Annotated in this window: 95 protein-coding genes and 2 tRNA genes (1 of these 97 running past the window's edge); 59 read left to right on the forward strand and 38 right to left on the reverse strand. The window is 60.3% G+C overall.

Annotated elements, in window-relative coordinates; all coding sequences use genetic code 11:
- Positions 1-35 carry the 5' end (the start) of a GH92 family glycosyl hydrolase gene (locus EKH79_RS15970; protein WP_233590359.1) on the reverse strand. 3319 nt of this gene lie to the left of the window's left edge, so 35 of the gene's 3354 nt are visible here — the first part of the coding sequence; its start codon is at positions 33-35; the stop codon falls past the left edge of the window.
- 531 nt (positions 36-566) lie between these two features.
- Here EKH79_RS15970 and EKH79_RS15975 point away from each other — a divergent pair.
- Both EKH79_RS15975 and EKH79_RS15980 read left to right on the forward strand, forming a co-directional pair.
- Positions 567-2033, forward strand: coding sequence for an MFS transporter (locus tag EKH79_RS15975; RefSeq protein ID WP_126674815.1), 1467 nt, complete (start codon positions 567-569; stop codon positions 2031-2033).
- A 21-nt stretch (positions 2034-2054) separates the two neighbouring features.
- Positions 2055-2828: a DUF899 domain-containing protein gene (locus EKH79_RS15980; protein WP_126674816.1), complete on the forward strand. Its 774-nt coding sequence runs from the start codon at positions 2055-2057 to the stop codon at positions 2826-2828.
- A gap of 10 nt (positions 2829-2838) precedes the next feature.
- Here the strand turns inward: EKH79_RS15980 and EKH79_RS15985 are convergent, their stop codons facing one another.
- The 3 genes from EKH79_RS15985 to EKH79_RS15995 form a co-directional block, all read right to left on the reverse strand.
- Positions 2839-6618, reverse strand: coding sequence for a translocation/assembly module TamB domain-containing protein (locus EKH79_RS15985; RefSeq protein ID WP_126674817.1), 3780 nt, complete (start codon positions 6616-6618; stop codon positions 2839-2841).
- Between the two features lie 9 nt (positions 6619-6627).
- Positions 6628-8391, reverse strand: a complete 1764-nt coding sequence (locus EKH79_RS15990) for an autotransporter assembly complex protein TamA (protein WP_126674818.1) — start codon at positions 8389-8391, stop codon at positions 6628-6630.
- Between the two features lie 244 nt (positions 8392-8635).
- Positions 8636-11254 (reverse strand): glycosyltransferase family 2 protein, encoded by a 2619-nt coding sequence (locus EKH79_RS15995; RefSeq protein WP_126674819.1) that lies wholly within the window; start codon positions 11252-11254, stop codon positions 8636-8638.
- A gap of 620 nt (positions 11255-11874) precedes the next feature.
- Between EKH79_RS15995 and EKH79_RS16000 the strand changes: the two genes are divergently transcribed.
- From EKH79_RS16000 to EKH79_RS16030, 7 genes are all read left to right on the forward strand, one after another.
- Entirely contained in the window at positions 11875-14931 is a 3057-nt protein-coding gene (locus tag EKH79_RS16000; protein WP_233590360.1) for a TonB-dependent receptor domain-containing protein, read from the forward strand.
- A gap of 143 nt (positions 14932-15074) precedes the next feature.
- On the forward strand, positions 15075-19148 hold the full coding sequence (hrpA, locus tag EKH79_RS16005) for an ATP-dependent RNA helicase HrpA (RefSeq protein WP_126674821.1): 4074 nt from the start codon (positions 15075-15077) through the stop codon (positions 19146-19148).
- An 87-nt stretch (positions 19149-19235) separates the two neighbouring features.
- Positions 19236-21362, forward strand: a complete 2127-nt coding sequence (locus tag EKH79_RS16010) for a RelA/SpoT family protein (RefSeq protein WP_126674822.1) — start codon at positions 19236-19238, stop codon at positions 21360-21362.
- 588 nt (positions 21363-21950) lie between these two features.
- On the forward strand, positions 21951-23654 hold the full coding sequence (locus tag EKH79_RS16015) for a tetratricopeptide repeat protein (protein WP_126674823.1): 1704 nt from the start codon (positions 21951-21953) through the stop codon (positions 23652-23654).
- A complete protein-coding gene (locus tag EKH79_RS16020) occupies positions 23651-24490 on the forward strand; it encodes an SDR family oxidoreductase (protein ID WP_126674824.1) in 840 nt (279 codons plus the stop codon). Before EKH79_RS16015 ends, EKH79_RS16020 begins: the two co-directional genes overlap by 4 nt.
- A 119-nt stretch (positions 24491-24609) precedes the next feature.
- On the forward strand, positions 24610-26943 hold the full coding sequence (gene mrcB / locus EKH79_RS16025; protein ID WP_126674825.1) for a penicillin-binding protein 1B: 2334 nt from the start codon (positions 24610-24612) through the stop codon (positions 26941-26943).
- A 14-nt stretch (positions 26944-26957) separates the two neighbouring features.
- Positions 26958-27491: a tetratricopeptide repeat protein gene (locus EKH79_RS16030; RefSeq protein ID WP_233590361.1), complete on the forward strand. Its 534-nt coding sequence runs from the start codon at positions 26958-26960 to the stop codon at positions 27489-27491.
- A gap of 21 nt (positions 27492-27512) precedes the next feature.
- On the opposite strand, the gene EKH79_RS16035 is transcribed toward EKH79_RS16030, so the two are convergent.
- The gene (locus tag EKH79_RS16035) at positions 27513-27902 is read right to left on the reverse strand and encodes an MAPEG family protein (RefSeq protein WP_126674827.1); all 390 of its coding nucleotides are present in this window, start codon (positions 27900-27902) and stop codon (positions 27513-27515) included.
- Positions 27903-28014: 112 nt separating this feature from the next.
- On the opposite strand from EKH79_RS16035, the gene yoaA reads away from it, so the two are divergent.
- Both yoaA and EKH79_RS16045 read left to right on the forward strand, forming a co-directional pair.
- Positions 28015-29994 (forward strand): DNA repair helicase YoaA, encoded by a 1980-nt coding sequence (gene yoaA / locus EKH79_RS16040; RefSeq protein WP_126674828.1) that lies wholly within the window; start codon positions 28015-28017, stop codon positions 29992-29994.
- A gap of 91 nt (positions 29995-30085) precedes the next feature.
- On the forward strand, positions 30086-31522 hold the full coding sequence (locus EKH79_RS16045; RefSeq protein WP_126674829.1) for a sugar porter family MFS transporter: 1437 nt from the start codon (positions 30086-30088) through the stop codon (positions 31520-31522).
- A gap of 125 nt (positions 31523-31647) precedes the next feature.
- Here the strand turns inward: EKH79_RS16045 and hemE are convergent, their stop codons facing one another.
- From hemE to EKH79_RS16065, 4 genes are all read right to left on the reverse strand, one after another.
- Complete coding sequence (hemE, locus tag EKH79_RS16050) at positions 31648-32727, reverse strand: uroporphyrinogen decarboxylase (RefSeq protein ID WP_126674830.1); 1080 nt, start codon at positions 32725-32727, stop codon at positions 31648-31650.
- Positions 32728-32991: a WGR domain-containing protein gene (locus EKH79_RS16055; protein ID WP_126674831.1), complete on the reverse strand. Its 264-nt coding sequence runs from the start codon at positions 32989-32991 to the stop codon at positions 32728-32730. It abuts the gene before it with no gap.
- A gap of 109 nt (positions 32992-33100) precedes the next feature.
- Positions 33101-34204 (reverse strand): 3-dehydroquinate synthase, encoded by a 1104-nt coding sequence (gene aroB / locus EKH79_RS16060; protein ID WP_126675059.1) that lies wholly within the window; start codon positions 34202-34204, stop codon positions 33101-33103.
- Positions 34204-34746: a shikimate kinase gene (locus EKH79_RS16065; RefSeq protein WP_126674832.1), complete on the reverse strand. Its 543-nt coding sequence runs from the start codon at positions 34744-34746 to the stop codon at positions 34204-34206. The genes aroB and EKH79_RS16065 overlap by 1 nt, the downstream gene beginning before the upstream one ends.
- Positions 34747-34774: 28 nt before the next feature.
- Between EKH79_RS16065 and EKH79_RS16070 the strand changes: the two genes are divergently transcribed.
- Complete coding sequence (locus EKH79_RS16070; RefSeq protein ID WP_126674833.1) at positions 34775-35599, forward strand: NAD-dependent epimerase/dehydratase family protein; 825 nt, start codon at positions 34775-34777, stop codon at positions 35597-35599.
- 21 nt (positions 35600-35620) lie between these two features.
- On the opposite strand, the gene EKH79_RS16075 is transcribed toward EKH79_RS16070, so the two are convergent.
- Positions 35621-36355 carry a response regulator gene (locus EKH79_RS16075; RefSeq protein ID WP_233590362.1) on the reverse strand — a complete coding sequence of 245 codons (735 nt, stop codon included), beginning with the start codon at positions 36353-36355 and terminating at the stop codon, positions 35621-35623.
- A 331-nt stretch (positions 36356-36686) separates the two neighbouring features.
- Positions 36687-37517 carry a kinase gene (locus tag EKH79_RS16080; RefSeq protein WP_126674834.1) on the reverse strand — a complete coding sequence of 277 codons (831 nt, stop codon included), beginning with the start codon at positions 37515-37517 and terminating at the stop codon, positions 36687-36689.
- A 40-nt stretch (positions 37518-37557) separates the two neighbouring features.
- On the opposite strand from EKH79_RS16080, the gene pdxH reads away from it, so the two are divergent.
- From pdxH to EKH79_RS16095, 3 genes are read left to right on the forward strand one after another with little or no spacing between them, the layout of a single operon-like run.
- Positions 37558-38145, forward strand: coding sequence for a pyridoxamine 5'-phosphate oxidase (pdxH, locus tag EKH79_RS16085; protein ID WP_126674835.1), 588 nt, complete (start codon positions 37558-37560; stop codon positions 38143-38145).
- Between the two features lie 13 nt (positions 38146-38158).
- On the forward strand, positions 38159-38599 hold the full coding sequence (locus EKH79_RS16090; RefSeq protein ID WP_126674836.1) for a secondary thiamine-phosphate synthase enzyme YjbQ: 441 nt from the start codon (positions 38159-38161) through the stop codon (positions 38597-38599).
- Positions 38600-38618: 19 nt separating this feature from the next.
- Positions 38619-39437, forward strand: coding sequence for a cobalamin-binding protein (locus EKH79_RS16095; RefSeq protein WP_126674837.1), 819 nt, complete (start codon positions 38619-38621; stop codon positions 39435-39437).
- Between the two features lies 1 nt (position 39438).
- On the opposite strand, the gene EKH79_RS16100 is transcribed toward EKH79_RS16095, so the two are convergent.
- From EKH79_RS16100 to proC, 3 genes are read right to left on the reverse strand one after another with little or no spacing between them, the layout of a single operon-like run.
- The gene (locus EKH79_RS16100) at positions 39439-39993 is read right to left on the reverse strand and encodes a hypothetical protein (protein ID WP_126674838.1); all 555 of its coding nucleotides are present in this window, start codon (positions 39991-39993) and stop codon (positions 39439-39441) included.
- 9 nt (positions 39994-40002) lie between these two features.
- Positions 40003-40578 (reverse strand): YggT family protein, encoded by a 576-nt coding sequence (locus tag EKH79_RS16105; RefSeq protein ID WP_126674839.1) that lies wholly within the window; start codon positions 40576-40578, stop codon positions 40003-40005.
- An 8-nt stretch (positions 40579-40586) separates the two neighbouring features.
- Complete coding sequence (gene proC, locus EKH79_RS16110; protein WP_126674840.1) at positions 40587-41405, reverse strand: pyrroline-5-carboxylate reductase; 819 nt, start codon at positions 41403-41405, stop codon at positions 40587-40589.
- A gap of 298 nt (positions 41406-41703) precedes the next feature.
- On the opposite strand from proC, the gene EKH79_RS16115 reads away from it, so the two are divergent.
- Together EKH79_RS16115 and EKH79_RS16120 are read left to right on the forward strand one after the other, a co-directional pair.
- The gene (locus EKH79_RS16115; protein WP_126674841.1) at positions 41704-42741 is read left to right on the forward strand and encodes a type IV pilus twitching motility protein PilT; all 1038 of its coding nucleotides are present in this window, start codon (positions 41704-41706) and stop codon (positions 42739-42741) included.
- 49 nt (positions 42742-42790) lie between these two features.
- Positions 42791-43957: a PilT/PilU family type 4a pilus ATPase gene (locus tag EKH79_RS16120; protein WP_126674842.1), complete on the forward strand. Its 1167-nt coding sequence runs from the start codon at positions 42791-42793 to the stop codon at positions 43955-43957.
- Positions 43958-44223: 266 nt separating this feature from the next.
- On the opposite strand, the gene EKH79_RS16125 is transcribed toward EKH79_RS16120, so the two are convergent.
- From EKH79_RS16125 to EKH79_RS16140, 4 genes are all read right to left on the reverse strand, one after another.
- Positions 44224-45996: a hypothetical protein gene (locus EKH79_RS16125; protein ID WP_126674843.1), complete on the reverse strand. Its 1773-nt coding sequence runs from the start codon at positions 45994-45996 to the stop codon at positions 44224-44226.
- A gap of 69 nt (positions 45997-46065) precedes the next feature.
- Complete coding sequence (locus EKH79_RS16130; RefSeq protein WP_126674844.1) at positions 46066-46992, reverse strand: aspartate carbamoyltransferase catalytic subunit; 927 nt, start codon at positions 46990-46992, stop codon at positions 46066-46068.
- 42 nt (positions 46993-47034) lie between these two features.
- A complete protein-coding gene (gene ruvX, locus EKH79_RS16135) occupies positions 47035-47466 on the reverse strand; it encodes a Holliday junction resolvase RuvX (RefSeq protein WP_126674845.1) in 432 nt (143 codons plus the stop codon).
- Positions 47463-48032, reverse strand: coding sequence for a YqgE/AlgH family protein (locus tag EKH79_RS16140; protein WP_126674846.1), 570 nt, complete (start codon positions 48030-48032; stop codon positions 47463-47465). The genes ruvX and EKH79_RS16140 overlap by 4 nt, the downstream gene beginning before the upstream one ends.
- Before the next feature lie 161 nt (positions 48033-48193).
- Between EKH79_RS16140 and EKH79_RS16145 the strand changes: the two genes are divergently transcribed.
- Positions 48194-48790 (forward strand): flagellar basal body-associated protein FliL, encoded by a 597-nt coding sequence (locus tag EKH79_RS16145; protein WP_199754355.1) that lies wholly within the window; start codon positions 48194-48196, stop codon positions 48788-48790.
- A 675-nt stretch (positions 48791-49465) separates the two neighbouring features.
- Here EKH79_RS16145 and EKH79_RS16150 read toward each other — a convergent pair.
- Positions 49466-50329, reverse strand: coding sequence for a cell envelope integrity TolA family protein (locus EKH79_RS16150; protein WP_126674847.1), 864 nt, complete (start codon positions 50327-50329; stop codon positions 49466-49468).
- Positions 50326-51285 carry a glutathione synthase gene (gene gshB / locus EKH79_RS16155; protein ID WP_126674848.1) on the reverse strand — a complete coding sequence of 320 codons (960 nt, stop codon included), beginning with the start codon at positions 51283-51285 and terminating at the stop codon, positions 50326-50328. Before gshB ends, EKH79_RS16150 begins: the two co-directional genes overlap by 4 nt.
- A gap of 404 nt (positions 51286-51689) precedes the next feature.
- Between gshB and pilG the strand changes: the two genes are divergently transcribed.
- From pilG to EKH79_RS16190, 7 genes are all read left to right on the forward strand, one after another.
- Positions 51690-52046, forward strand: coding sequence for a twitching motility response regulator PilG (gene pilG, locus EKH79_RS16160; RefSeq protein WP_199754369.1), 357 nt, complete (start codon positions 51690-51692; stop codon positions 52044-52046).
- Positions 52047-52078: 32 nt separating this feature from the next.
- Positions 52079-52450: a response regulator gene (locus EKH79_RS16165; RefSeq protein ID WP_126674850.1), complete on the forward strand. Its 372-nt coding sequence runs from the start codon at positions 52079-52081 to the stop codon at positions 52448-52450.
- A 7-nt stretch (positions 52451-52457) separates the two neighbouring features.
- Positions 52458-53006 carry a chemotaxis protein CheW gene (locus EKH79_RS16170; protein ID WP_126674851.1) on the forward strand — a complete coding sequence of 183 codons (549 nt, stop codon included), beginning with the start codon at positions 52458-52460 and terminating at the stop codon, positions 53004-53006.
- A 108-nt stretch (positions 53007-53114) separates the two neighbouring features.
- Positions 53115-55148, forward strand: coding sequence for a methyl-accepting chemotaxis protein (locus tag EKH79_RS16175; RefSeq protein WP_126674852.1), 2034 nt, complete (start codon positions 53115-53117; stop codon positions 55146-55148).
- Between the two features lie 80 nt (positions 55149-55228).
- Positions 55229-61135, forward strand: coding sequence for an Hpt domain-containing protein (locus tag EKH79_RS16180; protein WP_126674853.1), 5907 nt, complete (start codon positions 55229-55231; stop codon positions 61133-61135).
- Entirely contained in the window at positions 61128-62963 is a 1836-nt protein-coding gene (locus EKH79_RS16185; protein ID WP_126674854.1) for a chemotaxis protein CheB, read from the forward strand. The genes EKH79_RS16180 and EKH79_RS16185 overlap by 8 nt, the downstream gene beginning before the upstream one ends.
- Positions 62960-63436 carry a chemotaxis protein CheW gene (locus EKH79_RS16190; RefSeq protein WP_126674855.1) on the forward strand — a complete coding sequence of 159 codons (477 nt, stop codon included), beginning with the start codon at positions 62960-62962 and terminating at the stop codon, positions 63434-63436. Before EKH79_RS16185 ends, EKH79_RS16190 begins: the two co-directional genes overlap by 4 nt.
- 28 nt (positions 63437-63464) lie before the next feature.
- Here EKH79_RS16190 and EKH79_RS16195 read toward each other — a convergent pair whose 3' ends face one another.
- On the reverse strand, positions 63465-64199 hold the full coding sequence (locus EKH79_RS16195; protein ID WP_126674856.1) for a 16S rRNA (uracil(1498)-N(3))-methyltransferase: 735 nt from the start codon (positions 64197-64199) through the stop codon (positions 63465-63467).
- A 179-nt stretch (positions 64200-64378) separates the two neighbouring features.
- On the opposite strand from EKH79_RS16195, the gene EKH79_RS16200 reads away from it, so the two are divergent.
- Complete coding sequence (locus EKH79_RS16200) at positions 64379-64696, forward strand: hypothetical protein (protein ID WP_126674857.1); 318 nt, start codon at positions 64379-64381, stop codon at positions 64694-64696.
- 3 nt (positions 64697-64699) lie between these two features.
- Here the strand turns inward: EKH79_RS16200 and EKH79_RS16205 are convergent, their stop codons facing one another.
- The gene (locus EKH79_RS16205) at positions 64700-66064 is read right to left on the reverse strand and encodes an adenosylmethionine--8-amino-7-oxononanoate transaminase (protein ID WP_126675062.1); all 1365 of its coding nucleotides are present in this window, start codon (positions 66062-66064) and stop codon (positions 64700-64702) included.
- Between the two features lie 70 nt (positions 66065-66134).
- Between EKH79_RS16205 and gspN the strand changes: the two genes are divergently transcribed.
- The 6 genes from gspN to EKH79_RS16235 all read left to right on the forward strand — a co-directional run bounded on the left by gspN (position 66135) and on the right by EKH79_RS16235 (position 70817).
- Positions 66135-66917, forward strand: a complete 783-nt coding sequence (gspN, locus tag EKH79_RS16210) for a type II secretion system protein N (protein ID WP_158621274.1) — start codon at positions 66135-66137, stop codon at positions 66915-66917.
- Positions 66914-67690 carry an inositol monophosphatase family protein gene (locus EKH79_RS16215; protein WP_126674859.1) on the forward strand — a complete coding sequence of 259 codons (777 nt, stop codon included), beginning with the start codon at positions 66914-66916 and terminating at the stop codon, positions 67688-67690. The genes gspN and EKH79_RS16215 overlap by 4 nt, the downstream gene beginning before the upstream one ends.
- Positions 67691-67719: 29 nt before the next feature.
- Positions 67720-68277: an ADP compounds hydrolase NudE gene (gene nudE, locus EKH79_RS16220; RefSeq protein WP_126674860.1), complete on the forward strand. Its 558-nt coding sequence runs from the start codon at positions 67720-67722 to the stop codon at positions 68275-68277.
- Positions 68274-69095, forward strand: a complete 822-nt coding sequence (cysQ, locus tag EKH79_RS16225) for a 3'(2'),5'-bisphosphate nucleotidase CysQ (RefSeq protein WP_126674861.1) — start codon at positions 68274-68276, stop codon at positions 69093-69095. Before nudE ends, cysQ begins: the two co-directional genes overlap by 4 nt.
- On the forward strand, positions 69092-69904 hold the full coding sequence (gene mazG, locus EKH79_RS16230) for a nucleoside triphosphate pyrophosphohydrolase (protein WP_126674862.1): 813 nt from the start codon (positions 69092-69094) through the stop codon (positions 69902-69904). The genes cysQ and mazG overlap by 4 nt, the downstream gene beginning before the upstream one ends.
- Before the next feature lie 130 nt (positions 69905-70034).
- Positions 70035-70817 (forward strand): DUF4097 family beta strand repeat-containing protein, encoded by a 783-nt coding sequence (locus EKH79_RS16235; RefSeq protein ID WP_126674863.1) that lies wholly within the window; start codon positions 70035-70037, stop codon positions 70815-70817.
- Here EKH79_RS16235 and EKH79_RS16240 read toward each other — a convergent pair whose 3' ends face one another.
- From EKH79_RS16240 to EKH79_RS16255, 4 genes are all read right to left on the reverse strand, one after another.
- Positions 70818-71951, reverse strand: coding sequence for an SLC13 family permease (locus EKH79_RS16240; protein WP_267900454.1), 1134 nt, complete (start codon positions 71949-71951; stop codon positions 70818-70820).
- 24 nt (positions 71952-71975) lie between these two features.
- Positions 71976-72605 (reverse strand): glutathione S-transferase family protein, encoded by a 630-nt coding sequence (locus tag EKH79_RS16245; RefSeq protein ID WP_126674864.1) that lies wholly within the window; start codon positions 72603-72605, stop codon positions 71976-71978.
- Positions 72606-72848: 243 nt separating this feature from the next.
- Positions 72849-75332 carry an ABC transporter permease gene (locus EKH79_RS16250; protein ID WP_126674865.1) on the reverse strand — a complete coding sequence of 828 codons (2484 nt, stop codon included), beginning with the start codon at positions 75330-75332 and terminating at the stop codon, positions 72849-72851.
- On the reverse strand, positions 75329-76015 hold the full coding sequence (locus EKH79_RS16255) for an ABC transporter ATP-binding protein (RefSeq protein ID WP_126674866.1): 687 nt from the start codon (positions 76013-76015) through the stop codon (positions 75329-75331). Before EKH79_RS16255 ends, EKH79_RS16250 begins: the two co-directional genes overlap by 4 nt.
- On the opposite strand from EKH79_RS16255, the gene EKH79_RS16260 reads away from it, so the two are divergent.
- From EKH79_RS16260 to EKH79_RS16270, 3 genes are all read left to right on the forward strand, one after another.
- On the forward strand, positions 76014-76637 hold the full coding sequence (locus EKH79_RS16260) for an arylesterase (protein WP_126674867.1): 624 nt from the start codon (positions 76014-76016) through the stop codon (positions 76635-76637). The genes EKH79_RS16255 and EKH79_RS16260 overlap by 2 nt on opposite strands.
- Positions 76638-76739: 102 nt before the next feature.
- Complete coding sequence (locus EKH79_RS16265) at positions 76740-77471, forward strand: response regulator transcription factor (RefSeq protein WP_126674868.1); 732 nt, start codon at positions 76740-76742, stop codon at positions 77469-77471.
- A gap of 24 nt (positions 77472-77495) precedes the next feature.
- Positions 77496-78482: a sensor histidine kinase gene (locus EKH79_RS16270; protein ID WP_126674869.1), complete on the forward strand. Its 987-nt coding sequence runs from the start codon at positions 77496-77498 to the stop codon at positions 78480-78482.
- Between the two features lie 171 nt (positions 78483-78653).
- On the opposite strand, the gene EKH79_RS19170 is transcribed toward EKH79_RS16270, so the two are convergent.
- Complete coding sequence (locus EKH79_RS19170) at positions 78654-80009, reverse strand: 3-oxoacid CoA-transferase subunit B (protein ID WP_126674870.1); 1356 nt, start codon at positions 80007-80009, stop codon at positions 78654-78656.
- 206 nt (positions 80010-80215) lie between these two features.
- Positions 80216-81115: a right-handed parallel beta-helix repeat-containing protein gene (locus EKH79_RS16280; RefSeq protein WP_126674871.1), complete on the reverse strand. Its 900-nt coding sequence runs from the start codon at positions 81113-81115 to the stop codon at positions 80216-80218.
- 526 nt (positions 81116-81641) lie between these two features.
- Between EKH79_RS16280 and EKH79_RS16285 the strand changes: the two genes are divergently transcribed.
- The 3 genes from EKH79_RS16285 (at position 81642) to EKH79_RS16295 (ending at position 84830) form a co-directional block, all read left to right on the forward strand.
- A complete protein-coding gene (locus tag EKH79_RS16285) occupies positions 81642-82013 on the forward strand; it encodes a BlaI/MecI/CopY family transcriptional regulator (RefSeq protein WP_126674872.1) in 372 nt (123 codons plus the stop codon).
- Positions 82000-83715, forward strand: a complete 1716-nt coding sequence (locus EKH79_RS16290; RefSeq protein WP_126674873.1) for a M56 family metallopeptidase — start codon at positions 82000-82002, stop codon at positions 83713-83715. The genes EKH79_RS16285 and EKH79_RS16290 overlap by 14 nt, the downstream gene beginning before the upstream one ends.
- A 116-nt stretch (positions 83716-83831) precedes the next feature.
- Positions 83832-84830, forward strand: coding sequence for an isoaspartyl peptidase/L-asparaginase family protein (locus EKH79_RS16295; RefSeq protein WP_126675064.1), 999 nt, complete (start codon positions 83832-83834; stop codon positions 84828-84830).
- A gap of 9 nt (positions 84831-84839) precedes the next feature.
- Here the strand turns inward: EKH79_RS16295 and EKH79_RS16300 are convergent, their stop codons facing one another.
- From EKH79_RS16300 to EKH79_RS16310, 3 genes are all read right to left on the reverse strand, one after another.
- Positions 84840-85427 carry a response regulator transcription factor gene (locus EKH79_RS16300; RefSeq protein ID WP_126674874.1) on the reverse strand — a complete coding sequence of 196 codons (588 nt, stop codon included), beginning with the start codon at positions 85425-85427 and terminating at the stop codon, positions 84840-84842.
- 61 nt (positions 85428-85488) lie between these two features.
- Complete coding sequence (locus EKH79_RS16305; protein ID WP_126674875.1) at positions 85489-86766, reverse strand: ATP-binding protein; 1278 nt, start codon at positions 86764-86766, stop codon at positions 85489-85491.
- Positions 86767-86820: 54 nt separating this feature from the next.
- Positions 86821-88368: a peptide MFS transporter gene (locus EKH79_RS16310; RefSeq protein ID WP_126674876.1), complete on the reverse strand. Its 1548-nt coding sequence runs from the start codon at positions 88366-88368 to the stop codon at positions 86821-86823.
- A 246-nt stretch (positions 88369-88614) separates the two neighbouring features.
- Between EKH79_RS16310 and EKH79_RS16315 the strand changes: the two genes are divergently transcribed.
- The 4 genes from EKH79_RS16315 (at position 88615) to EKH79_RS16330 (ending at position 91148) form a co-directional block, all read left to right on the forward strand.
- Complete coding sequence (locus EKH79_RS16315) at positions 88615-88989, forward strand: diacylglycerol kinase (protein WP_126674877.1); 375 nt, start codon at positions 88615-88617, stop codon at positions 88987-88989.
- A 117-nt stretch (positions 88990-89106) separates the two neighbouring features.
- Positions 89107-89745 carry a LemA family protein gene (locus EKH79_RS16320; RefSeq protein ID WP_126674878.1) on the forward strand — a complete coding sequence of 213 codons (639 nt, stop codon included), beginning with the start codon at positions 89107-89109 and terminating at the stop codon, positions 89743-89745.
- Between the two features lies 1 nt (position 89746).
- The gene (locus EKH79_RS16325; protein WP_126674879.1) at positions 89747-90643 is read left to right on the forward strand and encodes a TPM domain-containing protein; all 897 of its coding nucleotides are present in this window, start codon (positions 89747-89749) and stop codon (positions 90641-90643) included.
- Between the two features lies 1 nt (position 90644).
- Positions 90645-91148 (forward strand): TPM domain-containing protein, encoded by a 504-nt coding sequence (locus EKH79_RS16330; RefSeq protein WP_126674880.1) that lies wholly within the window; start codon positions 90645-90647, stop codon positions 91146-91148.
- Here the strand turns inward: EKH79_RS16330 and EKH79_RS16335 are convergent, their stop codons facing one another.
- Complete coding sequence (locus tag EKH79_RS16335; protein ID WP_126674881.1) at positions 91149-91691, reverse strand: GspH/FimT family pseudopilin; 543 nt, start codon at positions 91689-91691, stop codon at positions 91149-91151.
- 124 nt (positions 91692-91815) lie between these two features.
- Between EKH79_RS16335 and uvrB the strand changes: the two genes are divergently transcribed.
- From uvrB to EKH79_RS16350, 3 genes are all read left to right on the forward strand, one after another.
- On the forward strand, positions 91816-93843 hold the full coding sequence (gene uvrB / locus EKH79_RS16340; RefSeq protein WP_126674882.1) for an excinuclease ABC subunit UvrB: 2028 nt from the start codon (positions 91816-91818) through the stop codon (positions 93841-93843).
- 52 nt (positions 93844-93895) lie between these two features.
- A tRNA-Val gene (locus EKH79_RS16345) sits at positions 93896-93970 on the forward strand.
- A gap of 64 nt (positions 93971-94034) precedes the next feature.
- On the forward strand, positions 94035-94487 hold the full coding sequence (locus EKH79_RS16350; RefSeq protein ID WP_126674883.1) for a CopD family protein: 453 nt from the start codon (positions 94035-94037) through the stop codon (positions 94485-94487).
- A gap of 144 nt (positions 94488-94631) precedes the next feature.
- Here EKH79_RS16350 and EKH79_RS16355 read toward each other — a convergent pair whose 3' ends face one another.
- The gene (locus tag EKH79_RS16355; protein ID WP_126674884.1) at positions 94632-95645 is read right to left on the reverse strand and encodes an NAD-dependent epimerase; all 1014 of its coding nucleotides are present in this window, start codon (positions 95643-95645) and stop codon (positions 94632-94634) included.
- 338 nt (positions 95646-95983) lie between these two features.
- Here EKH79_RS16355 and thrS point away from each other — a divergent pair, with 338 nt between their 5' ends.
- From thrS to EKH79_RS16405, 10 genes are all read left to right on the forward strand, one after another.
- On the forward strand, positions 95984-97885 hold the full coding sequence (thrS, locus tag EKH79_RS16360) for a threonine--tRNA ligase (RefSeq protein WP_126674885.1): 1902 nt from the start codon (positions 95984-95986) through the stop codon (positions 97883-97885).
- 47 nt (positions 97886-97932) lie between these two features.
- The gene (gene infC, locus EKH79_RS16365; protein ID WP_325050620.1) at positions 97933-98457 is read left to right on the forward strand and encodes a translation initiation factor IF-3; all 525 of its coding nucleotides are present in this window, start codon (positions 97933-97935) and stop codon (positions 98455-98457) included.
- A 380-nt stretch (positions 98458-98837) separates the two neighbouring features.
- Positions 98838-99035 (forward strand): 50S ribosomal protein L35, encoded by a 198-nt coding sequence (gene rpmI, locus EKH79_RS16370; protein WP_019467379.1) that lies wholly within the window; start codon positions 98838-98840, stop codon positions 99033-99035.
- Positions 99036-99051: 16 nt separating this feature from the next.
- On the forward strand, positions 99052-99411 hold the full coding sequence (gene rplT, locus EKH79_RS16375; RefSeq protein WP_026635108.1) for a 50S ribosomal protein L20: 360 nt from the start codon (positions 99052-99054) through the stop codon (positions 99409-99411).
- 258 nt (positions 99412-99669) lie between these two features.
- Positions 99670-100665, forward strand: coding sequence for a phenylalanine--tRNA ligase subunit alpha (pheS, locus tag EKH79_RS16380; protein WP_126674887.1), 996 nt, complete (start codon positions 99670-99672; stop codon positions 100663-100665).
- 21 nt (positions 100666-100686) lie between these two features.
- The gene (gene pheT / locus EKH79_RS16385; RefSeq protein ID WP_126674888.1) at positions 100687-103098 is read left to right on the forward strand and encodes a phenylalanine--tRNA ligase subunit beta; all 2412 of its coding nucleotides are present in this window, start codon (positions 100687-100689) and stop codon (positions 103096-103098) included.
- 1 nt (position 103099) lies between these two features.
- Positions 103100-103402, forward strand: coding sequence for an integration host factor subunit alpha (gene ihfA / locus EKH79_RS16390; protein ID WP_126674889.1), 303 nt, complete (start codon positions 103100-103102; stop codon positions 103400-103402).
- On the forward strand, positions 103383-103739 hold the full coding sequence (locus EKH79_RS16395; protein WP_115477489.1) for a MerR family transcriptional regulator: 357 nt from the start codon (positions 103383-103385) through the stop codon (positions 103737-103739). Before ihfA ends, EKH79_RS16395 begins: the two co-directional genes overlap by 20 nt.
- A 54-nt stretch (positions 103740-103793) precedes the next feature.
- Positions 103794-103870, forward strand: a tRNA-Pro gene (locus EKH79_RS16400).
- A gap of 168 nt (positions 103871-104038) precedes the next feature.
- Positions 104039-104773 (forward strand): hypothetical protein, encoded by a 735-nt coding sequence (locus EKH79_RS16405; RefSeq protein ID WP_126674890.1) that lies wholly within the window; start codon positions 104039-104041, stop codon positions 104771-104773.
- Between the two features lie 53 nt (positions 104774-104826).
- Here EKH79_RS16405 and EKH79_RS16410 read toward each other — a convergent pair whose 3' ends face one another.
- Both EKH79_RS16410 and serA read right to left on the reverse strand, forming a co-directional pair.
- On the reverse strand, positions 104827-106437 hold the full coding sequence (locus EKH79_RS16410; protein ID WP_126674891.1) for a methyl-accepting chemotaxis protein: 1611 nt from the start codon (positions 106435-106437) through the stop codon (positions 104827-104829).
- A 161-nt stretch (positions 106438-106598) separates the two neighbouring features.
- Positions 106599-107831 (reverse strand): phosphoglycerate dehydrogenase, encoded by a 1233-nt coding sequence (gene serA, locus EKH79_RS16415; protein WP_126674892.1) that lies wholly within the window; start codon positions 107829-107831, stop codon positions 106599-106601.
- A 109-nt stretch (positions 107832-107940) separates the two neighbouring features.
- Between serA and EKH79_RS16420 the strand changes: the two genes are divergently transcribed.
- Both EKH79_RS16420 and pip read left to right on the forward strand, forming a co-directional pair.
- On the forward strand, positions 107941-109326 hold the full coding sequence (locus tag EKH79_RS16420; RefSeq protein WP_126674893.1) for an FAD-binding oxidoreductase: 1386 nt from the start codon (positions 107941-107943) through the stop codon (positions 109324-109326).
- Between the two features lie 93 nt (positions 109327-109419).
- Complete coding sequence (gene pip, locus EKH79_RS16425) at positions 109420-110379, forward strand: prolyl aminopeptidase (protein WP_126674894.1); 960 nt, start codon at positions 109420-109422, stop codon at positions 110377-110379.
- A 202-nt stretch (positions 110380-110581) separates the two neighbouring features.
- Here the strand turns inward: pip and upp are convergent, their stop codons facing one another.
- From upp to EKH79_RS16440, 3 genes are all read right to left on the reverse strand, one after another.
- Entirely contained in the window at positions 110582-111226 is a 645-nt protein-coding gene (upp, locus tag EKH79_RS16430; protein ID WP_126674895.1) for a uracil phosphoribosyltransferase, read from the reverse strand.
- A gap of 101 nt (positions 111227-111327) precedes the next feature.
- Positions 111328-111669 (reverse strand): PsiF family protein, encoded by a 342-nt coding sequence (locus tag EKH79_RS16435; protein ID WP_126674896.1) that lies wholly within the window; start codon positions 111667-111669, stop codon positions 111328-111330.
- Positions 111670-111821: 152 nt separating this feature from the next.
- Positions 111822-113318, reverse strand: coding sequence for an aminotransferase class III-fold pyridoxal phosphate-dependent enzyme (locus EKH79_RS16440; protein ID WP_126674897.1), 1497 nt, complete (start codon positions 113316-113318; stop codon positions 111822-111824).
- A 271-nt stretch (positions 113319-113589) separates the two neighbouring features.
- Between EKH79_RS16440 and EKH79_RS16445 the strand changes: the two genes are divergently transcribed.
- Both EKH79_RS16445 and EKH79_RS16450 read left to right on the forward strand, forming a co-directional pair.
- Positions 113590-114507 (forward strand): ABC transporter ATP-binding protein, encoded by a 918-nt coding sequence (locus EKH79_RS16445; RefSeq protein WP_126674898.1) that lies wholly within the window; start codon positions 113590-113592, stop codon positions 114505-114507.
- Entirely contained in the window at positions 114507-115304 is a 798-nt protein-coding gene (locus EKH79_RS16450) for an ABC transporter permease (RefSeq protein ID WP_233590363.1), read from the forward strand. Before EKH79_RS16445 ends, EKH79_RS16450 begins: the two co-directional genes overlap by 1 nt.
- The last annotated feature ends 39 nt before the right edge of the window (positions 115305-115343 follow it).

Genomic DNA, 115343 nt, shown 5'->3' on the forward strand with positions numbered 1-115343 from the left:
GCGAAAACCGCGAGCGATTGCCGACGACGTGTCACGAAAGATTCTGGCGCCTTGAGCATCTGTCACCCCTATAAGGCCGTACGGAAACGCTCGGCCGGAACGCACTGAAGATCGGATTTAAATCGATCTAAATCGTGTGTGTCAAACCGCAGCGCAGCAACGCCGTCGCAGGGCGCTAACGCTGTATGGTCTATTGATCTTTCCATAATTTTTGGCGCCGGCTTCATCCCTAGCGAAGATGGTCCGATGCCGCCGCAGATACTCCCTCTCCCCTTCGGGGAGAGGGTTGGGGTGAGGGGGCGCCGCTTGCACAGAGCACCATCTTTGCAAACAGATTCCGCGACGGATTTCCCTGCAACATGATGCCTTTGCGCAAGAATTGCCCCTCACCCCAGCCCTCTCCCCGGAGGGGAGAGGGGGCAAGCTCGCTTGTCGCATCTTATGGAAAGCTAAGTAGCATGACCGGAAGCACCCGGTTCAACATGTCGATTTCGGATCGACTCGTTCGACGCTGTTACAAAGGCAGCCGGCCGGGTTCGCGGCCGTAACAACTTTCAGGAGAAATCATGACGGCATCTTCCACCGACTCAGCTTCACGCACGCCGGAACATTCGGATCGTCGCTGGTGGGCGTTAATGGTGCTATGCCTTGGCGTACTGATGATCGTGCTGGACACGACCATCGTGAACGTGGCACTGCCGTCGATCAAAACGGATCTGCTGTTTACCGATACGGCGCTGGCGTGGGTCGTGAATGCCTACATGCTGACGTATGGAGGTTTTCTTTTACTGGGTGGACGGCTTGGCGATCTGTACGGCCATCGAAAACTGTTTTTGTACGGGATCGTGTTTTTTACCTTGGCATCGCTCGCATGCGGCCTCTCGACGACACAGCTCGAACTGGTCGTTGCGCGCAGCGTGCAAGGACTCGGCGGCGCCGTCGTCAGCGCGGTCGGGTTGTCGTTAATCATGGACCTGTTTACGGAACCCGCCGATCGCGCGAAAGCGATGGGCATCTACGGTTTCGTGTGTGCCGGCGGTGGCAGCATTGGTGCGATGCTTGGCGGCGTGCTGACCAGTAGTTTGAGTTGGCACTGGATATTCCTGGTAAATCTGCCCATCGGCATCATCGTCATGGCGCTGTCGTTACGCTTGTTGCCCGCAGCACATGGGACGTCGGGGTCGCGGCATCTGGATGTATGGGGTGCGGTGACGGTGACGACGGCCATGCTATTGGCGGTATACGCCATCATCAACGGCAACCAGATGGGGTGGACATCGTCACGCACGCTAGGGCAACTCGCTGTAGCGGTGCTGATACTGATGTTGTTTTTCTGGATCGAAACGCGCGTGCGTGTGCCGCTGATGCCGCTGCGTCTGTTCCGCCTGCGCAATCTGGCGGTTGCCAATATCACTGCCGTGTTGTGGGCGGCGTCGATGTTCGCGTGGTTTTTTCTCTCGGCTTTGTACATGCAGCTGGTGCTCGGATACAGCCCGATGGAAGTCGGGCTCGCATTTTTGCCCGCCAACATCATCATGGCTGCGTTTTCGCTCGGCCTGTCGGCGAAGCTGGTGATGCGCTTTGGCATTCGCCGTCCCCTGGCATGGGGTCTTGTTTTCGCCGCATGCGGTTTGCTTTTGTTCTCGCATGCACCGGAAAACGGACATTTTCTGCCTGACATTTTTCCGGGCATGGTGATGCTGGGACTTGGTGCAGGCATTGCGTTCAATCCGATGTTGCTGGCCGCGATGAATGATGTGGCCCCGAGCGAATCGGGCCTGGCGTCCGGAATGGTCAACACCGCTTTCATGCTGGGCGGCCCACTTGGACTTGCCGTGCTCGCCAGTCTCGCCGCATCGCGATCCCAAGCGTTGCTTGCGGCAGGGCGTACGCAGACGTTTGCGCTGGCATCCGGTTATCAATCTGCATTTTTGGTGGGCGCGTGTTTTGCCGCGTTGGCAGCGCTGATCGGTGCGGCGTTGTTGCGCATCGCGCAGACACCAGCCGGCGAACAACCGGTTGCGGCACATTGAAACGTTTCATCGGAGATCGTCATGGAACATGAAGTCGTATCGCGTGAAGCATGGCTGGAAGCGCGCCGGGCTCTGGTGGCGAAGGAAAAGGCGCATATGCGGCTGAACGATCAGCTCAACGCCGAGCGGCGCGCGCTTCCGTGGCTCAAGATCGACAAGGATTATCAGTTCGATAGTCCGACCGGAAAGCTGTCGCTATCGGATCTTTTTGACGGACGGAGCCAGCTCTTCGTCAAGCATTACATGCTCGGTCCAGGGCAGCAGCATCATTGCGTGGGCTGCGCGCTGGAAGTCGATCACGTGGAGGGCACGTTGGTGCATCTTCAGAATCACGATCTTTCCTATGTCGCGATCGCGCGTGCACCTATCGAAGAAATCGAAGCGCTGCGCAAGCGAATGGGCTGGCGTTTTCCATTTGTGTCTTCGTATCACAGCGATTTCAATTACGACTTCAACGTGTCGTACACGCCGGAACAGGTTCAGGCAAAGAAGGCATCGTATAACTTCCGCGACATCGATCCGCCGATGGAAGATCTATCGGGTGACAGTGTTTTCTACAAGAACGAGAAGGGCGAGATTTTTCTCACCTACGCTGCCTTCGGGCGCGGGTGCGAACTATTTCTGGGAATCTATCCGTTCCTGGATGTCAGTCCCAAGGGCAGGGCGGAACACGGCCCGCACCACGCATTGGGCGACTGGGTCCGGCCGCACGACAAATACGGCAAGCAGGGCACCGTGGAACCTACCGGGCGTTATCACGACGAGGGCTGCGGCTGTTCCATGCACAAGCGGTAACGCTGCGCGGTTATTTCTCGATGCGATAGTTGAGGCTGGCGCGGTTAAAGTCGGTAGCGTTCTGCGCCTCGAAACTCCAGCGCTTGCTCAGGCGATAACGCAGCGTGATCACCTGTCCGGGCTCGAAAAGGCCGATGCCGTAGCTGAGATACAGCCGCGGCGAAAGGTATTTGCCGACGGTGAATGCCGAGCTGCCGTTCAATGCATCGCTGCTCGATACGCCAATGTCGCTGATGCCGAGTTTGCTGCCGACACTCTTTGCCAGGTAATTGCCGGTCGCCGATCCTAGCGCCTGTGCCGCCGTCGTCACCATGTTGCCTTCGCCGCCTTTCACCTGCGAAATCGGCTTGCCCGTCACCAGATAGGACAGCGCGTCGGATTGATCCATCGCCGGGTTGGAAAACACGGTGACGACTGGCCGCTGCGCCGTGCCAGAGATGAGCAGCCCGACTTGCTGACCTTCATCGATCGTGGCATTCGGCGTAAGGCTGCGCATGGCCCGGATATTGAGGCCGGGATTGCTGATCGGCGAGCTGGCGAACAACAGCAAGCCATGCTGGATTTGCAGGTTCTGGCCGTAGGCTTTGTAGGTACCGTCGACGCTCACTTGGCCTTGACCGGTGGTTTCACGGCCGGGCCGTTCGTTCACCGTGATCACGCCGCTCAATCGGCCGTCCAGACCCATGCCGACAAGATGCGCGTGCTGTCCAAGATCGACCTTGATCGACGCATTGATAGGCATGCCGCCTTCGTTGGCCGGTTGCTGCGGTTGATCGACGATCACGATGTCCGATGACGCCTTGTTCACGCCATTGCCCGGCAACTTGTCGAGATTCACGTCAGCGCTGTCCATCGACACGCTGCCGGTGGCGTTGATGCCTTGCGTATCGCGTCGCACGAGTACATCTGGCGAGACGACGACTTTCGCGGCAGGAATATCGACTGCCGTGAACTGGGTGCCCTTGAAGGTGATCGTGGTCGGTGTTTGCGCATCGAGCCCCGCGATACCTTCAATCGCCAGCGATCCTTTACCGGATTGCACCGTACCGTTGATGCGCAACTGATGTGTGTCGGCGGCACTGACTGTCAATCGGCCGTTTGTGAGTTTCAATCCTGCATCGGGAACTTCGGCGGCGAAGCTGTCGACGCTGGCCAGCCCGGTGATGTCGGGTTCGTTCAACGTGCCGCCGAGTTTGAAGTTGCCGTCAAGCTTGCCTTTGACGTTCGCCAGTGAATCGGTGAACAGATCAATGACGTCGAGCTTGTCCAGATGCATGCCGATCTGGCCGTTCAGCACCTGCTGCGCACCGGTGATGGATGCCTGTCCATTCACATAGCCGCTGCCATCGACCACGGCATGAAGTGTCGCCTGCTGGTTTCCAGGCGCGAGCGTGGCGTTGAGCGATAGGTTGTTGTACGTGAGCGCAGGTTGATCGGGGTGTTCGTTATAGAAGACGCGGCCTTGCGATGAGGTAATGCTTGCATTGCCCGTCAGACTGCCTGCGGCATTGCGATGGATTTTTCCGTTGCCCTCGAGCACGCCTTCGGCGCTGACTGGCATATTTGCGCTACCCAACGCATCCATCACCAGTGTGAGTGGCACGGCGTGCAGGCGATAACTGGCGTCGAGATTGCCGCTCTTGTCGTAATTGCCGTTGACGCACAGCGACGGCTCGCCTGCAGTCAGGCAAAGATCACCGACATTCGCGCTGCCGTTATTCCATGCAAGCCGCGTCGGCTGCTGTAGATGCCAGCGTGGCAACCCAGGCACATCGAGCGTGAGCGCAGAAAGCGTGCCGTTCCAGTTCGGGCCTTTCAGCGAACCATTGAGTGTCAGCGCGGTGGAAAGCTGCTGGCCTTGCGCATTCAACGTCAGCTGATGCTGCGCGGACGTGCCATGACCATTTACATCGATCTGGTGGAAAGCGAGGCCGCCGATGTCGGCGCCGTAGGCGTCAATGGCAAGTTTGCCACCGGGATTGCTGATATCGGGAATATCAGCCTGCAAATTCAGACGCTGAATGGTTTGCTGTTCCCATGCGATGGCTTGCCCTTGCAGCGTACCGTTGATGGCCAGCTTCGGAAGCTTTCCACGCACATGAAACTGGCCATTCAATTGACCGCCGGATTGCGGCAACCAATCGTTCAACGATGCGATGGCAAGCGTCACATCCGCGTTGTTCGTATCACCCGGTCGCGCTAGCACTTTCACGGTGCTGTTGCCGGAGGCGAGTTCCAAGGTGCCGTCGAGCACATCATTGGGCGACAGATGCAGATGGCCCACACCATGCAAACGGCGTTGCCGCAGGGTGCCCTCGAGTTTGCGCAAATCGAGCGTGACGTTGGGGCTATTCTTGATGAGCGTGCCTTGCGTACCGAAGTCGGCATCGAGCGAACCGGGCCAGTCGACGAACAACTGACCTGGATCGAATTTGCTCGCAGTCGCCTGGAATTGCCACGCGAGATCCGGCTGCAGAGTGAGCGTGCCGTTGGCGGTTAGCTGACCTTGCGGCTGCAACAAGCTGAGCGTGTGCAGCTGGATCTGCTTCGGTGTGCCGTCAAGATTCAACGCGAGCTTCGCCGGTTTGCCCGGCGGACCGATGGTGACATCGCCTTCGGCGTGATACTGATCGACGCTTCCTTTTGCGGTGATCTGGCCCTGACTATCCAGCACCTGGCCAACCAGATCGGCGGGTAATTCCAGGTTTTTCCAGCCGACAGCGAGATCGGCGCTTACGGGGTGCGCGTCGAGCTGAATGGTACCGCTGGCGGTCACCTGACCTTTTATCTGCGGCGAAGCGAGCTGAAGTTGTTTCAGCGTGAGCGTCTTGAAGTCCTCGTCGAACTGGCCCTCAAGCGGTTGCAGCAACAGGTGATAGTCGTTGAGATCGACGGCGCCGGTGATGGTGCCGCCGTACTGATCGCCGCTGCCTTGCAGGTTTGCCGCGAGACGCGAAATCGAACTGTCGCCGATCAATGGTTTCGGATCGAACGCGGGAAGGTCGAGTTTGCCCGTCCACGCATTGTTCTTGCGCTGATCCATCTCAAGCTGCAGTTGCGCGAGCATGGGTTGCGTCAGGGCGACTTGCAGTTGCGCCTTGCGTCCATTGCCTTGCGCATCAATGGTGCCGGCATATTCGTTGTCGCCGATCTTCCACGACGCCACGGCGTGGCCTTTTCCTCGATAACGCTTGCCGATACCGAGCTGGCCATCCACATGGACGTTGCCTTCGGGTGCACGCAGTGCCAAGCGATCGACACTGATGCCGTCGTTCGTCCAGCGGCCGGCCAGATCGAGCTGGTCGGAGGCGAATACTGGTTTGCTGTCCTGCGTGATGTTCACCGGGCCGACGTGCGCGCGATCCAGCACCATCTCGATGGGAGGTTTCAACGAAAAGCTATTGGAAGAAGATTCTTCCTTGGACTTAGGTAGTGCAACGTCTACACGGTCGACGTTGAGGCTGATGACGTGCAGACGTTTGTAGAGTAGGGCTGCGATGTGCCAGTCGATGTCCGCGTTCGTCACCGTGACATGCGTTCCTTCGCCATCGTCATAGCGCACGCTGCCTACTTGCAGCGGGCCAATCAGGCGCCCCTGCGCGTTCTGCACCTGCAGCGCGCCGTTCGTGAAACCTTGCGCACGTTCCAGTGCAAAGCGCAGGCCAGACGCCGTGCACAACAACCAGCCGATGCTGCTCGTCAGCACGATGACGACAAGCAACACAGTGATGCCGAATAAACGAAGCCAGCGACGGCGCGGACGGGGAGTGGGCTGGGATGCGGTATTCACGTCATGGCCTCACAGATCCGGCCCGATGACCAGGTGCAACTCGACACCATGGCGTTGTGCATCGTTGATCGGCGTGCCGACGTCGAGCCGGATCATGCCAACCGGTGAGCGCCAGCGTACACCGACGCCGGTACCGATTTTTGCTTGCACACTGGTGCCGTCGAAAGCGTTACCGGCATCAACGAAGGTCGCGATGCCCCAACGCGGCGTGAAGTAGTGCTCCACGGTGGCGCTGGCAATGGCCAGGTTGTGGCCGCCGATCACACGGCCAAAGCTGTTTTCAGGGCCGATCGCCTGGAACGGATAGCCGCGAATGGATTGATCGCCACCCGCGAAGAAACGCAACTGCGGCGGCAGCGCGTCGAAATCGTCGGTCCAGGTGTGTCCGATCGTGCCGCGCAGAATCAGCCGGTTGTTGCGCCAGAACGCGCGTATCCATTTTCCATCGACGGTAATCTGGCTGAAGCTCGCGGACGAAAGGAGGTCGCCAGCGGTGCTCTTTGCATCGATGCTGACGGACCAGCCGCGACGAACGAAATCGAAGTTATCGGCCTGTTTGCGCGCAAGCGAACCCTCGGCATAAACGAGCGTGCTGCTGCCATGTTCCACGCCTGGTGTGCTTTCGGGTTCGTCGGGTGTCTTGCCGACGTCGAATGTGCCGGTGAGTGCGTGCACGCCTACCGTGCGCACCCAGTCATGCCAAAGCTCGCTTTCGTTCGCGATCAGTTCGAGCGTGCGCGATTGCGACGTCACGGTGTCGGAATCGCGATACGTGGCGCCGAAGTTCAGGCTGCGCTGGTTATCACCCGGCAGCGGAATGGTGTATTGCGTCGACACCATCTTCAGACGTTGTGCCAGGACAACATCGTTCTTCCATTTGTGGCCGTACTTGTTTACCCAGCGCTGTTCGACACCGCCGCGCACACCAATACCAGTATCGGTACCGACGAACAGGCCCGCGGTGTAAATGGTGCGTTTGGCGGGTGAGAGTTCCACGTCGACATCGACGATGCCATTCTTGGCGGTATCGATTTGCGGAACCACGTTGACGACGGAGAAATAGTCGGCGCCACTCAATGTCTGCTGCAGCTTCAGCAGTTGCGCCTGATCGAAATAATCGTCCGGCTTGAATGGCACATAGCGATCGAGAAACCCTTCCTGGAATTGCGAACCTTCGAAGTGGATGTGTCCGTAGCGGTAGCGGCGGCCGACTTCCCAAGCCAGATGAATGGTGGCGCTGTGCTCGCTGCGATTCACTTCCACGCGATGCACGGTCATGCGTGCATCGAGATAGCCATTCGCGGTGAGCGCGCCGCTCAATCCGTCGCGCGCCGAGTCGTAGGCTGCATCGTCGAGACGTTCACCCTTGAGCTTGTCGATCGCGCGACGCGCCGAACGAATGGGCGCGAGTTTTGCGGCGGAGGCGTCGAGCTTGATATCGACCGACGTCACGTTGACCGGATCGCCCGGCACTACGTGCAAAGTCACCTTCCAGTCCTTGCCGGATTGTTCGAGCTTTCCGGTTGCATGCGCGTCGTAGTAACCATACGGTTGCAGCGCGGTGGCGACTTGAGCGTCGGCCTTTTCGTAGAGGCGATGCACCTGGGCCTCGCTCACATCGCGATTGGCGTATTGGGAAAGGCTGACGCCGGCGATGACGGCGGCTTTCAGCGGATCGTCCACGCCGTCCACAATCAGTTGCACCCCGGCATGACTCAATCCCGGAATCAGCAACAGCAGAAGCAGAATGTGGCGGCGTCGAATCCGGCGCATGCCTCAGGGTTCCATCCTTGTCACAGCATCGCAAGTGGCAGCTTAGCCAGTTGCAGATGGATCGCGCATTAAGCCAATTCTTATTTAATAGCGCGCCTTTTGCCCTCGCTTCCTCTCCCCTTCGGGGAGAGGATTGAGGTGAGGGGCGGCTCTTGTGGTGAAGCTGACCTCCTCGCGAGAGTGGCCCCTCACTCCGGCCCTCTCCCCAGAGGGGAGAGGGAGCGAGCTGTGGCAATTGTTGGCATCAGCCGGCCTTGTCACCCGCGCTGTGAGCAATCCATGCGCCGATCAATGCAGAGATGTACGGAATCGCCTGCGCAGACAGGATGAAGATCCACAATCTGCCTTCCGTGTAATGCGAGATGGTACTCATCGACATGCCGATGACGCACAGTGCCAGCGCGCAGAGCATCAGCATTTCCTCGCGTACCGGTGCGAACGCCGCAAAGTTGCTGCCACCTAGGCGCCGGCTCTTGGCGGTCACCACGAAGGATGTCTTTTCGCGCGTCAGACCATGAAGAATGCCGCGCGCAATCGCATGGCTCAGACCCATGCTGGCGAGCGATGCCATGAAGGTGTCATACCAGCCGCATGGCACGCGGGCGCGGTACAGCACGAAGCCGAACAGCGCCTTGGCGAAGAAGAAGCCGATGACGGGAATCAGGAACAGCTGCATCGGCAGGCTGAATATCTGCGGCAGCCCGACCATGCCCGCCGTCCAGAAGATCGCCATCAGCGTGAAGATCAAATGCAGCGCGTCGGCGAACCAGCTGAACCAGCCGGTGAGGAAGTGGAAGCGCTGGCCGCCGGTGAGCGGACCTTTCTTCGTCATCCAGCTCCAGCGGCCCTTGAGAATCTGCATGGCGCCGAACGCCCAGCGATAACGCTGGCTCTTGTAGGCCTTGAAGTCGGCGGGCGTGAGGCCCTTGCCCATCAGTTCGTCGACATAGACGAGTTCGTAGCCGGCGTGCATCAGCCGCAGGCCCAGTTCGGCGTCTTCGCAGATCGTCCATTCCGACCAGCCGCCGGTGCCTTCCAGTGCGGATCGGCGCACCATCGTCATCGTGCCGTGCTGGATGATCGCGTTGCGTTCATTGCGATGATGCATGCCGATGCGGAAGAAGCCGTCGTATTCCCACGCGGTCATGCGGCGGAAGCGGTTGTGCTCAAAATCGCGATGCGCCTGCGGGCATTGCACGACCGCGACCTTCGGATCGTGGAAGTAGCCGGTGAGCGCGGCCAGCCAATCGGCACGCACGACATAGTCGGCGTCGATCACCGCGACCACATCCGCCTTGGGACTGGTTTCCTTCAGGCCAAAGTTCAGCGCGCCGGCCTTGAAGCCCGGCCACGGTTCCAGATGGAAGAAGCGGAAGCGCGAACCGAGCTTCTCGCAATATTCCTGCACCGGCTGCCAGATCGCCGGATCTTTGGTGTTGTTGTCGATCACCAGCACTTCGTAATTCTGGTAATCGAGTGCCGCCAGCGAATCGAGCGTGACGAAGACCATCTCCGGCGGCTCGTTGTAGCAAGCCAAGTGGATGGACACGAACGGCTGTTTCTCGACCGGATCAGGCGGCAGCAAACCGGCGTGGCGAATCCACTTGCGCCGCCAAAGCACTTCGGTGAACTCGAAACCGTTGATCAGCAGGATCGCCAGGATGGCGACCTGCGCGGGGAACAGAAGCACCAGCATGCTCCAGTCGACCCAGTCCAGATAGAAATTGAAAGGCAGCGTGACCGACCAGACGATCAGGCCGCAGGCGAGCTGGATCAGAACGTCGAAGAACAGCCGGCCGGTGAGCTTGAAACGGTTGTAGCGATAGCTGAACCAGATCATCGGGAGGATGGCCAGCAAGCTCGCCGCCAAGGCTTTCCACGGCCAGCCGGTGTCTTCCGTCACCGGTCCGGTGAACGGGAATTTCGGCTGACGATCGGCATTGAAGATGCCCCAGTAGGCGCCCGTGCGGCCTTCGCCGAGGTTTTCCTTCCAGGGTTGGTCGAAAGCTTCGAACAGGAAGTAGTCGACGTTGTTCTTTTTCGCCCAGAGCAGCCACTCGCGATCGAAGATTGCTTCGTTGGAAATCGACGGGTAGGCGCGCTCGCGGCGATCGCCGTTGGAAGGCCAGCCGATCTCGCCGACCACAATGTGTTTGTTGGGGAAGCGCTCTTGAAGCGTTCGATAGGCGCCTTGCGCAGCCAGGAACGCGCTGGACTTCGCCGGATCGCTCGATACGGGGATGCCATTCCAGAATGGGAACAGGTGGATCGTGATGAAATCCACGTGATCGGCCAGCTCCGGGTACTTCAGCCAGATGTAGTCCGGTTCGGCGATCGATACCGGCTGGCGGATATGCGCCCTGGCCCGATCCAGGTACGTGATCATCTTGTCCAGGCTGATGTCGTTGCGGAACAGCACTTCGTTGCCGACGATCACCCGCTCGATGGTGTTCGGATAGCGCTGGGAGAGAGCGATCAGCGCATCCAGCTCCTTCTCGTTATTGTCCAGACGGGTGTCGATCTGGGCGCCGGCCATCACTTTCAGCCCCTCTTTCTGGGCCAGGCGATAGACCTGCGGGGTCTCGGTAGTCGCGTAGGTGCGGATCCGGGGGGTGTACTGACGCAGCAGCTTCAGGTCGCTGTCGACCTGGTCGTCGGTCGGGTAATCCTGCTTGAAGGGGTTCTGGTAGCGCTGGAACAGCGATACGGAGATGCCGTTGATCTGGCCATGCCAGTCTTCCGGGCCGTGCGGCCGGTTGGCCCACCACCACAGGCCGATATTCAACGCGGCTACCACCAGCGCCAGCAGAACGGCCGTGAAGAACGATAGTCCGGATTGTGATTGGTTGGGTCTGGCGCTCAAGAAAATCCCCGTGGGTGCCTCTTTTCGAGGCGCATGAAGCCCGGGGAGCTTAACCAATTGACGGCGGTTGGCTCAATAAATTGCGTCAAAAGCGGTCAGCCCAAGGTCAGGCCTGCCCGGGACCCAACGAATGGGTCTAACGGGCTGTGGGCCTAATTTACGTGAAAGCGGGCCATCGCGTGTGCGTCGAATCGTCCTGCCTGCGCGCGGCCCTTCGCCCGAACAACGCCCACGCGACATACGCCTGGCTGTCGATTTGTTTTCGTCTTGTTCGTCGTACTGATGTGGTGTCACAAACCAACGTCGACAGTGATAACGGGATTATCAAAACAATCACTAAAAAAGCGATAACGCTTTTTCGTGCGATTTTGTTTTTTACCAAGGGCTACGTATGCAATCAGTTATGCATACTTATTCCATTACATTTTTTTATTGCGTTTTTTCATCACAAGCAGATGAGCGCATGCATCAAATTTTTATCAATTGGCACTACACGCCATTAGCAGTTGTCGCTATCTTCAAAAAACAGGGGAACGTGTTTTTCTCTCTGCATTCGAGAGGAATCGAATACACGCAGGCGTTAATTAATTCTTGCGTGAAACTTACGAGGGGAGTTAATGATGAAGATCCAGCGGAAAAAGCTGTTGTGTGTATTAATTTGCGGCACGTTTGCAGGGGTGATGGGAAGCGCCTATGCGCAGACCACCACAAGCGTCGCGCAGCAAACAGGACCGTCGCCACAACCGGCAACACCTGCACAGACTAGTCAGACAACTACCGCGGCACCCGCGCCAGCGCCGGCTCCCAAAGTTCTGCAAACAGTGACCGTCACCGGCTCGCTGATTCGCAGTGTGGATGTGGAAATGGCCCAGCCCGTCGTCACCATTACCTCCCAGGACATTCAGAAGCAGGGCTTCGCTACTGTCGGCCAGCTTCTGCAGAACCTCACGTCCGCATCGACACCTGACATCAGCAAATCCGATCCTGACGAAGCCGGTCCGGACGTCGGCGGTTCGTATATCGACCTGCGTAACCTGGGCGCGCAGCGCTCGCTGGTACTGCTCGACGGCAAGCGCGTGGGCACATCGTTCGACGGGTTCACCAATCTCGACACGATTCCGGTCTCGATCATCGATCACATCGATGTGTTGGCCGACGGTGCCTCCGCCATTTATGGTTCCGATGCGATTGCCGGTGTGGTGAACATTGTTACAAAAAAGGATTTCAACGGCGCCGAAGTTGACGTCTATAACGGCAAGTACCTGCCGCATGGCGATGGCGATCAGGGCCAATACAGTGTTCTGTTCGGCAAGAAATACAACAACGGCGAGATCGAGTTGGCCGCGCAGTACCAGAAGCAGGATTCGATCAGCGCAGGGGATCGCCCCTACAGCGCTTATCCGGAGACGAACAACTATCCGCTCAACGGCTGGAGTTCGCTGGGGCCGCAGGGCCAGTATTTCGATTCAGCCGGAAATATCTGGGTTCTGAATAACGGTGGCAATTCGCGCAACATCAACGACTACCACCTGTTCCAGCAGCCTACGTATGCCAATAACGGCCTCGTCACCAACACGGGCGATTACTACAACGTCAATCCTTACAACACCCTGCTCAGTTCGACGAACATGAAAAACCTGTTCGCGCAGGGACATTACGACATCAATAAGAATCTCACCGCCAACTTCACGGCCAGCTATAACGAGCAGGGCAGCACCAATGAGCTGGCGGGCTTTCCGCTTTCCACCTACGCCTTGTTCTCGCAGCAGTTTCCGCAGTACGACGATATGGAGCTCTCCTCGCAGAGCTATTACAACCCGACCAATGCGCCAGGGCAGACACCCACGGATCTGGCGTTTCAACGTTACGTGCAGGAATTACCGCGCCTGTCGTCGAACAAGGTCGAAAACGTACGCTTCAGCCTCGGCCTGGAAGGCAATTTCGGTATCGGCGAGCATCTGTTCAACTGGGATGCCTATTACTACGACACCCGTTACGAAGGCACCATTCTGGAAACCGGCAATTTCTCATTGCCCAATCTCGCCAATGCGCTGGGGCCGTCGTTCCAGGCATCCAACGGCAGCATCGAGTGCGGTACGCCAGGTAATGTGATTGCCGGTTGCGTGCCGCTCGACGCGTTGGGCCGCTACACCACGGCGATGCTCAATTACGTCGCCGTCAACGGTTACGAGCATTACGGCAGCTACGAAAAAGGACCGCAGGTCGATTTCAGCGGCGATCTCTACGCATTGCCTGCCGGTGATCTGACCTTTGCGGTGGGCGCGTCGCATCGCAACGTCAGCGGCTACGACACGCCGGACGTACCGTCCGCGGAAGGCTTGACCACCAATCTCGCTGGCGCAGCGACCGCTGGCGGATACAACGTCAGCGAAACGTGGCTCGAGGTGAATGTCCCGCTGCTCAAGGATTTGCCGATGGCGCAATCGTTGAGCCTGGACGTTGCCGACCGTTTTTCTCACTACAGCAACTTCGGCGGCACGAATAACAGTCAATACAAATTGACATGGAAGCCGATCGACGACGTGATGATTCGCGGCAGCTACGGCACCGGCTTCCGTGCGCCGACAGTGGGTGATTTGTTCGGCGGTGTCTCGACGACGTATCCGGGTTACAACGATCCCTGCGACGTCGTTTATGGTCTCGCCCGCTACAACTCTACGGTGGCCAGAAACTGCTCCAACGGTGTCGGCGGCCAGCCAGCGTTGAATCAGAACGCATTGAACGCCGCAGGCCTGGGTAACGAGTTCCCCAACGGCTTCCAGCAGGAACAAGCGCCGGGTATTCCCGTCACGGCACCGGGCGGCGCGCCGGTGTATGCACCATTCACCGAAGGCGGCAATCCGCACCTGCGGCCGGAGACCTCGAAAAGTTCGCAGATTGGTATCGTCTATAGCCCGAGCTATATCACTGGCTTCAACGCGACGCTCGATCACTTCCATTACATCGTGCGCAACGTGATCTCGAGTATCAGCCCGAACGAAGTGCTCAACAATTGCTATCAGCTAGGTATCGCGGCTGATTGCGCTCTGTTCCAGCGCACGGCGGCGGATGACTATCAGGTCAGTAGCCTTTTCTCCAGCGAGGAAAATCAGGGCTTCCTGGATGTCGCCGGTTATGACGTGGATCTGTCGTACGCCATACCGAAGTTCTCCTTCGGTCAGTTCACTCTGGACTCGAAGTCCACGTACTACACGCACAACAACACCGAGCAATACGAAGGTGTGCCCGTTACGTACAACAACGGCTTCAGTTCCTATTGGCGCGTGCGTTCCAACTTCACCATTGGCTGGGACTACAAGAACTTCGACGTCCAGTGGACGCTGCGTTACTACTCGCCGCTGAAGGAAGGTTGCTACAACCCGGCGTATTCGGCGTTCCCCTGCACCTTGCCGAATTACTATCTGCCGGGCGCTGGCGTAACTCCCGTTACGCAGATCCCATCGGTGACTTTCAACGACGTGCAGGTGTCTTGGAAGACGCCGTGGAACGGGACGATTTCGCTGGGCGCCAATAACGTGTTCAACCGCGTGGCGCCGTATTTCTACGGTGGATTCGAAGTAGGCAGCAGCATCAACACCGATACGCTGTATGCGTACAACCCGTCCTACGACTACGGACGGTTCGTCTATCTGCGCTACAGCCAGAAGTTCGATTGATCAGGGCAAAACGCCCTCCCCATCGAGGGGAGGGCGTTTTTCGCTCGATTATTTGAGTGGCAAGCACTTATCCATGTGAAGCACGCCGGTGAGCCGGGGTGTGGAGGTGCGGGCGACAGTCAGAAGTTATCATGTACGCCTGCATGAGCGATACGACACCCAACACCCCCTCCGTCTCTCCGGAAGCCCGCCTGCGCTCGTTGCGCAAATTGCTGGATTCGGTCTCCAGCCGCGATTTCGGACGGCTGCTGGGCCGCTGGCGCGGCTTGTCGCGCCGACCGGACGAGAAAAAGCTGCAGGCGCTTGCCGCCGACATCGCCGCTTCGGCTGCGCGGAGGCAGCTGCGTGCGCAAAACAAACCGCCGATTCGCCTGGACGAGTCGTTGCCCATCACTGCGCGCGCGGATGAGATCGTCAAACTGATCCGCGAGCACCAGGTCGTGGTGATTGCCGGCGAGACCGGTTCGGGCAAGACCACGCAGCTGCCCAAGTTGTGCCTTGCCGCCGGCCGCGGCGAAGCGGGCATGATCGGTTGCACGCAGCCGCGTCGCCTGGCGGCGCGCTCGGTGGCGCGTCGCGTCGCGGAAGAACTGGGTACGCAGCTGGGCGACAAGGTCGGTTTTCAGGTGCGCTTTACCGATCAGGTTTCCGAGCAAAGCCTGATCAAATTCATGACCGACGGCATTCTGTTGGCGGAGACGCAAGGCGACCCGTGGTTGTCGGCCTACGACACGATCATCATCGACGAAGCGCACGAGCGCAGTCTCAACATCGATTTTCTGCTCGGTTATCTCAAGCGTCTGGCGGTAAAGCGACCGGAGCTGAAGATTATCGTCACCTCCGCCACGATCGATACCGCGCGTTTCGCGGAACATTTTGGCGGCGCGCCAGTGGTGTCCGTCGAAGGCCGTGCGTATCCGGTGGAGGTGCGGTGGCGTTCCACCGATGAGGTCGCTGCGCGTCGCAATCAGCGAGCCTCGGACATGCAGCAAGGGAGCGCCGAGCACATTGCCGCGGTGCTCGATGAAATTACGCACGACGATCCGCGCGGCGATGTACTGATCTTCATGCCTGGTGAGCGCGAAATCCGCGATACGCATCTGATGTTGTCGCGCCGTCAGTATCGGGAGACGGAAATCCTGCCGCTGTATGCGCGGCTATCGGCGACCGATCAGGATCGCGTTTTCAAGCCGGGGCCGAAGCGGCACATTGTGCTGGCCACGAATGTGGCGGAGACGTCACTCACGGTGCCGCGCATTCGCTACGTGATCGATACCGGTACGGCACGCGTGAAGCGTTACAGCCAGCGCAGTCAGCTCGAACGTCTGCACGTCGAGCCGATATCGCAAGCCGCAGCCGATCAGCGCAAAGGCCGATGCGGGCGAGTAGGCCCAGGCATCTGCTATCGCCTGTACGACGAAGCCGATTATGCAGCGCGGCCGGCATACACCGACCCGGAGTTGCTCCGCTCCTCGCTCGCGAACGTCATCCTGCGCATGCTCTCGCTGCAGTTGGGCGAAGTGGATGAGTTTCCGTTCTTGGAATCGCCTGATACACGCGTCGTGGCGGATGGCTATCGCCGACTGGCGGAAATCGGCGCCATCGACGAGAAACGGCAGCTCAGCGTTATCGGCCGCACGCTGGCGCGTTTGCCGATCGACGTGCAGCTCGCGCGCATGCTGGTGGAAGCCAACACGCTTGGAAGCTTGCGCGAATTGCTGACCGTCGTGGCCTTCCTGAGCATTCAGGACCCACGTGAGCGTCCTGCCGATGCGCGGCAGCAGGCAGATGCGGCGCACGCCGTGTTTGCCGATCCGAAATCCGACATCGTTGGCGTGTTGAACCTCTGGCGCGACTACGACAGCGCGCATGAGGAGCTGACGCAATCGAAGTTGCGTGACTGGTGCTCACGTCACTTCCTGAGTTTCCTGCGCATGCGCGAGTGGCGTGAGCTGCATCGACAATTGTTGTTGGTGACGCAGGAGCTTGGCTGGCGTTTCACTTCCACCCTCGCCGAAAATACCCCCTCTCCCCCTCGGGGAGAGGGTCGGGGTGAGGGGGCAGTCTCGCGAGGCGTCTCAGGTGCTCAAGCAAAAGAATCAATTAAGAGCCGCGCTGATAAACATTCGCGCAAGTCCGAACCCCTCACCCCAACCCTCTCCCCGGAGGGGAGAGGGGGCGATGGCGAAGCTGAGCGTTTGTACGAAGCAGTGCACCGCAGCCTGCTCGCTGGGTTGCCCACACAGGTCGGACACAAAGACGAAAAGGGCATTTACCGTGGCACGCGCGAACGCCGCTTCCAGGTCTTTCTCGGCTCAGCGTTAGCCAAGACGCCACCCAACTGGGTGTTTGCCGCGCAGATTCTGGATATCGGCGGACGCGTGTGGGGCATGATGTGTGCACGCATCGAACCGCTATGGATCGAGCAGCAAGCCGCGCATCTGTTGCGTGGGACGTGCCGAGATGCGCATTGGTCGCGCAAACGCGGCACCGTCGTGGCGTATGAACAAATCAGCCTCTTCGGCCTGACATTGGTCGAGCGTCGGCCCGTGACGTTCCAGCAACAGGATCCGGCGCTGGCTCACGACATCTTCCTGCGTGAAGCCCTGGCACGCTGCGATATCGACACGCGCGCTGATTTCGTCCGCGTCAACCAGCGCGTGCTGGAGGATGCGCAAGGTATCGAAGCGCGGCAACGTCGCGAAGGTCTGATTCGCCACGAAGACGATCTGGTCGATTTCTTCCGTGGAAAATTGCCGCAAGACATCGCCAGTTCGCGCGCGCTGGACGCGTGGTATCGCAATGCGCGCCCTGCCGAGCAGGCCGCTTTGCGCTGGTCGATCGACGATGTGATGGTCGGCGGTTCGGGTCTGGACCCTAAAGCCTTTCCTGCCTCGCTGGATGTTCCGCCGCAACGCTATCGGCTGGAATACCGGTTTGTTCCTGGTGATGATGCCGATGGCGTCACGCTTCATCTGCCGCTGGCCATGCTCAATGCATTGCCCGCTGCACGCTGCGAGTGGTTGGTGCCGGGTTTGCTGGGCGAGAAAGTCGCCGAATTGATTCGCGGGTTGCCGAAGGTGCTTCGCCGCAACTTTGTCCCTGCGCCGGATTTTGCGCGCGCCTTTGTCGAAGCGGAAACGCCGCGCGACGAGTCGCTGGTCAAAGTGCTGGTGTCATTCCTGAAACGCACGACTGGCGTCGACGTGAGCGCGGATGATTTCGCTGGCATCCAGTTGTCGCCGCATTTCTCCATGCGTTATCGCCTGCACGATGAAAAGGGTCGCACGCTAGCCAGCGGCCGCGACCTTGCCGCGTTGCGCGGCCAGTGGGAAGGGCAGGCGCGCGAGGCTTTCTCGCGCAAGACCGATATTGAACTCACCCGCGAAGACGTCACCAGCTGGGACTTCGAAGAAATTCCAGAGCAAGTTCGATCCGACGGCGGATTGCTGGCGTTCCCCGCGTTGGTCGATCTCCGTGAAGCCGTCGCGCTGCGCGTCTTCGAACGTCGTGATGAGGCGCTGGCAGCACATCTGAAGGGCGTGGAACGTTTGCTGCGCAATGCGCTGGCCAGCGATGTGAAACAGGCGCGCCGGCGTCTGCCAATTGCCAATGCGCTGTCGCTGAAATACGCGCCACTCGGCAGCATCGACGGTTTGCGCGACGATCTCGTCGAGGGCGGGTTTACCGATCTGCTCGAAACCCAGCACCTCAATGTGCGCAGCGCCGCTGCGTTCGAAGCGCTTCGCACCCACAGCGCACGGGAATTGTTCGGTTCGGCGATTGAACGGTTGAAGTTGGCCGAACCCATTATCGAGGCCCAGGCCGAACTGAAACCGTGGTTGCAGCCGCCACTGCTCGGATTTGCGCGCGCCAGTTATGACGATCTGGAAGAACAACTTGACGTATTGCTTGCGCCGGGCATTCTCCGGGAGCTGTCGACCGCACGGTTGGCGCACTTCCCGCGTTACCTGAAAGCGATGCGCCTGCGCGCTGAACGCCTTCGTCAGGATCCCACGCGCGACCAGCAACGCATGCTGCAGGTGCTGCCTTACTGGCGCGAATATCTCAATCATCGCGCTGCAGGTGATACGGGTCTGGATGAGTTGCGCTGGCTGATCGAAGAGTGGCGCGTGTCGCTGTTCGCCCAGGAACTGAAAACGCCTGAACCGGTGTCCGCCAAGCGTCTCGCGAAAGCCTTGGAATCCATCCGTTAGACCTATCCCCGCGCGGCGCGGCTGGCGTTATGCTGACCCCTCACGCGGCATGATCCGCATGCCGTGACGCATGGGAACAACGCAACGATGGTGCACGCCACGACCACTGCTGCCGGACACCTTGCGGCGTGGCAGGCTCGTGCCGGCACGCTGCCATCGGTGCTATCCGACGTACTGGCAGTCTGCGCGCAGAATGGCGTCAACGAGCGCGAATGCGGCGATGTGCTCGATCTGCTGGCGATGCTCGGATGCGATGCGCAGACGCAGGCAGCGGCGTTGTGGTTCGAGATCGCGCGGCATCACCCGCTAGTGTGGGAGCAGCAGGCGTCTTTGCTGAAAGAGGATGTGCAGCGTCTCGTCGCGGGTCAGATGGCGGCAGAGCGCGTATGGGCACTGCATGCACAGCGTCCGCCCGAAGGCGGTTCCGAAGGCTTGCGGCGACTGCTGCTGGCCATCATCCGCGACCTGCGCGTGGTCTTCATTCTGCTCGCGCGTCAGCTGGCGCGGATGCGTGCGGCAAGCATCCTGCCGGAGACGGAGCGACAGGAGTTGGCTCGACTCACCCGCGATATCCATTCGCCGCTCGCCAATCGGCTCGGTATCTGGCAACTGAAGTGGGAGCTGGAAGACCTGGCGTTCCGCTATCTGCAACCGGACGTCTACAAGCGCATTGCCAAGTTGCTCGACGAACGTCGTGGCGACCGCGAAGTGTTTATCCGCGAAACGCTCACGGAACTGGGCGATGCGCTCAAAGCCGCGGATATTCGCGCGGATCTGGCGGGACGCCCCAAGCACATCTTCTCCATCTGGAAAAAGATGCAACGCAAGGCGGTCGAGTTTTCCGATCTTTACGACATTCGCGCGGTGCGCGTGCTGGTCGATAATGTGGCCGACTGTTACGGCGCGCTGGGCATCGTCCATGCGTTGTGGCCGCATTTGCCGGGCGAATTCGACGACTACGTGGCACGGCCCAAAAGCAACGGTTATCGTTCATTGCACACGGCGGTGATCGGTCCGCATAGCAAGACACTGGAAGTGCAGATTCGCACGCACGAAATGCATCGCGCCAACGAGCTGGGTGTGGCGGCGCATTGGCGTTACAAGGAAGGCGGCGGTGGCGACGCCGACTTCGAGGCGAAGATCGCCTGGATGCGCAAGTTGCTGGAGCCGCGCAATGATGATGGCGAACTCGCCGCGGACTTGCAGACGGAGCTGCTGGAAGATCGCGTTTACGTCCTCACGCCTAAAGGCGAGGTGTTCGATCTTCCGCATGGCGCGACGGTGCTCGATTTCGCATATCACGTGCACACCGAGGTGGGGCATCGTTGTCGCGGTGCCAAGGTCAATGGCCGTATCGTGCCGTTGACGCATCAGCCGCACAGCGGCGATCGCATTGAAATTCTCACTGCAAAGATTGCCGAACCCAGCCGCGATTGGCTATCGGTGCATCATGGTTATCTCAACACCAGTCGTGCGCGCGACAAGGTGCGTGCATGGTTTCGCCGCAGTGCGCATGAGGCCAATCTTGCGGCTGGCCGTGCATTGTTTGAACGCGAACTCAAGCGGCTGGCGATGCCGGAAGCCGATCTGATCAAGCTGCCCGCTTTGTTCAATCTGCAAACGCATGATGAGTTGTTGATTGCGCTTGCGCTGGGCGAAATCAGTCCTGGGCAGGTGTCGCGCGTGATGCAGGAGGCGATGGAGCCGCCTGAGCCGGAGACTGCGCCGGTTACCGCGCGGCCGACGGTGTTCGATCACAGTGCCATCAGCATCGAAGGCGTTGGCAACTTGCTGACGGTGCTGGCGCGTTGCTGTCAGCCTTTGCCAGGCGATCCGGTGCGTGGGTTTATTACGCGTACACGCGGTGTGTCGGTGCACCGCGCCAATTGCGTGAGTCTTGCACGGTTGGCGCGGCGCGATCCGGATCGGGTGATCGAGGTGAGTTGGGGGCAGGCGGCGGCGCAGGCGTATGAGGTGAATGTTCAGCTCAATGGGTATGACCGCAAGGGATTGCAGAAGGATGTAGTGGGTGTGATCAGCAACGCGAATATCGGGATTATTGCGTCGTCCAGCCGGTTGTTTGCGGCGACTGGAGAGGTGGAGATGCGCTATACGTTGCGGGTTCGGGATTTTGAGCAGTTGTCGGCGTTGTTGGATCGGTTGGCGGCGTTGCCGAATGTGGTGGAGGCTAGGCGCATCGGGGCTGGTAATTAGTTTTGCGTAGTGTTTTCAGCTTACGACTGCGTTTATCTCGTCATCCCGCGTCACTGCTATCCCAGCAGGCCCTCATCGCCATTGCAGTTCCTCACCGTCATCCCAGCGAAGGCTGGGATCCAGTGTCGTTATCGTTTAGTCGTGCGCTATCGCTAGGTTGCTCGCCTTCGCGGCGGGCGTTTCGTCCGTCTGCCGACGGCCGAGTCACTTTTCTTTGCGTGACCAAAGAAAAGTAACCCAAAGAAAGGGCACCCCGTATTCGGTGCTCTACGGGCTTCGCCCTTCGAGACCGTGAGAGGTGGCCGGGCTTTTCGACAGGGCTTCCTGCCCTGGCGAAAAGGAATCGGCATCCTTGCCGATTCCCCTGCGGGCCTTTTCGTCCCCCTCTCACTCACCGCATAAGGGGACCCGTGCGCGCTTCGCGCACTTTTTTAGAGCCAAATGCTTTAGAGCGAGAGCGTTTGTGGAGGTTAACGGTTATTTGACCGTCTTTACGGCTTGCCGCCAGTTGAACGCAACTTTATGCCGCCCCCTTGATTGTGCGGCGCAATGTTAAGCTGGGCGTGTTGACTTGCCAGCTCACGAGCTATGAGCGGAAACCGCGACCCAAACGACACCGGATTTTCAGGCCGTACCGAACCGAAACTAGGTGATCTGGATCATCTGGATAAGCCGCGTGCGGCTGCGGAGCCGAATGACGGTTTGCCGCGGATGAATATCGAGCCGGGTTATCGTCGCAGTGGGCCGCCCAGCAAGAACAGAAACAAGAACAAGCGTGGTGGTCCCGGTAGGTGGGTGCCGCTGCTGGTTATTTTGGTTGCGGTGGCGGCAGGCGGCCTCTGGTTCTATCAGAACAATTTGCGCGGGTTGGTGCCGCGCACCGATTACGACGATGTTTTGCATCGCGCGCAGGTCGCCTTGCAGCAAGGCCATCTGGATGGTACGGATGGCACGAGCGCGCGCGAGTTGTTTGAAGCGGCGCGTGCGCTTGAACCGGACAACGACAGTGCGCGGCAAGGTCTCAACGATGTAGGCCGGGCGGAGATTGCGCGTGCCGATGCGGCGTTGCAGGCCGGTCATCTGGATGAAGCGCAGCAGGCGCTGACGAATGCGCGTGAGCTGCTTGGTGGCGGTAGCGATGTCGATCGCCTCACGCAGGCGATTGCGAAAGCACAGGTTTCGTCGGGTCAAACCACGACGTTGATCGAGCAGGCGCAAGATGCGTTGACCAACGGCAAGATCGATGGTCCGGATGGTGCCGGTGCGTTGTATCAGCGCGCATTGGCGGCCGATCCGGACAACGCGGTAGCGCGGCATGGCCTCGATCAAGTGGGTGATGCACTGGCGGCGCAAATTCAGAAATCATTGGATGCGAGCGATGTCGCTGCAGCCTCGGCTGGCATCGATCATCTGTCGTCGTTGCTGCCCAATTATTCGCAACTGCCCACGCTGCGTGCGTCGTTGTCGGCATTGCAGACGCAGGCCAGCGGCGCGCTCACCGATGCGATCAATCAGGGCAACGATGCCTTGCGTGCCGGACGTATCGCGGGTGATGGCAATGACACGGCGCTGGCGCACTACAAGGCGGCGCTCGCCATCGATCCGAACAACGCCGAAGCGAAGGCCGGATTGGCACAGGTCGCCGAAGCGCTGATCGTGCAAGCGAACGCTGCCATCGATAGCGGCGATACGGATCAGGCCAAGCAACTGTTGGCTGCTGCTGCGGATTTGACGCCGAAGTCGGCCGATCTGGTTGCAGCGCGTGCGCGGCTGGGTGGTCAATCCGCGAATGCCGGTGCGGACGATGCGGGCAACGACAACGCAGCGCCAACTGTTTCCAATCTGACGCCGCAGCAACAGGTGCAAGTGGCCAATATGGTGCAGCGAGCACAGGTCGCGGCGGCGCGCGGCAACATCATGTCGCCGCCGGGTGATTGCGCTTACGATCTTTATCGCGGCGCACTGTCGATCGATGGCAACAATCAGTCCGCGCTGACGGGTTTGCAAGGGTTACCGGGTCTGGTGCAGCAGCAATTCAATCAGGCGGTCAGCAGCGGCAATTTGAACAAGGCCGCAAGTCTGCTGGACGCGCTCGATAATCTTTCGCCGGGCGATACGAGTCTTCTGCAATCGCGTCAGCGCCTGGCGGATGCGTGGTTCGATCAGGCCGAGCAGCAGCTCGACAGCGGCGATCGCGGTAACGCGGTGATGTCGTTGCAGCAGGGCATGAAGCTGATGCCTAACGATCAACGCGCGCAACAACTCCACGCACGCTTGCAGGGCGGTGGATGACCGTACTGGTCTTCGGCGCCAGCAGTCAGGTAGGGCACTTTTTGCTGCCGATGCTGGGCACGCGCGGTGAAAACGTCGTCGCCATAAGCCGTTCTGCGCGTTCGCCCCAGGAAAACGCGACGTGGATGACGGGTCACCTGCCCGACAATATGCCGCGTGTGGACGGCATTTCCGCCATTTTCTGTTTTGGTCCGCTGCAATCGCTGGCGGCATGGTTGAACAGTGTTGCATTGCCGCTGGCGCCGCGTGTCATCGTGACCAGTTCCATGAGCGCCGAAACGAAACGCGAATCGGAAGTGCCTGCGGAGCGGGCGATGTCGCAGCTATTGCGCGACAGCGAACAAGCCTTCGCGGACGCGTGCGCGCGTCATGGCAGCGAGTGGACGGTGCTTCGTCCTACGCTGGTCTACGGCATTGGTCTCGATAAGAGCCTGACGCCGATCGCACAACGCGCGATGCGTTTGCGCGTCTTTCCGCTTCCGAATGGTCGTGGCGTGAGACAGCCCGTGCATGCACAGGATCTGGCCAGCGCTGCCCTTGCTGCGCTGGAAACACCTGCATCGAGCGGAAAGATTCTTCCCATCGGCGGCGGCGAGCGATTGCCGGTGGGCGAGATGTTTGCGCGAGTGCGCCGCAGTTTGCCGGTGGATACGCTGCCGATACCGCTGCCCGCTTGGTCGCTCCGCGTGGCGCGCCATGGCGTTGCGCGGCTGCGCGGACCGCTGAGCCGGCTCGATGCGGATCTCATCGCCGATAATACGCAGGTGACCCAACTGCTCGGCGTTCACCCAAGACCTTTTCGCCCCGATGCCGAATGCTGGCGCGCGCCGGTGTGATTTGCCCGCGCAAATGCTGCAAGATGCCCGCCCCATGCCATCTCTAATGGCGTGCGTTCATCCGGCCGCCGGGTTCCGCCCCCTATGATCCAGCAACTTCGTCACGGGATACCCTCGCGTTGGACTTCCTGACCCGACTTCGATCGATCGCAAGCGCATGCTGGCCTTGGGTGCGCATTCCATTCTGGATCTGCATGGGGTTGTTGTTCGGCTTCGTGCTGCCGTACACGCTGATCCTCAACAAGCGAGTGCAGGATCGTTTCAACGATCTCGTGTTTGCGGTGCCCACGCGCGTTTACTCCCAGCCTACGCATCTGGCACCGGGTGTGCCGATGAATGCGGCGACGCTGGAGGTGGAGTTGACCTTCGCCGGCTACATCGCCGATGGCCATGGGCAAGTGCCGGGCAGTTGGGCGAAGCAGGGAAGCGGCACGTATTACATCTCCTCGCGCGGTTATGCAGGTCCTGATGGTGGCGAGCTTCCCAAGCGCATTCGCGTCACGCTCGGTTCGGGTGTCGTCGCCTCGGTGACGGATCTTGGTACCGACACGGCGTTGCGCGATACGCATCTCGATCCAGCGCGCATCGCCACGGTGTACGGTCCGAAGCAGGAAGATCGAAGCATCGTGCAATTGAACGATGTGCCGCCGCTGCTCGTGGGCGGTTTGCAGGCGGTAGAAGATCGCGATTTCAAACATCACATCGGCATCGACTTCACCGCGATCCTTCGCGCTGCGTTTGCGGATATGCGTGCCGGTCATACAGTGCAAGGTGCATCGACGATCACACAGCAGCTGATACGCAACCTGTTTCTTAGCCGCGATCAGAACATGGGCCGCAAGTTGAACGAAGCGCTGATGTCCGTGTTGCTGGAGATGCATTACAGCAAGACGCGCATTCTCGAGGCGTACATCAACGAAGTGTTCCTCGGTCAGCAAGGCAATCAGGCGGTGCGCGGTTTTGCGGCGGCATCGGAGTTCTATTTCGGCCGTCGACTTGAATATCTGCGCCCGCAGGAAGTTGCCTTGCTGGTGGGTCTGGTGAAGGGGCCGAGCCAGTTCGATCCGCGCCGTTATCCGGATCGGGCGCTGGCTCGCCGCAATCTGGTGCTTGATCAATTCTCGCAAACAGGCTTGTTGACGCCCGATCAGGCCAAAGCAGCGCAAGCGACACCGCTGGGTGTGATCGCCGATGGTCAGTTGCCGCACGATCGTTTTCCGGCCTTCATGCAGCTTGTTCGCGCACAGATCACCAACGATTTCGATGAAGAGACGTTGCAGCAAGGCAACATGTCGATCTTCACCACGCTCGATCCTGCCACGCAGTTGTATACCGAGCAGGCGATCGATACGGCCATCAAGGGATTGGGCAAGCGTGGCGACGACACACAATCGGCGGCCGTCATCACCGATTCCAAGACGGGCAGCGTGCTCGCAATTGTCGGCAGCAAGGTGCCCGGCGACCAGGGTTTCAATCGCGCACTCGACGCGCAACGACCGATTGGTTCGACGATCAAACCGTTCGTCTATCTCGTCGCCTTGACACAGCCGGGACGCTGGAATCTCGCCACGGAACTGGACGATTCGCCGATCAGCATGCGTCAGCCCGATGGCACGCCGTGGACGCCGCATAACGACGATAACCAAAGCCACGGCATGGTGCCGATGGTGGACGCGCTGGCGTATTCGTGGAATCTCGCGACCATCCATCTTGGGCTCGATGTCGGTGTGCCGCGCATCAAGTCCTTCCTCGATTCGTTCGGACTGGCAAAGGTGCAACCGGGGCCGTCGCTGTTGATTGGTGCGATCGACCTCGCGCCGATCCAGGTCGCACAGATGTATGAGTATCTGGCGTCGGACGGTCATGCGCTGCCGTTGCTCGCCGTGAGCGGCGTGGTCGACGGCAATGGCCGCACCATCAAGCGATATGAGGTGCAAAGCGGGCAGGGTGAATATCAACCTGCCGTGCGTCTGGTTACGTGGGCCATGCAACAAGTAGCGATTTACGGCACGGCGCATTCGCTGGCCGATTCCAGCCTGGCGTGGTTGCACACCGCGGGCAAGACCGGCACCAGTAACGATCTTCGCGACAGCTGGTTCGCCGGGTTCACGGGCGATCGTCTTGGCGTGTTCTGGATGGGACGCGACGACAACAAGCCCAGCCATCTGTTCGGTGCGACCGGCGCGCTGCGCGGCTGGCAGGAATTGTTCCGCAAGCTTCCCACCACGCCACTCTCGCCCGCACCGGGCGAAGGGCTGGAAATGGCCTGGATCAATCCTACCGATGGCAAGCGCAGCGACCCTGCTTGCGAGGGCGCCAAGCAGGTTCCAGTGATTGCCGGATCGCTGCCGGCCGATTCAGAGGGGTGTTTTTGGCAAAAGGTAGGTAATCTGTTCGGCTCCGGCAATAGTGCGCCGTCCTCCACAACTCCAACTCCACAGCCACTTCCCTGACGTTGAGAATGATCATGCAGTTTCGCTCGCTACGTGCATTTCATCCTTTCGTGCCTGCCATTGCCGCAGGCGTTCTGCTCGCCGCATGCGCACAGCCGGCGCCTGAAGCGCCCAAGACACCGTCGAAATCCAACGCGGCGATGGTGGCCGAGATTCAGGCCGCGGGCGATCGCGACAAATCGGTGATCAACGTGGCGCCGCTGGTCGATCCCGGTGTGACCGCTCTGCAGTCGGCAGCGCGCAACTTCGAACGCTACGGCCAATACGATGCCGCGGCGGCGAAGCTGGAACAAGCGTTGCAGCAAAGCCACAATTCGCCGGATGTGCTGCAGGATCGCGCCGAACTGGCGATCTATATGAGCGACTACGCCATGGCCGAGAAGCTCGCACAGCAATCGTGGTCGCTCGGTTCCAAACAAGGACCGTTGTGCGCGCGCAATTGGCAGACGATTGTCGAACTTCGCCAGCGTGCGAACGACACGGCAGGTGCCGAAGCCGCCAGCAAATCCGTTGCAGCCTGCAACGAAGCAGGTATTCAGCGTTTCTGAAACGCTGAATACCTCAGTGCATCAAAACAGTGGCGTAAGCAGCATCACGATGCCGACGATGCTCGCTGTCCAAATCAACGTGCGCAAATAGGGAACGCCAAGCGCGTAGACGGGCAGGTAAATCAGGCGTGCCCAGAAATAGATTTGCGCGCCGAGCACCGTCGTTGCGGTGTGACGCTGCAGCACGTATCCAGCGAGCACCAGCGCAGCGAAGAAAACAAAGGTTGCAAGAAAGTTGGTATTGGCGCGATCCAGCCGTCCTGTCATGCCCGTGAGAACTTTAGGCGTGCCATCGCGTGGGCTAGCCATCCAGCTCAACCCGGTTTGTCCGAGAGTGGCCGTCGTGGCAATGAGGAGCTGTACCAGCCCCAACGTTACACTCCATACGAGCATCTGCATTTCGACAGTCATCGCGTTTCTCCCCGTGGTGATGGTCTGATGGTGAACCTCTGTGGTTCTTCGCGCCAGCGCCGCCAATGTTACGCAGGTTCCCCCGTTGCCCTGGCTGCGCGATACTGGATCAATGACCGACCCCGATGACATCGGCGCGCTGCTCGGCGCCGAAGGCCCATTTGCCCGCGAATTGCCGAACTTTGCGCCGCGCCCTGCACAACAGGAGATGGCGCGCGCGGTTCAACATGCTATTGCCGAATGCGAAACGCTGATCGCGGAAGCCGGCACCGGTACGGGTAAAACGTACGCCTACCTCGTGCCAGCGATGCTTTCCGGCCAGCGCGTGATCATTTCCACCGGCACGAAGGCACTACAGGATCAGCTGTTTTTCCGCGATCTGCCGAAAGTGCGTTCGGTACTCGGCGCTCGATTGAAAACCGCGTTGCTGAAAGGCCGTGCCAATTACCTGTGCCTGTATCGGCTCGACCAGACCGTACGCGAAGGTGCCAGTTTCGATCGCCATCAGGCCGGGCAACTGGCTGCGATCCGCGCTTGGTCGGCACGTACACGGCGCGGCGATCGTATGGAACTGGCCGAAGTGCCGGAGGATTCACCACTGTGGCTGCGCGTAACGTCCACGCCGGAGAATTGCCTAGGCGTCGAGTGCCCGTTCTACGACGATTGTCATGTCGTCAAGGCGCGGCGCGAAGCACAGGAGGCCGATCTGGTGGTGGTCAATCACCATCTGTTGTTTGCCGATCTTGCGTTGAAGCAGGAGGGCTTCGGCGAGATTCTTCCTGGCGCGCAGGCATTTATTCTGGACGAAGCCCATCAGATTCCAGAGCTTGCCGGGCAATTCTTTTCGCAGAGCATCAGTGCGCGGCAGCTCACGGAGCTGGCGCAGGATGCGCTTGCCGAATGCAATGGGGTTACCGGTGCGATAGGGCTGATGCTGGAGCCGATCGAGGCCTTGCAGGACGCCGTGCGAAAACTGCGCCTCGCGCTGGATCCGTTACCCACACGCGGAGCATTTCACGAACTGCTGCAGCGTGAAGGTGTGCCAACCTCGCTGCGCGATCTCGGTGAATTGCTCTCCGCGCTGACCGATGTGCTTGCATCGCAGGCGGAGCGCTCGCGCGGGCTGATGAATGTGCATGAGCGCGCCGCCAGTTTGATGGAGCGTCTGGATCGCATCATCGAGGGACATTCAGAACACGACGTGCGCTGGTACGAGCTGTTTCCGCGCGGTTTCTCGTTGCATGCCACGCCGCTGGATCTCGCCGCACCGCTTCGTGCCATGCGGGAACGAACCTTTGCAGCGTGGATTCACACCTCCGCGACGTTATCCGTTGCTGGGCGCTTCGATCACTTTGCACGCCAGCTTGGACTGGACGATCCACAAACACTGAGCCTGGAAAGTCCGTTTGATTACGCGCGTCAGGCACTGTGTTACATCCCCGATGGTTTGCCCGATCCTGCTGCACGCGATTACACGGAACGTGTGATCGATGCCGCGTTGCCGGTGCTTCAAGCTTCCAGCGGGCGCGCGTTCTTGCTATTCACCTCGCATCGCGCGTTGCGCCGCGCCGCCGAGCTGTTGGCTGATCGCGTGCCGTGGCCGTTGTTCGTGCAGGGCAGTGCGCCACGACATCAATTGCTGGAAGAATTTCGTGCCAGCGGACATGGCGTGTTGCTCGGCGCAGCCAGTTTCTGGGAAGGCGTCGATGTCGCCGGCGAGGCGCTATCGGTCGTGGTGATCGACAAGCTTCCATTTGCCGCGCCCGACGATCCGGTATTGCAGGCACGACTGGAAGCGCTGGAGCAATCGGGTATCAATCCCTTTATGGGCTGGCAGGTACCTGCAGCCGTGATTGCCCTGAAGCAGGGCGCGGGGCGATTGATCCGCGACGTGCATGACCGCGGTGTGCTGGTGCTATGCGATCCGCGCTTGATGACAAAAGGCTACGGGAAATTGTTCCTCAAAAGCCTGCCGTCCATGCCGCGTACGCACGAACTTAGCCAAGTGCAGGCGTTCTTCGCACCGATAGCGAATGAAAGTGGTGAGCCACGCGCCGTCATGCATGATAGTTTCTCCGACACGGCCCCCTGACCGGCTGCATACGTATTCAGGCGGACAAGCTTGGGAGTGGCACGCAGAATCGGCCACTACGTGAAACCATCATGCGGGGAGCATGATCGACATGAATCTCAATCCAAGTAAAAGCACGGGCACGGCAAAAGAGGAGGAAGGTCACGCGACCGCGAAAGTTGTATTTATCGCGGCAGCGGCGGCCATCGGCGGGTTTCTGTTCGGCTTCGATACCGCGGTCATCAACGGCGCGGTTGATGCAGTGCGTCACGGTTTTGGTCTGGATGCTGCACGCACCGGTTTCGCGGTTTCTTGCGCACTGATCGGTTCGGCCGTCGGTGCGTGGTACGCCGGGCCGCTGGCCGATCGGCTTGGACGCGTGCGCACCATGCAGGTCGCCGCGCTTTTTCTCTTGATGAGTGCGATCGGTTCGGGGCTCGTGCACGGTATCTGGGATCTGGTGTGCTGGCGTCTTGTTGGCGGTATCGGCGTGGGTGTGGCGTCGGTGATCGCGCCGGCTTACATCGCCGAGGTATCGCCTGCGAATGTGCGCGGGCGATTGGGTTCGATGCAGCAGCTCGCGATCGTGCTCGGCATTTTCGTTGCGTTGCTTAGTGACGCATGGCTGGCGAATACGGCTGGCGGTGCGTCCAACATGTTGTGGGCGCATCTGGAAGCGTGGCGCTGGATGTTCCTCGTGGCGAGCGTGCCGGCGCTGATGTACGGCGTGCTGGTGACGAGCGTCCCCGAATCGCCGCGCTATCTTGTGGCGCGCGGTCGTCTTCCGGAGGCGCGCAAGGTGCTCGCCGAAGTGCTCGATATGCACAACGATGCCGCGCTGGATGCGAAGGTCAACGACATCGCGCATAGCCTCAATGCCGAGGTTCGGCCCAAGCTGAGCGACTTGCGTGGTCCACGCGCCGGTCTTTTGCCGATCGTCTGGACCGGCATTTTTCTTTCGGTGTTCCAGCAGTTCGTCGGTATCAACGTGATCTTCTACTACTCATCGACGCTGTGGCACTCGGTGGGTTTCAGCGAGAAGGATGCGTTCTCGATCACGGTGGCAACGTCGGTCGTCAACGTCTTGGTGACGCTGGTGGCCATCGCGCTGGTCGACAGGATCGGACGCAAGCCCTTGCTGATTATCGGTTCGGTCGGCATGACGGTGACGCTGGGCTTGATGGCCTGGTGTTTCTCACAAGCCAGCGGGAGCGGTGCATCGCTGGTGTTGCCGGCGCCATGGGGTATGGTCGCACTCGTTGCCGCCAACGCTTACGTCGTGTGTTTTGGTCTGAGCTGGGGCCCGATGGTGTGGGTGTTGCTCGGCGAAATGTTCCCCAACAACATCCGTGCGATTGCTTTGGCTGTCGCGGCCGCGGCGCAATGGTTGGCGAACTTTGCGATTACCAGTACCTTTCCATGGTTGTCGCAGATCGGCCTCTCGTTTGCATACGGGTTGTATGCCTTTTTCGCCTTCCTCTCATTGATTTTCGTGATGCGCGCCGTTCGCGAAACGCGCGGTATCGAGCTGGAAGACATGCACGCCTGATAGCGCCGCACACATCAAGCGTGGGCATTTTTCTCACCTTGATGTGACGCGGGTAAGGGTCCAGTGACACTTGTGCGTCACTGGACCTTGGTTTAACTGCGACGAGTGATAGAAGTGACCGCTTATTAAGCGGACGCTTTGGCGCCACGAAGCACACGGCTATAAGCGTGCACTTCATCGACCAACACTTTTACGTGTTCGGGATCGACCTCTGGCGTGATGCCATGCCCGAGATTGAAGACGTGACCGGGATGATTGCCAAAACTATCGAGCACGGCACGCACTTCGCGGCGGATGATCTCTGGACTTGCGCGCAGCACTGCCGGATCGAGATTGCCTTGCAACGCGACTTTGCCTTGTACGGCATGGCGTGCATCGGCGAGATCAATCGTCCAATCCACACCCAGCGCTGCGCAACCCGTGTTGGCCATCTCGGCTAGATGCGCGCCGGCTCCTTTGGAAAACAGGATTACCGGCAAATCGCGTGTGTGTGCATCCGATTTCAATGCATCGACGATTTGCGCCATGTAACGCAGCGAAAATTCGCGGAACGAGGATGGATTGAGCAGGCCGCCCCAGGTGTCGAAGATCATCAACGCCTGCGCGCCTGCTGCAGCCTGGGCAATGAGGTACGCAGCGACCGACCTGGCGAGCGTATCCAGCAGCGTGTGCGCCAAAGCGGGCTCTTTCCAGCAGAGGGCTTTTGGTGTCGCGAAATCGCGCGAGCCGTGACCTTCCACCATGTAGCACGCCAGCGTCCAGGGGCTACCTGAAAAACCAATCAACGGAACACGGCCATCCAATTCGCGGCGAATCAGACGCACTGCATCCATCACGTAACGCAATTCGCCGTCCATGTCCGGCACGGCAAGCTTTTCGATATCGGCGCGGCTGCGCACCGGGTGCGCGAACTGCGGGCCTTCGCCCTCGGCGAACGACAAACCCAGACCCATCGCATCGGGAATAGTGAGGATGTCGGAGAACAGGATCGCTGCATCGAGATCGAAGCGTGCCAGCGGCTGCAACGTGACTTCGCAGGCCAGTTCCGGGTTCTGCGCCAGGTCCATGAAGCTTCCGGCCTTCGCACGCGTAGCGCGGTATTCCGGCAGGTAGCGGCCAGCCTGGCGCATGACCCAGACGGGCGTGGTGTCGACAGGCTCGCGGCGCAGGGCGCGCAGCAAGCGGTCGTTTTTCAGCTGTGTCATTTATCGGCGTCCGTAGGGGCCTTCGAGCCCCTGGGCAAACATCACGCGGAAACCGCGCTTGAGTTGGGCATCGCGCATTTTTTCGAACGCGGCGATAGCTTCGTCGCGTTCCAGGTATTGATCGCGCTTGAGCGTCGCGCGGCCGCCCTGTGTGCCCGATTCGCGGTAAAGCGTCCAGCCGCCAAGCAGATCCTGCTCCAGCACGATCTGAACGTAGCGCGGTGCCTCGGCCGAGGCAGGCATGGTTTGCAGATAGAGGCGCATGGCGTCCGTGGTTGAACAAGTGCGGCTGTCATGCCGCAGACACACCATTCTAGAGGGACGGCCGGTGACTGGCGAGCGTGGCTCCTAAATTACGCAGGCCCGATCTCGCTCAGCCTTCCTCCCAGGCCGCCTCTCGCAGTACGGCTGAGACCTCGTCTTCGTCCACGCCGGTGACGATTTCGGCGTGGCCGATACCACGCCAGAGGATCAAGCGCAGGGTGCCGGCGACGTTCTTTTTGTCCAGGCGCATCAGGGCGAGCAGTTTGTCCGGATCGGAGCCGTCGGGCAGTGCTGCAGGCAGGCCGACCGCTTTCAGAAGTTGTTCGAGGCGTTCCGTGTCGGCCTGGTTGCTCATCGTCAGCCGCTCGGAAAGTTTTGCGGCCATCACCATGCCGATGGCGACGGCTTCGCCGTGCAGCAGAGTGGTGTAACGCCCCGCGGTTTCGAGCGCATGGCCAAATGTGTGCCCGAGATTGAGCAGGGCACGTTCGCCTTGTTCGGTTTCATCACGCGCAACCACACCGGCCTTGTAACGGACCTTGGTCGCGATGGCGTGCATCAGCGTGGCTTCATCGCGCGCGGCCAGCGCTTCGGCGTTTGTTTCCAGCCATGCGAAGAACGGCGCGTCGCCAATGGCGGCACCTTTGATGATTTCCGCAAGCCCTGCGCGGTATTCGCGATCGGGCAACGTGCTCAGTGTTTCGATATCCGCAACGACCGCACGCGGCTGATGAAACGCACCGACAAGATTCTTGCCAGCAGGCAAATTCACTCCGGTCTTGCCGCCGACCGAAGAATCGACCATCGCCAGCAATGTGGTGGGCATCTGGATGAAGTCGATCCCGCGCATCCAGCACGCCGCGGTAAAGCCAGCCAGATCGCCGACGACACCACCGCCGAGCGCAATGATGCAGGCGTCGCGCGTAGCGCCCAGTGCGGCCAACGCGTCGAGTGCGTGTGCGACGTTGGCGAAGCTCTTGTGTGTTTCGCCATCGTCAAGCAGAAAAGCCGACCAGTGCAGGTCGTGCAGACCTTTTGCCACGCGGTCCATATACAGCGGCGCGACGGTACGGTTGCTGATCACCAGCGCGTGCCTGCCGCGTAATGCCTCGCGCCAGCGTTCGTTGTCGTCGAGCAGGCCGCGGCCGAGCCACACTGGGTAGCTGCGTTGGCCAAGTGCGACATCGATGGTTTGGATGTTTTCGTTGCTCATCATGCGACTTGCCGGTTCCAGTGTTGATCGATCAGGGCGATGCAACGCTCGCTCGCCGCTATGACGCCTTCGTATTCGCCACTGTGTGGAACGATCAGATCGGCGATTTCAGCATAAAAGGGCGTGCGCATCGTGGCCATGGATTCGAGCTTGCGATGGCGGTCGTTGTCGGCCAGCAGCGGGCGACTGGTGTCATGCGCCAGGCGTTGCAGTTGCTGGGGCACGGTGACCTGAAGCCATACGACATAACCACGCTCGGCCAAATGGCGGCGGTTCGCACTATTCAAGACTGCGCCCGCGCCGCTGGCCAGCAAGACATCGTGACGGCGGCTACACTCGTCCAGCATGGCGGCCTCGCGCCGGCGGAAGCCTTCCTCGCCTTCGATGTCGAAGATGGTGCTTACGGGCACGCCGGTGTGGCGTTCGATCTCCTGATCCACATCGATAAAAGACAGGTTGTAGCGTGCCGCCAGCTGCCGACCGATCGAGGTTTTGCCGGCTCCCGTCGGACCGATCAGGAACAAGTTGCACGAAGGATTCATGGGCCAAGTTTAGCAAGCGGGTGGATAGATGTCCGAACGGGTTCTTATCGCAGGATGTGGCGATTTGGGGCAACGCGTTGCCAGCCGCCTGCTGGCGCGCGGTGATGAGGTTTATGCACTGCGCCGCCACCCCTCGGCAACGGACGATCCGGCCGTGCATTGGCTTTACGCGGACCTCGTTGACGCACGCAGTCTTCGTAAACTTCCTGTTGGCATCACGCAACTGGTTTATTCACCGACGCCGGATGCCCGCGACGAGGCAGCGTATCGCCGCATTTTTATAGATGGTTTGCGGTACCTGCTCGAGGCGCTGGATCAGCACTCATTGCAGCGCGTGCTGTTTGTGTCATCCAGCGCGGTCTATGGCGAGCATGGCGAGGCGTGGGTCGACGAAGACACGCCTCCAGCGCCGCCTGGATTCAATGGCAACGTGTTACTGGAAGCGGAAGCCTGGTTATCGAGCCAGCCGATTCAATCCACGGTGCTGCGTCTTGCCGGTTTGTATGGGCCAGGACGTACGCATGTAATCGATCAATTGCGTGCCGGAACGGCGCGCGTACCACGTAAGGTGCGGCATTGGGCCAATCGCATCCACGTTGAAGATGCAGCCGGCGCCATCGTCCATTTGCTTGGCATCGACCAGCCGCAGAGTTTGTATCTGGGCGTCGATGACACGCCCATGCCTTTGGATGTGCTTTACGACGATCTCGCCGCGTTGATCCACGCGCCAGCCGCGGCAGAAGGTCCGTCGCCTGCTGGCGTTGGCAGCAAACGTCTGAGCAATGCGCGGTTGCGTGCCAGCGGCTTTCGCTTTCAATGGCCCGATTCACGCGCGGGTTATGCGGAACCTTGAAGTCGCGCTGAAGCGCGAAGATCAGCGCTCGTTATCGGATGTGGTGCTGTTGGCTTTCGCTTCCGTGCTCAGTGTCGTGAGATTGGCATCGATACCGTAAATGATCAGGTCGGTATCGCGCTTGATGCCGAGGCGACGCATCGCATTCATTTTCTGCGTGCTGATCGTTTGCTTGCTGCGATGAAGACGCGTGGCGATTTCGCTAACTGTTAGCCCAGAGACAAACAGTCGCACAACTTCCAGCTCGCGCGGCGATAGCTTCTTGGTAAGCGAGGTGTTTGCACCGTCGTCGATGCCATGCATTTTCATGATCGCATCGACCGTCGGCGAGAGAAAGCGGCGATTGGCGAGCGCCGCATGAAGCGCATCGACGATATAAACGAGAGAATCGGCCTTGCTCAGAATGCAGCGGACACCGTGGGAGAGGAGCGAGCGAATGACGTTCGGATTGCTCATCATCGTCAAGGCGATGAGTTGCGTGTTCGGAAATCGCTGCCGGATGAAACCGAAGAGCGCAAGGCCATCGCCGTGCGTGCCACCGGGCATCGTGTAATCGGAAATCACCACGTCGACGGCACGTTCGCTGAGGAGCTCGATCAGCTCCGTCGAGTTTTGCGCTTTCCCGACGACGATAAAGCCGGAAAGTTGCGATAGCTCGCAAGCCAGTCCCGTGAGCAGCAACGGATGATCGTCCGCTATCGCTACGCGAATCGATTGCCCTTGCATAGGGGAGGGCTGGAAATAAGACGCGTTCATAATCGGGCTGCTTAGGGCTGAATAAATCTCATGGAAGACGCACAGCAGGGCACCGCAAATATCCGCGCACGCTGTGCATCGGCTTGGGTGACCTGATGAGGTCAGGTTTGTCGCGCCGTGTGAGCGGGGGAAAGGCTCGTGGGCTTGCGACGGAATAAAGGCTGAAAACTCATAGGAGCGCGTCCAGTGACGGACATCCGCGCCTGTGAGGTGCTTTCACAATGGGCCAATTATGGGATTCTCGAAGCGGGCGGCCTATCGTTCTATTCCTAAAAGCACGGCGATAACGGAGATGGTTACGCGTTCATGCGGCGGAATACGGCGTTAGAGATCAGCTGTGGCTAAGACCGGTGACGTGGTGGTCCGTGTCGTATTCCACACAGCTGTCGGCCAGAACGGGTAGCGTCGCCAAGGCATGCCGGCTAAGCCGCTCGAAATGCGAAAGGAAGCGGGCCATCGCTTTGGCATCCATCGCCAGGGGCGCGTGGCGCGCCAGCAATTCCTTTTCCGTGTCGCCACGCCAGCGACGTACGACTTCCCAATTGGGCGCTTGCAGTACGACCAGTGCATCCAGTTTGCGCCACAGCGGTTGATATCCGCGCAATTGCTTGTTGACCCAATGACGCCAACGACCGTCTTCGTCTTCCGTGCGTTCGAGTTCGTTGATCGGATGCTCGAGCGCGCTTTCCAGTTGCGGACGCAAACCCAGCGCCCATCCTTCCACGATCACCAGCCGCGGCGGGCGGGTTACGCGCGGCCATCGTGACGGTGGCATGCGCGTATCGCGCCCCTTGTCGAATCGTGGCCACGTCACGGGAAGTTTGTCGGAGGCGTTTGGCAGCGCAGCGAGCACCGACAGCAGCAATTCGATTTCGTGTGTGCCCGGTACGCCGCGGGTGCGCAGCAGCGGGTGTATCTGGTGGGCGAGCGTTTCACGTTCGCTTCGCGAATAGTAGAAGTCGTCCAGAGAAAGGATTTCCGTGGGCCAGTCGCGTTGCTCCGCTTGCATTTTGATCACGCGGGACAACGTACTCTTGCCGCTACCTTGCAGCCCGGAGAGGCCGAGCACATAAGGCCGGTGTGTCCGCGCGACGCGGCCAGCGTAATGGTCCAACAGGTGCCCAGCGAGCGCCTGATTTTGCGTGCTAGCATCCTCTTTCATGTGCGCATAATGACGTGCGCGGGCCACGATTCAAGACCTTATGCTGAAACCCGAGATTCTTGACACCTTCAACACCCTGTTGGACCAGGCCGTGGTAAGCGGCGACCCGGAGCCGACGGCCATGAACCTGTCCAGCGTCGATGCGGCCGGACGGGTCAGTTCCCGCATCGTCTTGCTGAAAGGGGCCGACCAGCGCGGCTTCCGTTTCTTCACAAACTACGACAGCGACAAGGGCGTCCAGGTCGACAAACACGCGCAGGTTGCGCTGTGTTTCCACTGGAAGCGCCTGCGTGAAGGTGTGCAGGTCCGTGTGGAAGGCCTGGTGCGCAAGCTGCCGGCAGAAGAGTCCGATGCCTATTTTGCGAGCCGCGCCCGAGGCAGCCAGATTGGCGCATGGGCCTCGCTGCAATCACAAACATTGCCGAATCGTGACGTGTTCGAACAGCGCGTGGCGCACTTTGAGAAGGAATACGAAGGCCGCGATGTCCCGCGTCCGCCGCACTGGGGCGGCTACGTCGTCGAGCCCGACATGGTGGAATTCTGGTACGGCGCCAACTTCCGCTTGCACGAACGCGTACGCTGGGATCGCCACGGCCAGACGTGGACCAGCCGTTTGCTCTACCCCTGATCGCAGGCTTGCCATGAACCGAGCCGCACCCGCAGGACATGTCGCGCAGAACAATTTCACTGTGCACACGCGTGGGCGCGGTTTCAGCGAGATCACCAGCAAGGTCGCCGAACTTGTTTCGGCGAGCGGCGTGCAGACTGGCATCGCTCACATCTTCACATCGCATACCAGTTGCTCGCTATTGATCAGCGAAAACGCCGACCCGGCGGTGCGCACGGATCTGGAGCGCTGGTTCGCGCGTGCGGTTCCCGATGGTGATCGCATTTTCGAACATGATGCCGAAGGACCCGACGACATGCCCGCGCATGTCCGTGCGATCCTGACTGGTGTCAGCCTTACGATTCCTGTTCATGGCGGCAAACCGCAGTTGGGAACATGGCAGGGTATCTATCTTTGGGAACACCGTGTCGATCCCCATCAACGCAAGGTCACGGTGACCGTCTTCGGGCACTAGCGCCCTTACTGATTTCACGATGACAAGCTCTTCTATCAGCGACCCCTTTCCTCAACGCATTGTTTGTCTCACCGAAGAGCCGACCGAAGTGCTTTACGCACTGGGCGAAGAGCATCGTATCGTCGGCATTTCAGGCTTTACGGTGCGTCCGCCGCGTGCGCGGAAAGAAAAGCCCAAAGTTTCTGCGTTCACCAGCGCGAAGGTCGGCGAGATCCTTGCGCTGAAGCCGGATCTGGTCATCGGCTTTTCGGATATCCAGGCCGATATCGCGCGTGAGTTGATTCACGCGGGCATCGAAGTGTGGATTAGCAACCATCGCAGTGTCGAAGGTATCGTCGCGTACATTCGCCGCCTTGGCGCGATGGTCGGTGCGTATGAGAAAGCCGAGCACTACGCGCAGCGGGCCGAGGCGCATCTGGCCCAAGTGCGCGCCGCCGCGGCGCAATTGTCGCGGCGGCCGAAAGTCTATTTCGAAGAATGGGACGAGCCGATCATCACGGGTATTCGCTGGGTCGCCGAGTTGATCGGCATTGCCGGTGGCGATGATGCGTTTCCCGAACTGGCTCGCGAGCCGCTCGCCAAGCAACGCATTCTTGCCAACGGCGATGCGGTGGTGCAGCGGCAGCCCGACATCATTCTCGGTTCGTGGTGCGGCAAGCGTTTTCGTCCTGAGCGCGTTGCGGCACGACCGGGTTGGGATGCCATTCCGGCGGTGCGCACCAGCGATATTTACGAAATCAAATCGCCCATCATTCTTCAGCCGGGGCCGGCAGCCTTGTTCGACGGCCTGGATGCCATGCACGCATTGATTGTGGATTGGGCGAAACGTCAGGGTTGAATCAGCGGCGTCGCGCGCGAGGCAGGCACGGCGATGCGATGCGCTTCAATGTGCTGATTTGCGCTGCATCCAGCGCAAAGTGCGCAATCATCGGTGGTGTTTGAAAGTTGTTGCTCTGCTGTACCCAGTCGAGTGAGGCACCCGGTTTGCTCAGTGCAGCCGCCACCTGATTGATGGCTTCAGAGCTGCCGGGCTTCGACGCGATGCCGAAGACGAACGCACCGGGCATGTCACCGCTGTACCAGCCGGCGACGGCTGACGAGGCGAACGACTGATCGCCAACCTTCAACGTCGCGCTAGGCTGAAACGATGCGGGCGCGCGCGGTCCTTCGAAGGCATCAAACGGAAAATCGGGTGCACTCTCTGCAACAAGCATGAGCTGCGCGGAAAGTGCGCCGCCTGTGCCTTGCGTGCACATCAAGGTGAACCATGCGGGGTGATCGCCACTGCTGGTGGTGACCGTGCCGTGCACCACGACCTGTGGCGGTGACGCGGATGGTGCCGATGCCCATCCAGACATCAGCAACAAACTCAGCAGTAGCGCAGGCGTTTTCATGAACGCGGATCAGCCACCCTGCGCCAGCCGGGCGCCGAGGTCGAAGAGCGGCTGGGCTATCAGCACACGCGCCAACAGCAGAACGATCACGACGACCGTCGGCGAAAAATCGATATTGCCGACCACCATCTTTCCACGTAGCGGCCGCATCACCGGCTGCACGATGGTGCCGGCAAGACGAATCACTGGCTGATGCGGATCGGCCGACAGCATCGTCGCCAGCGACCAGCCGAAAATCACCACGATGTAGAACAGCAGCACGAAGTCGAGTACGTCGGCGATCGAAAGCACCAGCAGCCCGGCTAGGTGCGGCATGAGGCCCGCTAAAGCAAACACCGCCAAGCGCTCGATCAGCATCGTCAACCACAGGACCAGCAACGCTGCAAAGTTGATACGCCGCCAGTTCGGTAACACACGTCGAATCGGTGCCAACACGGGATTGGTGTAGCGATAGACGAACTGGCTGAGCGGGTTGTGAAAGTCGGCGCGGCACGCTTCAGCCAGGAAACGCACCAGAAATAGCGTTGCGATGGCGCCAAAGACGACCTGTATAAGCAAGATCAGCGCACTGAGCAGATAAGTCATGGTCCCGATTATTCCTTGTCCAAAGCGGCAGCCAATTCCTGGCCGCGACGGGTGGCTGCTGCCACCGCATGGGCGACGATTTTGGGTAGTTGATCGGCGCTGAAACTTTCCAGGGCAGCTTGGGTGGTGCCGTTAGGTGAGGTTACGCGTTGCCGCAGCACGGCAGGCGATTCGTTGCTTTCCACCAGCATGCGTCCCGCACCCAGGCACGTTTGCGAAGCGAGTATGCGTGCGGCATCGCGTGGCATGCCTTGCGCCACTGCGGCGTCTTCCAACGCTTCCACTAGGGCAAAAAAGTAGGCGGGACCCGAGCCGGAGATCGCTGTCACGGTGTCCATCTGCGCTTCATCGGCAATCCAGCGCGTCAGCCCGACGGCATCCAGGATGTGCTGGGCCTGTTCGCGTTGCTGCGGTGTCACACGCAGGTTGGCGCAGAGACCAGTGGCGCCCGCGCCAATCAAAGCAGGCGTGTTGGGCATGCAGCGGACGATCGGTAGCACCCCGAACCACCGTTCAAGCTGATCAAGGCGTACCCCGGCGGCAATCGAAATCAGCAGCGGGCGATTGCGCTGTAGGGTGTCGCGCAGTTCGTTGTAGATGGCCGGCATCACCTGCGGTTTCACCGCCAGGACGATGACATCGGCATCGGCCACGGCAAGCCGGTTGTCGGTATAGGTGGCGACACGGAAGTCGCGCCCCAGCGCCTCGCGTGCCTGCGGCTGGGGTTCGGCCACGCTGAGGTTGCTGGTGGGCACACCTGTCTTGAGCAGGCCGCCAATCAAGCTGCGCGCCATGTTGCCGCCGCCGATGAATGCAATTCGTGTCATGTTGCCTTGATCCAGACGATGTTCTGAGCGCCATACATTACCGGAGCCAGCGCGAGACCGGCCAAAGCCATGGGTTAGGTGACCAAATCGGCAAACTTTGGCTTCACGTGCCTGATCTCGAAAGGAAAGACTGGCTACTCGCCCGTGGGCACGAGTAGTATCAAGCTGGCTGCAAGGGATCGGGGGAAGCGGCGGGGCAGGTATGCCCATGCCCGGTTGTCCACCCACGGTGAAACACCGTCGTCCTGTTTGTGGCGTCTATTTTCCATCATGACGATAGGGTTGAGGGGAACACCTGATGGACATCGCCGAACTGCTTGCCTTCTCGGTGAAGAATAAGGCATCCGACTTGCACTTGTCGGCCGGCCTGCCGCCGATGATCCGTGTGGATGGCGACGTACGTCGTATCAACATCCCCGCGCTGGAACACAAACAGGTCCACTCGCTGATCTACGACATCATGTCGGACAAGCAGCGACGCGACTATGAAGAATTCTACGAGTGCGACTTCTCGTTCGAGATTCCCGGGCTGGCGCGCTTCCGCGTCAACTCGTTCAACCAGAATCGCGGGGCCGGCGCGGTGTTCCGTACCATTCCGTCCGAAGTGCTTACGCTCGACGATCTGGGTTGCCCGAAAATCTTCCGCGAGCTGATCGAACAGCCGCAAGGTTTGATCCTGGTCACCGGCCCGACGGGTTCGGGCAAGTCGACCACGCTGGCGGCGATGGTCGATCACGTGAACAAGAACGAATACGGCCATATCCTCACCATCGAGGATCCGATCGAATTCGTGCATACCTCGCAGAAGTGCCTTATCAACCAGCGCGAAGTGCATCGTGACACGCACGGCTTCAACGAAGCGCTGCGTTCGGCACTTCGCGAAGACCCGGACTACATCCTCGTCGGCGAGTTGCGCGACCTGGAAACCATTCGCCTGGCGTTGACCGCCGCCGAAACGGGCCACTTGGTGTTCGGCACGCTGCATACCAGCTCGGCCGCGAAAACCATCGACCGTATCATCGACGTGTTCCCTGCCGGCGAAAAGCCGATGGTGCGCTCGATGCTTTCGGAATCGCTGCGCGCGGTGATTTCGCAGTCGCTGCTGAAGAAAGTCGGCGGCGGCCGTCTTGCGGCGCACGAGATCATGGTCGGTATTCCCGCTATTCGTAACCTGATCCGCGAAGACAAGGTGGCGCAGATGTATTCGTCCATCCAGACCGGTCAGCAATACGGCATGCAGACACTCGATCAGAACTTGCTCGATCTGGTCAAACGCGGGTTGGTCGCACGTCAGCAGGCGATCGGCTACGCGAAGAACAAGGAAGTGTTCAAGTAAGAAAGCCGGAGGCTAACGTCTCCGGCTCCCGTTAAGTGGGGAGATCGCCATGAGCGAATTTGACTTTACCTCGTTTCTTAAATTGATGGTCCACAAGAAAGCCTCGGACCTTTTCATTACGGCCGGTGTCGCGCCGTCGATGAAGGTGCAGGGCCGTATTGTGCCGATCACGCAGAGCCCGCTGTCCGCGCAGCAGTCGCGCGACATGGTGATCAACGTGATGACGCCATCGCAACGCGAAGAGTTCGAAAAGACGCACGAGTGCCAGTTCGCGATTTCGGCGCAAGGCGTCGGCCGCTTCCGCGTGTCGTGCTTCTACCAGCGCAACTGCGTCGGCATGGTGCTTCGTCGCATCGAATCGAAGATCCCGACCATCGAAGAACTGAGCCTGCCACCGGTCATCAAGCAACTGGCGATGACCAAGCGCGGCATCATCATCTTCGTGGGCGCGACCGGTACCGGTAAATCGACCTCGCTGGCAGCGATGGTGGGTTATCGCAACCAGAATTCGACCGGCCACATCATCACGATCGAAGACCCAATCGAATACGTGCACAAGCACGAGGGCTGCATCGTCACGCAGCGCGAGCTGGGTATCGATACCGACAGCTGGGAAAACGCGCTGAAGAACACGTTGCGTCAGGCGCCCGACGTGATCCTGATCGGCGAAGTGCGTACGCGCGAAACGATGGAGTACGCGATCAACTTCGCCGAAACCGGTCACCTTTGCCTCTGCACCTTGCATGCGAACAACGCGAACCAGGCGATCGACCGCATCCTGCACTTCTTCGCGGAAGACCGCCGCCAGCAGCTGTTCATGGATTTGTCGCTGAACCTGAAAGGCATCGTCGCGCAGCAGCTGATTCCGACACCCGACGGCAAGGCACGCCGCGTGGCGATGGAAGTGATGCTGGGCACGCCGCTGGTGCAGGACTACATCCGCCAGGGCGATATTCACAAGTTGAAGGAAGTGATGAAGGAGTCCACCAACCTGGGCATGATGACGTTCGACCAGAGCCTCGTCGCGTTGTATCAGGCCGGTGAAATCAGCTACGAAGATGCGCTTCGTCACGCTGACAGCTCCAACGAAGTGCGTCTGCGTATCAAGCTGTCGCAAGGTGGCGATGCGCACACACTTTCGCAGGGCCTGGATGGTGTCGAGCTGGAAGAGGATCGCAGCAGTTCGGGTGTCGGCGGCGGCTTCTTGCACCGCTGATTTTTCCCTGTTGTCACATTAAAAAAGGAGCCGCTCGGCTCCTTTTTCTTTGCGCTCATTTTTGCAACAGCTCGTAATTTTCCTCATCGTCATTCCGGCGCAGGCCGGAATCCAGTGTCCGAGTGCTGCGGTCATGCGCTACCGTATGCGCATTGTCGCCACTGGATTCCGGCCTGCGCCGGAATGACGATGAGGGCGATGTACTCAAGACGAGCTTTGGGGCGGCGCGCTTTAGACAAGCTGCAAGACGCCGCGCTCTAAGCGTCTTATTTAAGCTCCGTGTGCGTCATGATCACCAGCCCCTGATCTTCCATCCGCACATCTGCCGAGATGGCCTGAATGCGCGCAGCTTCCGATTTCATGGCGGCAAACTGGGCTTTGGTGTTGGCGGCTGCGGTTGCGGCGGCTTTCTGGCTGTCCTGATCGTCGCCATTGCTCGGGCCCATGGCAGCAGCCATCGTCGCGGCGTTTTCGGCCTTCTGCGCCATCAGGTCGATCCAGTTGCTGTACATGTCGCCATCGAGATGCATGCGCATCAGTTCACCGGCGTCACCAACGGGCTGCTTGAGCATGTCGGCGAGTTTGCTGTCTTCACCGGCACCGACCGCAATGCTCACCGACTTGGGTGTCATGGCGGCCCAACCCTGTTCGCCGAGCGCGTTGACGAGCTGCGCGGGCAACGTTGTGGGCGTGCCATCGCTGGTGAGCTTGATGCCAGCCAGCAACGGACTGGTGACCTGCGCCATGGCCAGCAGGCCTGCCGCGTTGTTCGTGCCGATCACGAGGCGGCCGGAGAACTTCGGCATACCGCCGCCCGGGTTGGACGTGTAGCTGTCCAGCGCAACGTGAAGGCCGAGCAGATCGCCGATCGGCGGCACGGCCGCTTTCTGCATGCTGTCGCCGAGGCTACCGAACGTGTCGTTGAGGTTATCGAGCACCGGGCAGGTGAACGGCTTGGCCGCCACGGCATCGGCCTGCGCGCTCCAGAATGCCCGCAATTGGGTCACGGGCAGCGCAAGGGCGACTTCGAACGGGGCTGTCGGATTGCTGCCAAGACCCGGCAACTCCACCTTCAATCCACTGAACGCGCTGGCGATGTCATTGGCCAGCGACACATCGAAACGCATGTCACGATGCTTGTCGTCGAGCGTGGTGTAACCCAGGCTCATTTGCGGAATGCGCGTGGCGATGCGGGTGGCATCGGCTTGGCAGCTGGGCGGAACCTGCATCAGGTTGGCTACCGGTTCGCCGGTCTTGGCTGATTCCGCTTCCGCGCGTGCTTTCAGGAACGCTTGCGACAACGGATCCTGGCCACCGGTGACGAGCGGCAGCAAGCGGGTCATGTCGACCAGACCCACGGCCCACGGGGCGTAGCCCTTGCTCTTGGCCAGATCCTTCAGGCGATCGGTGTCCTGCACGCTCTTGGCGGGGCGATCCAGGCCGAGTGTCTGGCGCAGCAGCGGTTGATCGGCATCCACCGGCAGCATCGCCAGCACCGCTTGCTTGCCGACGACCGCAATGATGAATTGCAGATGCGATGCGTTGGCCATGTAACGCTGATAGCTCTGCTGCCCGATGGTGGCGACGTCGAATTTCTTGCCGTAATCGTTCTGCAGTTTGGCGACGAAGCTCTGGAATGCCGCGGGATCGGCCAACTCGATGCGCAGCACCGGCGATAGACCCAACCCATAGAGCGCAGCGTGCCCCTTCGGATCGATGCCTGCTTCTTGCGTGATCTGTTCGGCGGTCTTGCCATCGAATTCGCCGGCGACGGTGCGCAGATATTTCGCCGTATCCGCATCGTTTGCGGCGATCTGGTCCGCCTCGGCCTTCATTTGCGCGACCTGTGCCGGCATTTCGGCATCGATCTGCGTGAAGATAGCCTGGCGCGTGCTGTCATCCAGCACATCGAGATTGGCAAGCACATAGGGAGTATCCACCGGCACGAAGGCCAGTGGGGCATCCTTGTCCTTGTGCGAGCAGGCGGCCAGCAGCAAGCCAGTCAACGCCAGCGCCAGCACGCGCTTGGTCATACGCATAAAAGTCTTCCCCGGGTGTCTCGTAACCGCGACATTATGCCCGCTTTGTTGCAGTGCCGCTTACGGCGATTACCGGCCGAGCATCTCGCCAAGCACGGCCATGCGTACAAATACGCCGTTGGCAACCTGTTCGAGGATTCGTGATTGCGCCCCATCGGCAACCGCCGGGGCGATTTCGATGCCGCGGTTGATCGGGCCCGGGTGCATGACCAGGCAGCCCTTTGCCGCCATGGCCAGGCGGCGGCTATCCAGGCCGTATTGCCGGAAATAGGCAGCTTCGTCAGGCAGTTCGGTGCTCGCCATGCGCTCTTTCTGGAGGCGCAGCATGATCGCGGCATCGGCGCCTTCAATCGCCTTGTCGAAATCGTTGTAGATCTTGCAGCTCGGAAATTCGTTGACGTCGGGCATCAGCGAAGCAGGGCCGCAAAGACGAATTTCACCCGCGCCGAGCTTGGTCAGTGCATGGACATCCGATCGCGCAACGCGCGAATGCTGCACGTCGCCGCAGATCACCACAGTGAGCCGGCTGAAATCGGGGCGGTGCTGGCGGATTGTCAGCACGTCGAGCAGGCCCTGCGTGGGATGCGCGCGATTGCCATCGCCGGCGTTGATCACCGACACGCCGCTCATTGCATGGCGTACCAGTTCATCCGGCGTGCCCGACACTTTGTGGCGAACCACGATGGCGTCCAGATGCATGGCTTCCAGGGTGTGCAAGGTGTCGAACAACTCTTCACCCTTGCTGGTGGACGAAAAGCCGATGTCGAAGTTGATCACGTCCGCGCCCAGGCGACGCGCAGCCAATTCGAAGGACGTGCGCGTGCGCGTCGACGGTTCGAAGAACAGATTGAGGATCGTGCGCCCGGCCAGCAGATCCAGCTTGCGTGTGCCATGCGCGCTGGCATCGCGCATCGTGATGGCGCGGTCCAGCAATCGCTCGATGCATTCGCGCGACAGGTTTTCCAGCGTGGTGAGGTGGCGAATGCGTGGGATCATGGCGGGCTTCTTTGTCTTTTTATTGGATCGGTGAAAGAGAATTCACGATGTGCTGGTGCCTTCATGCAGCCAGCGTTCGAGGATCACGGCAGCGGCTTCGGCATCCAGCTGCGCCGCATCGCCGCGGCGCTTTAGTCCGGCAGCGCGTGCATCGGCAAAACGTTCTGCCGCTTCGCGTGAACTATGACGTTCGTCAACCAGCATCACCGGCACGCGGTAGCGTTGCTGCAGGCGTTCGGCAAAGCGTCGCGCACGTTTGCTGGCGGCTTGTTCGTCGCCGTCGAGCGTAAGCGGCAAGCCCACCACCAGCGTGTCCGGCAACCATTCGCTGCGCAAGGCGTCGAGCGCGGCCCAATCGGGATCATCGTTGCGCATCGCGATCGTCGTGATGGCCCGTGCGCTGGCGGTCACCTTGTTGCCGACTGCGACACCGATAAGCTTGCTGCCGACGTCGAAGCCCAGCGCGCAACTCATGCGTGGCCCGCGTAGCCAGGCAGTTGCAGCGGATCGACACCTACCAGGCCGGCCGCCGCGCTCCAGCGTTCTTCCAGCGGCGTGTGGAACATCACGCGCTCGTTGGCTTCCACCGTGAGCCAGGTGTTGTCGATCAGTTCCTGCTCGAGCTGGCCGGCGCTCCAGCCCGCATAACCCAGCGCCATCAGCGCTAGACGCGGGCCCTCGCCAGCGGCCATCGCCACCAGGATGTCGCGCGAGGTGGTCACCGACCAATCGGTATTGATGCGGTAGCTCGATTCCCAGTGGCCGTGCTCGCGGTGGAGCACAAAGCCGCGCTCCTGCTGAACCGGGCCGCCGATCAGCACCGGCGCATCGGCCAGCTCCGGATCGGCACAACCGAGCTTCATCTGCGCCAGCACGTCGCCAAAGCGGTATTCCGAGAGCTGATTCACCAGCAGGCCGACGGCGCCGTCTTCATCGTGCTGGCAGACGAAGGCCACTCCGCGTGAAAACGGCGGTTCCGCCAGGCTGGGCATGGCGATCAGGAACTGTCCGGCGAGGGATTGGGGGGTCTTGTCGCGCATGGGGCTATTGTAAGCGCTGGGGCTTGGTCGCGTCTTCCGCATTTGTGATGAAACGCTGACGCTGAATACGCGCTAGCCCAGGTTACCGCGGTGTCATCGCGCTGTGAGGGTGGCCGTTATGCTTGACGCGGTGCGCTCCGCCGTCTGATCGGGACCGATTTATGAAACGTTTTGCGTGGCTGGCGATGCTCTTTTCGCTCCTGGCTGCTTCGACTGTCGCCAGTGCTAAGCACGATCACGCCGATGGCGGGAACGGTCTGGCGGATACGACGGTGATGATCATTCGTCACGCTGAAAAGCCGGAAAGTGGTTCGGGCCTGACGCCAGCCGGCGAGGCGAGAGCACAGGCTTACGTCAACTACTTCGAACATTTCGCCGTCGATGGCCAAACGATGACGCCGAACTCGCTTTATGCGTCGGCCGATTCGAAGTCGAGCATGCGGCCGCGCTTGACGATCGAACCGCTCAGTCGGGCGCTGGGGTTGCCGATCGATAGTCAGTTTGCGGACAAGCAGACCAAGGAGATTGCCGATGCTTTACGCGCGACGGTGCATGACAAGCGCGTTCTTATCGCCTGGCATCACGGCGAGATACCGAAGCTCATTCGCGATCTTGGCGCGGATTCGGCTTCGTTGATTCCTGGCGATAAGTGGCCGTCGGATGTGTTCGGGTGGGTGGTGGTGTTGCGGTATGACCATCATGGTCAGCTGGTGAATGCGCAGGTTATTCATGAGCATTTGATGCCGGATGACAATTGATTTTCGCGTTGCTGTGTGACGCGTGTCATTGACCAGCTTGCGATAACGTTTATCGCGTCATCTCGCCTCACCGTCACGCCAACCCCTCACCGTCATTCCGGCGCAGGCCGGAGGCGTTTTACAACAGCGAAGCTGGTCATCCAGTGTCGTTATCGTTTAGCTGTGCGTTGTCGCGAGTTTGCCGCCTACGCAGCGGGCGTTTCGACTGCCTGCCGGCAGCCGAGTCACTTTTCTTTGTTGGCCCAAAGAAAAGTAACCCAAAGAAATGGCCTTAAAAGCTTTTTTTGTTGACGTAAATATAAGCATGGCAGCTCATCTCCAGCCAAATATCTCGCGTGCCTGCCTCCACGGAGCCGCTAAACCGCGACTACTAAGCGGTGAGGACTTAAAGCGAGTCGTCCGCATAACCGTATGCTCTGAGCCCTCAGGACCACAGCGCGTTGCGGTGTAGCGGTGCGGCGTATTTGGAACGTAACGCCTCATATGTGCCCAAGCCTTCCGGGTTTCTATCCAGCTATTGCCGCAAGCCTTTCAGGCCATTTCTTTGGGTTACTTTTCTTTGGGCCAACAAAGAAAAGTGACTCGGGCCTCGGCAGAGGCACGAAACGCCCGCCGCGCAGGCGAACAGCCTGGCGATAGCGCACAACTAAGCGATAACGACGATGCGATAAAAGCTCACCGCGTCTTCAACACATCCCCAGGCTGAAATTGCCAAGTCCGAGTGATGTAAAGAATATCCACCCTGTTCTTATCCGGCGGCAACGCCGGAAAGGGTGCACACAACCGCACGATCGCTTCGGCAGCCTTATCGATCACCGCATACCCCGAACTCTGCGTCACATCGATGCTGTTCACCGAGCCATCGCGATTGAGTCCTACCGTAAGAATCACATCGCCATGTATATGCTGTTCGCGCGCCTGCTCGGGGTAATTCAAATTACCGACGCGTTCGATGCGATTGACCCAGCCGTGCATGTACGCGGCATACGCATATTCTTTGGTGCTTGCTGAAATGAATTTCTTGTGCGGTCGTTTCGCGTAAGCCTGACTTTCCTTGCTCACTTCGGCAGAAAGTTGCGCTTCTTGTTGCTCGATGCGTGCTTCGTCAGCGTCGGAGGCATCCGGCGTATCGCGTTCGTTCTTCGCCGAATCACTGTTGACGCTGAAGCTCGAGGTGCCCGACGTCGTCAGCATGCGTTGATCGGTAGCTTGTTGTGGAGCGGGCGTAGCGGCTTCGACGGCCTGTGTTGCCGTGCCATTTGTTGGAATAGGCAGAAGGCCGGAGTAGGGCTGCGACGGCTTGCTTGATTTGTCGCTGTCGCCGCCGCCTTTGTTATTGGCTTGAGCGAGAAAATCCGCCTTGTCAGGTGCGTCGTTGTTGGCAACGTTGACCAGTGTCACATCCAGCGTGGGCAATGCCGGGCGCGTGGCGACGTAACCAATGCCGATGCCAAAGAGCAGCAGCCCGTGGACCAGCAGCGAAAAAATGAAGGTGGCCCCGATTTTGTTGTCGCCGGGGCGGTTGGCAACGGCATTCAAGCAGTTTTCTCAATCGCGTCGAACAGCAATCCCGCAATATTAATCCCGAACTGATGGTCGAGTTCGCGCACACACGTCGGCGATGTGACGTTGATCTCGGTCAAGTAGTCGCCGATGACGTCCAGGCCCACAAAACGCAGGCCACGCTTGCGCAGATCGGGCGCGACCTGCGCGGCGATCCAGCGATCGCGCTCGCTCAACGGTACGCCTTCGCCACGACCGCCTGCGGCGAGGTTGCCGCGGAATTCATCGCCTTGCGGGATGCGCGCGAGTGCGTAAGGCACCGGTTCGCCATCGATCAGCAGGATGCGTTTATCGCCCGCGCTGATCTGCGGAATGAATTTCTGCGCCATGGCGAAATGGCGGCCTTGTCCGTGGGAGTCGCCGGCGATCAGCGTTTCCAGCATGGAATTGAGGTTCTTGTCGCCGGCTTTGACGCGGAAGATGCCGCGCCCGCCCATGCCATCCAGCGGCTTGAGCACGACATCGCCGTGTTCGGCCACAAAGCGGCGCATGTCGGCCGGATCGCGGGAGACCAGCGTAGGCGCCATGCATTGCGGAAAGTGGGTTGTGTAGAGCTTCTCGTTGCAGTCGCGCAACGCCTGCGGGTCGTTGATGACCTGCACGCCGCCGCGCTGGGCCGCGTCCATCACCATGGTGTCGTAGATGAACTGCGAATCCACCGGCGGGTCTTTGCGCATCAGGATGGTGTTCATCTCGCGCAGATCGGTCCAGCGGGCGTCGCCGAGGGTGAACCAGCCGGCCGGGTCGTCTTTCACCGTCAGGGGCCGCAATCGCGCCCACGGGGCGCCGTCGCGCAGGGCCAGGTCGCCTTGTTCCATGTAGTAGAGGCTATGCCCGCGGCGGGACGCCTCCAGCAGCATGGCGAAGGTGGTGTCCTTGACGATCTTGATGGCGCTGATGGGGTCCATCAGCACGGCGACCGAACGGGGCATCGTGGTCTGTCTCCGGGTGGCCGGCTGTACCGGCGGGTGGGGTCACGCATGTTCGCCGAGGATGTCCATGCCCGGCAAGGCGTCTCATGACCGGGACATATGACAGAGGCATGACCCGTTACGCAGTCCCTTCTTCACATTTGAGCGAAACTAGAGGCGTAGGCGCTAAGAGTTGCTGGCATAAGCGATTTTTCCTTGACGGAAGACCGTGTCAGGCAGTAAACAGCAATGACGGAGTGCCCTGACGAAGATCAGGCGCCCAAAGAAGTTGCTGTGCAGGATTTTTCATCAACGTCCGGGGGGCTTAACCGCACACCGGGTGTCGTACCTGAGCCTGGGGCAGGCCGCAGGGGGGTTAAGTGAACTTGAATGTAGGTACGAACGGCTTGGCCGGTCTGAAGGTCATGGTTATCGATGACTCCAAGACCATCCGCCGCACGGCGGAAACCTTGCTGAAGAAAGAAGGCTGTGACGTGCTAACTGCCGTCGACGGCTTCGAGGCGCTGGCCAAGATTTCCGATCAGAAACCGTCGATCATCTTCGTGGACATCATGATGCCGCGACTCGACGGTTATCAGACGTGCGCGCTCATCAAGAACAATCCGCAATTCCGTTCAACGCCAGTGATCATGTTGAGCTCGAAGGATGGTCTGTTCGATAAAGCGCGCGGTCGTATCGTCGGCGCCGAACAATATCTCACCAAGCCATTCACACGCGATGAATTGCTTGGAGCCATTCATCGACATGTCAGCACGGTTTAAAACCAGTGACTGCAGCATCTAAAGGGGGCGCTGTGGCCAAGATTCTCATCATCGACGATTCGCCGACCGACGTGCGCGTGTTCACCACGCTGCTCGAGCGTGCCGGTCATCACGTCGATGCCGTAAACAATGCGGAAGACGGGATCGAGCGCGTACGCGTCACGCAGCCGGATCTCGTGATCATGGACGTCATCATGCCGGGCATGAACGGTTTTCAGGCAACGCGCACGTTGACGCGCGATCCTGAAACGGCCGGCGTTCCGATCGTCATCATCACGACCAAGTCGATGGAAACCGATCGTGTGTGGGGCATGCGTCAGGGTGCGAAGGCCTTCATCACCAAACCGGTGAATGAGAAGGAACTTCTCGCGTGTATCGACGAGCTGCTGCCGAACGCGGCGTGAGGTGAGCATGAACGCGACGGTCGCCCAAACGCCTTTCGAAATTCTCGCCCGCTACGAGCGGCTTTCGCTGGCGCACGCATCCGGCGGTGGCCAGGAGCGGATGGAAGCGCCCGGCTTGTGGCGCGGTATCGGTTATCGCGCTGGCAATCGTCTGTTCGTGAGCGGTATCGAAGAGATCAACGAGTTGCTCGCCGTACCGGCGCTCACACCCGTACCCGGCACCAAGCCGTGGCTGCTGGGTGTCGCCAACGTGCGCGGCAATTTGATGCCGGTGATCGATATGGCGCGCTTTCTTTTCAGCGAGCGTACGCAGCATTCCGAACGCACGCGTTTATTGGTGGTGCGCCAGGGCAGCGGCAACGTCGCGTTGCTGGTGGACGAAGTTTATGGACAGCGCACGGTGGATACCGAGCAGCGCCGGGATGCGGAACGCGAAGACGATCCGCGGCTGGCGCGCTTTGTTGACGATCGTGTGGAAGTGGATGGACAGCGTCTTGCGCTGTTCAGTATGGGCAAATTGGTGCGTGCACCCGATTTTCGTCAGGCCGCGGCCTGACGAGTGCGGAGGGACCGATGCTGGGCGAGGTCGGGGCGGATCGAGTGCAGAAATTAATGACTGGCAGTTATTGCGGCTGGTATGCAGTAGACGGATGAGGTGAAGATCATGAGCACTACAGGGGGCATCGGCAGAGAGCGGGGTTACACAATCCTGATCGTGCTGCTGGTAGTTTCGATCGGCTTCGCGGCCATCGACTTCGTTCTACTCAACCTCAAGAACGGCGAGGATCGCCAGGCGATTGCGTTGACCACGCAGATCCAGGTGTTGTCGCAGCAGACGGCCAAGTACGCGTTGGAAGCATCCGGTGGTAACCCGGACTCCTTCGCCGAGCTTGAGAACGCGCGCGATACCATCGATTCGGCGGTCCAGCGTCTGGTCAGCGGCGACACCAAGACCGGCATGAAGCCGTATGCGGACAAGAACACGACCACGACCGGTCGCTCTGTCACCAAGCTGGCCGACGCGTGGAAATCGCTCGACAGCGATATCGGCAAGATTCTTTCCAATAAGCAGGTCGTGCTGGATTCCTCGCAGCGCGCCGACAATCTTTCCAAACAGTTGCCGCTGCTCAACTCGAACATGGAGCAGGTGGTTAACATTCTGCAGCAGCGCAAGGGCACCAGCGCTGACGAGATGCTCGGCACCTCGCGCCAGATGTTGACGGCCGACCGCATCATCCGCCGCGTGCAGGAAGTGCTGCAGGGTGGTGAATCCGAACAGGCATCGGCCGATGGTCTCTCCCGCGACGCGCAGAACTACGCCGCCGTGCTGCAAGGCTTGTTGCAGGGTAACCAGGGCATGGGCGTGGCGCAGCTGGGCGACGCCAACGCACGCAAGATTCTTTCGGAAATGCAGGATACGTGGAACACGCTAAGCGACCCGATCGCCAAGCTTGCCGCCGCGGCCAGCAACATCGCCGAAGTGAAGAGCGCCGGCAACCAGGCCTCGCTGGATTCGTCCAATGTGCTGTTGCGCGCGAACGACGTCGCCGATCAGATCGGCCAGCTGCCGTTGCGCCGCTTGTTCCCGAACGTGGGTTGGGGCGTGGTCGGTGCGATCGGTGCCGTAGCCTTCGCCATGTTGCTGGTTATCCAGCTCGTCGGCGACCAGCGCCGCCGCTTCCGCGAAAGTACCGAACTCAACCAGCGTAACCAGGAGGCCATCATGCGCCTGCTGGACGAAATGGGTTCGCTCGCCGAAGGCGACCTGACGGTGAAGACCACCGTCTCCGAAGACATCACAGGCGCGATCGCGGACTCGGTGAACTACGCTATCGACGAATTGCGCACCCTGGTGACGACGATCAACGAAACGTCCGAGCAGGTGTCTTCGTCCGCACAGGAGACGCAGACCACTGCACGCCACCTGGCTGATGCTGCGCAGAACCAGGCGCATCGCATCAGCACGGCGACCACCGCCATCAACCAGATTGCGAGTTCGATGGACAACGTGTCCAAGAACTCCGCCGAATCGGCCGACGTGGCCGAGCGCTCGGTGCAAATCGCCTCGCACGGCGCCGAAGTGGTGCGCGAAACGATCTCCGGCATGGACTCGATTCGCGATCAGATCCAGGAAACATCCAAGCGTATTAAGCGCCTGGGTGAGTCCTCGCAGGAAATCGGCTCGATCGTGGAACTGATTAACGACATTGCCGAGCAGACGAACATCCTCGCTTTGAACGCTGCCATTCAGGCCGCATCGGCCGGTGAAGCCGGCCGCGGTTTCGCGGTGGTGGCGGACGAAGTGCAGCGACTGGCGGAACGTTCCGCCAGCGCGACGAAGCGAATTGAAACGCTGGTGCAGACGATTCAGTCCGATACCAACGAAGCCGTGAACTCGATGGAACAAACCACCGCCGAAGTGGTGGCTGGTGCGCGCAAAGCAGAAGATGCCGGTAGCGCACTGGGCGACATCGAGCGTGTGTCACATGACCTGTCGGCACTGATTCAGAACATTTCCACCGCCGCGCGTCAGCAATCCATCGCCGCTACGGATATTTCGCAGTCGATGAACGCGATTCAGGAAATCACGTCGCAAACGTCCCAAGGCGCAAGCCAGACGGCGGAATCGATTGGTTACCTGGCGCAATTGGCAAGTGATCTGCGCCGTTCGGTGGCGCACTTTAAGTTGCCGGGTTGACGGGTTGGAACTGGGCCATAACAAGAGGACAGCCTCGACGGTTGTGTAGTGCGTAAAAACGCAGCCGCTGAGGGGGGCGCATGAGACTTCAAGACCACATCGATTTCACTACGCTACAGTGGGTCAAGCCAGAGCTTGACGAGACGCTTGCGCTCGCGCGTCAGTCACTGGAAGCCTACGTTGACAACCCCGGCGACCGCGACGTCATGCGTGCGTGCGCCGACAACCTGCATCAGGTGCAAGGCACCTTGCGCATGGTTGAGCTCTACGGCGCCGCCATGGTGGCCGAAGAGATGGAAACACTCTCCATCTCGCTGCTCGAAGACCACGTGCGCAATCGCGAGGATGCGTATACCGCGCTGATGCGCGGCCTGATGCAGTTGCCCGATTATCTGGAGCGTCTGTCGAGCGGTCACCGCGACGTACCGGTCGTGCTGTTGCCGCTGCTCAACGAACTGCGCGGCAGCCGCGATCAGGAACCGCTGAGCGAATCGGCACTCTTCACGCCGAATCTCGAATTGCCGTTGCCGCCACAGGCCCCGGCCGCTGCCAATACGGCCGATGCACAGCGCCACAAGGGCGAGATTGCCGAACTGCGTCTGCGTTTCCAGCAACAGTTGTTGTCGTGGTTCCGCGGTCAGGGCAACGGCAACCAGCTCGCCTTGATGCGCAATTCGCTCAATGCCATCTCTGCACGTTGCGCCACCATTCCGGGCCGTCGCCTGTGGTGGATTGCTGCGGGTGTGCTCGAAGGCCTCGATCAAGGCATGCTGAAAAACCATGCTGCCGAAGTGCGCCAATTGATCGGCCGCGTGGATCGCAGCGTTCGTCAGTTGCTCGAGCATGGCGAAGAAAGCCTGCGCGGTGGCGATGCCGACGATCTGGCGCGCAAGCTGCTCTACTTCGTTGCGCAATCCAAACAGCGCAGCCCGCAGATGCTGCAGCTGGCACAAACGTACAACCTCGATGGTCTGGTACCCGACCAGAGCGAACTGGAACATGCACGCGGTTCGATGACCGGTCACAACCGCGCGTTGCTGGACTCCGTCGCGCGTGCGTTGAAGGACGATCTGCTGCGCGTGAAAGAGGCGCTGGATCTGTTCCTGCGCCAGGCCGATGCCGATCCAGCACAACTGGGTGCGCAGGCCGAAGTGCTGGAACGCGTCGGCGATACGCTCGGTATGCTCGCGTTGAACGTGCCGCGCCGCGTGATCAACGAACAGCGCCGCGTGCTCGAAGAAATTGCCAGCCGCATGCGCACCAGCGATGAAGAAGTGCTGCTGGATGTGGCTGGTGCATTGCTGTACGTCGAAGCGTCACTCGATGATCACATCGAAAGCCTTGGCACCGAAGAGCCGCTCGACGAGCACTCCACGACGATGTTGCCGCGTAGCGAAGCGCGCCACATCCTCGCGACGCTGATGAATGAAGCGGTGGCGAACACCGGCCGCGTCAAGAACGGCATCGTCGCGTTCGTGGAATCGGGTTGGCAGCACGATCAGCTCGATGGCATGCCCGGTCTGATGGACGAAGTCGCCGGCGCCATGCGCATGCTTTCGTCGCCGCGTCCGGCGCAGATTGCCGAAGGCGTAGGCCGCTTCATCGGCAACGAGCTATGTGTCGATCAGCGCGTACCCAGCAGTTCGCAGATGGATCAGCTGGCCGACGCACTGGCGGCGCTTGAGTATTACCTCGAAGCAGCGCGCGAACACCGCGGTGGTCTCGAACACATTCTCGACGTCGCCGAACACAGTCTCGGCAGCCTCGGTTACTGGCCGCCACCGTTGGCCAAGGTGCTGCCGGAGCACGCCGAAGAAGTGCACGACGTGCGCGCGCCCATGCTCGACGAAACCGTCAGCCTGGTTCACGGCAACGACGCCAGCGAGCTGTTCATGGGCGGCAGCGAAACGCCGTCTGCCTACGCACACGATCTCACCGGTCTGCACCTCGTCGAAACCGAAACCGCACGCGGTCCGGAGCCTGGCGAAGAGGGCGAATGGATCGAAGTCGAAGAAGACGTGCAGGAACCCGTTGCAGCGGCCGATCCGTTGGCCGCCACGGCAGGCTTCCAAGCCAGCACTGAAGGCATCGACGACGATATCCGCGAGATCTTCCTGGAGGAAATGCAGGAAGAAATCCAAAACCTGCGTCAGGGCTACCAATCATGGGTGGCCGATCCGACGCAGCTTGGCCAAATCACTCCGATCCGCCGTTCCTTCCACACGTTGAAGGGTTCGGGTCGCCTGGTAGGCGCCAGTGTGCTGGGCGAATTCGCCTGGCGCGTGGAAAACATGCTCAACCGCGTGCTGGACAACACCATCCCGCCGCATGAAGGCGTGCAGTCCGTGGTCGCGCATGCGATCGACGCGTTGCCGCAGTTGCTGTCCATGCTGCGCGACGGCACGCTGCCGACGGCACCGCTTAGCGCCATCATGCAAGCGGCCGATCAGATCGCCGCCGGCGAGCAGGCGACTGTCGAACAGTTCGCTGCCACGGGTGGCGGTACGCAAACCGTGCGCCGCACAGTGCGGCGCTGGGTGCCGCGCGCTCCGGTTGCTGCCGATACCATTCCGGAGGCCATGCACACCGATCACTCGGTGGCCGCCTCGCACGCCGACGAACCGGCATTCGAGCCGTCGTTCGCCGACACGATTCATGCACCGGTGCTACCGCCGGTCGATCCGGTATTGCTCGAAATCCTGCGCAGCGAAGTGGCGCAGTATCTGCAAACGATCCGCAATGCGGTGGACTTCGCCGATGGCGATCTGCCTATCGACGACGGTCTGCTGCGTGCCGTGCACACTTTGCACGGCGCCATCGCGATGGTCGATATCCCGCTGCTGATTCATCTGCTGTCGCCGCTGGAAAGCTTGCTCAAGCGTCTGCGTGCTGCCGGTCAGCCGTTGTCGGTCGAAGGCGTGCGCCTGCTGCGCCAGAGCGCGGACGTCGTCGATCAGGTCATGGCACAGTTCGACGCCGCGCATCCGCAGTTGCCGGACGCATCGGCGCTCATCGCGCGCCTAGAAGAACTGCGCGATCACCAGCCCGAGCCGCAAATCGCTCACGTCGTGTTCGAACGCCAGGACGTGGTGCCGCTGCATATCGAGCCGGAAGCAGAGTCCGAGCCCGTCGAAGAAATCGCCGAGGCCGATGTTGAGCCAGCCCACGAGGAAGAACTCGACGCCACGCCGATTTCCGAACACGCCGAACCGGTGGATGACTTCACCGCCGAATTGCTCTCGGAACTCTCCACGAGCGAGCCAGGCGAAACCCTCGGCGAAGAACCGGTGGCGCACGTTCACGTGCCGAGCGACGAAGACGCCGAGTTTGCCGAACTGCTTGCCAGTCTCGAAGCGCTCGAACCCGATCATCTTGCGCCGGCGCCGCATGCCGATGAAACCGTGCCGGTCGACACGCACGTCGAGCATATTGCCGCTAACGAACCTATCGATGAACCGGTAGCACCGGTAGTGGAAGAACCGGCCGACGAGCCGGTTGCCGAAGCGCCGGCCGAAGTCGAAGCGAAAGTCGAAGAGCCTGCGGTTCCGGTCGTTGAGTCGCTGCACAAGAAGGCGAAGCACGCCGTTGCGGCTACTTCGCACGAATCGATCGACTACGTCGCCGATGGCGAGCTGATGAACTTCAGCCACGTCGATCCGGACTTGCTCGAAATCTTCGTCGAAGAAGCGCGCGAAATTCTGGACGAGTCCGATGGTGTCTTGGCTCAGTGGCGCGGCGAGCCAACCGACGTTTCGCACATGTCCGGCTTGCTCCGCGCACTGCACACCCTCAAGGGTGGCGCGCGCATCGCCGGCATCACGCCGGTGGGCGATCTCAGCCACGCTCTGGAAACACTGCTAGAGCGTTCGCAAGGTGTCGAACCACACCGCGCGGCGGCGCTCATCGGTCAGCTCGAGGCCGCATTCGACAAGATGCACGGTCTGGTACAGAGCGTGTCGCAGGGCAAGGAGATTGCTTACCCGCGCGCCATGATCGACAGCCTGCTCGGCGGCACCGAGCACGACCCCGCCGTCGAAACGCATACACCACAGGCGCCGATTCTCGACGTCGATCTGCCGCAACTGCTGCCGCTCGACGAATTCGAGCAGGAAGAAGTCGGTCGCACCACGCAGGAACAGATCCGCGTACGCGCCGATCTGCTCGACAACCTCGTCAACAACGCCGGCGAAGTGGCGATCTACCGCTCGCGTCTGGAACAGCAGGTATCGGCCTATCGCTTCAACCTGGTCGAACTCGAACAGACGGTGTCGCGTCTGCGCGGCCAGCTGCGCATGCTCGAAATCGAAACGGAAGCGCAGATCATCGCGCGCTTCCAGCGCGAACACCGCGAAGCCGGCATCGGCGTGTTCGACCCGCTTGAGCTCGACCGCTTCTCGCAGCTGCAGCAGTACTCGCGTGCGCTGGCCGAGTCCGTCTCGGACTTGGTGTCGATCCAGAACATGCTCGACGAACTTACCCGTCAGGCAGAAACACTGCTTATCCAGCAGTCGCGCGTTAGTTCGGAATTGCAGGAAGGCTTGCTGCGCACACGCATGCTGCCGTTCGACACCATGGTGCCGAACCTGCGCCGTACGTTGCGTCAGGCCGCGCAGGAAGAAAGCAAGAGCGCGCAGCTGTACGTGGAAGGCGCGCACGGCGAAATGGATCGCAATCTGCTCGACCGTATCAAAGCACCGTTCGAACACATGCTGCGTAACGCGGTGGCGCACGGTATCGAATCGCCGAAGGATCGCAAGAAGGCCGGCAAGCCTGAAGAAGGCGCCGTTCGCATCCGCGTGGCGCGCGAAGCCACCGAGGTTGTGGTGCGCGTGAGCGACGATGGCCGCGGTCTGGATCGCGAAGCCATTCGCAAACGCGCCATCGAGCGTGGCTTGATTCGTCAGGAAACGCGTCTGAGCGACGACCAGATTCTCGCGCTCATCACGCAGACGGGCTTCTCCACCGCCAGCACAGTCACGCAGCTCGCCGGTCGCGGCGTCGGCATGGACGTGGTGGCCAACGAGATCAAGCAGCTCGGCGGTTCGCTCGCGATTGACTCACGCCAGGGCGAAGGCACCACCTTCGTGCTGCGTCTGCCATTCACCCTCGCGGTGACGCAGGCGATCCTGGTGCGCATCGGTGAATCCACCTTCGCGATTCCGATGACGTCGGTGCAGGGCGTGGCTCGCATCACGCCAGACGAACTCGCTTACCGCATGTCGCAGGACAACCCGCAGTTCGAATACGGCGGCGAAGACTTCGGCATTCACGACCTCTCCGAATTGCTCGGCCTCTCCGCGGGTCACGTCGACGACGAAGAGCAGCTGCCGTTGCTGCTGACGCGTTCGGGCGATCTGCGCGCGGCCATCCGCATCGATGCGGTGATCGGTTCTCGCGAAATCGTCGTGAAGTCCGTCGGCCCGCAGGTCAGTTCGGTGCCGGGCATTCTCGGTGCGACGATCATGGGCGACGGTTCGGTGCTCGTGATTCTCGATCTCGCACCGCTGGTTCGCCACGGCCTCAGCCGTCGCGAACGGCGTCTGGCCGAAGGTCTCGATCATGCAACCGTTGCACCGGTCGTCGAAGATGTGCACACACGTCCGATTGTCATGGTGGTCGACGATTCGATCACGATGCGCAAGGTCACCGGCCGTGTGCTGGAACGTCACGAGTACGAAGTCGAAACCGCGAAAGACGGTGTTGACGCACTCGAGAAACTGCACGAGCGCGTGCCGGATCTGATGCTGCTTGATATCGAAATGCCACGTATGGACGGCTTCGAATTGGCAACGCAGATGAAGGCCGATGCGCGTTTCCGCCACGTACCCATCATCATGATCACCTCGCGTACCGGCGAGAAGCACCGCCAGCGCGCGTTCGACATCGGTGTCGAACGCTATCTCGGCAAGCCGTATCAGGAAGCCGAATTGCTCGCACAGATCAGCGAAGTACTTGAGCAGCGCGCGCAGGAGCCGGTGAATGAGTGAGAAGGTCACGGCTGTAGCGCTGTTCTTCGACGATGCTGATCTAGGAAGTCATCTGCGCAACGCGCTCTCCGAATACGGAGCGCGCATCGCGCACGAAGGTCCGATCGGTTCGTTCGACGAAGCAGCGTTGCGCAACGCGGGCGTGGACGTCCTGGTCGTCAATCTTGACGAGGCCGTGGACGACAGCACGCTCGACCGCATCTATGGCCTGGTAAAAAGCGGCGAAACACCCGTTGTGTTCAACGATGCGCAGGCCAGCCGCGGATTGGATGGCTGGGATCGTGCGCGCTGGGCGCGTCATCTCGCCGCCAAGACACTCAATACCGACACCATCGATCCGCCGCGCCCCGACAACGCACGCGAAGTCGTGGCGCCGCCAACACCGGAAGAACCGGTCGACGTTGCGCCGTTTGAGGAACACCTGGTCGAAGATCCTATCGTCGGCGAACCACTGGTTCACGACGCTTCGGCACCAGACTCCGAAACGCTCGCTGCCGAGCTGGAAGCCTTGCTGGCATCCGATGAAGCCGTCGATGCGCCTGAAGACGAAGTCGCTTCGGGTCAGACCTTCGTCAGCAACGACGTGTTGCCTGACTTGCACGAGAGTGACATCGGCGAGCACGAAGCCACACAGCCGAGCACGGAAGAACACGCGTTTTCCGCGTTTGATGACGGCTTCGGTTCCGGTCTCAAGTTCAAGGAAGACGACGAACTCCCCGCACTGCATGACGGCGATTTCGGCGAAAGTAGATTCTCCGCGCTCGATGCCGAAGATCACGCACCGCTGACTCTTGACGAAAACTTCGCTTCCACGCTCAAGTTCAGCGGGGACGACGAACTGCCGCCGCTGCATGACGGCAACTTCGGCGAACACGATGCGCATCTGCAAAGTGCTGCCAGCGAACCGGCGCCCGTCGAAAAAACGCGATTCAACATCGACTACCTTTCTCTGGCAGACGAAGAAGACGTGACACCGCCGGAGATCGTCAAAGCGACACTTGCCCAGCAGACGCACGCGCCAGCCGCACCCGAGTGGGGCTTCGTCGCCGAAGATGACTACGCTCAACCCGTCAAGAAAGATTTTGGCGTCGAGAAAGTTAGCGCTGCCGATTATCTGGCTCCCGATGTGGAAGATCAGGGCGGTGCGCCGGCGATTAAGGCGGGCTTGAGTCTCGAGCTGGTATCGAACGAAGAAGCGCTGGCACCTCAGCAAAACTATGAGGCGCCCGCTGCACATGAAACGCATCTGCAAGAGCTGGACACGGCGTTTGCGCGTTTGCTTGTACTGGGTGCGGCGCGCGATAGCGACGCATCGTTGCGTGCTTTTCTTTCGACCTTGTCCAACGACATCAAGTTGCCGATTCTGCTGACGCAACATCAAGCGAATGATTCAATCGAGGACTTGGTGCAGGCGCTGGCATCGAAGAGCAAATTGCCTGTGAAGGTTGCTGCGGCGGGTTCACGTGCGCGTGCTGGCGAAGTGCTGGTTGTGCCACGCGGGCAGCAGGTGCGTGTCATGCGCGATGGCCGAGTCGAGATCAGTGCGGCGACCGATACGTCCGAACAGTCGCCCTCGATCGACAGCAGTTTTACGATGGCCGCGAATGTCTTCGGCCGCGACGCGCTGGCAATCGTATTTGCGGGCAAGGCCACCGATGCCGTTGCAGGTGCGCAAGCAATTCATGATCGCGGCGGCCAGGTGTGGGTCGAATCGTCCGCTGGCGATCATTATTCAGACATGGTGCATGGCGTGCTGGCCGAACGGCTAGCCAGTTTTTCCGGTTCACCGCAGGAGCTCGCGGTACGACTGGTCGAGGACTTCCGATGAGCGAACAGCAACTACCTCGTGAAATTCGTTGCGTGCTGGTGCCGGTCGGCAATCTCCGACTGTTGCTGCCCAATGCGACCGTTGCCGAAGTGATCACCTTTGCGACACCCGAGCCGGTTGCCGGTGCGCCGGATTGGTTGCTGGGCCGTATCGCATGGCGCGGTTGGCGCGTGCCGTTGGTGTCGTTCACCAAGCTGGCCGACGCGCAGGAAGGTGATTCCGAACTTACCGTACGCGTCGCAGTGCTGAAAGCACTCGGTGACAATCCGGATCTGCCCTTCGTGGCTGTGGTCACGCAGGGCTTCCCGCGACTGACGACGCTCAATGCCGAACTGATCATTCCCACTCATGACGGTAAGCCGCTACCTCGTGGCGTGAAGGCGCAAGTGCTGGTGCGCGATGACGTGGCGATGATTCCGGATCTCGAAGGTATCGAGAACGAAGTTTTCGAATTGCTGCAGCAGGCTAGCTAAACATATAAGCGATCCGCTTTGGATCGCTTCAGATATCGCCGTGCAGTGCCTGAATCGCGGCCAGTGCGGCCAAGCCAGCCGTTTCCGTGCGAAGGATACGCGGCCCCAATCGCAGCCCATGAAAACCCGCGTCTTTTAGTGTGGCGACATCGCGGTCGCCAAGGCCACCTTCGGGGCCGATTACCAGCAAGCCGCCGGTTTTCCCAAACGTCAGTTCGCGCGGCCGCAAGGTTCCTTCAGGCAACAATGCAAGGCGTTGTGTACCGTCATCGTCGAGGCCTTCAATCCACGCCTGAAGTGTTTGCGCGGGCGTCACTTCGGGTACGCGAACGCGTCCACTTTGTTCGCATGCGCTGGCGGCGACGGCACGCCAATGAATCAGACGTTTTTCTGCGCGTGATGGGTCGAGCTTTACCTCGGAGCGCTCGGTGAACACCGGCACGATGCGTGACACGCCGAGCTCCGTCGCCTTCTGCACGATCAAATCCATCTTTTCGCCACGCGCTACCGCTTGCACCAGCGTCAATGAAAGGGACGATTCGTTGGCGACCGGTTCGCGGCTATCGATACGCAAAATCACATCGCGCTTGCCCACCGCAATCAACGTGGCGGCGTAGTCGTGACCGTCGCCGTTGAAAACGGTTACCGCATCCCCGGGATTCATTCGCAATACGCGCGCCACATGCTCCGCAGCTTGCGGTGGAAGCGCCAATTCGGCGGCCAAATCCAGCGGTTGATCGATATGAATGCGTGTAGTGCGCATACAGGCGGACTTAACAAATGGACCGTCGAGGATACAACTTATGGTGCCTGTCTGTTCATTCACGTGAACATAAAAGGATGCATGTGCCACGCCCTCTTGCGGCGGCCAAAGCCCCGTATCAGCATGGAGTTCGTCCCCATAAAGCGAGCTCGTCGCCCCCTTACGAGCGGGAGATTGCCATGACTAAATTTGCTTCTCTGGCCGCGGCGCTGGCGTTCGGTTTAGCCACCGCAGCAATGGCCGCACCGCAAAGCGCGGGTACGCCGGCGACCGATCGGGCGCCTGCCGCCTCCAGCGCGCAGCAATCCAATTCACCGGTCAAGCCTGGCGACCGCAACTGCATACGCGACACTGGCAGTTTGATCAAACCCAAACCCGGTCAATGTCTGCCTGTGGCGGGACGCTCGTACAGTAAAGAAGACATCGATCGCACGGGCGCACGCACGCTTGGACCGGCGCTGCGTGACCTCGATCCGAGCGTCACGATTCAACACTAGCCGTTAGCTCGTCACCGCACGCGCGATGCCTTCGCAGGCCACATCGACCAGATGATCGATGTCAGCCTCGCTGACAACATAGGGCGGCATGAAATAGACAATGTTGCCCAATGGACGCAGCAATGCACCGCGCGTCAAACCATGCAGAAATACACGCAGACCGCGCCGCTCTTCCGGAGGGAACGGGCGGCGCGTTTTTTTGTCCGCCACCAACTCCACTGCGGCGATCATGCCTTGCTGACGGACATCGGCAACGTTTGGATGATCGCGTAACGGCGCCAATCGCGTCGCCAGATGTGCCGCAAGTGCGCGGTTACGTTCCAGTACGGGCTCATCGCGGAAAATGGCCAGCGTTTCCAGGGCCGCGCGGCAAGCCAACGGATTGCCGGTGTAACTGTGGGAATGCAAAAACGCCTTGCCAGCGTTGTATTCGGCGTAAAACGCATCGTAAACGTGTTGTGTGGTGAGTACGGCGGAAAGCGGCAGCGTACCGCCGGTCAATCCCTTGGACAGGCACATGAAATCGGGCGCGACGTTGCCTTGTTCGCACGCGAACATCGTTCCGGTGCGACCGAAGCCGACGGCGATTTCGTCTGCGATGAAGTGCACGTTGTACTGATCGCAAAGCTTGCGCAGACCTGTGAGATAGCTTGGGTGATACATGCGCATGCCACCCGCGCATTGCACGAGCGGCTCGACAATTACCGCGCATGTTTCGTGCGCGTGCTGCTCAAGCAATGCACGCATCGCGTCAAGACGGCGCGTAGCCGTTTGTTCGGGTGTCTCGCCGGGCTCGCCTTCGTATGCATCGGGCGATGGTGCAAGGATCGGCGTCAACAGCAACGGCGCATAAGTCTTGCGATAAAGCGCCACGTCACTCACGGACAGCGCGCCAAGCGTTTCGCCGTGATAGCTGCCTGTCAATGCAATGAAACGGGTCTTCTCGCCGTGCCCCTGATTGAGCCAAAAGTGAAAACTCATTTTCAGCGCGACTTCGACGGCCGCCGATCCGTTATCGGCAAAAAAAACTTTCTCCAGCCCGGCCGGTGTGAGCTTCACCAATTGCTCGGCCAGCTCAATCGCTGGCGGGTGCGTAAATCCAGCGAAGATCACGTGTTCCAACGTCTTCGCCTGGTCGGCAAGAGCCGCGGCGATGCGCGGATTCGCATGACCGAACAGATTCGTCCACCACGAACTGATGCCGTCCAGGTAACGGTTGCCATCGGCGTCGATCAGCCACGGACCTTCGCCGCGAACGATAGGCACCATGGGCACATGCTCGTGATCGTGCATCTGCGTGCAGGGATGCCATATGTGGCGCAGGTCGCGCCGGGCGAGGTCGGCGTTGGCGTCTTGGATGCGGGTCATCCCGCTATGATCGGGGCAGTTGCCGGTGCCGCTCAAGCGTTCCGGCATTTTCTTGCGGAAAATCATGGTGATGAAACGCTTGCGCATCGTTCTGATTGGTCTTGTCGTGCTCGTTGCAGTGCTAGCAGCGATTGTCTGGTGGCTGCCCGCAAGCTGGGCAGTGCCTGTCCTGCGGTCACGCCTGCATGGACTGCAGCTGCAACAGGTCACGGGCACGGTGTGGCAGGGGAAGGCCGAACAAGTGTCGACGGGCGCCGGTGAGCCGTTGGGAACGGTCGAGTGGTCGCTGTCCCGGCGTGCATTGCTTGGCGATATCGATCTGGATCTGCGTCTTCAGCAGCCGCAGCTCAGCTTTCAAGGGCACATGCACGAGCTGTCGAACACGCAGGATGAGTGGCGCGATGTCACGCTGTCGCTGGACCCGTCGATGCTCGATGTGCAGCCGTGGTTGCATGCCAAGCCGGTGGGCCAGCTCAAGCTCACCGTCGCACGGGCGCAACTGCAGGGCGGTTGGCCGATGCAGGTCGATGCAGCCGCGCACTGGGCTCATGCAGCCGTCCATACGGCTCAAGGCGTCGCGACGCTGGGCGATATGTCCGCGCAGATCACGGGCGACAACGGCGTGCTGCAGGCCACGCTGAGCGACGATGGCGATGGGGCGCTGCATATGAGCGGTCTTCTATCCTTCAGCCCGCTCGGCTGGAGTCTGCAAATGAGCCTCAAACCGCGCAAGGACGATCCCGTACTGACGCAATGGCTGCACACCCTTGGACGCCCCGAGGCGGACGGCACGGTTCGACTCGGTTATCGTGGCGGTCTGGCGCAAATGAACTCGACCCAGGGAGCGCAATGAACGAGCAGCGATGGAACGTGGCACTTCAGGCAGCACGCGATGCCGCAGCAGCAGCGGCCGAAGTGATTCGCTATTACTGGCAGCGTGGTGTGGAGGTGGAAATCAAATCCGACGCCACGCCGGTAACGATTGCCGATCGGGAAGCGGAGAAGGCGATCCGCGCCGTACTCACTGCCGCGCTACCGGATGCGGCGATTTATGGCGAAGAATTCGGTCTCGATGGCGATCGCGACGGATTGCTCTGGCTGGTCGATCCGCTGGACGGCACCAAAAGTTTCGTACGCCGCACGCCGTTTTTCTCCACGCAGATTGCATTGATGCATGAAGGTGAACTGGTACTCGGCGTATCCAGCGCACCGATCTACGGCGAAACCATGTGGGCGAGCGTGGGCGGCGGTGCGTGGCTCGATGGCCAGCGCGTGCATGTTGCGCAGACCGCCGACATGTCGCAAGCGTCGCTATCCACCGGCAACGTAAAAACGATGACTGCCGACGCACGCTGGCAAGCGCTGGGCGCGATGATTCGCGACAGCAATCGCATCCGCGGGTACGGCGATTTCTGCCACTACCATTTGCTGGCGCGCGGTTCGCTGGATCTAGTGATCGAGTCGGATCTGAACATTCTGGACATCGCCGCATTGGCCGTGATCGTGCGCGAAGCGGGCGGGGTATTCACCGATCTGGAAGGCCAGCCGCTCACGCTGGAAACGCGCAGCGTCCTCGCCGGCACCCCGGCGATTCACGCACAGGCGCTCAAGCGGCTTGCCCTATAAGCCTGACGACGAAGGGTTACAATCTCCCGATGCCACGCTATCCCATCATCCACAGCAAACGCGACTCCGATGCCAGCAGCTTTCTCCATGCGGAAAAGGTGGAGCTGGAGTTTTCCAACGGCGAACATCGCACCTACGAACGCCTGAAAGGCAGTGGCCTGGGTGCGGTCATCATCGTGCCGATGATCGACGATGAAACCGTGTTGCTGGTGCGCGAATACGGTGTGGGTGTGGAGCGTTACGAATTGGGTTTGCCCAAAGGCCGCCTCGATCGCGATGAAACGGTCGAGCAGGGCGCCGATCGCGAGTTGAAGGAAGAAGTCGGCTACGGCGCGCGAAAGCTCAAGATTCTGCACAACCTGTCCTTGTCGCCCGCGTACATGACGCACATGGCCCATGTCGTGCTGGCGCAGGATCTCTATCCGGAACGCCTGGTTGGCGACGAGCCCGAAGAGCTGGAAGTCGTACCGTGGAAACTCGCCGACCTGCACACACTCGTGTCGCGCGATGACGTGACCGAGGGTCGCTCCATTGCGGCACTTTTCATGGCGCGCGAGTACCTCGCCGGGCGGTTGAAAATCGCATGAGCGACATGCCCGGCAATCCCTTGCTGATGCAAATTGGCGCGCTGGCACGCAGTGCCGGCGATGCGATCATGACGGTGTACCGCCAGGACTTCGATGTCGAAGTCAAAGCCGATCAGTCGCCGCTGACGGCGGCCGATCTCGCCGCGCAGAAAGTCATCGTCGCGGGTCTGGCGCAACTTGATCCGGTGTTGCCCATCGTCTCGGAAGAGGCACGGCAGGCGCCCTGGGAAGAGCGTCGCCAGTGGTCGCGTTACTGGCTGGTCGATCCGCTCGACGGCACGCGCGAATTCGTCAAACGCAACGGCGAGTTCACCGTCAACATTGCGTTGATCGATAACGGCGAGCCGGTGATGGGCGTCGTGCTCGCCCCGGCGACCGAAGATCTCTACGTCGCTGCGCGCGGACGCGGCGCTTGGTGGCAGGTGCAACCCGATGCCGAATGGGAGCGCATCTACGCGCGCAATTTGGCCAAGCCGCCGGTTGCAGCAGGCAGCCGTTCGCATGGTGGCTCGGCCGAAGCGATCATGCGGCGCCTGCTCGGCGAGGATTACCAACTGCAACCGCTAGGCTCGTCGCTGAAGTTCTGCCTGATTGCGCGGGGTGCTGCGGACGTCTATCTGCGTCGCGGTCCCACCAGCGAATGGGACACCGCCGCGGCACAATGCGTGCTCGAAGAGGCGGGCGGCGCCGTGCTCGATCTGACCGGTACACGGTTGCATTACAACCGCGGCGAATCCCTGATCAATCCCGAATTTTTGGCCGTCGGCGATGCAGGTATCGACTGGGCCGCACGCTTGCGCGAAGCGGGACTGCCATGAGTGCGCAAACGCGCTACGACCTCGACGATTTGCTTGCGATCATGGCGCGCCTGCGCGATCCCGAACGCGGCTGCCCGTGGGATGTGAAGCAGGATTTCAGCACTATCGCGCCGTACACCGTCGAGGAAGCCTACGAAGTCGCCGACGCCATCGACCGCCGCGACTGGCACGATCTGCAGGACGAACTGGGCGATCTGCTCCTGCAGGTCGTGTTCCATGCGCAGATGGCGAAAGAACTGGAGCTGTTCGATTTCGACGACGTCGCGCACACGATCAGCGACAAAATGCGCCGCCGTCATCCGCATGTCTTTGGCGATGTCACTTATGCCGATCTCGACGAGCAAAAGCGCGCGTGGGACGAGATCAAGGCCAGCGAGCGTGCCGCCAAGGGCGCGCCGCACGACGACAGCGTGATGGCGGGGGTATCGCGCGGTCAGCCTGAGTGGCAGCGTGCCATGAAGTTGCAGCAGCGCGCGGCGACGGTGGGGTTCGACTGGCCCGATCACAGGCCGGTCATCGAAAAGCTTCACGAAGAACTAGCCGAAGTGCAGGCCGAATTCGAAGCCGGCGCGCATCACGCCCGGCTGGAAGACGAGATTGGCGATGTGCTGTTCGTGGCGGTGAACCTGGCCCGGCACGCCGGGGTGGATTTTGCCCTGGCGCTGAAGCACGCGAACGCGAAATTCGAGCGCCGCTTCCGGCGCATGGAGCAGCTGTCGGCTGACGAAGGACAGCCACTATCGGCCTCGGACCTTGCCGCCCAGGAAGCGCTTTGGCGACGGGCGAAAGCCGAAGAGCGCAAGGGCTGATGCTTGTCTGGCCCACGGTCGGGGAAAAGCAGGGCTTTAGGCCGATGATTGCCCGGTAGGACCAGGCAGGTATTCAACCTTTTCGGGCTGGCAAGCATCTGAGCCTGTGAACATTGACTGGAGATTCTGCATGCGCCGCACCCTCGTTCTTCTCGCCCTGCTATCGATACCGCTGGCCGCCATGGCCGACGACTGCCGTTACTCAGCACCGCGAAATCTGCATGACGATCTGTCCGGCGTACGAGGCGTGCAGATCGATGTGCACAGCCATGACCTGCATCTGGCCGGCACCGGCAGCGCCGCGGGTCTGAACGCCACCGGACGTGCATGCTCGTCCTCGCAATCGGCGCTGGACAATCTGCAGGTCACCTCGCATCGCGAAGGCGATCAGCTGATCATCGATGTTGGCTCTTCGCATGGACTCAACGTCCAGATTTTCGGCGTCGAAACCTCGTATGAGTATGTCGAGCTGCAGATGCAACTGCCTTCGAACATGCCGGTCTCGTTGACCGCCGACTCCGGCGACGCCTATGTCGGCGGCTTCAGCCAGCTGGACGCAGACACCAGTTCGGGCGATCTGCACATCCGCAATATTGCCGGAGCCGTCAACGTGACGAACGGCTCGGGTGACGTCGAAGTCACCGACGTCGGCAGCTTGCGCGCCGGTTCCATCGGTTCGGGCGATCTTCGGGTGCGCAACGTGCACGCCGATGTACGCATTGGCAGCGTCGGTTCCGGCGATGTCGAGCTGGATGAGGTGGGCGGAAGCGTAACGGTGGGAACGCTTGGTTCAGGCGATCTCAAAGCGATCAACGTGCACGGCGATCTGACTGTCGGTGCCAAGGGCAGTGGCGACATCACGCACGACAATATAGGCGGCAAGGTAAGCGTGCCGCATGACGATGACGACTGATCAGCTCAGCAAGCGCATCGCTATATAAACCAGTGGTGCGCAGATCAGCAAAAACGGAATGGAAACCTCGTGAAACAGCCGCATCCCATGCGGCTGTTTTGCTAAGCGCAACGCGATCAGATTGGCCAGCGATCCAATCACGACACCGAAGCCACCGACATTCACCGCCACTGCCAGCGCCATGATGTCCGGACCGCGATCGAGCAGCAGCACCGTTGCCGGCACGTTGCTGATCAACTGCGAACTGACGATGCCGCTGAGATACAGCGCCAACGGTTGATTGAAATCGATCTTGTCCAGCGCATGCTCGACCGCGGGCAATGCAGCGAAGTGGCCGAGACCCAGAAAAATGGCCGCGAATGTCGCCATCAAAAACCAGTCGATGTGCTTCAGGCTGCGCCATGAAAAAAGCGCGAATGGCACGACCAGCAACAACGCTCCAAGCGGAGCGTGACCGCGTTCCATCATCAGCACCATCATCGCGAGACTGACAATGGACAGAATCGCCAGCGATACGGAGATCGGGTGACCGTCCAGTCGCTCTGCCTGCAGTTCAACCTTGTCTTTCGGCAGCCAGAACCAGGTGAGCAGCGCGACTAGAACGAACATCACGGCCGATGCTGGCAACATGTGGCCGACGAACTGCAGAAACGGAATCTGACCGTGCTGCCAGATCAGCAGATTCTGTGGATTACCGATGGGGCTGAGTGTGGACCCGGCGTTAACCGCCAACGCTTCCAGAATCGCCATACGTAGCACTGGCAGGTTGGACATGCCGCCGATAGCAACCGTCAACGGCACCATCAGGAACAGGCTCACGTCGTTGGTCAGCACTATCGAGAGCACGGCCGTCATGCTCACCATCAGCAGACCCACGGCGCGCAGGGAGTGCACGCGCGCCACCGTCATGCCGGCGATGCGCTGAATCAGACCGCTGTCGCGAATGCCCTGGATAGCGATCAGCAGGCCGAGCAAGCCGCACAACGTCGGCAGCTGCAACCAGCGCTCATAGCGTGCAAACGGCTGCGGATCGATGCATGCCAGCATCATTGTGAGTGCGACAAATAACAGCAGCAGCCACTCACGCTTCAAGCGGCTACGCCAGTCGTAAGATGCGACGTCCTCAGTACTCACAAGCGTTTGCACATCTGCAATGCATCACCACTCGCTCAATCCTTCCAGTTCGTACAGGCGCTTCCAGCTTGGGCGAGCACGCACCAAATCGGCAAGCCGTTTCAGCGCGGGCCATTCGGTGGCCGGGCGCGGCATTTTGCGCGACCAGCGCATCAGCATGGTCAGCAGCAAATCCACACCGGACACATCGTTGCCGAGCATATAGGGGCCGTTCGCCGACAGATGCGCGTCGAGCCGATCCCAGATGGTTTCGATCTTGTGCTGCAAGGCCGCACGGATCGCCGGATCGTGTTCGTCCGCACCGAGTTCGTAGGGATAGAACCAGAACCGGTACGTAGACATCAGCGCATTGCTGAGATAAATCGCCCACTGCAACCACGTGTCGTGCGCGGGGGTGCCTGCGGGAGGCATCAGTTTGGAGTCTGGATGACGCTCACCCAGAATGATGAGAAGCGCCACCGATTCGAAAACGGTGCGCCCGTCGATAACCAGTACTGGTACATGTCCGTGCGGATTGAGCTTCAGATACTCGGCGTTGTGCTGTGCATCCTTGTCGAAATCGACCAGTTCCAGTTTGTAATCGGCGCCGGTTTCGAGCAGCGCCTGATGTATCACCATGCTGGCTGTGCCGGGGGAGTAGTAGAGCGTGTACATGCGTCATGCTCATCCAAAGGGAGATTCTTATCGTACCTGTTAGCGCGAGGCGGTGCGGAGCGTTTGGTTTCACACTCGCCACAACTAACTCCCTCCCCTACGTAAAGTAGGGGAGGGTCGGGGCCGGGTGAAGCCGATCACCCTTGCGGCAAGCTCGTGCGACCCCTCCCTAACCCTCCCCCCGGACAAAATCATTCCGGGGCAGGCTCTGCAAGCAGGGGAGGAGATAAAAAGCGAGCGGCCTTACTCCGCGCGCAACAATCGCATCGGCGGTGTATGCGTCACCTTCCGCGTGCCCGCGAGACCGAGCAGCATCACCACGACTGCAGCAGCCAACGCAGCGATAGCAAGTGGTATCGGATGTGGCATGAAATCCTTGATATGAAACACGCTGCGTCCCAGCCACCAGCCACCTACCATCGCGCCGAGCGCTGCGGTGACACCAGCGATCAAGCCAAGCATCGCGAATTCGCAAGCCGCTGCCACGCGCAATAGTCCACGACGCGCACCCAGCGTGCGGAGTAGTGCAGCTTCATGGCGACGTTCCTGGCCGCTGGTGGCCAATGCCGCGGAAAGCACGAGCGCACCGGCAAGCAAACTGAAACCGAGCACCCAGCGCACCGCACCGGTCACGCGTTGCACGATCTCGCGAACGCGATCGAGCAATGCATCGACATCGACCAGACTCAGGTTCGGATACGTGCGCGACAACGCTGCAAGCGCTTCGGTATTGCCGCGAGGCAGATAAAAGCTGGCAAGCCACGTATGCGGTAGTGCATTGGCATGCGTGGGATCGAGCAGCAGGAAGAAGTTCACGCGGAACGAACTCCAGTCCACGTGACGAAAGCTGGTCACCCGCGCATCGAGCTGACCTTCGCCGACTTCGAAACGCATCGTATCGCCGATTTTCAGGTGATACATGTCGCGCCACATCGTATCCGCCGAAACTTCCGCCTGCGCCGGATTCGGCGTAAACCACTGGCCTGCAATCACCGTATTCGATGGCGGCAGGTCATTCGACCACGAAAGACGAAGCTGGCGGTCGGCAGAGTCTTTCGCGCGATCGTCCTTCAAATTCATCCGATCGACGGGTTGCCCATTGATCGTCGTCAACTTGCCGACCGCAAGCGGCATCATGTTCAGTTGATTGCCGCCGATGCGTGACAGCGCCTGCGAAAAATCGGCGCGCTGATCGTCCTGCAAATTGAGCACAAACCAGTTCGGTGTATCGGAAGGCAGTTCCTGGCGCCAGCCATCGAGCAGTGATGGTGCGACGACCGCGAGCAGGAGCAGCGCAGTGAGGCCCATGCTCAGCGCAGTGGCTTGCACGATGCTCAAACCACGACGACGTGCGAGCGCCGCCATGCCCAATCGCAACGCAGGGTGTCCGCCTGGTGCAATGCGTCGCGCTACCCACAGCAACAATGCCGCGAGCAATGCCGAAACGGCCGCGACACCCAACAGGCTGGCAGCAAGAATCCCCGCTAGCTGCGCCGATCCGCTCAAACGCCAGATGAGTGCCAGCGCGACAGCGACGGGTATTAGATACAGCACATCGAAGCGGCGTATGCGGCGCGCAAGGCTCGCGCGAAACACGGCGACGGGCGGTATGTCGGCAAGCCGCACTAGCGGCGGCAGCGCGAAGCCGACGAGTACAGCGATGCCCATGCACGCTGCAGCGAGAGAGGGAAGGATGGGCAAATCGGTCGGCACGCCAGCGAACATCTGACTGGCAAACATCCACGCACCTTGCGCCAGGGCAAGTGCGAGCAGCACGCCGATCAACGCTGAAGGCAGCGCAAGGCCGCCAAGCGTGCCAAGCAGCAGTGTGAGCACGCGTCCACGTGATGTGCCCAATGCACGTAATAGCGATACCTCGTTCGTCTTGCGCCGCGCGTAGCGTTGCGACGCCAGTGCAATCGCCACGCCCGATAGCAACGCTGAAAGCAGGGCAGTCAAGCGAAGAAACGAACCAGCACGATCGAACGCATTGCGCATTCGCTCCTGCGTTTGTTCCGGCGTGATGAGTTCACCGCCTTGCGGGAGCGCCATCGATTGCGCCCATAGGCGCCAGCGCTGCACGGCAGCAGGTTCGCCCGCCAACAGCAGGCTATGCCGCGCTCGGCTGCCTACTCCGAGTAGGCCTGCTTGTTCGGCGTCGCTGAGACTCATCAGGGCGCGCGGCGCCATCGCCACCAGTTCGCCGCCGTCTGGTTCCTGCAGCAATTCGCCAGCGATACGCAGATCGCGGCCGCCGAGCTGTACCGTGTCGCCAACCGCTTTATGCAGTGCAACCAACGCGCGATGGTCAAGCAGGACGGTGCCCGCCTCGGGACCGTGTCCGACGACCTGATGCCCGCGGCCGTCGCCAACCAGCAGCGTACCGCGCAAGGGATAGGCGGTATCGGTAGCAAGCACGTCGAGCAGCTGACTCTGCTGTTGCGCGAACGCGACGCTCGGGAAACTTGCCGTGCGCGTTATCGCAAGTCCGCGTTCGCGGCCGGCGCTGGCGAATGTGTCGGGAATGTTTTGCGGTGCGGAGACACCCAGGTCGCCGCCGATCAATTCGGCCGCACTGGCGAGTACGCCATGCTCCATGCGCGCGGTAAGTGTGGCGACGACACCCAGCGCGACCACGGCAAGCACCAGCGATGCCGCCAGCGTGCGAAGCTCGGGCAGTCGCCATTCACGGCGAAGACTGCGCAAGGCAAGCAGCAGCATCTTCATGCCAGCGGCTCCAGCCGGCCTTCCTGCAGCTCGACACTACGCATGCACCGCTCTGCCAATTGCAGATCGTGCGTGACCAGTACCAGCGTGGTGCCATGATCGCGATTCAACGCAAACATCAGATCGCAAACATGACGGCCCGTGCGGCGATCGAGATTGCCGGTGGGTTCGTCGGCGAACAAAACACGCGGGCTATGCACAAACGCGCGCGCAATCGCCACGCGTTGCTGTTCGCCACCGGATAACTGCGCAGGGTAGTGCTTGCGGCGGCCACTCAACTCGACGGCCTCCAGCGCCTCGCGCGCTCGTTCGCGTGCAGCCGGATTGCCTTCCAGTTCCAGCGGAAGCATCACGTTCTGTTCGGCAGTGAGCGCGGGCAGCAGATGAAACGACTGGAAAACGAAGCCGACCAGACGGCGGCGGATGTCCGCGCGGGCTTCTTCATCGAGCTGTTCCAGCGCATGACCATCCAGCTGGATGCTGCCGCTCGTGGGCGTGTCCAGTCCGGCAAGCAGGCCCAGCAGCGTGGTCTTGCCCGATCCGGATGCACCGACGATGGCGAAGCTCTCGCCCGTGTTCACCTGCATGGCGACGTTGCTGAGGATATCCAGCCGCCCCTCGGGCCCGTTCACCGACTTGCTAACATCCCGAACTTCGAGGACCGGACGAGAACCATCACTCATGCGTCGTTTCCTTTGTTTGCTTGTTTTGCTTTGCGGTATCGGCGCCCTGCACGCTGCACCGGCGAAAACGGCCGCGAAGACGGTCATCGTGCTGGGCGATTCACTGTCCGCCGCGCACAACATTCCGGTAGAAGCGGGTTGGGTGCATCTGCTGGAAGTACGTCTTAACGACATGGAGCCGGGCTGGACGGTCGTCAATGCCAGTATCAGCGGCGAGACCTCGCTGAGCGGCCGCAATCGCCTGCCGGGCCTGCTGGCGCAATACCACCCGCGCATCGTTGTCATCGAACTGGGGGCGAATGACGGGCTCCAGGGGCTTCCTCTCCCGAACCTGCGGGACAACCTCACCGCGATGGTGGACGCCGCCCAGCACGCGGGCGCGAAGGTGCTGCTGCTGGGCATCGAGATGCCGGTGAACTACGGACCGCAGTACCGGGACGGCCTGCGGGCGATCTATGCCGATCTGGCCAGGGAAAAGCATACGGCCTTGGTGCCCTTCCTGCTTGAAGGGGTGGCCCTGAGGCCCGAGCTGATGCAGGAGGACGGCCTGCACCCCATCGCCGCTGGAGAGCCAATTGTCCTGAACACTGTCTGGCCGCAACTTGAACCCTTGCTGCACTGAGGAGCCGTCCACGGTTTCGTCCAGTGGAATTCACATCGTTCTTACTACCCCGGCCAGTAGCCTTTCACAAATGTGAAGATCACCGCAGTGACGAGGGCAATCATGAGTTCAAGAGACGAACATGCCGGACTGATCCTTCTGGTCGAAGACAACCGCCAAATCGCAGAGATGGTGGGTGAGTTCCTGGAACGCCGCGGCTACTCCGTTGATTTTGCTCAGGACGGCGTCAGTGGCCTGCACCTGGCAGTTTCCAATAGCTACGACGTGGTGGTGCTGGACCTGATGCTTCCGGGCATCGACGGCCTGGACGTCTGCCGCAAGCTGCGCGGCGACGCGAAGAAATCCACCCCGGTGCTGATGCTGACCGCACGCGACACGCTGGAAGACAAACTGGTCGGCCTGGAAGCCGGCGCCGACGACTATCTGGTCAAGCCGTTCGAAGTACGCGAGCTCGAAGCACGCCTGCGTGCCTTGATCCGCCGCGACCGCCGCCAGGTCTCCAGCGAGGTACTGACGGTGGGCGACATGACGCTCGATACCGCGACCTTGCGTCTGACGCGCGGTGGTCAGGAGCTGACGGTCTCGCCGATCGGCCTGAAGCTGCTGGCGATCCTGATGCGCGAATCGCCGCGCGTCGTCAGCCGTCGCGATATCGAACGCGAAATCTGGGGCGATACGCTGCCCGATTCCGACACTCTGCGTTCCCACCTCTACAACCTGCGGCGCGTGATCGACAAACCCTTCGATCGGCCGCTGCTGCATACCATTCACTCGGCGGGCTACCGTCTGGCGGATCTGGATGCGGAGACCACCGCAACAAGTCACATTGCTTAGCCCCACAACCCAAAAAGCATTTCCATGACAACTAGGGGTGGTACAACTCGATCCGCCGCGCGCGTGCGCGGCGGCTTTCAACGCCGGTTGATGCTGATTTTCGGCATGCAACTCGTGGCGGTGGTCGTGGTTTGCCTGATGGGTTTCTACGACGTGGCTCCGTTTGGGGCTGTGCTGCTGGTGATCGTGATTGTCAGTGCGCTGGCTTGGCTCGCAGCCGAGCGCGTGTGGCGCCCAATAAGTTCGCTCGCGCATTTGATTGGCAGCTGGAGCGAAGGAAGCGGTGATCCTGAGGCGTTTCAGACGGATCGGCTATCGAACCGTACCGATCGTGATGTGGCCGCGCTCACACGCGGGTTTCATGCCTTCGCCAGCCGTATCGCCGGCTACAACGAACGTGAGCGCAACTTCACCCGCGACGCGAGCCATGAACTGCGCAGCCCGCTCACCGTCATCAAAATGTCGACCGATATGCTGGCCGACGAATCGTCGCTCAGCGAATTCGGTCAGCGGTCCGTGCAGCGTATCCGCCGCGCGTCACGCGAAATGGAAGCCTTGGTCGAAGCCTTGCTGATTCTGGCGCGCGAAGCCGACAACGGTCAGGGCGAACAGGATTTCGTAGTGAACGACGTGCTGCGCGATGAACTGGTCGATGCGCGCGAGATGCTGCACGGTCATCCGGTCGAACTGAGGTTCGAGGAACCGGCAAAATTTGCGCTGCACGGTTCACCGCGCGTATTCGCCGTGCTGTGTTGGCAGTTGATTCGTCACGCAAGCCAATACACGGGACAAGGTACGGTGCTGGTGACCGTACTCCCAGGTGCGGTGAGCGTGTCGGCCAAGGCCGGTGCCGAAGAAGAGTCGGGTGGTCCCGGACAGCAGGGCTTCGAGTATGCGATTGCGCGGCGTATCAGCGAGCGCTTCGCGTGGCCGCTCGATTTGCACGTGCAGGGTGGCAACACCTACGTCGCGGAGATTCGTTTCCCGAATCCGATGCCTGTGCCGGCGTGATCCGCTTTTCACTCCCTCTCCCCTGTGGGGAGAGGGCTGGGGTGAGGGGCGAATCTTGCGATGACGCATCCATGATCCGTCTCCGTGACCACCATTAACACGAGACTGACCCCTCATCCGACCCTGCGGGCCACCTTCTCCCCGTAGGGGAGAAGGGAGTGATTCGAAACCTCACTGCAGCGATGCATGCACCTTGAATGCACAACCCGTCTTCGCCTTCACTTCATCCACCGTAACGCCTTCCTGCAGTTCGATCAGCGTCAGGCCTTTGCCTTTTTCCACTTCGAACACGCACAGGTCGGTGATGATCAGATCGACGACTTGCTTGCCGGTCAGCGGCAGGTCGCATTCGTCCTTGATCTTCGGCGAACCGTCTTTCGCGGTGTGCTCCATCAGCACGACCACGCGCTTGACCCCGCTCACCAAATCCATGGCGCCACCGGGACCCTTCACCATCTTGCCGGGCACCATCCAGTTGGCCAGATCGCCGGTGCAGGACACTTCCAGGCCGCCAAGAATCGACAGGTCGATATGGCCGCCGCGAATCATCGCGAACGATTCGGCGCTGGAGAAATAGCTGGAACCGGGCAGGCTGGTGATGGTTTGCTTGCCGGCGTTGATCAGATCGGGATCGACATGTGCGTCGTCCGGGAACGGGCCGATCCCGAGCAAACCGTTTTCCGATTGCAGCGTCACATCGATATTCTCGGGAATGTAATTCGCCACCAGCGTCGGAATGCCGATGCCGAGATTGACGTAAAAGCCATCGCGCAATTCTTTCGCCGCGCGCTTGGCCATGGCGATGCGGATCGGACTTTCCTTGCCGGTGTTCGCACCTGCGATCGTGCGGAACTCGATGCGCTTTTCGTAGCTCGGACCTTGCAGGATGCGATCGACATAAATGCCAGGCAGATGGATTTCATCCGCGCCGAGTACGCCTACGTCAACAAGTTCTTCTACTTCAGCGATACAGACCTTGCCGCAGGTCGCAATCATCGGGTTGAAGTTACGCGCGGTCTTGTGGAAGACGAGGTTACCGAGCATGTCGCCCTTCCACGCCTTGACGATGGAAACGTCGGCATGGATCGCTTCTTCCAGCACATACTCCTTGTCACCGAACTTCTTCGTTTCCTTGCCGTCGGCAAGCTTGGTGCCGAACGCGGTGCGCGTATAGAAGCCGGGAATGCCCGCGCCGCCTGCGCGCAGCTTTTCTGCCAGGGTACCCTGCGGCACCAGATGCAGTTCCAATTCACCCGCCAGCACCTGGCGCTCGAATTCCTTGTTCTCGCCCACGTAGGAGGCGTACACGCGCTTGACCTGACGCGTCTTCAGCAACGGACCCATGCCGAAATCATCCACGCCAGCATTGTTGCCGACGATCGTCAAATCCTTCGTGCCTGCTTCAAGCAACGCGCCGATCAGGTTTTCCGGAATGCCGCAAAGACCGAAACCGCCTGCCGCGATAGTCATGCCATCGAACAGAACACCTTCCAGAGCCTGCGCAGCGCTTGCATAAACCTTGTCCATGAGTGGGCCTTTCGTGCGGGGAGGGACAGCTGCATAGGATACGACGAAACGCAGCGGCCTCATGTCGTGCGTAGATGAGTGGTAAGGGGCAGGGTGGATTCATGCCTCAGATCGTCATATCAGCTTGCGGAGCATTCCCGTGTGAGCAAGAAAAAAGCCCATAGGAGCGATCCCATGGGCTTGTTTAAATCATCTGGATTTAATGCTTATTGCACGACTAGTTTAGTCGTAGGAGTACCCGGCGTAGAGTTACCCGCCATGCGGTTGTTGCCGCCCGACGCGAGGACGCCACCGCCAGACCCAATGCCAACGCCATTGTTAAAGAAGCCTACATCTGAAAAGCTGACCATCGCTCCGGACTTTGCATCGACCGCGGTGCCTTCTTCGGAGAACACACTGCTCTGCACGTCGATGCTGCCCGATTCGGCCAAAGCGCCATCGGTCGTGTTGTTCTGCAAGCTTGAGTGCGTTACATCGATGTGTCCGCGTCTTGTATCAAGCCCAACGGCTGCGCCTTGAATCGTGACGTTGTTCAAAAGGGCGGTCACGGGTGCAGGTCCTGAAGTGCCATCGACAAGCACGCCATCAGCGCCCCCAACCATCGTGGTGTCTTCCAGAACAACGTGGACCGCCGTCGACATGTTGAGCTCAACGTTTGCCTGGCTAAAGCCTTCAAAGGTGCAATGCTGAATAATCACATTGCCCGCGCTCAGAATGTCTACGCCATCCAGTCCCGGTGTTGGAGCGCCGATGCCGTTAAATGCCAAGTTGCGCAGGATCACGGTATCGGTAGACCCTGCCGCAACGGTAAAGCCATTTGTTCCGGCAACCAATACGCCAGCCAAATTACCGCCACCGTCGATAGTGATGGCCTTGGTAATGGTTAGCGCGCCAAAGCCACCCGGGTCCAATACATCGATTTCGCCGCTTGCGGCAGTTTTGGCAATGGCCCCTGCGAACGTCTTGCAAGGCGCAGTACGGCTGCATGGGTTGGCGTCGTCACCAACACCCGAGACCCAGGTTCGCGTTGCTTGTGCGTGGGCAGTCGTTGTGAAAACGACGGCCAGCACGAGTGTAGATAAAAGCAATTTCAAAAGTCGTTTCATCGCACTTCCCCTTATTGGCAAGAAACGTTAGCGCACACGATGCCTGACCCTGCAGCAGGTCCAATGAGCTTCACGACAGGCATCCCCCTTCGGTGCAGGAGCTCTGCACCGTCACTTTAAGAATAACCGAAATTATGTGACGAGCGTCACGTTAGAGTGCTTGCACGGCGTCGTCGCGCAGAACCGTTGCTTCTGGCTTTTCACGGCCATAAAAGCTGTCGCGACAAGGAGTTGGCGCCAGGGCTTGTCACGTCTTCGTCACGCTGAGGATGGCGGCGGTTCGTTGTCGGTCTTAACCGCAGATCGGCGTCGAACGGATGCTTGCCGTGCTGCGGTTCGGTGCGGAAGAGATGCAGAGAGCCCACGTATGCATTGGCCTGCTTCATGGCCACATACGCCGCGCAAGGCGTATCAGTACATTCTGGGGGCAACTGGCCGGCCCTATCTGCCATTGAGCACGAGCGCTTGACTTATAACGTTTACGTACGTAAACATAATTACGCTTACACATGTAAACGGTGGCGTCATGGCAATAAGCGAAGCGGAGGCGGTGATCATGGAAGTGCTGTGGCGGCAGGCGCCTCGTACCGCCGAGGAAATCCTCGCCGAGGTGGGCTCGCAGCAGGATTGGCAGGAAGGAACCGTCAAATCCCTGCTCAATCGCCTGCTGACCAAGAAAGCCGTGAAGGCCGAGCGTGAAGGGCGGCGCTATCTATACTCGCCGCGTCTGACGCGCGAGCAATACGTGTCGCAGGAAAGCAAAGGCTTGCTCGATCGATTGTTCGAAGGCCGCGTCGCGCCGCTGGTCGCGCACTTCTCCGAGCAGCGCAAATTGACGAAGAAAGACATCGCCGAGCTGCGCAAGCTGCTGGAGGAGCTTGACGATGAACAGCATTGATCATCTCGTGACGGCTTATTCCGAACGGGCGTGGTTTGGGTTGCTTGCTTTTACCGCAGCGATATTAGTTGTGCTGTTGCTGCGTAAACCGTGCCGGCGTTTGTTCGGACCGCTAAGTGCGTTCCAGCTATGGTTACTCCCAGCGGTGGCGATGCTTGTGAGTCAGCTGCCACATAAGGCGGCTCTGCAGTTTGTCGAGCTGTCGCAGGCTACACAGGCGTTCGCGCCTCCAAACGTGCTCATGCCAACGCATGGCGGCGCAACCCTGGATTGGCGCGAAATCGCGCTAACGATATGGATTGTTGGTGCACTGGTCAGGTCGTTTTCTTCCGGGCGGAAGCAGTCGCACTATCGCCGCCGCCTGAAGAATGCCGTTGCGCTTGACTTGGGCACATCAGAATGGCCCGTGGTGCAAGCGACAAATGCCGATGTTGGACCCGCGCTGGTGGGTACATGGAAAGCATGCATCGTGTTGCCCGCGGACTTTCAGAATCGCTATGACGCGACTGAGCGCGCATTGATTTTCGCTCATGAAACCATGCATGCGCGTCGACGCGACAATTGGTGGTCGCTGTTGGCGGAAATAGTCATCGCGGTATTTTGGTTTCATCCATTGGCGTGGCTTTCCCTGGTGGCATTTCATCACGATCAGGAATTGGCCTGCGATGCCGCTGTTCTGAGAGAACACAGTGCGCACCGCCGCGCTTACGCGAACGCCATGTTGAAAACGCAGGCCGGCGTTGTTCCGCTACCCGTCGGTTGCAGTTGGACCTCACGACATCCACTCACGGAGCGAATCAGCATGTTGAAGCAGCCCACGCCAGGAAATGTGATGCGTCGTATGTTTTACCTCGTCACCGGTGTTTTGACTTGTGCGGTTTCGCTTGCGGTTTACGCGGGGAGTTCGGGTGCGCCGACGGCTGTGCTGGCGAGTGAGTTGCAGCTCAATATGTCGGTAGCGTTTCATTCCGAGAATGCCAAGGAAACCATTAGCGACAAGGCGAACCTCGCGCTGTGCGTAAAGCCGGGTGAAAAGGGAATCATCAACGGCCACGGCTGGACATTGGATGCCATTGCCACGCCAGGAGCCGATGGCATCGACACACTTGTGAATGTGACGAATGCTCATGGTCAGCCCGTGGGAGCGCCGATCACCTTGAGGGGACAGCTCGGCGATCTGGTTTCAGGGAAAGGAGCGGCCAAGGATGACAATGGTTTCTACACACTGCAGTTGGCGACCGTGGCGGGATGTCCTGCGCGCGCCGGTGCTGTTGCAGCTCACGCAGGAAAAGTGAACGACACATCCGTACACGTTGTCGGAACAGCCCCTTCTTCAACCGAGTCTGGCGCTCTTTACACGCTCAACGTCAACGTTGCGTTCGATGACAAACCCGCGCAGACGCACATGAAGCTGTGCCTCAAGTCGGGCGAGCCATTAGAAGCCTCGCTAGCTAGCGGCATGAGCGATGGCGTGCCACCGTGGAAGGCGAGTTTCAGCGTCCATCCGGTCGACCAGGGATTGATGGAGATTCAAGGTTCGTTGCGTGGCGGCACACTAACTGCAGCAACGCACCCGGTCATCCAAACGAAACTTGGACAGCAGGCGACGGTGATGATCGGCAATCGAACGATGGCTGCACCCGGTCAGGCGGCCTCCGCGCAGACAATCAAAATCGATTTGCTGCCGACGGCAGGTTGTTGATGCCATACGGCTGAGCACGGCGGGGCGGGTGGGTATACTTCCACCACGTATCCAAGAGGTGCCACGTGAAGCCGTCCCGCCTGCTCGTTGCACTCGCCGCGCTAGGAACCGCCGCCATGGTTCATGCCACCACGCCGGTATTGATCATTCATGGCGGAGCAGGCGTCATCAAGCGCGACATGAGTCCGGCCAAGGAAAAGGCCGTGCGCGCTGCGATGACCAAGGCACTTGAAGATGGCTACGCGCAGTTGAAAGCGGGGAAGCCGGCGATGGATGCGGTAACCGCCGCAATCACCGTGCTGGAAGACGATCCCAACTTCAACGCGGGCCGCGGTTCGGTCTTCACGCACGATGGCAAGAACGAAATGGATGCTGCCGTGATGGATGGCGATACCTTGCGTGCGGGTTCCGTCGCCGCCGTTCATCGCGTGAAGAATCCGATTCTGCTGGCGCGTGCGGTCATGGAACATTCGCCGCATGTGATGCTGATCGGCGATGGCGCTGAAGAATTCGCGAAAGAGCAGGGCATCACGCTCGTCGACCCATCGTATTTCCGCACCGAAGAACGCTGGCAACAACTACAGAAAGCTTTGAAGGAAGACGGCGAAAAACAGCCGCACGCGGATCTCGAAACCGCCAGGCACTTCGGTACGGTGGGTGCGGTAGCGCTTGATGCGCAAGGGCATCTCGCCGCGGGCACGTCTACGGGCGGCATGACCGACAAACGCTGGGGCCGCGTGGGCGACTCGCCGATCATCGGCGCCGGCACGTATGCGAATGCGCAATGCGCCGTGTCGGGAACCGGTTGGGGCGAGTTCTACATTCGCACGGTGGCCGCGCACGAGATCTGCATGAAAGTGTCGATGCTCGGCGAACCATTGCAGCGCGCCGCAGCAGAAGTGATCAATCAGGAAATTCCGTCGATGGGTGGCAATGGCGGTGCCATTGCGCTCGACAACGACGGCAATATCGCGATGCCGTTCAATACCGACGGCATGTATCGCGGCTGGATCGGTGCGGACGGTGTGCCGCACGTGGCGATTTACGACAACGAACCCGATCCGTCGAACCAGCCACCTGCAGCGCCGTCGTCGGCATCCGCGCCGAACGAATGACGCGTCGGGTCAGGCTTCGCTTTCCGGACGCTCGCGCACGGGATGCTTGCTCAACTTGCGCTGCAGCGTGCGGCGATGCATGCCCAGGCGACGTGCCGTTTCCGAAATATTGCCGTCGCATTCGGTCAGCACGCGCTGGATGTGCTCCCACTCCAGACGACGCAATGCAAGCGGTGCTTCCGGTGCATCGACGACATCGTCGTCGCCATGATGAGGATTGTCGCCATCGAGCAGTGCACGTACCACGGCATCGGCATCGACCGGCTTGGAAAGATAATCGTGCGCGCCACGCTTGATCGCTTCCACCGCGGTGGCAATCGAGGCATAACCGGTGAGCAGCAGAATACGCATGTCCGGCACCAGCTCGTGCAGTTCCGGAATCAAGCGCAGCCCGTTTTCATCGCCAAGCTTCAAGTCGAGCACGCAATGGCGTGGCTGATGACGTCGTGCCAAGGCGCGTGCTTCATCCGCATGACTTGCCGTCAGGACTTCGAAACCGCGTGAGGTGAGGGCCCGGGACAGCACACGGACGAAGGTTGCGTCGTCATCCACGATCAAAAGTGGACGCGTGCCGGATGCTTGGGTGGGGTGAACCATGTTGCTACTTCCTGCCAAATCTGCCGCTCTATTCTGCCGGATATGCGAGCGGTGCGCTTGCTCAGTTTTCAGTGATGACCGCCAAGGGCAGGCGCAGACACATCTGCGCGCCGTTTTCTGTGCTGGTCGCGATCAACTCGCCAGCCAGTCGTTCGGCGGTCGCTTCAGCCAGTGCCAGCCCGATGCCCAGGCCGCTCAGCTTATCGCTCTTGCCGATGGACGCGGGCGCACCGGTCGATGTGAAGCCAGGGCCGAGATCGCGAACGATCCACTCCAGCCAATCGCCGTCGCGGCGCACTTCCAGCGTCACGCTGTTTGAATCGCGCAGGGCCGACGCATCGGCGGCGTTGTTGAGCAGATTGAGCAACGCATGACGCAAACCCGGCGGCGTGCTTAGCGTCGTGTTGTCGAGATCGCTCTGCACATGCAATTGGAGTTCCGCCTCGGGACGCAGGAGCTGGAAGCGTTCCACACAGCCGTGGATGAATGCCGACAAGGCAACACGCTCCGGTTCTTGCGATAGCTGCGCTTTACCGAATGCGACCATCTCGCGCAGGATGGTGCGGCAGCGATCGACCTGGCCTTCCAGCAGTTCCAGATCTTCATCCAGTACTCTGTCCGCCGCGTGTTCCCGGCGAAGTTCCGGCAGCAGCGTGCGCATGGTGGAAAGCGGTGTATTCAGTTCGTGTGCCGCCCCGGCCGCTTGGGTGGCGATGGCAAGAATGCCCTCGTCACGCAACGCGCGTTCGCGCACGCGTTGCACTTCCAGTTGCTGCGTACGCACTGCACGCGCCAGTCGATTGATGAAGAAGCCGAGCAGCAACGCCGTGATCAGGAAGTTCACGCCCATACCGGCGACGTGTAGCGAAAAACCGTTATCGTCCAGCGTGAACTGATTCATCGGTAGCGGCACATACCAGTGCAGCAGCACGGTATACGCAGCCACGGCGATGGCGGCCACGGCAAGCACGGCGCGTTCGGACAACGCCGCTGCACTCAATGCGATGGGCACCAGCAGCAACGTCACAAACGGATTGCTTGCGCCGCCGGTGAAATACAGCAGATAACCAAGCACTAGCGTATCAGCCGCGACATGGCACACCGTCTCCCACTCGCGCACCGGCCACGGTTGACTGATGCGCCACGCGGCAAAGACCGCGAACACTGCAAGCATGTCGATGCCGAGCAGCAGCGAAAGCGTGGGAATGTTGATTTGCATCCACCACGAACAGACCATTACGGCCATGCTTTGTCCGGCAATGGCGCACAAGCGCAGCCACGCAAGTGTGCGCGCCAGGGCGAAAGGTCCGATGCGTTGCTTTAAGGGGCGTTGCGGCATGGCTTGCCGATAGACAAGGCGACCCGCCACATTAAGCGGCGGGTCGCGGGTCGATCAAGGAGTATTGAATTCCTCGCTGCGCACGGCGGGCAGCGGGTCGTGGTTCGTCGCCGGATCGGAATGGCTGGCCGACAGGCGATTCATCAGCGGCAGTATCACGACCGCAATGGCCGTGCAGCCGATGCCGACGAAGCCAAGGACGTTGAACAGATGCGTGTAGATCGCGAGCGACTGCAGCGGATCGGTAATGTTGTCCGGAATATGCGCGATATTCGCCACCACGCTACCCAGGTATTGCGAGATGCCCACAGCGACGAAGTACGCACCCATCATGAAGCCGCCCATGCGCTCGGGCACATAGCGCGCGATCATCGCCAGCCCCAGGCCGCTGACCAGCAGCTCGCCGAGCGAATACAGGCCATAACCCCACACCATGATCCATGACGAGACTTGGCCATTCACCGCCCAGGTAGCGCCGAAGCCGTACATGAAGAAGCCCAGCGCGACGGCGCCAAATCCCCAAGCGAATTTCGTGGCGATGCCGGGATCTTTGCCGACGCGACCCAGCGAGTTGTAGATGAAAACCAACACGGGGCTCAGCACGACGATCCAGATCGCATTCAAGTTTTGGTATTGCTCGGGAATCCAGTCAAAGAGATGAAAGCCGAAGACATTGAATGACAGGTTGACGTTGCGCTGCGCGAACAAATTCAGCGACGTCGCCATCTGTGCGTAGAAAATGAAGAAGAAGATCGTTTGGACAGTCAGGACGAGCGCAGCGATCAAACCGGCGCGCTCACTGCGTTGGCTGCCAGCAATCAGATAAACAAAAATGCCGAGGATGAGTGCTCCGGCGATGTAAACGCACCACTTCGCAACCGTCTCGTTTTGCAGGATGAAGGCTGCAGCAAACACGGTGGCGGCACCGGCCAACAATACCGCAGCCAGTTTCTTGAAATTCACCGGGCTGCGATCAGCTGGCGAGCCGATATGCGACAGCGTGCGGCTCATGAACGAGTAATTGATCAAGCCTGCGATCAAGCCGATAGAGCATGCGCCGAAGGCGGTATGCCAGCCGGCCGAATCGCCGTAGATACCGGCGATGTAATTGCGAATCCACGGCGTCGCGGTCATCGAGATCATCGAGCCGATGTTCACCGCCATGTAGTAGATGGTGAACGCGCTATCGATGCGCGTTTCGTCACCTTCGTAGATCTTGCGGACCAGGTTGCCTGCGTTCGGCTTGAAGAAGCCGTTGCCGACCACGATCACGCCCAGCGCAAAATAGGTGGCATAGGCACTGTCGGACGGCATCCAGAGCAGGCCGTAACCCATCGCCAGAATGATCGCGCCCATCAGCATCGTGCGGCGCGTACCCAGCAGCTTGTCGCCCACCCAGCCGCCGATGGCCGGTGTCGCGTAGATCAGCGCTGCGGCGGCGCCCCACACCAGGTTGGCCTTCGTATCCATGAAGCCGAGCTTCTTCATCATGAAGGTGACCATCAGCACCTGCATGCCGTAGAAGCCGAAACGCTCCCACATCTCGATCAGGAAAACGGTGGTAAACGAACGGGTTTGAGAAGGGGTGTTCTGAGTCGCCATGAAATATTCCGAGCACGTGTACTGCGAGGCCGCGAGCGGTCTAGTTTTGTCCCGTCGGACGGGCACATTCGCCGAAGGGTAACCTATCCGTCATTCGGGCCACGTTGCATTGCGGCAAGCAAAATCCTGCAGGCGCCCTGCGGCGGTCCCGGCTTGTGGCATCATTGCGCGCCAGTTGCCGTCAGGGAGCGCCGCCCGCCATGCCGAAAAAAGCCGTGTCCCCTTTGCTGGCAGGCCGATCCATCCATGCCCGGTAGCGGATTCCGGGGCGACCCGCGCCAGCTCTGGCGCGCCTTCCGATGGTCGATGAGCGGCTTGCGCGCGGGTTGGCGGCACGAGGCGTCGTTCCGGCTCGAAGCCATGCTGACCGTTATCCTCGTTCCCGCCGGGCTATGGCTGGGGCACGGCGCACTGGAGAAGATCGCGCTGGTGTTTCCGATCATCCTGGTGCTGTCGGTGGAACTGCTCAATTCCGCGATCGAGGCGGTCGTGGACAAAGTCAGCCCCGAATTTCACGAACTCGCCGGCCGCGCGAAGGACATGGGCTCGGCCGCGGTGTTTCTGCTGTTGGTGCTTGTCATACTTTGCTGGGCCCTCGTTCTGGGACCGCGCTTTTTCTAGGTCTAACGTATTTTCAACGGCAGTTCCGTTGTTGCACCGTTGTGACGGCGCATGAGCGATTGCATCTATGCATGCCGGGTGCTGCAATGGCCACACGATGGCAAGGGAGCGCTCTAAATGAATACCGTACGCATTGCTGTACTTATGCTGTTGGTCATCATGTTGTCGGGCTGTGGCTACAACGCCATCCAGAAGCAGGATGAGGCGGTGAAGGCCCAATGGTCCGAAGTGCTCAATCAATATCAGCGCCGCGCTGATCTGGTGCCCAATCTGGTCAATACCGTCAAGGGCTATGCCCAGCACGAAGACAAGGTGTTCACCGAGGTGACCGAAGCGCGTGCACGCGTCGGCAATATCCAGATCAACGCGGACGATCCCGATTCGCTGGCGAAATTCCAGGCCGCGCAAGGTCAACTGACAGGTGCCCTGTCGCGCTTGATGGCGGTCAGTGAAAACTATCCGGATTTGAAAGCGAGTGGACTGTTCCAGAATCTGCAGGCGCAACTGGAAGGCACCGAGAATCGCATCACGGTGGCGCGCAATCGCTACATCCAGGGCGTGCAGCAATACAACACGTTGCTGCGTACGTTCCCGAACAATCTCACCGCGAAGATGTTTGGCTATCAGGTGAAGCCGAACTTCACGGTGGAGAACGAGGCGGTCATCTCCAAGCCGCCGACGGTCGATTTCGGCAATGGCACGCCTGCTCCTGCAGCGCAGCCCGCCATGCCGGCTCCGGCCACCTCGGCACACTGACATGACGATTCGGCGCATTGCGCGCCTGTGGCTGATCCTGGCGATAGCGCTGCTGTCGCCATGGACGCTGCATGCCGACGACACTCCCGCCGTACCGACGCTCACGCGTCACGTCACCGATCTCACCGGCACGCTGACGGCAGATCAGGTCAATCAGCTCGACGCGCAGCTCGCCATGCTGGAAAAGCAGAAGGGCGCGCAACTCGTGGTGCTGATGGTGGGCACGACGCAGCCGGATGATATCGACGATTATTCGCTGCAGGTCGCCGAGAAAAACAAAGTCGGCCGTAACGGCGTCGATGATGGCGTGCTGTTGTTTATCGCCAAAAACGATCGACAGGTGCGCATCGAAGTCGGATATGGACTGGAAGGCGCCATTCCCGATGCGGCATGTGCACGCATTATCCGCGAATACATCGCGCCGAAATTTCGCAACAACGACTACGCGGGCGGCATCAACGATGCGGTGGGCGCGCTCACGCAATTGATCAACGGCGAGCCGCTGCCGCCGCCGGTGCAGGACAACTACACGCAGCGCCACGGTCAGGATCTGCATGGTGTGTTCTTCTTCGCGATCTTCGCGGTGATTTTCCTGCGCGGCGCTTTTGGGCGTACCAGCGCCTTCGTGCGCGCGCCGCTCGGCGGCATCGTTGTCGGTGTTTTGCTGTGGGCACTGGCATCCGTCGGCATTGGCATTTTCGGCGGCCTGCTTGCCGGCCTCTTCATGTTGTTGCCGGGTGGCGCCGGGCGCTCCATTGGCGGCGGCGGCTGGGGTGGATTCGGCGGATTTGGTGGCGGTGGTGGTTTTGGAGGCGGCGGCTTCGGCGGCGGTGGCGGTGGTGGATTCAGCGGCGGTGGGGGCAGCTTCGGTGGCGGCGGCGCGTCGGGGGGCTGGTGACATGGCACGCATGCAGCGCTTGTTTGCCAATCTTTTCGACGGCTGGTTCCAGCTCCACAAACGCTTTTCGTCGGAAGTGCTCGACGACATGACCGATGCCATTTCGAAGGGCGAGCACACGCACTTGGGCGAAGTGCGTTTCGCGATCGAATCGCGTCTGCATATTCCGGATGTGTTGAACGGCCTGGACGCGCGAACGCGCGCGCATCAGGTATTCGGCATGCTGCGGGTGTGGGATACCGAGCATAACTGCGGCGTACTCATCTATCTGTTGATGGCCGAACACCGCATTGAAATCGTGGCCGATCGCGGTATCGCTCGCCGCGTCAAGGAAGACGAATGGGTAGCGGTATGCAACGCCATGCAGGAAAGTTTTGCTGCGGGGCAGTGGCGCGTCGGAGCGTTGCGCGGTATCTCCGACGTCAACGATTTGCTCGCCAGCCATTTTCCGAGTCACGGCAAAGCGCGGCCGGACGAATTGCCGGATCGTCCGGTGTTGCTCTAATCAATCCTCGTCAGCACATTTTTCAGCATCCGCTGCGGATGCCACGTCACCTCTGGCGCGGCCGAGCCGGGCAATCACCACCTTCAGTGCGCGATCGGTTTTGCCGCGTACGCAGAAATACAACGTCTGGTTGGAATTGGTGGTGCTTCCGTCGGGGTTGAATCGAATGACTTTCTTTTTGTCGCTGCCGAAAATGCGAAGTCGTTTGAAGTTCCTGCTGCCGACATAGAGCGGCTGCCCATCCAGCTCGCCTCCGCCTTTGTCGCGGCCCACCAGCCAGCCATGGGTCCAGTCGCTGTCGCTATTGCAGGTGAGTCCATCCGTGGTTGGACACAACACCACGCGCGTTTGCCCATTCACAGCGAGACCGCGCGCATGCTGCAAGGCTGCCAGGAAATCCGTTTGCGCCACGCGTAATTCGTGGCTGTCGAGCATCAGGCTGAAGGCCGGAATGGCGAATGCTGCCATCACAGCCAGCACGATCAGCACAACAATCTGTTCGATCAGGCCGAGGCCTGAGTGGGTTCTACGGAGGGGCAACATGCCATTCCTTGGCCAAATTCCGCGATGCTAGGCCCCTCAAGGTTGGGTGAACGTCGGCCACTGCTGACAGGTTCTGTCAGTACGCGGCATTTAAAATGCCTCCAGGCGCCCGCAGAGTAAGTCCATGACCGACCGCGACAGATTTGAACTCGTCTCCGACTACAAGCCTGCCGGCGATCAGCCCGAGGCCATTCGCAAGCTGGTGGACGGGTTCGAATCCGGGCTGGCGGCGCAGACACTGCTTGGCGTAACGGGCTCGGGCAAGACCTTCACCATCGCCAACATGATCCAGCAGGTGCAGCGCCCGACCATCGTGCTTGCGCCGAACAAGACGCTCGCTGCGCAGCTCTACGGGGAGTTCAAGGAGTTCTTTCCGAACAACGCGGTCGAGTACTTCGTCAGCTATTACGACTATTACCAGCCGGAAGCGTACGTCGTCGCGTCGGATACGTACATCGAGAAAGACGCGTCGATCAACGAACATATCGAACAGATGCGTCTGGCGGCCACCAAGGCACTCCTCTCGCGCAAGGACGCGTTGATTGTCGCGACCGTTTCGGCGATTTACGGCCTGGGCGATCCGGAAGATTATCTGTCGCTGCGTTTGATTCTCGCGCGTGGCGAGCACATTGATCAGCGCCAGTTGATTCGCCAGCTCACCGAATTGCAGTACACGCGCAACGAGATGGAATTGCGTCGCGGTACGTATCGTGTGCGTGGCGAGGTCATCGATGTGTTTCCGGCCGAATCGGAAACGGAGGCGCTACGCATCGAGTTGTTCGACGGCGACATCGAAAATCTCTCGCTGTTCGATCCGCTCACTGGTGAAACGATTCGCAAGGTGCCGCGCTACACGGTCTATCCGCGTACGCATTACGCGAGTACGCGCGAGAGCGTGTTGAACGCCATCGAAACGATCAAGGTCGAACTCAAGGAACGCCTTGAGGTGTTGTACAAGCAAAATCGTCTGGTGGAAGCGCAGCGCCTGGACCAGCGCACGCGTTTCGACGTGGAGATGATGGCCGAGGTCGGTTATTGCCAGGGTATCGAGAACTACTCGCGCCACCTGACGCGCCGCGAACCCGGCGAGCCACCGCCGACCTTGTTCGACTACTTGCCGGCAGATGCGTTGTTGGTGGTGGACGAATCGCACGTCACCGTGCCGCAGCTCGGCGCGATGTACAAAGGCGATCGATCGCGCAAGGAAACGCTGGTCGAATTCGGCTTTCGTTTGCCCTCAGCGATGGACAATCGTCCGCTTCGCTTCGATGAATTCGAGCGCCGCGTGCCGCGCACGGTTTATGTATCCGCCACGCCCAGAGCCTACGAGCTGGAAAAATCCGGCGATGCGGTAATTGAGTTGGTGGTGCGTCCCACGGGTCTTGTCGATCCGGAAGTGGAGGTGCGGCCGGTTCGCACACAGGTGGATGATCTGCTGGGCGAGGCGAAGAAGCGCGTCGCAATGGGTGATCGTGTCCTGGTTACTACGCTTACCAAGCGCATGGCGGAAAACCTCACCGAATATTTGAGCGAACACGACGTGAAAGTGCGTTACCTGCACTCGGACATCGAAACGGTCGAGCGCACCGAAATCATCCGCGATTTGCGTCTTGGCGAATTCGATGTGCTGGTGGGTATCAACCTGCTGCGCGAAGGCCTGGACATGCCGGAGGTGTCGCTGGTGGCGATTCTCGATGCCGACAAGGAAGGCTTCCTGCGCTCGACCGGCTCGTTGATCCAGACCATCGGCCGCGCGGCGCGCAACGTCCGCGGCCGGGCGATCCTCTACGCCGACGAGATCACACGCTCGATGAAGGCGGCGATGGACGAGACGCAGCGACGTCGCGAAAAGCAGCGCACCTACAATGAAGCCCATGGCATCACACCCAAATCGGTGGTTCGCCGCATCGCCGACATCATGGAGGGCGCGCGCAGCGAAGTTCCGGGGCGTGGCAAGGGCCGGTCACGCACCCGCGCAGCCGGGGTGACGGAGGCCGCCGCCGAGTACGCCGCGATGGATGTCGAGCAGGCCGCCGCCATGATCAAGCGGCTTGAGACGCAGATGTACAAGCACGCCCAGAACCTCGAGTTCGAGGAGGCCGCGCGCCTGCGCGACCAGATCCATCAGCTGCGCGAACGGGCTTTGCGGTAGGTGATCGGTTCCCGTATACTGCACGGCTCGCGCGGTCTGCCGGGCGAGCCACGGGCGGTTAGCTCAGCGGTAGAGCACTTCCTTGACATGGAAGGGGTCACAAGTTCGATCCTTGTACCGCCCACCAATTCCCGATAAAACGGCGTGCTTTACGGCACGCCGTTTTTCTTTGTGCGATTTCGGAGGCAGGCATGGTTTATCTGTGGGTGAAAACGTTCCATCTGCTGTTCGCCATCGCGTGGATGTCGGCGGTGTTCTATCTGCCGCGGATTCTGGTGAATATTGCCGAGGCCGGTGACGATGTGGCGGTGAGGGCGCGGTTGTACCTGATGGGGCGGCGGCTTTACCGGTTTGGTCACAGCCTGTTTGGGATTGCGTTTTTGTTGGGTCTCACGCTGTGGGAAGGCTGGCGGGTCTTTCCGCAGGCGCTGCCGAATGTGGTGGGGGCGATGCATTGGATCGACGCCAAGCTGACCCTGGTGGCGATTTTGCTGATTTATTTCATCTGGGCAGGGCGGTTGCTGAAGCGGAGCGAGCAGGGGGCGGCGACGTTGCCTTCCGCGCGTGCGTTGCGTTTGCTCAATGAGCTGCCGATACTCTTGCTGTTGGGCGTGCTGTTTTTTGTGCTCGCCAAGCCGTTCTGACAGCAACGTTCCAAATGCCCCACACCGTCATTCCGGCGCAGGCCGGAATCCAGTGGCCTTATCGCGGCGTTATCGCCACTAGATTCCGGCCTGCGCCGGAATGACGGTGGGGGAATGGGCTGTGAGGGAATGGAAGGGGCGTTGTTAGGATTCGACGTGGTGGTAATCGCGGTACCACTCGGCGAAACGCTTTACGCCGACCTCAATCGATGTGTTCGGCGCGTAACCAACATCTCGCCGCAACGCCGACACATCCGCCCACGTATCCGGCACATCACCAGGCTGCATGGGCAATAGCCGCTTCTCGACTGTTCGGCCAAGGTTCTGTTCCAGCAATTCGATAAATCGCATCAACTGCACCGGCTGATCGTTGCCGATGTTGTAAACGCGATATGGCGCATTCGACGTACCGGTATTCGGCAGCAGCGGATCATAGGCAGGATCCGGCCGCGCCACATGATCCAGCGTGCGAATCACACCTTCGACAATATCGTCGATATAAGTGAAATCGCGGCTGTGATTACCGTAGTTGAAAACGTCAATCGCCTCGCCGCGCACAATGCGATCGGCAAACAGAATCGGTGACATGTCCGGCCGTCCCCACGGACCGTAGACCGTGAAGAAACGCAGCCCCGTTGTCGGCAGGCCATAGAGATGGCTATACGTATGCGCCATCAACTCATTGGCTTTCTTCGTCGCTGCGTACAGGCTGACGGGATGATCCACCGCATCTTCCACCGCGAACGGCAATTTGCGATTCGCGCCGTACACCGAGCTGGATGATGCATAGACCAGATGCTCGACGTTGCCGTGGCGGCAGGCTTCGAGCACGTTGACGAAGCCGACGAGATTGCTCTGCACGTAGACCTGCGGATTCTTCAGCGAATAACGCACACCGGCCTGCGCGGCGAGATTCACGACACGCTGCGGTTTGAACTCTTCGAACGCCCGATTCACGGCAGCCGCATCGGCCAGGTCGGCACGAAGGTGGGTGTAGTTCGGGTGGGAAGCGAAGCGTGCCAGGCGCGCTTCCTTCAACGACGGATCGTAATAATCGTTGTGATTGTCGATGCCGAGCACCTCGTCGCCGCGAGCCAGAAGCCTTTCCGTGAGTGCAGCGCCAACAAAGCCGGCGGTGCCGGTGACGAGGATGCGCATCGACATGCTCCTGAAGGTAATCGGCCTATTCTATTTCCAACGCGGGCTGGCTGTTTTGCCTCCTGCCGCTCAATTGACACCGGCGGTGCGCTAAACTAACTTTTCGGTATCAACCTGCAGAGAGAAGGTGGCCCGCGCCCAGGCGCCGGCCGAGCGTGCGACATGGCTACTACGAACTTCCAACATTAAAACTCGCCACGCCTTATCTCCAAAAAGGGCGCATGGCGCCTTTATTTTTGCCCGTCGTCCAGGCGGGCGAGCGCAAAACCGGCCATCCCTGGCCGGACTCCTCAAAATAGGCACGTTTCTTTTTGAAGTGTGCAGAGTCAGGTAGTCATATGATCGAAATCACGCTCCCCGATGGCAGCAAACGCCCCTTCGACCATCCGGTGACGGTGCAGGACGTGGCCGCCTCCATTGGCGCCGGTCTGGCCAAAGCCACGCTGGCCGGCAAAGTCGACGGCAAGCTGGTCGATGCCAGCTTCCCCATCGACCACAATGCCCGCCTCGAAATCGTCACCGAGAAAAGCCCGGAGGCGCTGGAGATTCTTCGCCACTCCACGGCGCACTTGCTAGCGCAGGCCGTGCAGCGCCTGTATCCCGGCGCGCAGGTGACGATCGGTCCGGTGATCGACAACGGTTTTTATTACGACTTCGCGTATGAGCGCCCGTTTACGCCCGACGATCTGGTGAAGATCGAGGCGGAGATGGAAAAGATCGTCAAGGAACAGCTGCCGGTCACGCGCAGCGTGAAGTCGCGCGACGATGCGGTGAATTTCTTCCGTGGCATCGGCGAGGAGTACAAGGCCGAGATCATCGAAAGCATTCCTGCGAACGAAGACCTGTCGCTCTACACGCAGGGTGAATTCACGGATCTGTGCCGCGGCCCGCATGTGCCGAACACGGGCAAGCTGCGCGCGTTCAAGCTGATGAAAGTCGCCGGCGCGTATTGGCGTGGCGATTCCAACAACGCGATGCTTACGCGTATCTATGGCACGTCGTGGCTGAGCGACAAGGACCTCAAGGCCTATCTGCATCAGCTCGAAGAAGCCGAGAAGCGCGATCACCGCAAGATCGGCAAGGCGCTGGATCTGTTCCATCAGCAGGAAGAAGCGCCGGGCATGGTGTTCTGGCATCCGAACGGCTGGGCCATCTGGCAGGTCGTGGAGCAGTACGTGCGCAGCGTGTATCGCCAGAGCGGTTACCAGGAAGTGCGCGCGCCGCAGATTCTGGACGTGAGCCTGTGGAAGAAGTCCGGCCATTGGGACAACTACCAGGAAAACATGTTCTTCACGGAATCGGAAAAGCGCACGTATGCCGTGAAGCCAATGAACTGCCCAGGTCATGTGCAGATCTACAACACGAACCTGCATAGCTACCGCGATCTGCCGATCCGTTACGGCGAATTCGGCGGTTGTCATCGCAACGAACCGTCGGGTGCGTTGCACGGCATCATGCGCGTGCGTGCATTCACGCAGGACGATGGCCACATCTTTTGCACGGAAGAACAGATCGAATCCGAAGTCACCGCTTTCCATAAGCAGGCGATGAAGGTGTACGCCGACTTCGGTTTCGAAGACATTGCGTTGAAGATCGCGTTGCGCCCCGACAAGCGCATCGGCAGCGATGAGGTGTGGGATCGCGCCGAAGATGCTCTGCGCGCCGCGCTGCGTGCTGCGGGCGTGCAGTGGGAAGAGTTACCGGGCGAGGGCGCTTTCTACGGTCCGAAGATCGAGTACCACATGAAAGACTCCATCGGCCGCGCCTGGCAGGTCGGCACGATGCAGGTGGATTTCATGATGCCCGAGCGTCTTGGTGCCGAGTACGTCGACGAGCACAGCCAGCGCAAGCATCCGGTAATGCTGCATCGTGCGATCGTGGGTTCGATGGAACGCTTCATCGGCATTCTCATCGAGCACCACGCAGGCAATCTGCCGCCCTGGCTCGCGCCGGTGCAGGCGCAGGTTTTCAGCATTACGGACGCGCAGGGCGATTATGTGCGTCATGTGACGCAAACCCTTGTCGATAAAGGCTTCCGCGTGCAGGCCGATTTGCGCAACGAGAAGGTCGGCTATAAAATCCGCGAACATACGATGCAGAGAGTGCCCTACCTGCTTGTGGTCGGCGATCGCGAAAAGGAATCGGGCACTGTTTCCGTGCGTACTCGTTCGGGCGAAGATCTAGGCAGCATGCCGCTTGCCAGCTTCATCGAACGCCTGGAGGCCGAGACGCGGCGTTGATGCCGCTTCCGGCCTAACTTGTTGAAACTCTTCTGGAGGATAGTGGTATCGCCACCACAGAAACTAAGGGCAACCGTCGCAACCATGAGATCCGCGTACCGCGCGTACGTGTGATCGGACCGGATTCCGAACAGCTGGGCATCCTCACCCGCGACGAGGCGCTGAAAGCCGCCGAGGAAGCGGGGCTTGATCTGGTCGAGATCCAGCCGAACGGCGATCCGCCGGTCTGCCGCATCATGGACTACGGCAAGTTCAAGTTCGAAGCCCAGAAGAAGGCCCAGGCCGCCAAAAAGAAGCAAAAGCAGGTCGAGATCAAGGAAGTGAAGTTCCGTCCGGTTACGGATGTGGGCGACTACCAGATCAAGCTGCGCAACATGCTTCGCTTCCTTGAGGAAGGCGACAAGGTCAAGGTCACCATCCGCTTCCGCGGCCGCGAAATGTCGCACCAGGACCTCGGCCAGAACCTGGCCAAGAAGATCCAGGAAGACGTGGGCGAGAACGGCGTCATCGAGTCCTTCCCGCGTCTGGAAGGGCGCCAGATGGTGATGATGATCGGGCCCAAGAAGAAATAAGCCCGGATTCCCTTCTCCCTCCGGGAGAAGGTGCCCGTAGGGCGGATGAGGGTACGGTTTGGAGCCTAGGGCGTGAGTCGTCCGCCCGGGAGTGGTTCTTCCGCAAGTTCGTACCCTCACCCCAACCCCTCTCCTCGCTCCTCAAAGCCGGGGCCATCCATGGCCCCTCCCCGCGTGCCCGAGGGGAGAGGGCTTAAATACGGCGAGATTTTGGCTGGCGTTGGTCCAGCCCTTCACGTATACTTTCCAGTTCGACCCGCAAGGAAGGGTCGTGAACCGATCGTGGCAGGACGGAAAGCGTGGCCGAAGGGCCGCCGCCAGATCAGTCAGAAACCGGGTTGCTCTCGCGAAAAGAGCCATCCCCATCAAGGAGCATTCCCATGCCCAAGATCAAGACCAATCGCGCGGCTGCGAAGCGTTTTCGCAAAACCGCGTCCGGCAAGTTCAAGGCCGGCCATGCGTTCAAGTCGCACATTCTTACCAAGAAGTCGACCAAGCGTAAGCGCAATCTGCGCGCCACCAATCACGTCAAAGCATGCGACACCAAGGGTGTAGCACGCATGTTGCCGTATCTCTAAGGCGGAGGACTAAACCATGGCTCGTGTAAAGCGTGGCGTTACCGCCCGTCGTCGTCACAAAAAGATCATTGGCCGCGCGAAGGGTTATTACAACGCCCGTCGCAAAGTCTTCCGCGTTGCTAACCAGGCCGTCATCAAGGCCGGTCAGTACGCCTATATCGGCCGCAAGCAGAAGAAGCGTCAGTTCCGCGCGTTGTGGATCGTGCGTATCAATGCTGCTGCCCGTCAGTTCGGTCTGTCGTACAGCCGTCTGATCAATGGCCTGTCGAAGGCCGGCATCACGGTCGACCGCAAGGTGCTGGCTGACATCGCCGTGCACGACATCAAGGCGTTTGGGGCCATCGCAGAAAAGGCGAAGGCCAGTCTGGCCGCTTGATCGTCGAACGCTGACGAAATGATGTGAATCAAGCGGGGAGAAGGCCTAAAGCCTTCTCCCCGTTTTTGTTTGAGCTTCCGCTCTTCTCCCCTCTCCCTTTGGGAGAGGGGCAGGGGGTGAGGGTTCGGGCGAAGCGTGATGTGCAATCTTGCGCAAGTGTTGTTATCGCGCTCCGATCGCACCCTCACCCCAACCCCAACCCCTCTCCCAATGGGAGAGGGGCTATCCGAAAGCCGTGCATTTAACGGGACTGCATCGATGGAAGATCTAGATAACCGCGCTACACAAGCGCTGACGGAAATCGACAAAGCCGACACGCTCGATTCGCTCGACGCGTTGCGCGTCAGTCTTTTGGGCAAGAGTGGCATCATCACCGCGGCGTTGAAAACGCTCGGCTCGCTGTCGCCGGAAGAGAAGAAATCGCGCGGTGCGGAAGTCAATCGCGTCAAGGAACGCATTGCCGATGCACTGGCTGCGCGTAAGCAGACGCTGGAACAGGCGGAACTCGACCGCCGCCTCGCATCCGAAAAACTCGACATCACCCTGCCGGGACGCGATGGCGAGCGCGGCGGCATTCATCCGATTACCCGTGCACTTGAACGCATCTCGTCGATCTTCGCGCGCCTGGGTTATCAACGCGCCGACGGTCCGGAAATCGAAGACGACTGGCACAACTTCGAGGCGCTGAATTTCCCGCCGCACCATCCGGCGCGCGCCATGCACGACACTTTCTACTTCGGTGACGGCCGCTTGCTGCGCACGCATACGTCGCCCGTGCAAATTCGTTCGATGAAAGGCCGTCAACCGCCGATCCGCATCATTGCGCCCGGCAAGGTTTATCGCAGCGATTCGGATCAAACGCATTCGCCGATGTTCCATCAGATCGAAGGCTTGCTGGTGGACGAAACCTCCAGCTTCGCGGACCTGAAAGGCACGCTGGCCGAATTCATTCGCGCGTTCTTCGAGCGCGATTTCGAAATGCGCTTCCGCCCGAGTTACTTTCCTTTTACCGAGCCTTCGGCGGAAGTCGATATTCGCTGGGATGCGGAAGATGGTTCCACGCGCTGGCTGGAAGTGCTCGGCTGCGGCATGGTGCATCCGAACGTGCTGAAGAATTGCGGCATCGATCCGGAGCGTTACACCGGTTTCGCATTTGGTCTCGGCGTCGAGCGCTTTGCCATGCTGCGCTATGGCGTTTCCGACTTGCGCGCGTTCTTCGAGAACGATCTGCGCTTCCTCAAGCAATTCGCGTAATCGCAGCAGGAACCGACACGCATGAAATTCTCCGAAAATTGGTTGCGCCACCATGTTCCGACCCGCGCTTCGCGCGACGAACTTGCTGCGACGCTGACGGCCATCGGTCTGGAAGTTGAAGACGTTGCGCCATTGGGCGACTCGCTGGATGGCGTGATCGTGGCGCGCATCGTCAACGCCAAGAAACACCCGGAAGCTGATCGCCTGCAGGTGTGCGACGTGGACACAGGCAACGGCATCGTGCAGATCGTCTGCGGAGCGCCCAATGCACGTGCCGGTCTGGTCGCACCGTTGGCGACCGTTGGCGCGAATCTGCCGGGCGGTATCGCGATCAAGGCGGCGAAGCTGCGCGGTGTTGAGTCGTTCGGCATGCTTTGCTCGGCCAAGGAGCTGGGAGTTGACCCTGATGCTTCGGGTTTGCTCGAACTCCCCGACGATGCGCCGATCGGTACGCCGCTTGCGACATACCTTGGGCTGCCGGACGCAAGCATCGAAATCAAACTGACGCCGAATCGTGCCGATTGCTTCAGCGTGCGCGGTATCGCCTTCGATGTCGCCGCAGCGTTGGGCAGTGAGGTGATTCCGCTCGACACCACGCCCGTGCCGGCGCAAAGCGATGCCACGATGAACGTCGTGCTCGATGCGGGTGCGCGTGTGCCGCGTTTCGCTGGCCGCGTCATCGACAACGTGAACGCCAACGTCAAAACGCCCGTGTGGATGGCCGAGCGGTTGCGTCGCAGCGGTCTGCGTCCGATCAGCTTTCTCGTCGACGTTACGCAATACGTCATGCTGGAACTCGGCCAGCCCATGCACGCGTTCGACAAAGACAAGCTGGAAGGCGAGATTGTCGTGCGTCCGGCGCGAACGGGCGAACCGCTCGCGTTGCTAGACGGTCGCACCGTCGAGTTGGATGACGACTTCCTCGTGGTCTCCGATAGCCAGGGCGGCAGGGGTGCACGTGCCGTTGCGCTCGGCGGGATCATGGGTGGATCGGATACGCGCGTCACCGACGACACGCGCAACGTGTTTCTGGAAGCCGCCCACTGGATTCCGTCGGCGATCATCGGCCGTAGCCGCAAGCTGGGCATGCATACCGATGCCGGGCATCGCTTCGAACGCGGCGTCGATCCGCAACTGCCTGGCATCGCCGTCGAATACGCGACGCGACTGATCCTCGACATCGCCGGTGGTGTTCCCGGTCCGCTGTTGGATGTCACCTTGCCGGAACACCTGCAGTCGCCGAAGCCGATCCTGCTGCGCCGTGCGCGACTGGCGCGCGTGCTTGGCCTGACCGTTGCCGATGCTGAGGTCGTGCGCATCTTCACCGCGCTTGGCATGAAGGTCGAAGCATTGGCCGATGGCTGGTCCGTCACCGCGCCAAGCCGCCGCTTCGACATCGAGCGCGAGGAGGACCTCATCGAAGAGGTTGCGCGCATCCACGGCTATGAAAACATTCCTACGCACACGCCGGCTGGCGCGCTGACGCTCGCCGCCGAGCCCGAGGCGCGTCTCAATGAGCTGGCGGTGCGCGAACAACTGGCGGCGCGCGACTACTACGAAGCGGTGAACCTCGCCTTCATCGGCAACGATGTACTCCAGCGTTGGGGCATGACCGAGCAGCTGGTGCCGCTGGCCAATCCGCTGTCGGCCGACCTCGCTGTGATGCGCCCCTCGCTGTTGCCAGGTCTGATCGTCGCGCTCTCGCACAATCGTGCCCGCCAGCAGGAGCGGGTGCGCCTGTTCGAGCTGGGTCGCACGTTCCACATTGGCGAAGCTGCTGTTGCTCGCAAGGACGCGCCGACCGAGACTCCCACACTGGCCATCGTGGCCTGCGGGGCTGCGCAAGCCGAACAATGGGGCGAGACCGCCCGTCCACTGGACTTCTACGACCTCAAGGGCGACCTGGATGCCCTGATCGCCTGGGGCGGCGAGCCGCAGCGTTGGACCGTCCATGCCGACAGCCTGCCGGGGTGGCTGCATCCCGGGCGCAGTGCTCGCGTGGCGCGTGATGGCCACACCGTCGGCTACCTCGGTGCCCTGCATCCGCAACTGGCCAAGGCGCTGGATCTGGGGCCCGACGTCCACGTCCTGGAGCTGGCCCTCGATCCCTTGCTCGACCGCCGCCTGCCCAAAGCCCAGGCGGTGCCGCGCTTCCCGGCGGTCCGTCGCGACATCGCCGTTGATGTTCCTGAACAGGTAAGCTGGTCACAAATTGAACACGCCGTTCGGGGCAGCCTAGGAACCGCCCTCGTAGCGCTGCGTTTGTTTGACCGATACAGTGGAAAAGGGGTCGAAGCGGGCCGAAAGAGTCTCGCTATGGGCTTGATTTTGCAGGACGCTTCACGCACGCTTACCGACGACGACGCGGATCGCTGCGTTCGAAATGCAGTGGCTGCGTTGGAGGTTTCATGCGAGGCAAAATTGCGAGGGTAAGATGGCGGCGCTGACAAAGGCGGAGATGGCCGAGCGCCTCTTCCTCGAGGTGGGCCTTAACAAACGTGAAGCAAAAGAATTCGTGGACGCCTATTTCGAGGTGGTCCGCGAAGCGTTGGAAAGGGGCGAACAGGTCAAGCTGTCGGGATTTGGCAACTTCGACCTGCGGAAGAAGAACCAGCGACCCGGGCGTAATCCCAAGACGGGCGAGGAGATTCCGATCTCCGCCCGCCGCGTGGTGACGTTCCGGCCAGGACAGAAACTCAAGGTGCGAGTTGAGGGCTATGCTGGATCAGGGGAATAACACCGAACTGCCCGCCATACCGGCGAAGCGTTACTTCACCATCGGTGAGGTCAGCGATCTTTGCGGTGTGAAGCCGCACGTGCTTCGTTACTGGGAGCAGGAATTTCCTGCGCTGAACCCGGTCAAGCGCCGCGGCAATCGCCGGTATTACCAGCGCCACGACGTGCTGATGATCCGTCAGATCCGCTCCCTGCTGTACGACGAGGGTTTCACCATCACGGGCGCCCGCGCCCGTCTGGAAGGCCCGCAGGCTCGTATGGAAGCCAGCATGTCCCATCAGATCGTGCGTCAGGTACGCATGGAGCTGGAAGAAGTGCTGGCACTGCTGCGCCGCTGAACCCTACCGGCGGCAACATCCGAACTGCTACAATTTCTTTCTTTGCCGAACAGTCGGGGCGTAGCGCAGCCTGGTAGCGCATTTGCCTGGGGGGCAAAGGGTCGTGGGTTCGAATCCCGCCGCCCCGACCAATTCGGAAAAGTGCAAAACGGCGCCTTGGCGCCGTTTTTTATTTCAGGTGTTCGGCGCCTCGGCGCCGTTTTTCGTTTCCGCTGTTCGTCAAACGGACATGTACCTGTGGCACCAACGCGCTAGTCTCAACGGCACTGCTTCTTACCGTGCCGATAGGAGATCCGCTGATGCCGTCGAACACCTGTCACCCGAATGCCCCGCACAAGAAACTGAAAGCGCCGGACTGGTACATCTCCTCGCTGATGCTCGATCGCGCGCTCGACGCCATCCTGCGCCGCGTCAAGAAGCTCGATCGCGATCATGACATCCCGTATCTCGCCGGCTACAGCCAGGACGGCAAGACGATCTACATCGATCGCCATCTGCCCAAGACATTCACCTTCCGCGGCCGCACCATCGAAGTGGATCGCTTTCTGATCCTGCACGAAGAAGTCGAGAAAACGCTGATCGACCAGCTTGGATTGCACTATCTGCATGCGCATCAGATCGCCACGCGCGCAGAAGAAGCTGCGGTGCACGCGCAGAAAATCACATGGGAAGCGTATGACCGCTTCATGCAGAAGTACGTCAAGGCGATCGGCGATGAGCGGTTGACCAAGGTACCTGTCGACCTGGACCTGAAACCGTACCGCGACTATCACGATTACGATTTGCTGCGGCAGATGGAAAAACACATCGAGCGTGTCGCTGGCACAAGCACGAAGCAGAAAACGGAATTGAAGAGCTACGCTGACGCCTTCCGCGAGGAATTGCGTATCCAGCAACGCCACGCCTTGCATGCTCCCGAATCCGCAGATAAACACCGTAAGCCCGCCGCGAAGAAATCGACTGGACCGAAGGCGAAGCCGGCCAAGACGGCTAAAACGACAAAGCGCCGTGTGGCAACCAAGAAAGCAAAATAAGAGGTGCTTAACCGATCATCCCGGTGCGAGTCGGGATGATCGGTGCAGATGCCTCATGCGGCTTTGGCCATGCTCGTGTCGGCTTGGACGTCATCGACTTTGAAGAACTGCACGCTGTCCACCAACGAACGCGCACGCACTTGCACGGTATCGGCGGCGGCTGCGGCTTCCTCGACCAACGCAGCGTTGCTCTGCGTCACTTCATCCATCTGGCGAACGGCGCGGTTGACCTGTTGAATGCCGGCAGCCTGTTCGTGACTTTGCGTGGCGATAGAGCTGACGGTCTCCGCGACGTTATCGACGCTTTCGGACAACTTGCTGACCATCCACTCCGCGCGGCCGATCATCTGCGTGCCGCTTTCGATGATAGTCACCGACTCTTCAATCAGCGTGCGGATCTCGCGCGACGCGGTGCGTGAACTACGAGCCAGCGACTGGACTTCCGCGGCCACGACATTGAAACCTTTACCGGCTTCGCCTGCGCGCGCGGCTTCCACGGATGCGTTCAGTGCCAGGATATGTGTCTGCGTCGCAATGCGATCCATGGTTTCGGTAATTTCGGTAATGCGCGATGCGACGTTTTGAACTTGCGTCATCGCACCAACCGCTTCCGTCATCGCCGTACTGCTCTGACGTGCGATGGTCGATGCCGATTCGGCCAGCGAGCTTGCTTCGTGAGCGCGGCGCGCGTTGGCATTCACGCTATCGGTGAACTCCTGCATGGACGCCGCCGTTTCTTCCAGCGCAGCGGCCTGTTCGCTGGTGCGTGCGGAAAGATCCTGGTTGCCGCTGGCGATTTGTTTCGTCGACGTCGAGATTTCGGTCGAACCGACACGAATCGTGTTGACCACGTCGCGCAGCTGGCCATTCATCACACCGAGCGCTGTCAGTAACTTGCCCGTTTCATCACGGCTGTCGACAATGACTTCCGTGGAGAGATTTCCTTCCGCTACGGCCTGCGCCACTTTCACGGCGCGACTGATCGGCGCGGTGATGCTGTACGCCAGCAACCAGATGAAAATGCCGCCGGTGACGAGCGCGCAAAGCGCGACGCTGACAAGCAGTACGCAAGCATCATGGAATGCCTGCACACTTTCATCATCGATGCGTTTCGACGCCGCGGCAGCATCTTTCTTCATGTTCGCGACGAGGCCGTCGATCGCGGTTGTTGGCGCACGATCGATGCCTGCTACCAGGCCATCGACGACATGCACGCTCTTCTCGTCTTTTGCATCGTAATGCTGAATGGCGTCGAGATATTTCGTTCCAAGTTCGGCGTGTGTAGCCATCGCGGCATCGGCATCTTTGGTATCGATGCCGAGCGCACTCATTTGCCCTTTCAGGTTCGCCAGATCGGTATTCACCGCGTTGCTTTGTTCAACGAAGGCATCGTGATATTTCTTGAAGCTATCCGGATCGGCACCGCGCAGCAGAAGGTCTTTCCACTCCTGTACCTGCTTTTTGAAATCGACCTGCGCAACACGCGCCGTGTCGACGGCGGAAGCATAAGCAGACGAGGTTGCGGTAGAGCGCACTTGAAGATCATGCGTGCGTGAAAGTCCGCGCCAGCCGCCGTAACCCACGGTCACGGTTGCGGCGAGCATCAACACACCCAGCAGTGCCAGGCGAAAAGCAATACGTAAGTCGCGAAATCGAAAAGTCATGGAGTTGCCGTAATAAAAAAGCCGACATAGGTAGGTCATCTATCGGCAATAAAACGGGTTCGCTTGAATATGACAGCAAAAAACCCGCCTTTTCGGCGGGTTTTTGAGTCTTTCGATTTGTTAAATGGTGCGCGTATCAGCCCGCGAAGAGATTGGCTCGATCAATAAAGCACGCGCGTGCGCAGGGTGCCGGGGATAGCCGCTAGCTTGTCTCGCAGAGAGCCCGCCTGATTTTCATCGGCCGAAACATCGATAACGACATAGCCCACTTCGGCATTCGTCTGCAGGAACTGCGCATCGATGTTCATGTTGCCGGCCGAGAACAATTCGTTGATGCGGGAAAGCACGCCCGGCACGTTGCGGTGAATATGCAGCAGGCGACGACTGCGCGGATGCTCGGGCAATGTCACTTCCGGGAAGTTCACTGCCGAAAGCGTCGAGCCGTTATCGCTGTAGCGCACCAGCTTGCTGGCGACTTCGATGCCGATGTTGTCCTGCGCTTCCAGCGTGCTGCCGCCGATGTGCGGCGTAAGGATGACGTTATCCATGCCGATCAGCGGTGAAACGAACGGATCGTCGTTGCCCTGGGGTTCGACCGGGAACACGTCGATCGCGGCGCCAGCGATGTGCTCTTTGCGCAGCGCTTCCGCCAATGCGTCGATGTCGACGACCGTACCACGCGATGCATTGATGAGCACCGCACCTTTCTGCATCTTTGCCAGCTCGCTCTGTCCCATCATCAATTTGGTGGAAGGGGTTTCTGGGACATGCAACGTGACAACATCGGCACGCTCAAGCAAATCGTCAAGGCTCGACGCCGCGCGAGCATTGCCGAGCGAAAGCTTCGATTCGATATCGTGGAAAATCACGCGCATGCCCAGACCTTCGGCAAGCAGGCCCACCTGCGTGCCAATGTGACCGTAGCCAACGATACCGATGATTTTGTCGCGCACTTCAAAACTGCCCGAAGCGGACTTTGTCCAGCCGCCGCGATGACACAACGCGTTTTTGGAAGGAATGCCACGCAGCAGCATGATGGCTTCGGCAATCACCAGCTCCGCCACGCTGCGGGTGTTGGAGTAGGGCGCATTGAAGACGGGAATGCCAGCGCGTTGTGCCGAGGCAAGATCCACCTGATTGGTGCCGATGCAGTAACACCCGATCGCGATAAGACGCTTGGCGTGTTCCAGCACGTCAGCGGTCAGATGAGTGCGCGAGCGGATACCGATGATATGTGCGTCAGCGATGCGCGCTTTCAACTCGTCGTCCGGCAAGGATTTGGTGTGATAGTCGATCTGGCTATAACCCGCGCGCTGAAAGGTATCCACAGCGGTACGACTGACGCCTTCGAGCAACAGCACCTTGATGTCTTGCTTGGGGTACGAGGTTTTCATGGGGGCCGGGTATTTGGATGTCCAAACACTATGCCAGATTTTGCCGCGATGCAGCACTAGACGTTTACGCCATGCGCTGGCAGGCTGGGAGCTTCACCACGGAGCTGTCATGACCGATCACGCCATCGTCGATCTCGCCCGCCGTTTACCCCAGTTGCGCCTGCTTTCCGAGCCCGGCGATCTGGAGCATTACGGCCGCGACTGGACCCGGCGCTGGACACCTGCCCCACGGGCCATCGCGCTACCGGCGTCCAGCGACGAGGTGCAGGGCATCGTGCGCTGGGCCAACGAGCACAACGTCGCCATCGTGCCGTCGGGCGGCCGTACAGGGTTGTCGGGCGGGGCGGTGGCCGCCAATGGCGAGCTGGTGCTCAGTCTGGAGCGCATGAATCGCGTGCTGGGTTTCGACGCCGTGGATCGCACGCTGACGGTGCAGCCCGGCATCGCGCTGGAAGCGGTGCATGGTGCTGCACGCGAACATGGCCTGCTCTATCCGGTGGACTTCGCGGCGCGTGGTTCCTGTTCGATCGGCGGCAATATCGCCACCAATGCCGGCGGCATTCGTGTGATCCGTTATGGCAACACGCGCGAGTGGATCGCGGGTCTGAAAGTGGTGGCGGGCAACGGCGAGTTACTCGATCTCAATCGCGGCCTGATCAAAAACTCCAGCGGCTACGATTTGCGTCAACTGATGATTGGTTCGGAAGGCACGCTGGGCATTGTGGTGGAAGCGACGTTGCGATTGACCGATCCGCCCCCCACATCGCAAGTGATGTTGCTGGCATTGCCGACGATGGATGCGCTGATGGATGTCTTCGCACTGTTTCGTTCGCGACTGTCGTTGCAGGCTTTCGAGTTTTTTACCGATGTTGCCTTGAAGCATGTGCTGGCGCACGGCGCGCAGCGCGCTATCGATGGCGATCATCCGTATTACGTGGTGACCGAATTCGAATCGCCCGATGAAAAAACGCAGGACGCTGCACTGGCCGCGTTCGAGCACGGCGTGGAACAGGGTTGGATCAGCGACGGGGTGCTTGCGCAAAGCGATGCACAGGCGGCCGCGTTATGGCGTTTGCGCGAAGGTATTACCGAAAGCCTGGCGCCTCACAAGCCCTACAAGAACGATGTCTCTGTGCGTATCGGTGCACTGCCGGTATTTCTTCACGATATCCAGACGTTGCTCGCGCGCGAATATCCGCATATCGACGTCGTGTGGTTTGGTCATATCGGCGACGGCAACCTGCACATCAACGTGCTGAAGCCGGAGTCGCTGTCCGATGCGGATTTCATCGCGCAGTGCGAGCACGTCACCAAACTGCTGGCGGACACCTTGCATAAACATGGCGGCAGTATTTCAGCCGAGCACGGCATCGGTCTGGTCAAGCGCGCCTATTTGGAGAGCACGCGCAGCCCGGCGGAAATTGCGTTGATGCGAGGGATTCGTCAGGTTTTCGACCCACTGGGCATTCTCAATCCGGGGAAGCTCTTCGCTTAAGGCGGAGTTGCGCCATGCGCCACAGTTTGCGGACTTGGGCAGTACAGCTTTTCGCCTTTACCATGTGCTTCCCAAACCACGGGTTTTAAGGACATGTCGCACGAACACCGCTCGTTGTATCCCGAGACCGAACCGTATGACAGCGGTTTCCTGAAAGTCTCCGAGCTGCACACGCTGTATTACGAGCAAAGCGGCAATCCGAACGGCAAGCCCGTCGTGTTTCTGCATGGCGGCCCGGGTGGCGGGACCAACCCGAAGTGCCGTCGATTTTTCGATCCGGCGGTTTACCGCATTGTGTTGTTCGATCAGCGTGGCTGCGGTAAATCCACGCCGCATGCGGAGCTGACCGATAACACCACGTGGCATCTGGTTTCCGACATCGAACGTGTGCGCGAGCATCTTGGTATCGCAAGTTGGCAGGTGTTCGGTGGTTCATGGGGTTCGACGCTGGCGCTGGCCTACGCGCAGACGCATCCGGACAAGGTCACGGAGCTGGTGCTTCGCGGCATCTTCATGCTGCGCCGCTGGGAGTTGGAATGGTTCTATCAGAAGGGCTGCGATGCGCTGTATCCCGATGCGTGGGAAACGTATATCGCTGCCATTCCCGAAGTCGAACGCGGCGATTTGATGAGTGCCTACCACCGTCGACTGACCAGCTCCGATGCAAAAACGCGATTGGATGCGGCACGTGCTTGGTCTATCTGGGAGGGTGCGACGAGTTTCCTGTATCAGGACGACGCGTTTATCAGCAGCAGCGGTGAGGATGAATTTGCCTTGGCGTTCGCGCGTATTGAATGCCACTATTTCGTCAACGGCGGTTTCTTCGAGCACGACGATCAGCTGCTGCGCAATGTCGATCGAATTCGCAAGATTCCCGCGGTGATCGTGCAGGGCCGCTACGACGTGGTGTGCCCGATGCGTAGTGCGTGGGATCTGCACCGTGCGTGGCCGGAAGCGGATCTGCGTGTCGTGCAGGATGCGGGGCATTCTGCGTTCGAGCCGGGTATTGCGCACGAGCTGATCGAAGCCACAGACCGATTTGCACGGCGCTAGTCAGATTCCCCTCGCCGTCATTCCGGCGAAGGCCGGAATCCAGTGTCGTCGGTATAGAACCGAGCCTTATCGCCGGGCGATGCACCTTCACAACGGGCGCCCGGGTGATGAGGTGTTGCTTTAGCGATAACGCCACTGGATTCCGGCCTTCGCCGGAATGACGGTGAGGCGATTGGGGGTGTTTTGGCGGAAGTGCTGTGTCTCAATCTGCGGCAGGCAACTGCTTTGTGCCAAATATCTTGTCACCCGCGTCGCCAAGGCCAGGCAAAATGTAGCCGTGCTCATTGAGCCGCTCATCGATCGACGCGGTATAGATCTCAACATCCGGATGCGCCGCCTCAATCCGTTTGAGACCTTCCGGCGCCGCAACCAGAAATAGACCCTTGATCCGTTTGCACCCAGCGGCCTTGAGCATATCCACCGTCGCAACCAACGTCCCCGCCGTCGCCAGCATCGGATCAACAATCAGCGCAATGCGTTCATCCATGCGCCCCGTCAGCTTTTCGTAGTACGTCATTGGCTCAAGCGTTTGCTCGTTGCGCTGCAAGCCAACGACGCTGACCTTCGCCGCCGGTATCAACTCAAGCACACCCGGCAACATGCCCAATCCTGCACGCAGAATCGGTACGATCGTGATCTTCTTGCCCTTGATCTGCTGCACGCGCACAGGCCCCGCCCAACCTTCGATCTGTGCTTCGACGGTCTCCAGATCCTTGGTTGCTTCGTAAGTCAGTAGTGATCCCACTTCGGATGCCAGCTCACGAAATTCCTTCGTGCTGATGCCGGCGCGGCGCATCAGGCCGAGTTTGTGCTGAATCAGCGGATGACGAACTTCGACGATCTTCATGGGAAGCGCGCTTGGTGGGGATGTCGCGCAAGCATAGCCGCAAATGAAAAGGGCGCCGCCTATGATGGCGACGCCCTGGAACCTCTAGCGTACAGCGACCCTTATGGGCTCTTCATGCACGAGCTGACGGCACTCTTGTAGTCGGCGCCGGTTTTGCCCTTCGCGGCGTGGCTGCAATCAGCCATCTTCTGCTGCGAGGGGGTGAGCTTTTTGCCGCTCGATGACGTATCAGCCGCGGCGCTGCTGGACGTGCCATTCATGCAGTTGCTGACGGCGGTCTTGTAGTCAGCACCCGTCTTGCCCGCGTTCGCATGGCTGCATTGACCCAGCTTGGTGGAATGACCCGTGCTGGATGTGCTGCTGCTCTGCGGTGCGGCGAAGGCGGCGGTGGTGGCGAGGGCCAGAACAGCGCTGGCGGCGAACAGGCTAAGACGCATGGACATGATGCTTCCTCCTGAAGATATGACCGGTGGTTACCGGCGGAGCAAGTCTATGCCTACACGATGACGGGGCGGTAGCTGTCCCGCTACCAATTCGACAACTTACGTGTAAAACATCACGGCCGGATTGCCCGGCCGTGATGGGTTATGGCAACTCAGGCTGCCCGGGCTTCGCTTTTGCGGGGGCCTTCCAGCAGGGCGTGGCGCACATGGGCAATGACCATGTCCACTTCCGTGCTGGTGATATTGAAGTGCGGGGTAAAGCGCAACGAATTGACGCCGCCGTGAATCACGCCGATGCCGCGTTCGCGCAGATACTCTTCGGTGGAACCTGCGCCGTAGCACTTGAACTGCGGCGCCAGCTCGCACGAGAACAGCAGGCCCGTTCCCTGCACCTTGGTGATCAGGCCACCGAGCTCGTCTTTCAGCGTGTTGAGCTTGTCGACGAATTCCTTGCCGCGTACGCGAATATTGGCGCGCACGTCGTCCGTCAGCTGATCGAGCGTGGCCAGCGCGACATCGAGAGAACGCGGGTTCGAGGTCATCGTGTTGCCATAGATGCCCTTGCGGTACAGCGATGCCGTGCGCTCAGTCACTGCAAGCACGGACAGCGGATACTGACCCGCGTTGAGCGCCTTGGAGAACGTCTCCATATCCGGCGGCGCGAGCTTTTCGAAACTGGGATAATCGATGATCGACAGCACGCCATGCGCGCGCAAGCCGGCCTGGATGGAGTCGACCAGCATCAGCGAACCGTGCGATTCGGTGAGCTGACGCGCAGCCTGATAGAACGCAGGCGTCACGGCGCGGCCAGGATCGCCTTCGCCCATCACCGGTTCGAGGAACAACGCTTCGATAAACCAACCATGCTTGTCGGCATCGGCGAACACGGCTTCAAGCTGCTGAACGTCGTACGGCGCAACCGTCAGCAAGGTGTCTTCATGACGATAGCTGGCCAGATGCTGTTGATACGTGCGGCGCGACGAATCGGAATAGAGCGCCGGTTTGTCGGTGCGACCATGGAACGCGCCTTTGACAGCAACACGCTTGATCGTGCGGCCGGCATAGCGGCCACCGGCATCGGTCATCAACTTCGCATTGACGTCTGCGATGCGGCACGCCAGGCCCACGGATTCCGAGCCCGAATTCAGGCACAGATAACGCACATACGGATTGCTGTCGCGGTTGCGGCCCAGCTCGCGATTGAGCGCCTGCGTGAAACGCATCTGCGACACGCTCGGCGTCATCACATTGGCCATCACCTGCGGACGCGCGAGTGCGGCGTCGATCGCTTCATTGTTGTGACCGAAACCCAGCATGCCGTAGCCGCCGTTGTCGTGCACGACCGCGCCTTTCAGCGTGACAACCCACGGACCGCGTGCGGTCGCAGGCAAGTACGGATTGATCGCATCGTCAGGATAGAAATTGACGAAACCGTCCAGCGCGCGTGTCAGCTGTTCCGATTCGTCGAGCTTGAGGAAATCGCCGAATTCGGCGCGCAGTTCATGATGGCGCGTGACCGCTTCAGCAATCGCCTTGCCGAGCTGAGGGTCAACAGCGGCCATACGCTCGATAGTGGCGTCGTCCAGGCCGGTGGTCCGCGGCTTGCCGCCAAATTCGCGCAATTCGCGCAGCTGATCGATCACACCCATGACTACTCTCCTCGAATCTTGTCAGCGCCTCGCACCCAGCGCGAAGCAGGCCGACAGATGTATTGCGTGCGGGAAGGGCACCTGAAGGCCCGCGGGCAGCGCCCGGTCGCACTCGCCGCGTGTGGGGAAACCGCTGGCGTCGCCTATCAGGATAACCTGCGGGCAGGGGTCGCCGGTACCCCCGGATGACGGCTGTCATGCCCGATGCCTGACGAGGTCAACTGGGGGCAAGCCCTTGTATTGCCTACGCTGCAATGCAAGGAGGACCACCATGAACCCTGCATCTGACGTTGTTGCCCGTTTGTCCGGCGCCGTAAAGCGTTACGGCTCCCTTACCGCCCTGGATGGTGTGGATCTTGTGCTGCGCCGCGGCGAACTCTTGGCCGTGCTGGGACCCAACGGGGCCGGCAAAAGCACCAGTATCAGCCTGCTGCTGGGCCTGATCCGGCCCGATGGTGGCCGCGCCGAATTGTTCGGTATGGACCCCCAGCAGATCGATGCGCGCCGCCGCATTGGCGTCATGCTGCAGTCGGCGATGCTTCCCGTGACGCTGCGCGTGGGCGAACTGCTTCGCCTCGTCTCCAGCTATTACCCCGACCCACGCCCTCTGGAAGAGAGCGCCGCGCTCGCGGGTGTCGGCGACCTGCTGCTGCGGCCTTACGGCAAGCTGTCAGGCGGCCAGCAGCGACGCGTGCAATTCGCACTCGCGTTGTGCGGGCGGCCGGAGTTGCTGTTTCTGGATGAACCTACGGTCGGTATGGATATCGACAGCCGCCGCAAACTTTGGGCAGCCATGCGTGCGCTCGTTGCCGAAGGTTGTTCGGTGGTGTTGACCACGCATTACCTGGAAGAAGCGGAGGCGCTTGCACAGCGTGTCGTGGTGATGGGTAAGGGACGCGTGCTGACCGAAGGCAGTGTCGATGCCTTGCGTTCGCATGTTCCGCTGACACGCATTCGTTGCGTCACCGATCTCGATGCCGGGCTCATCGCGCAATGGCCGAACGTGGCAACCGCCGAACGGGAGGGGTCGCGCATGCATATCAGCACCAGCGCCGCAGAAAACGTTTTGCGCCGCATGTTGGAAGCAGACACGTCGCTGAGCGAACTGGAAGTGCAGCGTGCCGGACTTGCCGATGCCTTTACCGAACTGACCCGCGAAGACAATTTGATCGAACAGGAGGCTGCGTGATGAACGCCGTATCGATCCCTGCAACATCCAGCGTCGCCACGCCCAAAGTCATGAGCACGCGCCGAGTGTTCGGTGCCTACCTGGCCGAAGCGCGTAGCGAATGCCTGCGTTATCTGCGCAACCCCGGTTTCATGTTGCCGATCATGCTGTTCCCGACGATGTTCTATCTGCTGTTCGGCATCGTCATGGCGAAGCACGAAGGAGCGGATGTTGCGCGTTATCTGCTTGCCAGTTACGGCGTGTTCGGCCTGATGAGTCCGGGCCTGTTTGGCTTCGGCATATCGCTCGCACTGGAACGCGACGGCGGTCTGCTCACTTACAAGCGCGCATTGCCGATGCCGCCCGGTGCTTATCTGCTCGGCAAGATGCTGATGGCGATGCTCGCTGCTGCGGTGGTTATCGTATTGCTGCTCATCATGAGCGTGACGATGGCGCACGTAGCGCTGACAGCGCAGCAAGCGGGTATGTTGTTGCTGACCGGGGTGCTGGGTGTACTGCCGTTCTGTGCGCTGGGCATGCTGGTGGGTACGCTGATCAAGGGGCAGGGCGCGCCGGGCTTGCTCAACCTGGTCTATCTGCCGATGTCCTTCCTGTCAGGGCTATGGGTGCCGATGAATCAACTGCCCGGTGCGTTACAGCAGATCGCACCGATCTGGCCGAGCTATCACCTGCACCGCGTCGCCTTGGCCGCGCTGAATATGGATCAAGGGCCGGTTATGGGCGATATAGCCGTGTTGATCGGCTTTGCGCTGGTGTGCTTTTTCATCGCAGCGCGTCGCCTGCGTCGCGTAGGTTGACGTACGATGGCATCTGTCCGGATCCGGTGGGGTGTCCAA

This window comes from Dyella dinghuensis (assembly GCF_003977615.1).
GTDB lineage: Bacteria > Pseudomonadota > Gammaproteobacteria > Xanthomonadales > Rhodanobacteraceae > Dyella_B > Dyella_B dinghuensis.

Excerpts from the sequence above, each read along its gene's own strand:
- EKH79_RS15975 (WP_126674815.1), top strand. The coding sequence starts at position 567 with ATGACGGCATCTTCCACCGACTCAGCTTCACGCACGCCGGAACATTCG.
- EKH79_RS15980 (WP_126674816.1), top strand. The coding sequence starts at position 2,055 with ATGGAACATGAAGTCGTATCGCGTGAAGCATGGCTGGAAGCGCGCCGG.
- EKH79_RS15990 (WP_126674818.1), bottom strand. The coding sequence starts at position 8,391 with ATGCGCCGGATTCGACGCCGCCACATTCTGCTTCTGCTGTTGCTGATT.
- EKH79_RS16000 (WP_233590360.1), top strand. The coding sequence starts at position 11,875 with ATGAAGATCCAGCGGAAAAAGCTGTTGTGTGTATTAATTTGCGGCACG.
- hrpA (WP_126674821.1), top strand. The coding sequence starts at position 15,075 with ATGAGCGATACGACACCCAACACCCCCTCCGTCTCTCCGGAAGCCCGC.
- EKH79_RS16010 (WP_126674822.1), top strand. The coding sequence starts at position 19,236 with ATGGTGCACGCCACGACCACTGCTGCCGGACACCTTGCGGCGTGGCAG.
- EKH79_RS16015 (WP_126674823.1), top strand. The coding sequence starts at position 21,951 with ATGAGCGGAAACCGCGACCCAAACGACACCGGATTTTCAGGCCGTACC.
- EKH79_RS16020 (WP_126674824.1), top strand. The coding sequence starts at position 23,651 with ATGACCGTACTGGTCTTCGGCGCCAGCAGTCAGGTAGGGCACTTTTTG.
- EKH79_RS16030 (WP_233590361.1), top strand. The coding sequence starts at position 26,958 with ATGCAGTTTCGCTCGCTACGTGCATTTCATCCTTTCGTGCCTGCCATT.
- EKH79_RS16035 (WP_126674827.1), bottom strand. The coding sequence starts at position 27,902 with ATGACTGTCGAAATGCAGATGCTCGTATGGAGTGTAACGTTGGGGCTG.
- yoaA (WP_126674828.1), top strand. The coding sequence starts at position 28,015 with ATGACCGACCCCGATGACATCGGCGCGCTGCTCGGCGCCGAAGGCCCA.
- EKH79_RS16045 (WP_126674829.1), top strand. The coding sequence starts at position 30,086 with ATGAATCTCAATCCAAGTAAAAGCACGGGCACGGCAAAAGAGGAGGAA.
- hemE (WP_126674830.1), bottom strand. The coding sequence starts at position 32,727 with ATGACACAGCTGAAAAACGACCGCTTGCTGCGCGCCCTGCGCCGCGAG.
- EKH79_RS16055 (WP_126674831.1), bottom strand. The coding sequence starts at position 32,991 with ATGCGCCTCTATCTGCAAACCATGCCTGCCTCGGCCGAGGCACCGCGC.
- aroB (WP_126675059.1), bottom strand. The coding sequence starts at position 34,204 with ATGAGCAACGAAAACATCCAAACCATCGATGTCGCACTTGGCCAACGC.
- EKH79_RS16065 (WP_126674832.1), bottom strand. The coding sequence starts at position 34,746 with ATGAATCCTTCGTGCAACTTGTTCCTGATCGGTCCGACGGGAGCCGGC.
- EKH79_RS16070 (WP_126674833.1), top strand. The coding sequence starts at position 34,775 with ATGTCCGAACGGGTTCTTATCGCAGGATGTGGCGATTTGGGGCAACGC.
- EKH79_RS16075 (WP_233590362.1), bottom strand. The coding sequence starts at position 36,355 with ATGAACGCGTCTTATTTCCAGCCCTCCCCTATGCAAGGGCAATCGATT.
- EKH79_RS16080 (WP_126674834.1), bottom strand. The coding sequence starts at position 37,517 with ATGAAAGAGGATGCTAGCACGCAAAATCAGGCGCTCGCTGGGCACCTG.
- pdxH (WP_126674835.1), top strand. The coding sequence starts at position 37,558 with ATGCTGAAACCCGAGATTCTTGACACCTTCAACACCCTGTTGGACCAG.
- EKH79_RS16090 (WP_126674836.1), top strand. The coding sequence starts at position 38,159 with ATGAACCGAGCCGCACCCGCAGGACATGTCGCGCAGAACAATTTCACT.
- EKH79_RS16095 (WP_126674837.1), top strand. The coding sequence starts at position 38,619 with ATGACAAGCTCTTCTATCAGCGACCCCTTTCCTCAACGCATTGTTTGT.
- EKH79_RS16100 (WP_126674838.1), bottom strand. The coding sequence starts at position 39,993 with ATGAAAACGCCTGCGCTACTGCTGAGTTTGTTGCTGATGTCTGGATGG.
- EKH79_RS16105 (WP_126674839.1), bottom strand. The coding sequence starts at position 40,578 with ATGACTTATCTGCTCAGTGCGCTGATCTTGCTTATACAGGTCGTCTTT.
- proC (WP_126674840.1), bottom strand. The coding sequence starts at position 41,405 with ATGACACGAATTGCATTCATCGGCGGCGGCAACATGGCGCGCAGCTTG.
- EKH79_RS16115 (WP_126674841.1), top strand. The coding sequence starts at position 41,704 with ATGGACATCGCCGAACTGCTTGCCTTCTCGGTGAAGAATAAGGCATCC.
- EKH79_RS16120 (WP_126674842.1), top strand. The coding sequence starts at position 42,791 with ATGAGCGAATTTGACTTTACCTCGTTTCTTAAATTGATGGTCCACAAG.
- EKH79_RS16125 (WP_126674843.1), bottom strand. The coding sequence starts at position 45,996 with ATGCGTATGACCAAGCGCGTGCTGGCGCTGGCGTTGACTGGCTTGCTG.
- EKH79_RS16130 (WP_126674844.1), bottom strand. The coding sequence starts at position 46,992 with ATGATCCCACGCATTCGCCACCTCACCACGCTGGAAAACCTGTCGCGC.
- ruvX (WP_126674845.1), bottom strand. The coding sequence starts at position 47,466 with ATGAGTTGCGCGCTGGGCTTCGACGTCGGCAGCAAGCTTATCGGTGTC.
- EKH79_RS16140 (WP_126674846.1), bottom strand. The coding sequence starts at position 48,032 with ATGCGCGACAAGACCCCCCAATCCCTCGCCGGACAGTTCCTGATCGCC.
- EKH79_RS16145 (WP_199754355.1), top strand. The coding sequence starts at position 48,194 with ATGAAACGTTTTGCGTGGCTGGCGATGCTCTTTTCGCTCCTGGCTGCT.
- gshB (WP_126674848.1), bottom strand. The coding sequence starts at position 51,285 with ATGCCCCGTTCGGTCGCCGTGCTGATGGACCCCATCAGCGCCATCAAG.
- pilG (WP_199754369.1), top strand. The coding sequence starts at position 51,690 with ATGGTTATCGATGACTCCAAGACCATCCGCCGCACGGCGGAAACCTTG.
- EKH79_RS16170 (WP_126674851.1), top strand. The coding sequence starts at position 52,458 with ATGAACGCGACGGTCGCCCAAACGCCTTTCGAAATTCTCGCCCGCTAC.
- EKH79_RS16175 (WP_126674852.1), top strand. The coding sequence starts at position 53,115 with ATGAGCACTACAGGGGGCATCGGCAGAGAGCGGGGTTACACAATCCTG.
- EKH79_RS16180 (WP_126674853.1), top strand. The coding sequence starts at position 55,229 with ATGAGACTTCAAGACCACATCGATTTCACTACGCTACAGTGGGTCAAG.
- EKH79_RS16185 (WP_126674854.1), top strand. The coding sequence starts at position 61,128 with ATGAGTGAGAAGGTCACGGCTGTAGCGCTGTTCTTCGACGATGCTGAT.
- EKH79_RS16190 (WP_126674855.1), top strand. The coding sequence starts at position 62,960 with ATGAGCGAACAGCAACTACCTCGTGAAATTCGTTGCGTGCTGGTGCCG.
- EKH79_RS16195 (WP_126674856.1), bottom strand. The coding sequence starts at position 64,199 with ATGCGCACTACACGCATTCATATCGATCAACCGCTGGATTTGGCCGCC.
- EKH79_RS16200 (WP_126674857.1), top strand. The coding sequence starts at position 64,379 with ATGACTAAATTTGCTTCTCTGGCCGCGGCGCTGGCGTTCGGTTTAGCC.
- EKH79_RS16205 (WP_126675062.1), bottom strand. The coding sequence starts at position 66,064 with ATGACCCGCATCCAAGACGCCAACGCCGACCTCGCCCGGCGCGACCTG.
- gspN (WP_158621274.1), top strand. The coding sequence starts at position 66,135 with ATGAAACGCTTGCGCATCGTTCTGATTGGTCTTGTCGTGCTCGTTGCA.
- EKH79_RS16215 (WP_126674859.1), top strand. The coding sequence starts at position 66,914 with ATGAACGAGCAGCGATGGAACGTGGCACTTCAGGCAGCACGCGATGCC.
- nudE (WP_126674860.1), top strand. The coding sequence starts at position 67,720 with ATGCCACGCTATCCCATCATCCACAGCAAACGCGACTCCGATGCCAGC.
- cysQ (WP_126674861.1), top strand. The coding sequence starts at position 68,274 with ATGAGCGACATGCCCGGCAATCCCTTGCTGATGCAAATTGGCGCGCTG.
- mazG (WP_126674862.1), top strand. The coding sequence starts at position 69,092 with ATGAGTGCGCAAACGCGCTACGACCTCGACGATTTGCTTGCGATCATG.
- EKH79_RS16235 (WP_126674863.1), top strand. The coding sequence starts at position 70,035 with ATGCGCCGCACCCTCGTTCTTCTCGCCCTGCTATCGATACCGCTGGCC.
- EKH79_RS16245 (WP_126674864.1), bottom strand. The coding sequence starts at position 72,605 with ATGTACACGCTCTACTACTCCCCCGGCACAGCCAGCATGGTGATACAT.
- EKH79_RS16250 (WP_126674865.1), bottom strand. The coding sequence starts at position 75,332 with ATGAAGATGCTGCTGCTTGCCTTGCGCAGTCTTCGCCGTGAATGGCGA.
- EKH79_RS16260 (WP_126674867.1), top strand. The coding sequence starts at position 76,014 with ATGCGTCGTTTCCTTTGTTTGCTTGTTTTGCTTTGCGGTATCGGCGCC.
- EKH79_RS16255 (WP_126674866.1), bottom strand. The coding sequence starts at position 76,015 with ATGAGTGATGGTTCTCGTCCGGTCCTCGAAGTTCGGGATGTTAGCAAG.
- EKH79_RS16265 (WP_126674868.1), top strand. The coding sequence starts at position 76,740 with ATGAGTTCAAGAGACGAACATGCCGGACTGATCCTTCTGGTCGAAGAC.
- EKH79_RS16270 (WP_126674869.1), top strand. The coding sequence starts at position 77,496 with ATGACAACTAGGGGTGGTACAACTCGATCCGCCGCGCGCGTGCGCGGC.
- EKH79_RS19170 (WP_126674870.1), bottom strand. The coding sequence starts at position 80,009 with ATGGACAAGGTTTATGCAAGCGCTGCGCAGGCTCTGGAAGGTGTTCTG.
- EKH79_RS16280 (WP_126674871.1), bottom strand. The coding sequence starts at position 81,115 with ATGAAACGACTTTTGAAATTGCTTTTATCTACACTCGTGCTGGCCGTC.
- EKH79_RS16285 (WP_126674872.1), top strand. The coding sequence starts at position 81,642 with ATGGCAATAAGCGAAGCGGAGGCGGTGATCATGGAAGTGCTGTGGCGG.
- EKH79_RS16290 (WP_126674873.1), top strand. The coding sequence starts at position 82,000 with ATGAACAGCATTGATCATCTCGTGACGGCTTATTCCGAACGGGCGTGG.
- EKH79_RS16295 (WP_126675064.1), top strand. The coding sequence starts at position 83,832 with ATGGTTCATGCCACCACGCCGGTATTGATCATTCATGGCGGAGCAGGC.
- EKH79_RS16300 (WP_126674874.1), bottom strand. The coding sequence starts at position 85,427 with ATGGTTCACCCCACCCAAGCATCCGGCACGCGTCCACTTTTGATCGTG.
- EKH79_RS16305 (WP_126674875.1), bottom strand. The coding sequence starts at position 86,766 with ATGCCGCAACGCCCCTTAAAGCAACGCATCGGACCTTTCGCCCTGGCG.
- EKH79_RS16310 (WP_126674876.1), bottom strand. The coding sequence starts at position 88,368 with ATGGCGACTCAGAACACCCCTTCTCAAACCCGTTCGTTTACCACCGTT.
- EKH79_RS16315 (WP_126674877.1), top strand. The coding sequence starts at position 88,615 with ATGCCCGGTAGCGGATTCCGGGGCGACCCGCGCCAGCTCTGGCGCGCC.
- EKH79_RS16320 (WP_126674878.1), top strand. The coding sequence starts at position 89,107 with ATGAATACCGTACGCATTGCTGTACTTATGCTGTTGGTCATCATGTTG.
- EKH79_RS16325 (WP_126674879.1), top strand. The coding sequence starts at position 89,747 with ATGACGATTCGGCGCATTGCGCGCCTGTGGCTGATCCTGGCGATAGCG.
- EKH79_RS16330 (WP_126674880.1), top strand. The coding sequence starts at position 90,645 with ATGGCACGCATGCAGCGCTTGTTTGCCAATCTTTTCGACGGCTGGTTC.
- EKH79_RS16335 (WP_126674881.1), bottom strand. The coding sequence starts at position 91,691 with ATGTTGCCCCTCCGTAGAACCCACTCAGGCCTCGGCCTGATCGAACAG.
- uvrB (WP_126674882.1), top strand. The coding sequence starts at position 91,816 with ATGACCGACCGCGACAGATTTGAACTCGTCTCCGACTACAAGCCTGCC.
- EKH79_RS16350 (WP_126674883.1), top strand. The coding sequence starts at position 94,035 with ATGGTTTATCTGTGGGTGAAAACGTTCCATCTGCTGTTCGCCATCGCG.
- EKH79_RS16355 (WP_126674884.1), bottom strand. The coding sequence starts at position 95,645 with ATGCGCATCCTCGTCACCGGCACCGCCGGCTTTGTTGGCGCTGCACTC.
- thrS (WP_126674885.1), top strand. The coding sequence starts at position 95,984 with ATGATCGAAATCACGCTCCCCGATGGCAGCAAACGCCCCTTCGACCAT.
- rpmI (WP_019467379.1), top strand. The coding sequence starts at position 98,838 with ATGCCCAAGATCAAGACCAATCGCGCGGCTGCGAAGCGTTTTCGCAAA.
- rplT (WP_026635108.1), top strand. The coding sequence starts at position 99,052 with ATGGCTCGTGTAAAGCGTGGCGTTACCGCCCGTCGTCGTCACAAAAAG.
- pheS (WP_126674887.1), top strand. The coding sequence starts at position 99,670 with ATGGAAGATCTAGATAACCGCGCTACACAAGCGCTGACGGAAATCGAC.
- pheT (WP_126674888.1), top strand. The coding sequence starts at position 100,687 with ATGAAATTCTCCGAAAATTGGTTGCGCCACCATGTTCCGACCCGCGCT.
- ihfA (WP_126674889.1), top strand. The coding sequence starts at position 103,100 with ATGGCGGCGCTGACAAAGGCGGAGATGGCCGAGCGCCTCTTCCTCGAG.
- EKH79_RS16395 (WP_115477489.1), top strand. The coding sequence starts at position 103,383 with ATGCTGGATCAGGGGAATAACACCGAACTGCCCGCCATACCGGCGAAG.
- EKH79_RS16405 (WP_126674890.1), top strand. The coding sequence starts at position 104,039 with ATGCCGTCGAACACCTGTCACCCGAATGCCCCGCACAAGAAACTGAAA.
- EKH79_RS16410 (WP_126674891.1), bottom strand. The coding sequence starts at position 106,437 with ATGACTTTTCGATTTCGCGACTTACGTATTGCTTTTCGCCTGGCACTG.
- serA (WP_126674892.1), bottom strand. The coding sequence starts at position 107,831 with ATGAAAACCTCGTACCCCAAGCAAGACATCAAGGTGCTGTTGCTCGAA.
- EKH79_RS16420 (WP_126674893.1), top strand. The coding sequence starts at position 107,941 with ATGACCGATCACGCCATCGTCGATCTCGCCCGCCGTTTACCCCAGTTG.
- pip (WP_126674894.1), top strand. The coding sequence starts at position 109,420 with ATGTCGCACGAACACCGCTCGTTGTATCCCGAGACCGAACCGTATGAC.
- upp (WP_126674895.1), bottom strand. The coding sequence starts at position 111,226 with ATGAAGATCGTCGAAGTTCGTCATCCGCTGATTCAGCACAAACTCGGC.
- EKH79_RS16435 (WP_126674896.1), bottom strand. The coding sequence starts at position 111,669 with ATGTCCATGCGTCTTAGCCTGTTCGCCGCCAGCGCTGTTCTGGCCCTC.
- EKH79_RS16440 (WP_126674897.1), bottom strand. The coding sequence starts at position 113,318 with ATGGGTGTGATCGATCAGCTGCGCGAATTGCGCGAATTTGGCGGCAAG.
- EKH79_RS16445 (WP_126674898.1), top strand. The coding sequence starts at position 113,590 with ATGAACCCTGCATCTGACGTTGTTGCCCGTTTGTCCGGCGCCGTAAAG.
- EKH79_RS16450 (WP_233590363.1), top strand. The coding sequence starts at position 114,507 with ATGAACGCCGTATCGATCCCTGCAACATCCAGCGTCGCCACGCCCAAA.